Origin of the sequence: Shewanella sp. NFH-SH190041 (assembly GCF_024363255.1) — a bacterium.
In the GTDB taxonomy this organism is placed as follows: Bacteria; Pseudomonadota; Gammaproteobacteria; order Enterobacterales; family Shewanellaceae; genus Shewanella.
Map to the genome: position 1 here is coordinate 2,880,348 of NZ_AP026070.1, position 115,343 is coordinate 2,995,690.

The following is a 115,343-nucleotide window of genomic DNA, read 5'->3' on the forward strand; positions in this document are numbered from 1 at the left end:
AGGTCGCACTGCTCATGCCATGCTCACGACAAAGCTCTGGAACGGGTGCTCCTGCTTCAGCTTGCTTGAGGATGTTGATTATCTGACTGTCCGTGTATCGCGATGTTTTCATGTCGAATCTCCTGCGTTTACCTTACGAGAAAATTCTACTTTTGGCTGCTGTTATTTTTAGGGGGGACTACCGGCCTAGTTATCGATAAAAAAAGCGCATCGGTAAAACCGATGCGCTTACTCAATTACTCTGTATTACGACTTTTTAGAAAGTGTAATCAACTTGTAGATAGAAGGTTCTACCATATGGATCAGCATAACGAGGGTCATAACCTACCTGATGGCCAGCCGCGCCATTGAAAGTCAACGGAGGCTGTTCATCAAGCAAATTCTTCACACCCAAAGCAACATCCAGAGACTCTTGCCAGCTGTAATTCAAACGATAATCAATGGTGTAATATGGCTTAACATATTTTTGAATCAGGCTTGCATCAACCTTATCTCCCCAGCCACCATCTTTTGCTTCATAAACAGTAAAACTACTGCTGGCAGGGGCATCATGGTATCCGCTTTTCCAATTCACATTCAGGTTATGAGTGAAACCACCATGAGTAAATGAGTTATAGAAAGCGATAATATTACGGAATGTCACAGCTTCATTAGGTCCTACACGTCCCAGACTGCTATCCCAAACATTATCAGTACCCACTTTCAGGCTCTTATTTTCAATCATATAAGTACCGACCAGACTGGTTTTCAATGTACCAACATCAAATTCATTGGTCATATTCAACTGCCAATCAATACCTGCCGCTTTACTTTTACCAACATTGTCCGCTTTCTGAACAATTGCCAGTACAGTATCACCGGTACCAGGATCTTCACGGGTTACAAATAAATGTCCGTAAAGATCGGCGTTATTGAAAATCTGATTCTGTGTCAAACGACGAACCTGATTTTCCATATCAATCTGCCAGTAATCGGCGCTGAAACTAATATCGTTATCTCCTGCCCATACAAAACCGGCAGTAAATTGCTCTGATGTCTCAGACTTCAAGTCTTCATTACCCTGACGGTAAACATCGTACTGCAGCTTATCTGAATAACAATATTGACTCTTATCTGCAGACAGGTTTGCAGGGCAATCATAAGCAACGGATGTCACACCATACTCAATACGCGGCTCAGCAATCTGACGCATTGTTGGTGCTTTAAACCCAGTACCATAAGATGCACGTAATAACCACTGCTCATTAGGACGATAAGACGTACTCAACTTATAAGTGACATCACTATCGCTACTATTTACAGTTTGATTACCTGTCCTTCTGGAGTCTGTTACCTCACCGATATTGTCATAACGCAATGCGGCAGTAACTTCTAAATCCTCAATAACAGGCACAACTAACTCTGCAAAAGCACCATAAGTATCGCGGGAAAGATCAAACTCATCCCCTGCAGATTCAAATAAAACAACTTCAGCGGCATTTGCTGCAGAAATCGTTCTCTCATATGAGGCCTTACGGTAATCCATACCAAAGCCTAAATACGCACCGCCAGCGGGCATCTCAAATACTTCTCCGGACGCTTTCGCTTCTACAGCAAACATACTGGTCTTAGTCGTCTCCCAGTTACCACTGAACATGGTATCTTTTACCATCTGCTTTTGCTCAGTGGATAAGTCTTCAGGTGAAGCAAAAATGTTTACTGCACCTGATTTTGCTAGATCCATAAACTCTTTTTCTAATGGATAACCAGTCAAACGGTTCTCATCACGTTTAGCATCGGCTTTGGTTAAGGCCACATCGTATGACCACTGTGCGATATCGCCACGTAAACCGGTTACAAAGTGTGTTGTTGTAGTGTCATACTCTGTCGTCCGATTGCCACCTGGTAGCACACGCCAACGAGCAGCAACTTTAGTCATATCCGCCAAGATATTTTGCTCAACACCATCACTATCTTTCCAAGCAGTAGGCAAATATGGCAGCACATTATCTTTGACGACATCGGCATCATTCGGTAATGGAATTAATCCGGTTGGATAAGGAGCAATTCGAGTAATCATCTCAAATTTTGCCCAAGATGCTGTAGCATAAGCTTCTGTCGCATCATTAATTTCCAATAATCCCTGTACAAATGCATTAGTTCTTTTGTTTTCAGGCTGAATTTCCAGCGTACTGGTATAATCAAATTGACAAGCATTACCAGACGGGGCACTGGTTGTATGGCACTGCCCATTTTGCTCTTTATATGGATTGAAAGAGTAGGTTTTTGTTTTACCAGTTAAAGCACCATTTTCATCACGCTGATTATACGTAACATAGGCATTACCTGGAATCGCATTACTTGAGCCTGAAACAGCAACTAAATTCTGCCCTGCATGCTCAAATTCGATAAAACCTGTCTTAGCAAAATCACGATCGGTAGAACTCAAACGATCTTTTTGATCATGGCTAATTGCCGCTAAAATATTAAAGCCATCAGCACCTAAATCACCAAAACCTGTGGTTAAGCTGAAATTAGAACTCGAAGTGTCTTTTGGTTTGTCATATCGAGCACTGACGGTAGTTTCCTGCAGATCACTCTTTAAAATAAAGTTCACTACGCCAGCAATTGCATCAGAGCCATAAAGTGCAGATGCGCCATCTTTCAAAATTTCCACACGAGAAATGGCTGATAATGGAATTGAATTCAAATCTACGGTACCACCAGAATCTGCTGAAGCCATACGGCGTCCATTAAGTAGTACCAACGTATACTGAGAACCTAAATCACGTAATGATGCTGTTTGAATACCACCACCACCACCACCAACGGACTCCCCTTCAGCGATAAACCCCTGCATAGAGGGTAATGTCGCAATTAAATCAGGCACACTGGTAACACCGGTCTTTTTAATATCAGCTGCAGTGATGATATCTAGCGGTAATGCGCCTTCCATATCGGTTCTTTTAATCGAAGAACCCGTTACTTCAATTCGCTCGACTTCTTCTGCTGCTACAGTCATAGGTATTGAAAGCGCTATTGATGCTGCGCCGCCAAATATGGCTAACCGAACTGACTGAGTAAGAATGTTCCTATGCATTGTCTATCTCCCTGGACAACTATTTATCGTTTTTATACCCCCAAATTCGATACCTGTGTTATCGAATTTAAAGTCATTGCGAGAGAAATTAATCACAATAAAAACAATTTTGCAACATAAAGGTTTATATTCCAGCTTGCGCAAATATCTATGCCAACCAATAAAACAGCATATATGCAGCATAAAACCAGACTAAATGCGTTTAATCGGAATTTACGCCTATTTCAACGCATATAGTCATGATTTTAATCTGATTTAAATAAACTCTATTTTTGCTATTAGCTTTTTCAATTTTGACAAAAAACTCTAGCAGCAACCCAATATCAACCATCACTAATATGCGAAAACACATCTCTTTCAACCTATTTGTTAACAAAGATAGCTAAGTATAAAATCTCTACTGTAATAAGGAGGCTTCAACCGGCTTAATTGATGAAGTAAAAATTCAATTTTTGGACATTAATGGTTGTCTAGTTAGATAGTGGATAAAGACGTTCGGTCTGCGACTGGCGCAGATAATTGACAACAATCTGTACGAATGATGAGAAGGATAAGAGAGGTGAAGATCGCTGGGATGATTTCTAACTAATATTAAAAACAAAAGCCCCCTGCATCGCAGAGGGCTTGGTATTCACGATACTAATCGTAAATTAGAACTTGTAGCGGATACCAACACCGAAGCCATTTTTGCCTTCAGATTTGGTAACATTACCATCTTTAACAGTCTTGTAGTCACTGAAATCAACTTTACCCTCAGCGTACATAAAGATGTTCTTATCCCAGCTGTAAGCCACACCAAATGCAGCGTACTGCATCTTAGATTCAACTACAGTACCAGCTTTTGAAGCATAGTCTTCATTAGATTGCAGGTGGTTAAATACAGCATATGGACGCAAGCCATTGCCCAGATTGTATGCAGTGTAGAATTCTACGCCTACGGCTTCTGGCAACATGTTGCCATTAACATCAGCTTGGTGCCATTGGTTTTTATTTACGTTAGCAGCAACATACAGACCTTCGTGAGAAAGGTTGCCATAGTTAATACCTAGACCATAGATATAATCTGTACGTTGTGACTTACCAATACTGCTATCTTTGTATGTAGAAGTAAACTTGCCAATATTACCACCAACAACTACCTGCAAATCACTCATCAGCGTGTAAGATGCAGACATACCATAGGTGTTATTATATTCGATCGTTGCCAGATGATATTTATCATACTGCTTCTTAGCTGCTTTAAGCAGATTCTCATCCTTTCTTTCAGCCTCAGTCACATTCATCGGAGCAACTGGACCAAAATTACCATCCATGTTCACAGCTGTTAAATCAACAGAATCTTGCTGTAACTGTGTTTGTACAGCAAAGCTGAAATCGCCAATGGTGTTACGGTATTGAATTACACGGTCAGCACGACCTACACCGTTAGTCGCACCATTGTTGCTGAAGGTATAAGCACCATCTGCACTGCCACCCCAGATTACAGCGTTATCGGTACCAGAAACAACGTCATACCATACACCCCATTGCTTACCAAAGGAGATTGTACCGTACATATCATTGCTCAAAGCAACATAACCCAGACGGCTGGTCAGCTTAATTTTGCTGTCGCCAGTATCCAGTTGGTCTTTAGGTGTGGTGGTGAAACCTTTACCACCAAATGGATCAAAGCCCCAGTCAAACACGCTAGATGCAGTCCATCCATCAGACATTTTATGAGCAAAGTTAAAGCTAACATGTGTACCTTTGCTAACCATGTTAGGGCTGTGCTTCAGGCTCTGGTCAGTAATTAAACGGGCATCCAGTTGACCACCGAAGGTGAACTGATTGGTATTGTCTTGGTAAACTTGTACTGCTGCGGAGGCTGCTGGCGCTGCGATGATCGCGGCAAGAGCAGTTGCGATGATAGTTTTGTTCATCTGTGCCTAACCTTATGTGTTTTCAATCTGCTACCTCACTCCGTTGTTATATTTCTGTCCTTGGCGGCACGCAGGGTAGCAAGACACAGGTTTGATACAAAAGATACAAATGATAAAAGTATGCGCTGGTTATCACTTTTATTCGGGTTTAACGTTTTTTTTCAACCAATAAAACCAGATTAAAACCAAAATAAAACACTTTTTAACCATTAAAGCATTAGATTAACTTAAGCTGGGATGAACTGATGGTGTGGTAATTTAACGACAGAACAGTCAGGATAGGCTCAGCGATGGACTGCAGCTGTTTTTGCGCGTAGTAGTCATAATCAGGCGAGGCTGAAGTGAATTGTACCGGCTCAGCGCCGGAAAGGGTCATGATATATTCAATGCGAGCCCCCCGTCGTAACCAAGCGTCATCTCCACTTTTTGCTGCGGCAATTGCCGCCGCTTTAACATGGGGAGCAGATTTTGCGCTGTAGTCAGCTAAGGGGCGACGTAATTTTTTGCTGAAAATAAGTAGCTGATCTAACTTACCGTCATAAAGATCGCTTAATACTTGCTGCAGATATCCGGCAATATCCTGCTCAGCGAATAAACGGGTAAATAATTCATGTTGAACCTGTTTAGCTAACGGGCTCCAGTCACTGCGAACTTGCTCCATGCCTTTAAATATTAGTTCATCCTTGTCATCAGTCGCTTTTAATCCCACGTAACGTTTTTTGCTGCCCAAAGCAGACCCTTTCAGGGTCGGCATAAAAAATTGGCGGTAATGACACTCAAACTCCAGTTCAAGAAAGCTGGTTAGCTGGTATTCCTGTTGCAGTTTTTGCTGCCAACGCCAATTAATCATCTCTGCCAATTGTCGCCCTAAAGCAGCGATATCTTGTGGCGGCTTAGCCACATGAATAAATGTGGAGTCGGTATCACCATATATGACAAGGTAGCCCGCCTGCTCCAACCATTGACGGGTCTGTTTCATAATTTCATGCCCGCGCATCGTGATTGAACTGGCCAATCTGGCATCATGAAATACACAAGATGCCGAGCCCAACACCCCATACAATGAGTTCATCAGGATTTTAATGGCTTGAGAGAGAGAAGCATCCTGCAACGCTTTTGCCTGCTCCCGCCGCTGCGCCAATGTGGCAATCAATCCGGGTAATATAGGTTCATCACGGCTGAAGCGAGCGCCCTTAAATCCCGCCACAGTTTCTTCCTGGGGTAAACCGAGTCCGGTAATCAATCCTTTGGGGTCAATTAAGAATGTCCGGATAATAGAGGGATACAAACTTTTAAAATCCAATACCACAATATTGCGATACAGCCCAGGCAATGAATCCATGACATATCCCCCCGGACTTTCTTCCGCCAGTACACTGGGAGCGGGCGCCACCATGCCAGCCCGATGTAATTTTGGGGTATAAAGATGCATAAATGCGGCAACTGAGGCACCAACCCGCCCCAACGCCAGTCCCGTCATACCGGCTCTTGCCAATGCAAACGACTGAAGCGCCGTTTTTTGGAAGATATCCCACACCAAGCGGCAGTCCATCAGGTTGTAATAGGCCAGTGCCGCTTTATCCTGATAAAACAGCTGCGTAATTTCCTGGCCACGGTTATCTAGCTGTTCAATAGCCTTGCCCTGCCCCAATAGCGCCCGCGCCACTGCATCAAGGGCATAACTGTCAAATTGATAAAAAGCAGCCTTAAGCCAATCAATCCCATCCAAGACTACCCGACCGGGTAAATCTAACGTTTCAGGCCTGAAGGTATCCTTCACTTTCCAGCCCAGTAATTGTCCTCCACGACCCAATGGCAATGACATGTCATAACGGGCAGCACGCCGCCACAACAAAGCCAAATCAAAACTGACAACCGCCCAACCAAGAATAATGTCCGGATCATATTGCGCAAACCAAGTGACAATCCCCTCAAGTAATGCAGCCTCATCTGGGTAATAGCTCACTTCGCCAGCCATGATGCGACCATCCTGCGCCTTTATCTCTGCCCCACTTTCCGAGGTATTATCCCACCCCGGAGCCACCATTAGCACTGTCCGTTGGCAATCACTATAAAAAGCTGCACTATAAAGTGTGCCATCACGGGCACACTCTACATCAAATGACACAGCACGAAGCGGCACAGCCAAGTCTGCAGGCCGTGCCTTGAGTAATTGATAATGGGGCATACATCCAAGCTGCCCCAGCGGCAATACCTGCGCCTCAAAATCCAATTGAATAAAGCGCTCAGCCAGATACCTGTCTTGGGGCTTAGTATCAGTTTCGAATAGCGGTTTTCCAGCATCAGCAGCCATGCGAATCAAACTGCGCAGCGAACTGTATTCTGCGATATACAGCGCACTGACCGGCTCTTTACTGAAACTGATAAGAGGTAACGCATTAGTGCGACGTGGCAAACCACTGGCGGCAAAAAAAGCTTCATCCTGCTGATGACAAAAACAAAGATAATCAGCATCCATGACATCCAGCACCGCAGGCCCATTGGGGGTAGAGACAAAATATCTTAATCTTGTGCCGGTTGACGTATTAACCCGGTGCCGAGTCAGTAAGCGGGCAGAAAGTAACTGGAGGGATGAATTCAGTTGAGGCATAGCACCTTAAGCACATGTAATAACCACTGGGCAGCAGTGTATCATGCCGAGGTTTACCGGTTATCTACCGGAATATTGCAGTATCGGCTCAATCATTCCAGCCAAGACGTTATCACTCATTATTCTGATTAATGGTTTGTGTAGTGAGTATTGCAAAATCAACATAAGAAACAAGCCGTGCATAAGTGGAACACGGTGCACAATTTAACGTTTTGGTATTTATTGATTAATCGCTATCGTGCTTAGCGAGTACCACCGAGCATATCCTGCCAAGCACTATTTATATTTTTGAGGTATGCAGCTAGCGACTATGGCAGCTTAGGTTTAAGGATGTGCTTGTATAAACTGGCTCACCACTTCCATTGCTCCCTGAATCACCATCTGACAGCCGATAACCGCTAAAATCAGCCCCATCAGCCGGGTAATAATATTTAAACTGTTATCCCCTACCCGGCGAATAATACACTCACCATATATAAAGCTAAAAAAGGTGATCAGACATAACAGGGAAAACATGACAATCGTGATTAGAATATGGGGCCAACCGTCCGCGGCACTAAAATTCATTGCGGTTGCAATAGTACCAGGACCAGCCAGTAAAGGAACCGCGAGCGGTGATACGCTAACATCCTCAGCCTGTAAATCATCACCTTTATGTAGCGTATTACCGGCACCTTTTAGCATGTGGTAACCGATAATAAATACAATGACCCCACCGGTGATCCGCAGCGCTGGCAAACTGATGCCAAACAGATGAAAAATCCCTTTTCCCAGCAGGGAGAAAGCACAAACGATGGCAAGGGAAATCAACAGCGCCTTAATCGCCGTTTTTCGCTGTTCCGCTTTGGATTGCTGTGCAGTCAGGCCGACAAAGGCTACTGTATTGGGCAGCGGATTCATAATGGCGAAAAAACCCAAAAATACCGTTAAAGCATGTTGCCAAAGCCCATCCATCTTATCCCCTCCACGTGTCTTAATTCGGTCATCAACCCATCGTTACCATCACAACAATCTATTTGCCCTGCCGTCACGGCGATATGCCAATACCAGTGTGGCACTGCCACCCTCAATATCCAACTAGTTGAAAGCCAATCATTTCAGTCTAACCTATTACCAATACACCATGGCTGTATCTGCAATGTGACAGCAAAAACGCCTGACCGCGCACCTTTACCTGATTCCCGCCACCTAGGTTTACTGTTATTCTATACAGCATTAATCACCAGTTAGAAACTACATGCTGCCGGAAAAAATCAAAACCCAAATCCGCACTATCTATAAAGAGATTGCTGCTGCACTGCCTCACTTCCGCTCCCGCCGTGAACAGAACTATATGGTGGCGGAAATTTCCAAAACACTGGCCGGGGAATACGATAAACACCGGCGCATCATCGTGGTAGAAGCCGGAACAGGTATTGGTAAATCCTTATCTTATATTCTTGGCACAATTCCATTGGCATTGGCCAGTAAAAAGAAAGTCTGTATTGCCACGGCAACGGTGGCCCTGCAGGAGCAGTTGCTACATAAAGATTTGCCGTTTTTCCTGCAACACAGCGGGCTGGATTTTAAATTCGGTCTGGTCAAAGGCCGCCAGCGTTATGTTTGTTTAGCAAAACTGGAAATGCTTATCGGCAGTGACAATGGTGTACAAATGGCTATGTGGCAGACCAAGCCAGATCAAAGTCAGGTTGAGCTGCTGCAAACCCTGCTAAAGGATTACCATGAAGGCCGCTGGAATGGTGAATTGGATACCTTAAAAACGCCAATTCCTGATCACTTGTGGCAGCAAATCGCTTGTGATAAACATAGCTGTCACCGTCAGAACAGCAGTCACCGCCAGTGCCCGTTCCATAAAGCCCGAGAAGATGTCGATAACTGGGATGTACTGATCGCCAACCACAGTTTGCTATTTGCTGATCTCGAGCTGGGAGGCGGTATTATTCTGCCCGAGCCGGAAGACATGTTTTATGTCATTGATGAAGCGCACCATTTGCCGATAGTAGCGCGGGATTTTTCCAGTGCCCAGGCCACAGCCAGAGCCGCCAGTGACTGGTTAGAAAAAACCATCAAACTCAGCGCTAAAATACAAAGCCAGCTGAAAACAACCCACATTATTAGCCCGGTGCAGCAGTTGCAGGATCAGATTGCCGATACTGCAGCTCAGCTAAACCAACTGGCTCAGTTCTGCGACAATCAGGCGGCTAATTTTGCCAATCCAGAGAACCGCTGGCGCTTTGAGCATGGCAAACTGCCTGATCATATTAAACGCCAAGCAGAAAACTTAGCCACCAGCAGTAATCAAGCGCTGAAGCATTACCATAAAATGCAGTCGGTACTGGCTGAGGCGATTAAAGATGGTGAGCTGCCCAAGCATCAGGCTGACAGCTTGACTGCCGACACAGGTTTTATGTTGCAGCGGCTGGAGAATCTGGCCAAGCTGTGGAAAATGATGGCCAAAGAAGACAATCCTAAAGGGGCGCCTATGGCGCGCTGGATTGAACAAATGGCCAATGGCAAACAGCAAGATTACCTGTTTTGTGCTTCCCCCATTGAAGTGGGTTTCATGCTGGAAACCATGTTGTGGGAAAAAGCGGCTGGCGTTGTACTGTGTAGTGCAACCCTGCAGGCGTTGAACCGTTTTGATCATTTTGCCCATCAGGTGGGGTTATCCTTGCATGACGGCAGCCGTTATCTGGCGCTGCAGTCCCCGTTTGATTTTGAAAATAATGCCACCCTCTATCTGCCCAAAATGCGAACAGAGCCAACTGATGACAGTTATACTGCCGAGCTGGCTGAACAAATTAAGGCTCTGGTCGAGGATGAAACGGCAACATTGGTGCTGTTTGCATCATACTGGCAGATGGAAAAAGTGGTCGACTTGCTAGAAGGCAAACTAAAACAGCCGCTATTGGTGCAGGGCACCGCCCCACGCCAGCAACTGCTGGAAAAACATAAACAGCGCTGTGACGATGGGCAGCATTCCATTATTTTTGGTACCGGCAGCTTTTCTGAAGGTCTGGATTTACCCGGGGATTATCTCACCAATTTAATCATTACCAAACTCCCTTTTGCCGTGCCAACATCACCGGTCGAGCAAGCACATTCGGAATATATCAAACTCAAAGGCGGTAACCCGTTTTTGCAGCTGACAATTCCAGATGCCTCGCGCAAACTTATCCAAAGTTGTGGTAGATTACTGCGCAAAGAACAGGACTATGGCCGGATAGCCATTTTAGATCGCCGGCTCATCAGCAAACGCTATGGAGCATCACTGCTCGATGCCCTGCCCCCTTACCGCCGGGTGATTGAATAAGCGACTGACATCACCAGATGACGGCATAAAGCATATAAAGGACAGCTTTGGAATTTTTAACCGATCCGGCCAGTATCGCCATCATTATTGCGGTGGGATTTGTCGCCGGCTTTATTGATGCCGTCGTCGGTGGTGGCGGGTTACTCTCCATTCCCGCCCTGCTAACACTGGGGCTACCGCCACAACTGGCGTTGGGCACAAATAAGTTAGCTGCCAGTTTTGGCTCTGTGATGTCCGCATTCACCTATTACCGACAACATTTTTTCCGCCCCGCATTCTGGTATCACTGCGCCATAGCCAGTTTCTGCGGCGCAGTGTTCGGTAGCCTTGCCGTGTCGGTACTGAGCGCAGCATGGCTGGCGCGTTTTCTACCACTGTTAATTATCGCGATGGCCATTTATACCCTGCTCAGTCCTAATGTGCTGGGAACAGAGCAAACCTTCCCCCCCAAAGCGGCGAGTCGGGCACGGCAATGGGGGACAGGGCTGTTACTGGGTGGCTATGATGGTTTTGCGGGCCCCGGCATAGGCGCGCTATGGATGGTTTGTGGTACCCGGCTGTTCGGCATGCCAGTACTCTATAGCTGTGGTCTGGCTCGGGCGATGACCTTTACCAGTAATGCCGTCGCGTTAACAGTATTTCTTAGCCTTGGGCTGGTCAGCCTGCCCGCGGGATTACTCATGGGATTATGCATGATGGCTGGCGCCGCAGTTGGGGCACGGGTCGCCATACGTTATGGTCTGCCCTTTATCCGACCTTTATTTACCATTATTGTGGTATTGATAGCCGCAAATCTGGCCTGGAGCGCCTGGCAGTGAAACATGAAAAACTTATCCAGCAGCTGCGTAATCAGTTGAAAAATATTGAGCAAGACGTGCTGCGCCATGATCAAAACCTTACCCGTCAGGACAGTAAACTCATCCAGAATTTAGAGCGCTTTAACAGTGAGCTCTTCCAGCAGACCGGCGGAAAGCTAGGGCCGTGTATTGCCCAGCTGTCCCGCAATATTGATCATTTGGAGCGGCAATTAAAGCTCAACCTATGTAATGACACCATTATGCTCAGTTGTGAACGGATCCAAGACAGATTCACCGCATTGATGCGCGCGCTCGGTACCACACGGCTGAACCTGAAAGATGCCAAACAAACGCAAGCCAGTAAAAAAGTGTCTTGGCAGCGGCGACAACAACACAGACATCAAGAATCCGGTTTTAGCTGGATCGCCTCGTCAGTGATGCAAAATAGCCACCAGCTATATGACGAACTTAACAAACATCTCAATTGGGCGAAAAAAATCGAGCAAAAGATCGCACAAATGCAACTCGGGCTTGAAAAATGTCCTGCTACTGAGAAAATCAGGCTGCAAAATGAAATTTTGGCGATGCACCGCCGACTGGGAAAATGCCGGCAGGCCATCAGCTATATCGAGGAGCGGATCCAACTGTTTGAACGCCCCCGTCGAGATCATTACCGTTAAGGAGCAACAATGAAAGCCTTTTTGCCTGCCGCCGTCCTGCTGGGGCTGCTGGGTCCTGTATCAGCTTGGGCCGGTACCCTGACCATTCCCATGAATTTTGAATATCTGGCGTTAGATGGTCAGGTGATAAAGTCCAGTATGTTTAAACATAAAGCGGATCTGAACCTCACGCCAGGGGAACACAAAATCGCTATCCGTTATAGCGATATGGTCGAAGATGACTATAGTGACAGCCAAAACTTCATTAAATCAGCTCCCTTTATTATCACCCTGACAGCGACTCAAAGCGGCCAGTATGCATTAACACCCGCTCAAGGTCAGGTTAAGTATCCAGAGCAATTTGCCAAACAACCGGACATCACCCTTCAAAGCAATAATAACGCACCTGTTACTTACCACGTCACCTATACCGATATTAAAGACAGCCATTTCCTCTCTCGGCTTATGGGGGATGACAGTGGTGTAAATATCAATGAAGCGGCAGCGGCGGCAACACTGCCTGCCGTGACAATACAACCGCAAACAACGGCTGTGACAGCAAATGTAAATCAAGCATCCCCAGCCGGCACCCTGGAAAGCCAGAGCCCGCAAGCGCCAAAAGCAACAACGCAAGATGCCGGACACGCTGAGCAAATGTTGCAGTATTGGTGGCAACAGGCTGATGAACCGACCCGGAAAGCCTTTATGAGCTGGGCGATTAAACAGCTCTAATGTTACCGCTTGTTTACCACGCCAGCTATTCGCAGCTGGCGTTACCACCCAAACACCGCTTCCCCATCGGTAAATATCGCAGCTTGTATCACACCCTTTGCCGCACAGGTTACGCCTCAGCGACAGATTTCCTGCAACCAACTCCCGTCAGCGAACAAGCGCTGTGCACAATTCATCATCCGGACTATGTCGCCAACTTTTTTCGCAATCAACTGCCACTTGCGACACAGCGCCGTATTGGGCTGCCCTGGAGTCAAGAGCTCGTCCAGCGCACCCGCTATGCCCTTGGCGGGACCGCTCTGACAGCGCAGCTTGCCTGGCAACAAGGCATTGCCCTGCATCTAACCGGGGGCTATCACCATGCCCATGCCGATTTCGGCAGTGGATTTTGTATTTTCAACGATCTGATTTTTGCCGCCAGACAACTGCTGGATACTACTGATACAGAGCGGGTACTCATCATTGACTGCGATGTACATCAAGGCGATGGCAGTGCGACTCTGGCGCAATTACACCCTGATATCATCACGTGCTCGTTGCATTGTGAAAAAAACTTTCCAGCCCGGAAATCGGATTCCGACTGTGACATTGCCCTGCCAAAGGGGTGTAACGATACTGATTATCTTGAGGCTCTCAGTCAGGTGGTCGGTTATTTAATCCGACTCCATCAACCCGATGTTATCTTGTATGACGCTGGGGTAGATGTGCATCAGGATGATGAGCTTGGCTATCTCAACCTGACTACGGCGGGTATTTATGCGCGGGATCACTGGGTATTACACACAGCTAAATGCGCTAACATCCCCATTGCTGCCGTGATTGGGGGAGGATATAGCCGAGATCTCCAAGCTTTAACCCAAAGACACCTGCAGTTATTTTTAGCCGCCAACGATGTCTTTGGCCGTTAACCATCAGATTTCATATAGGGGTTTACCATTACGCAGCTAGAATCAAATTCTTTTTAACGGAGGTAAGATACGACAACTTGCGCTGTTCATCTGGTGCAGTGGGGACAAGCCCTTTCTCCCAGTTCACCTTCAGGGAGCTGGCTGCAACCCCAAAAGCACAAGCAAATACATTAGGGATAGAGTCAAGCGCATATGGAGCTGTGAATGCTCCAACCACTGTTTTCCAATCCAATGAAACCTGCACTTTAACGTCAGACAACTGTAAGCAGCGCCAACGTTCACTCGTGACCCTCATTGAATCTTCAACAACTTTCCCAAAATCATGCAGAGCTAACCGTTGTGCTAGAGCACGATCTGGCTCTTTCTGAACATCCAGACAAACTTTATCCAAGTAATACCACAAAGCATCCAATTCATCCTTTCTTTCCAATTTGAACTGAAGAATATCTTCAAGATTTGTTCCGGAAGGAGGTACTGGGAGTATATTCGCTAACTCCATTTGAATATGATTTCGACTCTGGGCTAAGTCTTCTGTGAAGTAGCTATGCGTTCCACTCTGAGCGAGCACCCATTTACCAGGCTCCATGTCCATGTAGTACTTAGCCAAAAGCATCTGACAATCTATCAGCGGCTTAGAACCTTCCTTTCCACCAATAGAGCGAAGAGAAAACTTCGGCCTAGATATAATCTTTTGCTCTACAAGTAAATCTTCATGTGGTACCCCTACATGAACGATGTTATTTGTAGGTATAACTATATGATTCCAATAAAGGAGGTACTGGTTGAATGACTCAAGGCTAATTCCTGTACGAAATGAAAATCCATCTGATGCAAGAATTTCTATAGGTGAAACAATTATTCCTTTATCCATACGGTTAGCACTTCCCTAAATCAAACGACACAAATAACCAGTGTCCATACTACTCACAAACCATGCCTACTACCGTGAAAGGAAACAAAAACCGCGACAGCGCTCAAAGTTTTTACTAAAAAATCTGAGACGGTATATATAACTAATTACTCAGCCTATTACCCCCATAGCCCCGACCAAGAACCACCAGCCAAGCTCAAAGCCTCCACCAGCAGCCAATACATTAAGCACTGCACAGCCAGCCCTGCTTCATTCCCTTCCGGTCTATCGCAAAGGTATACCCTTACGAACAGACGAAAACACCTTTCGTAAAGAAGTTGACCAACTTATCCGGAAGAAACGAAAAATAAGGCGATTGAAATGCAATACATTTACGGGCGTGTTAGCACACAAGACCAGAATGTTGACCAATAGGTAGCACAGCTACAAAGCCAAGCAGGTTGGCAAAATACTGTCATCTTCAAGGAGAAGGCTTCAGGTAAGTCTGTCGCTGGCCGTGAGCAATTGTATAAATAAGGTAACTCTGGTCAGGTATTTGTTGACCGTAGTGATAGAAATCTTGCCGTTATTAGAATAATGCTGCTTGTATCTTAGGTTTTTTTCTTTGGTGAACTCATCAAACCTTATATCGCCCAGCAAAGTAATCATATCTTTGAAAGTCTTTCGATTTACATACTCTGAGTGAGTAGACCAAGCCTGCTGCCTGATTTTCTCCTGACAGAATAACTCTGTTACTTCACTCAACTTGGGCAGCTTAGGTTTATTCACCACAGGCGGGGAAGCTTCAACCGAAATAGCAACAGGTAACAGAGTTTGCTCTGGTGTGTCTTCCATCGGTTGAGCCAAGGCTTTCCCTTTAGCCACTAGCATGAGCTGCTGGAGGACGCCCCAAGAACGTCTAACCGCTTCCCGCTTGTCTTTAGTTGACAGTGATTTGCGTAACTCACGCTTACCAATAACTGATCGCTGGTCTTCAGGTACAACGACTCTGGCATACCAAACACCATGCCGAGATAGGAATAGATAAGGACTTGATTGAGAGGCTCTGGTTGAACTCAAAGTGTACCACCTTGTGTACCACCAAGGCGTTTTCAGAGCTAACCTTTTGATAAGGCTTAGAAATGGAGATGGCCCCAGAGCCACACCCCGGCACACGAGTCGCCTGCTGCGGTTGCTCCCTTCCGGGCCTGGCCGAGTTCACAGGTTATCATTGCGGGGGGACCCTGGGGCCACCACAGAATTTGTCAGTTCGCTGACAACGACGAGATTATTACCTAAGCGCGGCTGGCAATCAAGCCGATAGACGATATTTGTCCGCTTTATCTGTCTGATTGCACAATCAATAAACAAATAACCCATAGCCCGTATGTAGGCTATGGGTTTTATTCAAACGCTGTCACAGACTTAGCAACCCCTGATTCTGTTTTATAATAGTCGGGCCAATACCTTTGACTTTAATCAACTCATCCACTGACTGAAAATCTCCATATCGCTTACGGTATTCCACAATAGCTTTCGCTTTGGTAATACCTATCCCTCGCAGGGCTTGTAACTGCTCAACGGAAGCGGTATTCACCTGAATCGTCATTGGATAGCCCCTTGATACTGGGGCCTGCTGCATTTGACTATCAGACTGCCGTTCTGCCGCCACCCCAATAGGTGCCATCAATAACATGCCACAGAAGGTTGCAGCTAAAGGGATACGAGATAGCATACGCTTCATCATTCACTCCTTTGAATAAATTGTCTGCCTGAGCAGAGTCGGGATCTAAACCCTAGCCCAGCTCGGAGGTACTTGCAAAATCAGATCTATATCAAATTTTAAAAATCAAAAAATGGGATTAACATCGCAATTATGCAAGCTAATTTATTTTCAGATAATGAAGCGTCTTAACGCATTGAATAACAACCATAACCACTGTAGTGAAATTTTTATGACATAAATTTGTACTTTTGCAGACAATCTCGGTCAATATACTCACAAAATAAGCAGTTCTTACTGATGGAATGAAATCTAACCACAAACTGACACTGCTTCCCACCAGCGCAATTTTCCCCTACATTGTCGCCTGACTTATCACAGAGGATGTTGTTTATGTCAGGGATCACCGGAAGCCCATTACCTGAGCCGCCACCACAGCAGACCATCCATCACCGCCAACTGACTATTCTGGCGGCGGATATTGTACTTTTGTTTGCGATGCAAAACCTGCTGCCCTTTGACGCTGGTGTCAATATTGGTCTGTCCATGCTGGTATTTGCCGCCATACTCTGGCTAACTGAAGCCATTCATATCAGTGTTACCGCGATACTTATTCCTATTCTGGCTGTCTTATTTGGTGTGTTTGATACCAAAGAAGCCATGAGCAATTTTGCTAACCCCATTATTTATCTGTTTTTTGGTGGTTTTGTGCTGGCCGCTGCACTAAACAGCCAAGGGATTGACCGGCTGATCGCCCAAAAAGTGCTACGCGCCTCCAAGGGAAAACTGGCAACGGCTTGTATTTTGCTATTTATAGTCACCGCAGCCCTGTCTATGTGGATCAGTAATACCGCCACCACGGCCATGATGCTGCCCCTAGCCTTAGGCATTTTGCGCCAGCTTGATTTTACTGAACATAAGCGTACCTACCTATTTATGCTGCTAGGTATCGCCTATTCAGCCAACATCGGCGGTATCGGCACCCTAGTCGGCAGCCCGCCCAATGCAATTGCCGCGGCGCAAGCTGGGTTGAGTTTTGCAGACTGGCTGTCATTTGGTCTCACGACCGTAGCCATCTTATTGCCCGCGATGCTGATCGCCCTATACCTTTATTTCAAACCCGATCTCTCCATACGCTGCCATGTTGATGAAGAAAAAGTGGCTTTAAACTGGGGCGGGAAGCTGACACTGGTGATCTTTATCTCCACCGTTGTGTGCTGGATTTTCTCCAAGCCACTGGCTAAAGCGCTCGGCGGTATTCCCCAATTTGACACCATTGTGGCACTCAGTGCCGTAGTGCTACTGGCAGGGCTGGGTTTGGTAGAGTGGAAAAAAATTGAGCAAACCACCGACTGGGGCGTACTGATTCTGTTCGGTGGCGGTCTGACGTTAAGTGCAGTGCTCAAGGCCACCGGCACCTCGGTATTCTTAGCCCATATGGTGACAGATATTTTCGGCAACACCCATATGGCACTGTTTGTTTTTGTGGTGATATTCTTTGTCATCATGCTAACAGAATTTGCCAGTAATACCGCCAGTGCAGCATTGTTGGTTCCCGTATTTGCGGCCATTGCTGAGGCATTGGGGTTATCACCAGTGATGCTGTCAGTGCTTATCGGTATTGCGGCTTCCTGCGCCTTTATGTTGCCAGTGGCCACACCGCCCAATGCCATCGTCTATGGCTCGGGCTATATCAAACAATCTGAGATGATGCGTGCAGGTTTGGTGATCAATATTCTCAGTATGTTGGTGCTATATATCATTGCCCATAGCTTCTGGGGGATTTAGCTGAAAAGCGAATAGAGTTTACGATATTTCCCACGCTTTAAGAAAAAGCCGAATTAGGACATTCGGCTCTCACGCATCATTTGTAGCGTCTGATTGCAACTAACCCCATTACCAGCATGCTAATCCATCCTAACGCGCCACCAGAAGTCCCTGTTTCAACTTCTGGTTCAGGGGTTGGCTTTGGGGTTGGTTTTACGTCATCGTTCGCAACTCGGATGATTGCGCTCCCTTGTTCAACTGTCAATTTACGAGGAAAGACTAACTCAGCCGTCACTGTCTGATCTTCATAGTTTGAAGCAGTATCTTTGAGGGATATTTTCACTGTTTGCTCTGCCTGCTCGGGAGCAAATTTAATTTCAACCAGCTCATCACTATTAATGACCGATAGGTTTTCAGGCCCATTAAGAAGCAAATACACTTTTGTCGCTTGAGATACGTCACCATCTCTGGATACACGGATATCGAGGACGCCATCAGCTTCATTTATCTGGTATTCGGTATGATCCAAACTCACGGTGCCGATAGTGACAGCCTGATCACGAACATTTGCGTATACGGGCGCGTGTTCGGCAATAATCCGATCATTATCGGTTAAACCATCCTCACCACATGGCTCACCATTGATGAACGTATCAGGGTTTGAGAAGTCAGGGGTCAAATCGGAGTTGATAACATGCCACATCGCGGTTTTTTTACCGCCACAAGTGCTTGCATGGGCGTAGCCTTCTGGATCAAACATTACCTCCCTTTCGTGATCTGCTTGAAATATATGTCCAAACTCATGTGCAATCACTGTTTTAGCTGGTTTAAGCAATACAACATTATCGAGTCTACCATTATCGATATAACCTGCGACCCCTCGCAAATCGAACACAACCTCACCTTCATGCTCGACCGCATAAGGTGAGTGAATGATCAGCGCAACATCCACACCATAATCCTGATACTGTTTATATATCTCAGGAAGCACCAGCCCAGATGTTTTCCCTGCATTTACCAGCCAATCAAAATCTGTAATAAATTCATGCATAGCATCAAAACCACCGGAAAATTGCCCACTGGCGGGGTTGTATTTACCCATATATTGATTGCTTATGTCGAAATTATTAATAAATTCAGTATGAGACTGTAAGTATAGAGCCGCATATTCAGGTGATGAGCCGCTACTTATTAAATCAGCCGTTTTCACCTCAATATAAGACTCCATTGCTGCCGGGAAATCGCTTAAATCATAATCTTCAACACCAACCAAATTAATGACGATATTTTCACCGACTTTAGAGAACGTTTCATTGGTGTACTCAAAGCCGCTTTGCAAGAAACGGACAATATCAGCCTTATTTGAAAAACCGGGCAAGTCGTATGCGGTGGGGTGTAAAAAAACAACTACATCAACCCGTCTGTCGGATGGGTCAAACGTAGAGTGACAAGCCTGGTAAGGTTTTTCTTCGGCATACAAGCCACCTGACGGCCTGCCACATGGCGTAATTTCGGAAATATTGACCGGAATTTCCCATTGATTGCTTGGTACAAAATTATCTGGCGGTGGCGTCCAATCATCAGTTAGTGATGAGGCTTGCTTTGTAGCGTTAAGCGTGGGTTTGGCGACAGCAATATGTTTGTGGCCTGAGCTTGCAAACTTATCTGCAGCTTGCTGACTAATGTAGGTTGTGGCCCCTAAGAAAGGACTAATCATTAGCACTAGAGTAGTAAGTAACGCAGTGGCTATTCCGTTATGTTGAACTCGTTTATGTAACAACACCATATTCCTCAATTAGTGGATAGTAATATTAGAGTTGTTACACTTAAGCCAATTTTTCTAAAAAAAACATAAGTAAAAATAATGAAATGCTGTATCACTAACAAACCAACATTTATCATCCAATACAAATCAACAAAGGCTAAAGCCAAGCATAAATAATTGGAATTTACTGTTATTGATAAGCTTTTAGCCTTTGAGGTTTTTACTATTACATCGATGCCAGAGCCGTATTTAAATCCTCTAGCAAATCCTCAACAGACTCTAACCCAATGGAAATCCGCAGTAAGCTGTCACTTATTCCTGCCGCTTGCCGCGCTTCCGGTGTATAAGGAGAATGAGTCATGGATGCCGGATGCTGAATAAGGGATTCAGCATCACCCAAGCTAACCGCAATGGTGAACAACGACAGGCTATTCACCAATGCCACGGCCTGCTGATAATCACCGTCTAATTCAAAGGCGATAACGCCTCCGGCCCGTTTCATCTGTGGCCCAAGCAAATCATGTCCCGGATGACTTGCCAAGCCGGGATAATAAACACGTTTTACCTTGGGGTGATCTGCCAGCATATTGGCCACCAATTCGGCGTTATCACAATGGCGCTGCATACGTACATCTAAGGTTTTTAATCCACGCAAAATCAGCCAGGCATCATGGGGAGAAATCACCGCACCAATATCTTTGAGGATCTCGCCTTTTACTTGATCAATATCCCCGTGACGGCCACAGACCATGCCGGCAATGACATCACCATGGCCATTTAAATATTTAGTGGCACTATGGATCACCATATCAATACCAAACCCCAGCGGTTGCTGCAGCAATGGTGTCATAAAGGTGTTATCCACAATAGAAAACAGCTGATGGCGCTTCGCAATGGCAGCAATAGCAGCAAGGTCATATACCGCTAAATGGGGGTTTACCGGCGTCTCACAGAAGATCACCTTGGTATTATCCTGCACCGCCTGCTCTACTGCGTTTAAATCGGCAAAATCGACCAGGCTAACTTCAATACCAAAACGGGTAAATAGCTCAGTCAGTAGAGAAAAGGTACAGCCATAAACTGCATTAGAAGCCACCAGATGATCGCCTCCCCGCAGCCGTGACAATAACGCCGCCGAGACAGCCCCCATTCCAGAGGCCGTGGCTGCTGCAGCTTGAGCCCCTTCCAGCAATGCCATGCGTCGCTCAAGTTCAGCCGTGGTGGGATTTCCCAAACGGGTATAAATAAAGCCAGCTTCATCACCAGCAAAACGAGCGCCGCCCTGCTGTGCAGAGCTAAACGCAAAAGTGGCGCTCTGGTATAACGGGGGCACCAAACTGCCCTGTCCCTCGGCCTGATGGCCACCATGAATGGTTAATGTCGGCAATTGCCAGGAGGTCTTATCCATAATGCTTCCTTGTTTGTGTGCCGCCCAGTCGATTACCACCAGCCTGAATCTTCTTAATTTATTGTCACAGGCTTTGGTCTGTTCTGGCTAAATATGCCAAGCACTGACCTTCGATGGGAATTGATAAGTCGACTGATGAGCTATCAGTAACAGTAAAAGACCGGGCGCAGGCCTATACCCCTGCTCAACCATACGATCACGGCTGAATGGAAAACATCTTACCGCCCAATTTACCTCGCTGCCGCATGTAAATCATTTGTTACGTTCAACGGATTCCGATGCTAAGTCTCCTTGCAACGCCCGGGTCGAAAAGTGTTTTAATTCCCCCAGCAGCGCCTTATGCATCTGGCGCAGTTTGGGTTTATTTTGCGAGGTAAATGGCAAAGGGCGACACAACGCCATTGCCTGAAAACCTAATCTGGCTGTGAGCATGCCGCCACCAAGTCCTTGTGCTAAGCGACTAGACAACTTACCCGCCAGCTCCATCGACAATAACTGACTGCCAAGATCGACCGCCACTTCACTGATCCCGGCATAAAGAATATTCGCCACAATTCCGCGAAATAACTTCACCCGACTCCAGTACCCCAGCTTTACCCCATAGAGTGCCGCGACTGCACGGATCATTTTCTGATTGCGCCACAACACCATCGCCATATCCAACACAGCTAAGGGGCTAGCTGCCAAGAGTAGCGCTGACTCAACACTGTACTTATGCACTAAAGCCTGGGCCTGCTTATCCACTGGCTGTAATACCAATTCATCAAACAGCAGGAGTGACTCGGCATCATTGTGCTCAGCCCGACTTAGCTGGCGGTAGCGCTCAAGCCCGGCACTGGACGGTAAATTTGCCGCTACTTGGGCTAAAAAGGGCTGCGCTTCCCCCAATTGCACTGAATCCATCAATCTGTGTGACTGGGCCTGGCGGCTCTCCACCCGCTTAAGCTCACCTAATAAGCGCCACTCTCGCCATAATGTCCGGCCGCCCCAGAGTAAAACCAACAATAATACCCCGCTATACAAGCCAAACAGCCATGGGGAGGTTTGCCAAGCATGATAAAGCCCTAGCCCGGTATTGGTGGTTAACAATACCAATATCCCCAGCAAGGCAAGTTTTCCTAACTTAGAAAGTCCGACGCGACTGCGACCAAGTAAAGACTGGCCAGTAAGAGAAGCAGTATGGGCGTTGTTTGGATCTGCGCCACTATGGGCATCAAGCAAAGCTGCAAGTTCAGCCTCATCATCGGTTTGCACGGCATCGTGTTGTGTCTGTTCACGCCTTTGCGGGGAAAACTCGGCGCTGAAATGTTGCGCTTTGCGCAAAGGTGGATGTGACTGCGATGGCGCCGAAGGGGAAGCGCTACTGTGAATATCACTTTTTTTAACCGATGCCTCTGTAGGCGTGGTTTGCCTATCAGCGTCAATATCAAGCTGCATATGCGCTGTAGTCTCTTGAGGCGACGCTGTGGTATGCAGCTGTCTGGGGCGTAATCTGCGTGGTTCGGTATTCACATCCCTGTTAGCTTGAGCACGAGCATCCGTTGCCGCAAGCGATGATTGCTGTGAGTCTGCTGTTGCCTGTGTTCGCTTAACAGACGGCTTCGCCACGGTAAGATCATCACTTGAATGATTACCAGTATCCGACGCTAGCCTGCTATTAATAGCGTCTATTTCACCATCCACACTGGCACTATCACTGGCACTATCCTCAGAGTAAGCGGCATTTTTTTCTTCGTGGTCGGTAAGATGCTTATTTTTACGGTTGTTTTTACGATTATTGCTGCGGGTAAAAATCATGCCAATTTATCCCCTAACAAATACTCAAGCAGATGATCCAAACGGATATGCGCCAGTGTGGCTCGGGCAGCATCCTCCGATAACGGTCGGGGGCTAAACGCGGTAAATTCAAATCCCTGCCCCTGCCAAAACGCATTCCCCGGTAAGCGCGTTGGAACATCACCGGGAAACAGGGTTAGCGGCTCAGCACTGTCCAGTGCCTGCCCTTGTATCACATTAATCGTCTCCCCTTGTTGCTGCACTGTGCCTGGGCGAGTTGCGCGAATGGCACTGATGGCCATAGTCTCCACAGTGCACCCTTCAAATTTGGCATAGTGCCGGCTTTGCTGCAGCACATCGGCCAATAGGCTGACCATATGCCCCTGCTGATCCGCAGTGACATGATCCGCTTTACTGGCAGCAAACAATAAGCGATCGATTCGAGGGGCAAATAAACGGCGTAGTAAACTACTACGGCCAAAGTGGAAACTGCCCATAATATCCCCCAATGCCGCGGTCATATCATCAAACTGCGCTTTACCCCGATTTAACGCCGACAGGCAATCCACCAGCACCACCTGGCGATCAAAGTGGGCAAAGTGATCCCGATAGAATGGCCTAACAACCTGACTGACATATTGCTGATAACGGTGTTTAAGCACCGCAAACACACTTGAAGAAGGTGCTTGAGATAAGGTAGCCATCTCATCTGCAGACTTAAATACAGGAAAAAACGCCAGTAGTGGCGTGCCCGCTAATTCCCCCGGCAATAACATGCGCCCGGGCTGTGCCAAATAAAATCCTTGCTGATGCACCATATCTTGCAATAACACCTGATACTGTTCGGCTATGGCGGCCAAACGGGTATCATCAGCCTTGGCCAGTAAGTCCAGCTCTGCCAATGCACCGGCAAATGCCTCATAGGCTGGAGAGCGACGCAAAATGGCTTGCCGTGCCAATTGCTGTTGGCACCAGTGTTCAAAACTGAGCTCAAGCATAGGCAAATCCAACAGCCATTCACCGGGATAGTCAATAATATCCAAATACAAAGTGGCGCTGTCTGTTAACTTTGCCAATATGCCCTGTTGTGGCCGATAACGCAGTGCCAGGCGGATTTCACTGATATTACGGGTAGAGCTTGGCCAGCGTGGCGGTGTGTCAGTTAATGCTGTCATAGCGCCTTGATAATCAAAGCTGGCCAAGCGCAAATCAGGTTGTAGCTCACGGCGAACCCCAATCAGCCGCTGCTGCCGACAGACCTGCCATAGCGGCAGTTGTTGCTCTGGTCTGTCTGCCAATAATTGATTGACCAAGCCGGTGATAAATGCGGTTTTTCCGGCACCGGATAGCCCAGTAACAGCTAATCGTAGATGGCGGTCTGCGCCGCGATGTACCATATCGGCTGCCCGGCCGGAAAGTGATGCCCATGTACTGCGCACTTTTCCCATAGCGTCATCCATTTAACAAGGTAGAATCCCGTCAATTTACCGAAAAAAAAGGGCGGTGAATACCGCCCGTCCAAGGGAATAATTAGGGTCTGTTGACCTTTCGAGTTTGTTTTTGCAGCGATTTGAGGATGCTTTATACAAGGCAGCGGCTTTGATAGGTAGTTGCGCTACCTGATAAGCCGATAACGCAGTAGAAAGGCGCCTCAAATGCTGCCCGACGGGTTCGGCTAAAAGCGTTTTACGCTTTGTTGAGCGGTTCTTGCTTAGAATAACTAGGCGGCAAACCACTCGCCGCGATTAAAACGCTTTTATCTCGAACAAAATTTAACCACGAAAGGTCAACAGACCAAAGGATTAAAGATCGTTAATTTGTCTTTTTAAATCATATTGATCTGATGTGACATGCCGCTCTATCTGCTGCAACCGCAGCTCCAATGAACGAAAGCGGCTATTAATATCGCGCAAGGCTTGCTTAGCCGGCTCACCGGCCTGCCAAATTTTCTTTTTCAGCTCGATATCATGGTAATCCTTGTCCTGATAACCGACGGACTTGGTGTCCAAAATCATCCATAAGGCAGCGTAAATAATCAGTACAGCACCTGAGCCGCCGAGCAGAAAAATAGAGACGGCGACCACCCGTACCAACCAGGTTTCCAGATTAAAATAGTCCGCAATGCCGGCACAAACACCGGCGACCTTGCCCTTTTGCGGTATGCGATACAGAGTTCGGTCATCTTGACGGCTCATGGCGGCTCCTCCATTCCGGACTCTCGGTGTCCAGAATAGACTCCAAGGTATCAATACGTTGATTCATCATCTCGGCTTTACGGATCAATTCATTGAGCTGTTCAAATTCAGCCTCGGTCAACCCTTCACTGACTTGGCGCTTACTGCGGTAATGCAACACCAGCCAAATTGGGGCGACAATGACCATAAACAACACCATGGGCAGAAACAGCAAATCCATATCCATAACGTCCCCCACTCCTGTTGTTATTTAGTTGTCGGTGGTTGTTTGCCCTTAACCCGAGCTTTCAGTGCGGCCAGTTCTTCATTGATGGCATCTTCCGCCTCAAGCGCTGCAAATTCATCCGCTAAGGTCCCGCTAGCAGGTTTTTTTCCTAGCTCATAGGATTCCACCTGAGCCTCAAGCCCTTCTACCCGGCGCTCATATTGCTCGAACTTAAGCATGGCATCATCAATTTTGCCCGTATTCAGTTTGCGTTTTACCGCCAAACGGGAAGATGCGGTTTCCTTACGCATAATGATAGTTTTTTGCCGGGCCTTAGCATCGGTCAGCTTTTCTTGCAGTTGTACCACTTCTTCCCGCAGACGATTAATCTGTTCATCGACCACCACTAATTCATCATTTAAGGCACTGACATTCGCTGCGGCTTTTTGTTTTTCGATCAAGGCCGCCTTTGCCAGATCTTCTCGGTCTTTAGTCAGTGCTAACTCAGCTTTATCCTGCCAGTCTTGAACCTGTAGTGTGACCCGCTCAATCCGGCGTTGTAGCTCTTTTTTCTCTGCCAGTACTTTGGCTGAGGTGGAGCGAACTTCCACTAAGGTATCTTCCATTTCTTGGATAATCAGGCGCACCATCTTTTCTGGATCTTCCGCCTTATCCAACAAGGCACTGATATTGGAGTTCACAATATCGGCAAAGCGCGAAAAAATTCCCATCACTACATCCTCTGTTATCGTTGCACACACCAATGACTAAGCACACGCTATGCCAAAACAACAAAAACCTTTATTTTCAAACACTTTATAAATATTTAACTTTTACTTTATTTTCACATTACCGCGACATATTATGATTTTCACCAATAATTAGCCAGTTAGACTAAAACAACGTGCCCAATAAATTTCAACAAGATAACCTTATCGGCCAATCCAATGCGCTGCTGGAAGTATTAGAACATGTTTCCTGCGTCGCCCCTTTAGCTAAGCCTGTGCTGATTATCGGCGAGCGAGGAACGGGCAAAGAGTTGATCGCTGAGCGATTGCATTATCTGTCTAACCGCTGGGAGCAAAGTTTTATTAAACTCAATTGCTCCTCTTTAAGTGAAAACTTGTTGGAAAGTGAACTATTTGGCCATGAAAGTGGCGCATTTACCGGCGCTAAGAACCGCCATGAAGGTCGGTTTGAGCGGGCTAATAACGGCACTTTGTTTTTAGATGAGCTGGCTAACACAACTGCACTGGTGCAGGAAAAACTATTGCGGGTTATTGAATACGGTGAATTTGAGCGGGTCGGTGGCAGTAAAACCATTCGCACCGATGTTCGACTGATTTGTGCCGCCAATGAAGATTTACCCACTTTAGCTGCTGCGGGTGAGTTCAGAGCAGATTTACTCGACCGGCTGGCTTTTGATGTTATCACCCTCCCCCCACTACGTTGTCGTAGCGATGATATTATGCCGCTGGCTGAATACTTCGCGATTAATATGGTCAGACAACTGAAGCTGGAACTGTTTCCTGGCTTTAGCCCTGCCGCTAAAGCGATACTATTGGATTATCATTGGCCGGGTAATATCCGTGAGCTAAAAAATGTGGTGGAGCGGGCTGTTTACCGCAATGGCAACAATGACAGCCCTATTGAACACATTGTCCTCGATCCCTTTGCCTCGCCTTATCGGCCTACGCAACGGATCAATACACGCGGCGCTCAATCTGTCCCCCAAAGCCCCAAGCTACCAACAGAGCACGCAGCATCCCCCCATACCACAGAGCCCGAACAAGCTACCAACATTAGCCCGCTTGCTGCTATTCCCACCGAGATTGCCACCGAATTTCCAGTAGACTTTAAGGCTTACTGTGAAGCCGCCGAAGTGGCGCTGCTGAAAAAAGCGCTAGAGGCTGGGCAATACAATCAGAAAAAAACCGCTGAATTACTGGGGTTGAGTTACCATCAGCTGCGTGGTGTGCTGAAAAAGTACCAACTGCTGGAGCGAGCCTGAACATAAATTCGACGCTCACTGTATATTAGCAAATCATTATTTGCGCCATATCAAACAGCGGCGGATTTGTGACTGGTCAATCAGAGGCAAGATTGCCCAGAGACAAGGTGCGCTGCTAGAATGGCTCTTCAAAACCTTTTTAAAAATGATGAACTAATGAGAGTGCCGATAACTGGGTGGCTACAGACTGTCACCGCTACCTGCATAAGCTTTCTGCTGCTGGCTTGTAGCCCTGATAAAGTGCCATCTGGATTGGTATACTGCTCGGAAGGTAACCCGGAATCCTTTAATCCGCAATTAGTCACATCTGGCACAACCATAGATGCCACATCCCATCAGATTTATAACCGGTTGCTCGATTATGCCCCCGACAACCATACCTTGGTTCCCGCGCTCGCAACTGACTGGCAAGTCAGTGATGATGGCCTTAGTTACCGTTTTACCTTGCGGGATAATGTCCACTTTCATCAATCCAGCCGTTTTCACCCCAGTCGCACATTTAATGCTGATGACGTGCTGTTTAGCTTTAACCGGATCATTCAAACATCACACCCTTTTCATGATGTTTCCCGCAGTGGCTATCCCTTTTTTGACAGCATCAAGTTTGCCGCCCAGATAGCTAAGATTGAAAAGGTCAGTGATCGGGAAGTCATTTTCCATCTTAAGCAACCCGATGCCGCGTTTCTGTCTAATCTGGCCAGTGCCTTTGCGGTCATTTTATCCGCAGAATACGGTGAGCAGCTCTATCTGGCGGGTCGGCCAGAATTACTGGATCAGCAACCTATCGGTACGGGTCCCTTTGCGCTCAGCCAATATGTCAAAAATGATTATATCCGCTACCGTCGTCACCCGAATTATTGGGGCACACTCCCAGAGATTGAGATGCTGGTGTATGATATTACGCCGAAAAGTGGTAGCCGACTGGTAAAATTGATCACAGGCGACTGCAGCGTCTCAGCACTGCCAAAAGCTGGTGAACTGTCCGTTGTCAAAATACACGATGATCTGAAACTGACCTCTACTCCGGGGATGAATGTGGCATTTTGGGCGTTAAATACGCAAAAACCGCCACTGGATCGCGTCGAGGTACGACGAGCACTTGCAATGGCTATCGACAGAGAGAGCATTCTCAATGCCGTATATCGTGATACCGGGGTGTTAGCGAATGGTATTTTGCCGCCAATTTCCTGGGCTTATAGTGCCAATCAGCAAGAGCTACATTTTGATCCCGCCCACGCCAGACAGATACTTAAACAGGCGGGTGTTCAAGGGTTGACCTTGGATATCTGGGCTATCCCGGTAGGTCGCAGTTACAACCCTAACTCGCTAAAAACAGCCGAACTTATCCAGTCCGATTTGGCCAATATTGGTGTTAAGGTGAACATTATCAGCTATGGCTGGAGTGTCTTTGCCCAGAAACTTAATAGCAGTGATTATGACTCAGTGCTAATTGGTTGGAATGCTGATAATAATGACCCGGACAACTTTTTTACCCCGCTGCTCAGTTGTGGCTCTGTCACCAGCGGCACTAACCGCTCGCGCTGGTGTAACGCACAATTTGAACAGCTTATCCATCAGGCTCGATTGATTAATAACACTTCAAGTCGGGCACAGCTGTACCGTGAAGCAGAGCAGATTATGCTTGAACAAGTGCCTTTGGTGCCTCTGGCTCATGCTCAGCGACAGCTACTTACACGAGATAATATTACCCATATGCAAATGACTCCCTTCGGCGGCATCTCTTTTGCCGATATCCAGTTCAGCAGTCCGGGAGGCACTGACTGATGCTCAGATACCTTATCCGCCGGCTGAATTTATTTCTGGCAACCTCAGTGGTGCTCATGCTGGTGCTGTTTATGGCAACGCGGATGTTTCCTGTCGGGCTGGATGTCGCCCTGACGGGGATTGAACATCCAAGTGCCACCCAACAGCAGCAGACCATTAATGAATACCAATTAGATCAAAGCCACTTCAGTCAGTTTGTCGCCTATCTACAGCAGCGTCTGTCCGGCAATATGGGCTACTCCACCACGTCCCAGCAGGCAGTTGCATCTGAGCTTGCCAATGTGCTACCCGCCTCGTTTGAATTGGCGGTCGTCACCACCGTTTTAGCCATCGGGCTTGGCGTTCCAGTTGGCGTATTAGCCTCCTTAACCAAAAACAAGTTAACGCAGAATACCGTGATGGCCCTCACCCTAACGGGCTACTCCATCCCGGTGTTTTGGCTTGGGCTAACACTGTCCCTCTGGTTTGGCGTCAAACTCGGCTGGCTACCCATTTCTGGTCAAATCAATCTGTTGTATGAAATCAAACCCGTTACCGGTTTTATGCTGATTGATACACTGTTAACTGACTCGCCGTATCATATGGCGGCGTTTAAAGATGCATTACTGCATATTATTCTGCCAGCACTGACGCTGGCGGTTTTCCCCTTTACCGTCGTCGTGCGCATTACCCGGGCCGCGATGGTTAATGTAATGACCCAGACCTACATTCGCGCGGCAGAAGCCCGTGGATTAAGCACTTCACAGATAGTCGCCCGGCATGCTCTGCCTAACGCGTTAATTCCCGTGATTAAAAACCTGGGTTTGATGTTGGGTGCCTTCACCAGCTATGCCATGGTCGTCGAAGTGATTTTTGCTTGGCCCGGTGTGGGCGCTTGGTTAGTGCAAGGCATTTATCAGCGAGACTACACAGTCATCCAAGGTGGGATAATGACGGTGGCGCTGCTGATTATTTTCTTGAGTATTCTGATTGACGTGCTGTATACGGCCACCAATCCTTTGAGCCGGAAAGAACTTTATGCCGCGAATTAGTATTTATCAGGAAGACAATATCCCTTCGCCCATGATGCGATTATGGGACAGTTTTTCTGCAAACCCCTTTGCGTTGGCGGGATTCTGGGCGGTGATATTCTTATTACTGGTTGCCATTTTTGGCCCATTTATCGCACCTTTTTCTCCGGAGATGCAAGATGCTAAAGCCATGTTGCTACCGCCATCATGGGATCAAGCCGGTACGGTTGAACATTTCCTTGGCACTGATGAGCTAGGGCGGGATATTTTCAGCCGCATTCTCTATGGTGCGCAGTTAACCTTCGGTATGTCACTGCTAGTGGTGACCTTAGCCTTAGCTGTCGGGTTTATTATTGGGTCTGTCTCTGGTATGAGTCGAGGACTAAAGTCCAGTATTCTGTCCCATCTGTTAGATGCGCTGCTGTCTATTCCCTCATTGTTAATGGCCATTTTAGTGGTGGCTGTGACCGGTCCCGGACTGGAGCATGTGCTGTGGGCCGTTGGACTGGCGCTGACACCGCAATTTGTTCGCGCCATTCATCAAGCCGTACATGATGAGTTGCAAAAGGAATATGTCACCGCAGCCAGACTCGATGGGGCCAATAGCCTACAAATTTTCTGGTATGTCATTTTGCCCAATATTTGGGAAACTGTGATTATTCAAACCACGCTGGCCATTTCTGCCGCTATTTTGGATATCGCCGCACTGGGATTTCTCGGCCTTGGCGCCCAACCCCCCAGCCCAGAATGGGGAGCGATGGTTTTTCAGGGGGTTGACCACCTGCTGACAGCCCCTTGGACAGTCACCATTCCTGGGATCACCATTTTATTTACCGTGCTGGCCATCAACTTGGTCGGCGATGGATTGAGGTCGGCGCTAACGCCGGTCAGAAACTGATATGCCATTACTCGATATTCGCAACCTGACCATCGAGCTTGATACGCCCCATGGGCGGGTGAAAGCTTTAGAGAAGGTCAGCCTCACCTTAAATGCCGGTGAAATCCATGGGCTACTGGGAGAGTCTGGATCTGGCCGAAGCCTGTTAGCACGCGCCATTATGGGCATCCCAGGTCATAACTGGACCATTACGGTAGACCGGATGATGTGGGACGGCATTAACCTGTTGGAGCTAGACAGTAAATCTCGCCGTACCATAATGGGCTCGGAAATCGCCATGATTTTTCAAGATCCCTCCTCCAGTCTGGATCCTTCTTTGACAGTTGGGAAACAACTGATTGAAGCCATGCCCCGTAACCCAAATATTCCCTTTTGGCGGCGTCACCGACAACAGCGCTTAACCGCTCAACAATGGCTGCATAAAGTGGGGATTAAAGATCCAGAAAGCATTATGTTTGCCTACCCTTGGGAGCTCTCCGAAGGGGAATGTCAGAAAATTATGATCGCCATGGCACTATCTAATCAGCCTAAACTGCTGATTGCTGACGAGCCGACGAACTCGATGGAGCTCAGTACCCAGGCACAAATTTTCCGGCTACTGGCTAAATTGAACCAGCTTCACGGCGTGACTATTTTGTTGATTAGCCATGAAATTGAAACCCTCGCGCACTGGTGTGACAGGTTAACCGTATTTTATTCTGGTCAGGTGATGGAGTCTGGACCCACCGATGAGCTGATTGCCAATCCAATGCACCCTTACACCAAAATTTTGTTGGAATACCTACCTGATGATCGCAGAGAAGATGCCCACAAAGCCCTGATGCCTATTCTGCCAGGCTCCGCGCCAGCACTGCAGCATTTGCCCATCGGCTGTCGCCTGGGCCCAAGATGCCCTTCCGCACGTAAACAGTGTGTCAATCAACCGGGATTGTGCCATGAAAAAGACCGTTACTGTGCCTGCCATTTCCCCCTGCAACATTTAGAGAGCTGCGATGACGATACCACTGCTTAGAGTTGATGCGCTGGGAAAGCGTTATTTCAATGGTTACAAGCGATTTAGGCGCCAATATACCCAAGCGCTGGAGAATATTTCCTTTGATCTCTTTCCTGGAGAGACGCTCGCCATTGTCGGAGAAGCGGGCTCAGGCAAAAGTACCTTAGCGCGTATTCTAGTTGGTGCAGAAAAACGCTCAGATGGAGAAATTTACTTTGACAGCGAAGCGTTGGATCGGCGCAATATCAAGCAAAGATGTAAGCTTATTCGCATGATCTTTCAGGATCCCAATACCTCACTCAACCCTAGATTGACCATTGGGGAGCTATTGGAAGAGCCGCTGAAATTTAATACGCCCCTAAAAGCCAATATGCGCAAAGCCCAAGTATTGGATACGCTAAAAAAAGTGGGTTTATTGCCGGAGCATGCTGATTTTTATCCACATATGATTTCAGAAGGGCAAAAACAGCGAGTGGCCGTCGCCAGAGCGCTTATGCTGAATCCAAAAATCATTATTGCTGATGAAGCACTTACGGCACTGGATTTCTCCGTTCGCGCACAAATCCTCAACTTACTGCTGAAACTGCAGCATGAGTTGGGATTGAGCTATATCTTCGTTTCCCATAACTTGGGGATTATCCGCCAGTTCAGCGATAAAATCATCGTGTTGCATCAGGGCCGTATCGTTGAAGCAGCATCGACTAACGAGTTATTTGCCAATCCGCAGCATGAATATACCAAGCGGCTTATCACCGAACAAAATGCCATTTTGAACCGGCGTAATTAAATACTCAACTCCCCCTTTGTAACTGTCAACTGCTCCAACCACTGGCGCTTACGGGCGCTTTTGAGCAAAAAGCACTGTTATTTACAGCGGAACTAATTATCCTATTAGCAACTTGACGGAAGAAGCTATCACATGATTATCAAACCTAAAATTCGTGGTTTTATCTGCACCACTACCCATCCTGTCGGCTGTGAAGCCAATGTGCTGGAACAAATTAACTACACCAAAGCCCAAGGGAAAATCAGTCATGGTCCCAAAAGAGTATTGGTGATTGGTGCATCCAGTGGCTATGGCCTGTCTTCCCGTATTGCCGCCGCTTTTGGTTGTGATGCTGCCACTATCGGGGTCTTTTTTGAAAAACCGGGGACTGAAACTAAGCCAGGAACAGCTGGTTGGTATAACTCTGCCGCTTTTGACAAATTTGCTAAAGCAGAAGGCCTGTATAGCAAAAGCATTAACTGTGATGCTTTCAGCCATGCTGCAAAAGATAAAGTTATTGAACTGATTAAAGCTGATTTAGGTCAGGTGGATATGGTGGTGTACTCGCTGGCATCTCCGGTCCGTAAACTGCCAGACACAGGGGAGCTGATCCGCTCATCACTCAAGCCTATTGGCGAAGCCTATACCGCCACCGCAGTAGACACCAATAAAGACACTATTATTGAAGCAAGTGTAGAGCCAGCCACTGAGCAAGAAATCGCTGACACAGTCACTGTAATGGGTGGTCAAGATTGGGAATTGTGGATCCAAGCGCTTTCTCAAGCAGGCGTATTGGCAGATAAATGCAAAACCGTTGCTTATAGCTACATCGGTACAGAAATCACCTGGCCAATCTACTGGCATGGTGCGCTGGGCAAAGCCAAAATGGATCTAGATCGTGCTGCCCACAGCCTAGATAAGCAACTGGCGACCACTGGTGGCAGTGCTAATGTTGCAGTGCTTAAGAGTGTAGTAACTCAAGCTAGCAGTGCTATTCCTGTGATGCCGCTGTATATCGCCATGGTATTTAAAAAGATGCGTGAAGAAGGCGTGCACGAAGGCTGCATGGAACAAATTTACCGTATGTTCAGCCAACGCTTATACAAAGCTGATGGCACCGATGCCGACGTCGACGGTGAGAACCGTTTACGCCTCGATGACTGGGAACTGCGTGATGATATTCAACAGCACTGCCAGGACCTTTGGCCGCAGGTCACCACCGAAAATCTGTCACAACTGACTGATTATCGTGAATATAAAGAAGAGTTTCTGAAGCTATTCGGTTTCGGTATTGCCGGAATTGATTATGATGCCGAAGTCGATCCCTATGTCGAGTTTGATGTCATTACACTATAATGAAGTTCGACTGTTCTAAAATACCGCTGTCACAGCGGTATTTTTTTATGTCACAATCGCAAAGGTTCGCAGTGATTAACTGCGAGACAGGATCCGCTGTAACGTTAAAACGGCTGCAGCAATACGCTATAACGGTATTTTTATTTCTCTTCACCAAGGAGTGATTATGAAAATCAGTGCACGCAATACTCTGACCGGTACCATCAAAGCCATTGAAGAAGGTGTCGTTAACAATGAAGTGACCATCGAGTTGGCACCGAATGTTGAGTTAACCTCTGTCGTCACCAAAGCCTCCTGTGAACGGCTGGGGCTAAAAGTCGGTGGCAGTGCCTACGCGATTATCAAAGCCAGTAGTGTAATGGTAGGAACCGACCACTAATCAGTAGCTTGCAACGTTATAGAATAAAAAAGCCGGCAATTGCCGGCTTTTTTTATTTCTGAATAACGAGCTTACTGATTGGCAGAGGCTGCTTCAGCTTGAGCAGGAAATTCAATATCCGCTTTCGCCTTCAGATTATCAACCACTGCCTGATAATCTGCTTGAGAATACTGCGCAGCCAAACGCTGCTTCAGCGTATCTAGCATCTGCGGCGTAATATCTTTCGCTTGATTCACTTTATCAAGTACCACCACAGCGTAACCCTTCGCAGTTGCGACTGTGTCAACCGTTGGTTTAGCACTCGGCGCAGGCATTTGGAACGCCTTCGCCACAATCGCTTGATCCACATCACGGCTGAAACGTGCCAGATTATCCTGCTTGATCAATGCAATTGGCTTACTATCTTTGATATCAGCCATTAACCGCTGAGCCTGATCCCGCGCCATTTCATTAGCTTTTTCTTGGGTCAGTTGCGCCATAATATCCGCTTTCACATCAGCAAATGGTAAAACGCCGGCATTAATGTGCTTAGCAACACGTACCACAACCACATGGTTTGGCGCCAATTCAATCACATCAGAATTCATACCGCTGAGCAGAACTTGATCGGAGAATGCTGCTTTAACCACCTCAGGATTACTTAATGCTGCAGGAGGATTATTACGGGCAAACAGGGCAGTCTGTTGTACTTTAACCCCAACCGCATCAGCCGCATCTTTTAAGGTATCAGGCACTTCATAACTGACATCTGCCAGTTTCTGCTGCAGCTGATAAAAATCATCTGTGGCCTTGTCCTGTTGCAGTTTGGCAATAATCTGATCTTTCACTTTATCAAAAGGTTCAGTCTGACCGGGTTGGATATCCAGCAACTTAATAATGTGATACCCAAAATCGGTCTTCACCACTGGGGAAATATCACCTTTAGCCGGAATAGCAAACAGGGCTTTATCAAACGCAGGTTGCATTACGCCAGGCTCAAACCAATCCAATTTACCACCGTGCTCAGCACTGAATTGATCATTGGAGTATTCTTTTGCCAACTTGGCAAAATCAGCGCCATTTTTCAGCTCTTGATAAATTTTATCGGCTTCTGCTTTTTCCGCTGCATCATCCTTACCTTTTGCAATCAGAATATGAGCCGCTAAACGCTTCTCAGCTGATTTATAGGCGCTTTGATGCTCGTCATAATATTTCTGCGCTTCAGCGTCAGTCACTTTGATGTGCTTGGCCAAATCAGCAATATTTAAGTCGACATAGTTCAGGCTGATTTTTTCCAGACTCATAAACTGAGCCTGATTAGCCTGATAGAACTTTTCAGCTTGAGCCTCAGTGACTTTCACGTCTTTAACAAAAGGCTCAGCATCAACAACCTGATACTGAATATTGCGTGTCTGTCCCTGCAGTTCAGCCAATTGTTTAGCTTCGCCCTGTAGCACAAACTCACTTCCTACCAGCGCGGTAATCAACTGGTTAGACGTCAGATCCTGACGCATCATTTCACTGAATGCATTAGGCTGATAGCCCAGTTGTGCCAGAATAGCCAGATAACGCTGGTTATCAAATTGACCGTTAACTTGGAAAGCGGGTTCTGAGCGAATAGCCTGTTTAATCTGGGCGTCTGACACTTGCAGCCCCAGTTTATCGGCGGCTTGCTCAATCAGTGTTTGTGCAACTAAGCGATCAAGCACTGATTTTTTCAGATTAGCCAGATAGTTATCGTCTGCAGCCAGAGTGGCAAACATATCACCCAATTGCTGCTCCATCCGGGAACGTTCATTTTGATAAGCCTGGTCCAGCTCAGCATTGCTGATCGATTGCCCGTTAACAGTTGCGGCAGGTACCTCTGATGAGGAACCTAAGTAGCTGCTAACTCCGGCAAAAGCAAAAGAAAGTATCACAAGCACCAGGATGGTTTTCGCAATCACCCCTTGTGAACCTTCGCGAATCTTCTCTAACATCAGATTTCTCGCTTGTTGCGATGGATTAAAATAAAAAAGGCGCTTCACTGGGTGAATGCGCCTTATTGAATCACTTTCGTGTATCGGGACATATTAGTCTCATACACTGGGCGCCGATCCCAAATTGTAAGAATCACCACCCTTCAATTCGTAAAAAGCACTGCGGGGCAGTGCTTCAATATACGAAAGCCTCAAAGGCTGCGCTGTTAATTAGTTAACTGCGTCTTTCAGTGCTTTACCAGCTTTGAATGCTGGAATGTTTGCTGCAGCAATTTTGATCTCTTTACCAGTTTGTGGATTGCGACCAGTACGCTCAGCACGCTGACGAACTTCAAAAGTACCGAAACCAACAAGAGAAATCTTATCGCCTTCTTTCAGACCTTCAGTCACTGCTGCAATAAAAGAGTCCAATGCACGACCAGCGGCAGCCTTGGAAATGTCCGCACCAGTGGCGATTTTCTCGATCAGTTCAGATTTGTTCATGTCATCCCCTTGAATGTAATTTTTGCGCCGCAACCAAATCCTTCTCTAGAGCGGTCTGCGGAGGCTTTTATAACAAGCTTGAATCTAAAGTTCAAGCCCAGTTCGAAAACCAAAGAAATAATTTGTATACAGCTCAAAGCCAGTCGCCCCAAGGGTTTGGGAAGACTGGCTCTCCACGGACTTAGGCTACCACAGCTCGTGGCATTGTTAAGCCCCTTTTTTCATTTTTTTTAATGAGATAAGGCATTTTTTTGCGTTATCCCAAGTTTTTGACTACTTCAAAGCCTTCAACTGGTCGTTCTAACGCCAACTTCAGAACTTCATCAACCCATTTCACCGGATGGATTTTCAGATCAGCAATCACATTTGCCGGAATTTCCTCGAGATCACGCTCGTTTTCTTTCGGGATAAGTACAACTTTAATACCACCACGGTGTGCCGCCAGCAGCTTCTCTTTTAAGCCACCGATGGGTAAAACTTCACCACGCAAGGTAATTTCACCTGTCATGGCAACATCTGCATTCACCGGATTACCGGTCAACGTAGACACTAATGCTGTACACATTGCCGCCCCTGCAGAGGGACCATCTTTCGGGGTTGCACCTTCCGGTACGTGAATATGAATATCCCGCTTTTCATAGAAATCAGGGTTAATACCCAACTGTTCAGCCCGGGCACGCACCACTGTCATGGCAGCCTGGATAGACTCTTTCATCACATCGCCCAAAGAGCCTGTATAAGTTAATTTGCCTTTACCAGCAACGGATGTCGCTTCAATTGTCAGCAAATCACCCCCCACTTGAGTCCAAGCCAAACCAGTGACTTGACCAACCTGGTTTTTACTTTCCGCCTTGCCATAATCAAAGCGCTGCACCCCAAGGAATGACTTCAAATTATCCTGAGTGATTTCTACCTGCTTAATGCTTTTATCCAGCAGGATCTGCTTAACCACCTTACGGCATACTTTAGACAGTTCACGCTCTAATGCCCGCACACCAGCTTCACGGGTGTAATAACGGATAATGCCCATAATGGCACTGTCATCCATCAGGATCTCCGATGGTTTCAGGCCATTACGCTCAATCTGTTTCGGCAGTAAATGCTGCTTAGCAATATTGAGTTTTTCATCTTCGGTATATCCGGACAAACGAATAACTTCCATACGGTCCAACAATGGGCCAGGAATATCCATGGAGTTAGAGGTCGCCACAAACATCACATCTGACAGATCATAATCCACTTCCAGATAGTGATCACTGAACGCTGCGTTCTGCTCAGGATCCAGTACTTCCAGTAATGCAGAAGACGGGTCACCACGCATATCGCTGCTCATCTTATCGATTTCATCGAGCAAGAACAGTGGGTTTTTCACTCCAACTTTAGCCATTTTCTGGATAATTTTACCTGGCATAGACCCGATATAAGTACGACGGTGTCCACGGATCTCCGCTTCATCACGTACCCCCCCCAGCGCCACCCGGACGTATTTACGACCAGTCGCTTTGGCAATAGACTGCCCCAGTGATGTTTTACCAACACCCGGAGGGCCGACCAGACATAGGATCGGGCCTTTCAGCTGTTTGACTCGGGTCTGTACCGCGAGATATTCCAAAATACGCTCTTTCACCTTTTCCAGACCATAATGATCCATATCCAAGGTTTCCTGCGCTTTGGCTAAATCACGCTTAATTTTCGAACGCTTCTTCCATGGTACTGATGTCATCCAATCCACATAACTGCGCACTACTGTGGCTTCTGCAGACATCGGAGACATCATCTTCAATTTATTCAATTCAGCCTGAGCTTTTTCCTTGGCTTCAGCAGGCATTTCCGCTTCTTCAATTTTGCGGCCTAGCCCTTCAAACTCATCATGTCCTTCATCAAGATCGCCCAGCTCTTTCTGAATCGCCTTCATCTGCTCATTCAGATAGTACTCGCGCTGGCTCTTTTCCATCTGCTTTTTGACCCGAGTGCGGATACGTTTTTCAACCTGCAACAAGTCGATTTCCGCCTCCATCATGGCCATCAGATATTCCAGCCGTTCAGCAACATTAACCATTTCAAGCACTGATTGCTTATCAGCCAGCTTCAACGGCATATGTGCCGCCATGGTATCAGCCAAACGCGCCGCTTCATCAATACCAGACAATGATGTCAGTACTTCAGGAGGAATTTTTTTATTCAGCTTGATATAGCCTTCAAACTGCCCAATGGCGCTGCGAACCAGCACCTCTTCCTCTTTTTCATCTATTGTTTCTGCTGCTAAATACTCAGCTTCAGCAACAAAATATTCATCTTCTTTTGTGTATCGGTTAATCCGGGCACGCTGGCCACCTTCTACCAATACCTTCACAGTACCATCTGGCAGCTTTAATAGCTGAAGAATTGAGGCAACTGTGCCTACATCAAAAATATCCTCACTGGTAGGCTCATCAAGATCGGCGTCACGCTGTGCTACCAGAATGATTTGCTTGTCCTGAGCCATTGCCGATTCAAGACAGCGGATAGACTTTTCCCGTCCGACGAATAACGGAATAACCATATGTGGATAAACCACTACGTCGCGTAGCGGCAATACGGGAAGTTCGATATGCGTATCACGCTCTAATGTCATAGTTCGATTCCGTTTGAAGATAATGGGTCAGTACCGAGTATATTGGGACAAATTCCTGAGTTTCAATGGCAGAATGAAAAAAAGGAGCCATAAAGGCTCCTTTTTAAAATAATGATTACAAACGTTTAATTATTGCTCGCCTGCTGCCTGTGACTCATTATTTTCATACATAAGTAATGGGGCTGATTCGCCTTTAACGACAGACTCATCAATCACAGCTTTAACAACACCTTGGCTAGATGGCAGATCATACATAGTATCAAGCAAAATGCCTTCTACGATGGAGCGCAGACCACGGGCACCGGTTTTGCGGGTCATGGCTTTTTGTGCAATAGCCTTAAGCGCATCTTCACGGAACTCCAGCTCTACTCCTTCCATATCAAACAGAGCGGCATATTGTTTGGTCAGTGCATTTTTCGGCTCAGACAGGATCTGAACCAAAGCATCCTGATCCAGCTCCTGCAAGGTTGCCACTACAGGCAAACGGCCGATAAATTCAGGGATCAAACCGTATTTCACCAGATCTTCTGGCTCAACTTGCAGCAAGGTGTCAGACACAGTCTTCTTGTCGCTTTCACCTTTAACTTGTGCTGCAAAACCAATGCCTGAGCTAGTTTCACTACGCTGTTCAATGACTTTTTCCAGCCCCGCAAACGCGCCACCACAGATAAACAAGATTTTAGAGGTATCAACCTGTAAAAACTCCTGCTGTGGATGCTTACGACCACCTTGAGGTGGAACGGCAGCAATTGTCCCTTCAATCAGCTTCAGCAGCGCCTGCTGTACTCCTTCACCAGAAACATCACGGGTGATGGATGGGTTATCTGATTTACGGCTGATTTTATCGATTTCATCGATATAAACGATGCCGCGTTGGGCCTTCTCAACGTCATAATCACATTTCTGAAGCAGCTTCTGGATGATATTTTCAACATCTTCCCCCACATAACCGGCTTCGGTTAGCGTGGTTGCATCAGCCATAGTGAAAGGGACATTCAAAAAGCGCGCTAACGTCTCAGCCAATAAGGTTTTACCACTACCTGTGGGACCGATCAGCAAGATGTTACTCTTACCCAGTTCGATACCATCTTTAGGCGATGCGTTCTTCAACCGTTTGTAATGGTTGTAAACCGCTACCGACAATACTTTTTTTGCTTGCCCTTGCCCAATGACATAGTCATCCAGGTGAGCCCGCAATTCATGAGGCGTCGGTAATTTTTCCTGATCCCGCTTTGGCGAAATCTCTTTTATCTCTTCGCGAATAATGTCATTACATAATTCGACACATTCGTCACAAACATAGACAGAAGGCCCGGCAATCAGCTTGCGAACCTCGTGCTGGCTCTTTCCACAGAAAGAGCAGTACAACAGTTTACCGCCGTCGCCGTTACTTTTGTTGTCACCCATTCTACTACCTCTTATGCAGCCTGCTGACTGCCAGTGTCTTCGCCGTCAAATATGCTCTGAGCATAGCCCAGATAACAGCAAAAATCAGCCGCGCTTAGTCAGGACTGAATCAACCAGACCGTATTCAACAGCCTGTTCTGCACTCATGAAATTATCACGGTCAGTATCACGTTCAATCACTTCCAGTGGTTGGCCAGTGTGATCAGCCAACATCTGGTTCAATTTCTGTTTAATGCCCAGAATTTCCTGCGCATGAATTGCAATATCAGACGCCTGCCCCTGGAAACCACCCAATGGCTGATGGATCATCACCCGAGAGTTTGGCAGACAGTGGCGTTTGCCCTTTTCTCCACCGGCAAGCAAAAATGCGCCCATGCTTGCTGCTTGACCCATACATACAGTACTAACATTTGGCTTAATGAACTGCATGGTGTCATAAATTGCCATACCTGCAGTCACGCTACCACCGGGAGAGTTAATATACAGATAAATATCTTTATCTGGACTTTCCGACTCCAAAAACAGCAACTGCGCCACAATGAGATTGGCCATATGTTCTTCAACCTGGCCAACCAGGAAAATTACCCGCTCTTTGAGCAAACGGGAGTAGATATCATAGGAGCGCTCACCTTTAGCAGTTTGTTCAACAACCATAGGCACGAGAGCGTTAAGTACTGATTCTGGCGCTTTTTGCATTCTTCCTTCCCTAAAAACGAAAATGGTTCGCATGAGAAAAACCCATACGAACCATTATAAATGGCCTGAGGCCAAACAAGTCAAGTTTCGCTTATGCGCGACCGGTAGCCTTGTTCATAAATTCTTCAAAAGCAACTTCTTTGTCAGTAACTTTTGCGCCAGCCAGTAATGCTTCAACAGCTTGCTCTTCCAGAGCAACGTTGCGCATGTTCTGCATCAGCTCTTGGTTGTTGTTGTAATAAGCAACAACTTCAGCAGGATCTTCGTAAGCAGAAGCCATAGACTCGATCAGTGCAGTTACGCGAGCATCGTCAGCTTTCAGTTCGTTAGCTTTGATCACTTCACCCAGCAGCAGGCCAACTTTCACACGACGCTCAGCTTGTTCAGTGAACAGCTCAGCTGGCAGTTCTGGCATGTTAGCTTGGTTACCAAATTGGCTACCGAAACGCTGCATAGCTTGCTGACGCAGTACGTTTACTTCACCGTCGATCAGCGCTTTTGGCAGATCGATTTCATTGTTAGTCAACAGACCTTCAATAACCTGCTCTTTGATGTTCGCTTTCAGAGCTTGTTCCAGTTCGCGGGTCATATTCTTGCGGATTTCCGCTTTCAGACCAGCAACACCTTCTTCAGCAATACCGAACTGCTTAGCGAACTCATCATTCACTTCTGGCAGGCTCGCACCCAGAACTTCAGTCACAGTGATAGCGAACTTAGCTGGCTTACCTTTCAGGTTTTCAGCGTGATATTCTTCTGGGAAAGTCACATCGATATCGAATTCATCACCGGCTTTGTGGCCAACGATACCTTCTTCGAAGCCAGGGATCATACGACCGCTGCCCAGGTGCAGTTCGAAACCTTCGGCTTTGCCGCCTTCAAACTCTTCACCGTCAACAGAACCAACAAAGTTTACTTTCACTTTGTCGCCATCAGCGGCTTCACGCTCAACAACATCATACTGAGCGTGCTGCTTGCGCAGAGTCTCAATCATGTTGTCAACATCAGCATCAGTTACATCAGCAACTGGCTTTTCAACAGCAATCGCATCCAGACCTTTCAGTTCAACTTCTGGGTAAACTTCGAAGGTAGCAACGAATTCAAATGCATCGTCTTTGGTTTCGCCAGGGATGAAGGTTGGGGCACCAGCTGGATTCAGTTTTTCAGCCACAATCGCTTCAATGAAGTTACGCTGCATAACCTGACCGGTTACGTCTTGACGGATTGCATCACCATAGCGCTTGTTAATTACGCTAGCAGGTACTTTACCTGGACGGAAACCTGGCAGACGAGCGCGCTTGGCTTCTTGCTTCAGGCTATCCTGAACCAGCTTTTCAATTTGCTCAGCAGGTACGCTGATGGTCAGGCGACGCTCTAGGCCTTGAGTTGTTTCAACAGAAACTTGCATTGTTTTACCTCGAAATATGTCTAACGTCCTTTGTAATAGTCGAATGCATCAACTATTCAGGTATTCGTTTCTTGATCTAAATTTTCGCTCGAATGCCCTTCAGTTCTGAATTTCGGCACTGGTCGCACGTAGATGATAGTTATCAAGACGCGACATTATAGCCAGCGTTTTTTTCAGAGTCGAGTGGCAAACCCAGGTTACAAGGCATAAAAAAAGCGACCTAAGGTCGCTTTTTTTATTCTTTTTTTAAAGAGTGGGGTGGCTAATGGGACTCGAACCCACGACAACTGGAATCACAATCCAGGGCTCTACCAACTGAGCTATAGCCACCACATAAAGTGGTACGCCCGGCAGGATTCGAACCTGCGACCATCCGCTTAGAAGGCGGATGCTCTATCCAACTGAGCTACGGGCGCATGATCTGCAGATTTAACCTGCATCCTAACCGTTGATAAACAAGGTGTAAAGTTCACCTCATTTAAAAATTCTTGGTCGGTGATAGAGGATTCGAACCTCTGACCCTCTGCTCCCAAAGCAGATGCGCTACCAGACTGCGCTAATCACCGAATGTCTCTTTATTGCCAAGACGCATTTATTTGCTGCCCCGCTGAGAACGAGGCGCATATTAGCCATTGCCCCCACGGCCGTCAACGGTTTTTTTTAACTAAATCATCGCTTGCTGCTATTTAAAACAATACGCTGAATTTTAATACATCATTTTGGCAAAAATGCCATTTTACGTACAAAAATAAGCCTCAGCTTTTTCACTGACAAAATCCAATCTCCATGACACTGTGCCGCTGCCCTGCTAAAATGCGCGCAAATTTTTTGCTGTGCCTTGCGTGTAAAAGGAAATTCAACCTCTTATGACAGCTACTATTATCGATGGCAAAGCGATTGCCCAAACAATTCGCACTGAAATTAAACAAAAAGTCGCCGCCCGCCTGCAACAAGGGCAACGAGCACCGGGTTTAGCGGTTATTTTATTGGGCGCCGATCCTGCTTCACAGGTTTATGTCGGCAGTAAACGCAAGGCTTGTGAGGAAGTCGGTTTTGTGTCCAAAGCATTTGATCTGGATAGTGATACCAGTGAACAAACTCTGCTGGCACTGATTGAACAGTGTAACCAAGATGACACCATTGATGGCATTTTAGTGCAACTGCCTCTCCCCGCACATATTGATGACGCTAAAATCCTGGAAAGCATTCGCCCAGATAAAGATGTCGATGGCTTTCACCCTTATAATGTCGGACGGCTATCCCAACGTATTCCGGTATTACGTCCCTGTACGCCCATGGGCATTATGACACTGATAAAATCCACTGGGATTGATACCTATGGTATGGATGCTACCGTCGTTGGCGCATCTAATATTGTGGGTCGACCAATGTCGCTGGAATTACTGCTAGCAGGTTGTACGACCACGGTTTGTCATCGTTTTACCCGTAATTTAGAGCAGAAAGTTCGTAATGCCGATCTGCTCGTTGTCGCGGTAGGCAAACCCGGCTTTATTCCTGGAGATTGGATTAAACCGGGCGCAGTAGTGATTGATGTCGGGATTAACCGGTTAGAAAACGGGAAGTTGGTTGGGGATGTGCAGTTTGAACAGGCCTGTGAGCATGCGGCATTTATTACCCCGGTGCCCGGTGGCGTCGGCCCGATGACGATTGCCAGTTTGCTGCAAAATACCTTGTATGCTGCAGAACGTTTTCACGATCCCCTGCAAGTAACCCAAGCTGCTGTATAAAGATATTACAGAAATAAAAAACGCCGATTTCACCGGCGTTTTTTATTCACTTAGCTTAATTTAATTTCGCACAACACAATTATTTCTTACGCCAAGTGGTGCCTTGAGGGCCATCTTCCAGAACAACATTCAACGCATTAAGACGATCACGGGCAGCATCCGCGGCCGGCCAGTCTTTTTCAGCCCGAGCACGGTTACGTTCAACGATCAGGGCTTCAATTTCAGCCACTTCATCATCATTACCATCACCTTTAAAGAAAGATTCTACATCCTGTCCCATAATACCCAGCACATCGGCCAGCTGCTTCATTGCCACACCTAAAGCCGATGCTGCCGCCATATCCGTACCTTTCAAGCGGTTGATTTCACGCACCATATCAAACAGAACAGAATAGGCCTCAGGCGTGTTAAAATCATCATCCATGGCATCACGGAAACGCTGAACATATTCTTCTGCAGGCGCGGCAGCTACAGTCAAGTCCAATCCTTTCAACGCTGTATACAGACGCTCAAGGGATGCACGAGCTTGCTTCAGATTATCCTCTGAATAGTTTAATTGACTGCGATAATGCCCAGATAGCAGGAAGTAACGTACTGTCTGAGGATCATAATGCTGCAGAACATCACGGATAGTGAAGAAATTACCCAAAGATTTAGACATCTTTTCCCGATCAACCATCACCATACCTGTGTGCATCCAGTAATTCACATAGGGTGTATCGTGGGCACAGCAAGATTGGGCAATCTCATTTTCATGGTGTGGGAATTGCAGATCACTGCCGCCGCCATGGATATCAAAATGAGCACCTAAGTGTTTACCATTCATGGCACTACACTCAATGTGCCAGCCTGGGCGGCCTGGCCCCCAAGGAGATTCCCAGGTTGGCTCACCTGGCTTAGACATTTTCCACAGCACAAAATCCATTGGATTATGTTTATGCTCATCCACCTCAACCCGGGCGCCAGCCTGCAGTTGATCCAAATCCTGTCCAGACAAACGACCATACGCAGGGAAAGAAGGCACGCTAAATAGCACATCACCGTTATCAGCAACATAGGCGTGACCACGGGCAATCAACTGCTCAACCATTTCAATGATTTCAGCAATATGCAAGGTCGCACGGGGTTCAAAGTCTGGACGTAGCATATTCAAGGCATCAAAGTCTTGGTGCATTTCACCAATTAGACGCTCTGTCAGCGCTTCGCAGCTTTCGTTATTTTCATTGGCACGCTTGATGATTTTGTCGTCTACGTCAGTAATATTGCGCAGGAAATTTACTTCGTAACCGATGTAACGCAGGTAACGCACAATCATGTCGAAGGAGACAAAAGTACGGCCGTGGCCAATATGACACAGATCGTAAATCGTCACACCGCATACATACATCCCTACTTTTCCGGGATTAATAGGTTTGAATTCCTCTTTCTGACGACTGATGCTGTTGTAAATCTTCAACATGGAGTATCTCTTTTACCAATGGTGGGACTATTAATTCAAGGCAACCAGTCTACCATGGCCACAAAGCGGCTTGCATCCGAATTCCGCGCGAATTGCGAGCAGATAAACACTGTGCTTTATGCCCTTGGTCGGATCAGTTAAAATCCATGACGTTATTAATCAGAAGTCATTGAGAAGCATAAATATGATTACACTGCACACCAACCATGGCGACATCAAACTGCAAATGTTTGCCGATAAAGCTCCAGAAACTGTTGCCAACTTTGTTCAATACGCCAAAGATGGTTTCTTCAATGGCACTATTTTCCACCGCGTTATCGATGGATTTATGATCCAAGGCGGTGGTTTCGATGAAAAGATGGTTCAAAAACCAACTCGCGCAGCCATCAAAAATGAAGCTAACAATGGTCTGTCTAACAAAGCCGGTACTATCGCCATGGCTCGCACTTCAGACCCACACTCCGCCACCGGTCAATTCTTTATCAATGTGAATGACAACACTTTCTTGGATTTCCGCGCGGAGTCCATGCAAGGTTGGGGTTACTGTGTATTTGGTGAAGTGGTAGAAGGTATGGATGTCGTGAATGCCATTAAAGGCGTAAACACCCGTAACCATGGTATGCACCAAGATGTACCTGTTGACAATGTGGTTATCCAGAGCGTCACGGTTGAGGAATAACGCTTAAGATGCGTACCCTCTTTGTTGGCGATCTGCACTTAAGTGCAGATCGCCCTGATATTACCGCCGCCTTCAGCCACTTCCTTGCTACCCTCCCATCAGATACCCAAGCGTTGTATATTCTTGGCGATCTCTTTGAGGTCTGGGTCGGTGATGATTTAGCTGAGCCTTTTGCCCTAGCGCTTGCCCAACAATTACGCGATATTGCAGGGAAAATACCGGTATATTATGTCCATGGTAATCGGGACTTTATGCTCGGTCGCCGGTTTGCCAAGCAATCTGGTATGCAGTTATTACCAGAGGTTTCTGTCACTCAGCTTTATGGCCATAAGTTGGTTATCCTTCATGGTGACAGCCTGTGCACGCTGGACAAAGCATACCAACGTTTTCGCCGTTTTCGCTCAATTGCACTGTTTCGCTGGATCTATTCCCTACTTCCCAAACGCAAACGCCAGGCAATCGCCTCGGGGTTACGCGCGAAGAGTAAACAGGGAAACCAATATAAAACCCGCGAAATTATGGATGTAGAATCCAGTGCAGTGTTGGCCCTAATGCAGCAAAAACACGCTGATATTATGATCCACGGCCACACCCACAGACCCGCTATCCATCAGCTAGGTGATCAATTGCAACGCATGGTCGTCGGTGACTGGTACACCCAGGGCAGTGTCCTGACGTTAACCCCTCAAGGCGCAGAGCTGAGCAATCTACCACTGGAATAATATCTTCAACTATGCGGCAGTATGCAGGTAATCTCCCGATAAAATCGGTCATTAGCATCCGTCATTGCTGCATAGTGAGGTAACTAGCAAAGAGTAGGACAGTAATCGAGGAAATAGTTTCTGCGTTGCCATTGCGGGAATATCGCGTAAAAACGCCATCAACAGCATTATTGTCCTATTGCGCCATGTTTCTTTTACACATATCTCTTCACTCAATATCCGCGTTTAACTAAAACTGCGTGTCAACGCATGCCGACTTAATCCGCCACGATAGAAAAGCGAGTATTGCCCAAATAGCCTTATCCACGCTGCATGAGGTATGTACATTAAGGTCATTTATCCGCTCACATAGGGGGAATTTTATCTAAATAATGGTATAGGCGAAAACCAAGCCCTTGACCAAGCGCTATTTTTGTTCAATAAATAAACAAGAGCTGTATCAGGTTCGTCTGATGTTTGGCGGGCAATTTTGTTTATGCTGAACGGAGATAATAAAAATGATTCTGAGTCACTTGAAGGGGTTATATACACATCCGAAACAAGAATGGCACACCATAGAGCAAAACCACGAAACCGCACACAACAGCCTTACCCATATTCTACTTATCGCCCTTATCCCTGCCATCTGCAGCTATATCGCTAATACTCAAATCGGGTGGAACCCTGGAGCTGGAGATTTATTATACCTGACGCCTGCTAGCGCCCTGTATATGTCAGCAGGAATGTACTTTGGGTTAATTGCTGGGGTATTTGCACTTGCCTACTTAGTTTATTGGATGGCCAAAACCTTTGATGCTAGCCCCAGCTATACCCAAGCATTTGAATTAGCGTCTTATACCGCTACCCCGCTCTTTATGGTGGGCTTCTCTGCACTGTATCCTGAGCTCTGGTTTATGATGTTAGTCGGGCTTGCCGGCGTCAGTTATTCCGTCTATCTGCTTTATACTGGCGTACCAATTTTAATGAAAATTCCGGAAGAAAAAGGCTTTATTTACGCAAGCTCGGTTGTGACTGCCGGGCTAGTACTACTGGTCGCCCTGATGACAGGCAGCGTGATCCTTTGGTCCAATGGCTTTGGTCCAGCCATTCAGTAACGCTATTGCAAACAAAAAGCCGGCAGATAAGCCGGCTTTTTTCATTGTACTGACTTAACGCTTAAGCAAAAGAGTCACGCAGCGCTACAGTCAGGTTAAATACCAGATGCTCTAGGCTTGAATCCTTATTGTCGGCGCAGAAGTAACCTTCACGCTCAAACTGATAGGCTTCGCATGGCTTAGCATCGATAAGACCCGCCTCTACCACGCCATGCTCAATCACCAGAGACTCTGGGTTCAGTACTTCATCGACTGTTTCAGCGGCAGCCGGGTTGGCATCTTTGAACAGACGGCCATAAAGACGGAACTCAGCCGGTTTAGCGGTTGAGGCTTCAACCCAATGGATCACCCCTTTCACCTTACGACCATCTGCTGGGTTTTTGCCCAGAGTGTCAGGATCATAAGTACAGTAAACCGTAGTGATATTGCCCTCAGCATCCTTATCGCAACGCTCTGCCTTAATCACATAAGCATTACGCAGACGTACTTCTTTTCCTGTCACCAGACGCTTGTACTGCTTATTGGCTTCTTCACGGAAATCCGCAGCATCAATGTAGACTTCGCGGCCGAATGCTAATTCCCGATTACCCATTTCAGGATGGTTTGGATGCACTGGGGCAGACACATGTTCCAACTGACCTTCAGGGTAGTTTTCAATCACAACCTTGATTGGCTTCAGCACTGCCATCGCCCGAGGAGCGTGTTCATTCAACTCTTCACGGATACAGGCTTCCAACATGCCAACTTCAACCAGGTTATCCTGCTTGGTCACACCGATACGCTTACAGAATTCACGGATAGAGGCTGGCGTAAAACCACGGCGGCGCAAACCGGCAATGGTTGGCATACGCGGATCATCCCAACCGGAAACCAGATTACGCACCACAAGATCATTCAGCTTACGCTTAGACATCAGGGTGTATTCCAGATTCAGGCGGCTGAATTCATACTGATGGGTACGGTTAGGTGCTTGGAAATCATCCAGATGATCCAGTACCCAGTCATACAGGCGGCGGTTATCTTGGAATTCCAGCGTACACAGTGAGTGGGTAATATGCTCCAGCGCATCAGAAATACAATGGGTGAAGTCATACATAGGATAGATGCACCACTTGTCACCGGTCTGATGATGGTGGGCAAAGCGGATGCGATAGATCACAGGATCGCGCATACACATAAAAGGTGAGGCCATATCAATTTTGGCCCGCAGCGCACATTCGCCCTCTTTAAATTCACCTTGGCGCATTTTTTCAAACAACGCCAGGTTCTCTTCAACACTGGTATCACGGTATGGGCTATTTTTGCCAGGCTCTTTCAGCGTACCGCGGTATTCACGGGTTTGCTCACCATTAAGGAAGCAAACATACGCCAGACCTTTGTTGATTAACTCAACAGCATAACCGTGCAGAGCATCAAAGTAGTTGGATGAATAACGGATATCACCGCTCCACTGGAATCCCAGCCACTTCACGTCTTCCTGAATAGAGTTCACATAATCAATGTCTTCTTTTTCAGGGTTCGTATCATCAAAACGCAGGTTACACTCACCCTGGTAATCCCGGGCAATACCGAAGTTCAGGCAGATAGACTTAGCGTGACCGATATGAAGATAGCCGTTTGGCTCCGGCGGGAAACGGGTATGCACACTGGTGTGCTTGCCGCTTTTCAGATCTTCATCAATGATGTTACGAATGAAGTTGCTTGGACGAACTTCGTTGTTGTCCACATGACTCATGGAATTCCTCTTTGCGAACAATGGCAATTTTAATCAAAGGCCCATGATCCTACAGATCTGGCTTTGACACAATGGCCAGCAATTAAATTCCCCCCCACAGTTCCCCGCAGAGGGCACAACGGAAAAAGCAGCCCGCAGGCTGCTTTTATAATTTGGGTGGTATCATACCTTATTCGGTAATGATACGGATACCCGGAATAATCTGCTGGGTTTTACGCCCTTGACGACGCAGCCAGGTATAAAACACGACTAGCGCTAAAATGATACCGCCAATCCAAGCACCGGATGTCAGCGGGTGCTGGCTGAATGTCGCTGTCTGGTATACCAATGTTGCTGTCCCGTAAGCCAGACCAAAGGTCCACAGCGCAGCAAAGCGAGCCCAGCGCGCACCAAATTCGTGCACCAGTGCCCCCATCGCGGCCACACATGGGGTATATAGCAGAACAAACAACAGGTAACTAAAGGCAGCAATAGTCGTACCAAAACCGGTTTGCAGCGCTGTAAAGGTTGAGGTATCTACGCCCTGCTCTTCTGCTGCAACTTTCTCATCTTTCACATCACCGACATTTAATGCCATAGGGTCAGCGTAAGAGATACCTAACAGGTTTTCAGGAATGGTTGCCAATGCCTCGGAGAAACTCTCACTCAGTGGTGTCAGCCCTTCATCATCAGATGCTGCGGGTGAATACAGGTTGTTCAATGTACCAACCACGGCTTCCTTAGCGAAAATACCGGTTACAATCCCCACGGTAGCTGGCCAGTTACTCTGTTCAACCCCTAGAGGCGTAAACAGTGGCGTCACTTTCTGGCTTACCACACTGAGCAGTGACTCACTGCTATCTTGGTGGCCAAAGCTGCCATCGGTACCGATAGAGTTCACAAAGTTCAGCAGGGTGACCACAATGACAATGGTCTTACCGGCACCAACAATAAAACCCTTGGTACGCTTAACGGTACGCTTCAGCGTTGGCTTAAACTTCGGCAGTTCATAATCAGGCAGTTCCATTACCACGGCGCTGGATGTACCCGGCAGCAGCGTTTTACGTAGCATTAAGCCAGTGCCGACTGCCGCCAAAATACCGATCAGGTACAAAGCAAACACCAGGTTCTGTCCGCTATTGGGGAAGAAAGCCGCGGCAAACAAAGCATACACAGGCAAACGTGCACCACAGGACATAAAGGGCGCCATCATACCGGTGACGATACGCTCACGCTCATTACCTAATGTCCGGGTCGCCATAATGGCCGGAACCGAGCAGCCGAAGCCAACAATCATGGGCACAAAGGCTTTACCAGGCAAACCAATACGGCGCATTAAGCCGTCAACCACAAACGCGGCGCGGGCCATATAGCCTGAGCTCTCCAGTACGGACAATGCCAAAAACAGCGCCGCAATTACCGGAATAAAGGTCGCCACAGTCTGAATACCCTGGCCAAAGCCACCAGCCAGAATAGTGACTAGCCACTCAGGCGCACCGATATTCCCCAGCCAAGCACCGAAGTGGTCAACAAATAATGCTCCAGCACTGATATCAAAGAAATCAATGAAAGAACTGCCAACGTTAATGGCAAACAGGAACATCAGATACATCACCAGTAAGAAAACTGGAACACCGAGTACCGGATTTAATACCAGACGGTCGAGCTTGGCACTGAAGGTCTCTTTTGGCGCAGGTTTAACCGATGCATCATACACCTGCTCCACAAACTGATAGCGGGTAGCGGCGATCATCACCTCAATATCTTCACCCTTGGCTTTCAGACTTTCAGCACAGGCAATCACTTCCGGCTGTTTTTCGCCATTAGCACAGCTGCCACAACCCAGGCCATGCCCGAACATCGCCAGCGCACGCCCACGACTCAACCCAGCTTCACGCTGCATCACGGCAGTCACGGCCTGCTCAATCTCAGCGCCATAATTCAATTTCAGTGGCGTACTATCAACCCGACCGGCTAACAACTCAACCACATGGGCTTTAACCTTATGCACATCTTCTGGATCACGAGAGCAAACCCCCACAACAGGGCATCCCAGAGTCTGGCTCATTTTCTGGAAATCAACTTGAATGCCGCGCTTGTGAGCCGCATCCATCTTGTTGATCACCACCACCATAGGTACCCCCAACTCACGTAACTGAGCTGTTAAGTAGAGGTGGCGCTCTAAGTTGGTACCATCAACCAGGTTAATAATGGCATCACATGGCTGTTCAGCAAGGTACTGCTGGGCAATACGCTCATCTAAAGAACAGTCACACTGATTACCTGCCGGTAAAATATCGTAAATACCCGGCAAATCAGTTAAAAATACATCAGAACCTTCTAGGGTAAATTGGCCAGTCTTCTTCTCAACCGTTACCCCTGACCAGTTACCAACAACCTGGCTTGCGCCGGTCAGCGCGTTAAACAGAGTGGATTTCCCCGCGTTGGGGTTTCCTACCGTGACACAATGAAACTGCTTAGTCATTGGTTTTGATTACCTCAATAATGTCGGCCAAATCCCGGCGCATACACAGCTTGCTACCGCGGAGAGCTAATTCCAGACCCGAACCCATAGGAGCCCGGCGGGTCAGACTAAAACGGGTGTTTGGGGTGATCCCCATCGACAGCAGCTTACGCTTCACCGTTTGCGGCAAATCGATATGTCCGATTTCAGAAATCATGGCGCTATCGCCGGGACTGAGTTCACTTAACTTCATTAACTATTTCCACCTTGGGCAGCGTTTGCCTAATAACTGATACCGATTCTAAACCAGCTAAATCAGCAATAACTTTATCTGGATCAAGATTTTCAACCGAAAACGATAATAGTTTTCACTTGTGTTCTGCATTATGCGGCAAGTGACCACGTTAATAAACTACCAAGCCGCCAGATGGCGGGATTTTCACCTGACGCAATCTAAAAAACCGCCCAAACGATCACTTTCCACACAAACAAGGCAGTAAGTATCGACAACCCGCTCTGTTTTTAAACGATTCAAACACGGGCCTATACCCCCCGCCTAAATACTCAGATCCAGTTCACAGAACAGTTTCAAAACAACTGCGAAAAAAACATCGTTTGTTAGCCTTACCGATGAAAAACCATTTCCACACATTTTTTACGGTTAAGCAACTAACCACATGAAAAGCTGATAATTATAACAATGCAGGGAATTAGATGATGAAAAGTTTTAACCTCAAACGCAGGCCTTATGTGTTGCTGGGAGCCGGGTTACTTTCCGTGGCACTAGCGGGCTGTAGTGATGGTGATGATGGCGAAAACGGCAAAGACGGGGTGATTGGTATCAACATTAATGCCACCAGCACACTGAAAGCAACATTCACCCATGCCAGTATTGATGCCGGCAAGGTCACCGTAGATTTCAGACTGGAAAATGCCAATGGCGTTGCCATTCTAGGCTTAACCAACCAACATGATTTACGCTTCGGCATTGCCCAACTCACTCCCGTTACTGCCACACAACTGGATGGCAATGTCACTCCGCGGGGATTTCAATGGCAGGCCTATATCAACAGCTTAAAACAACCTAATCCGGAATGGATACCAGCAGATGATCGTCACCTCAATCCGGGAGCAACATTTCAGGCTGGGGTAGAAGCTGCAGCAAATTGTCAGAACTGCCTGACAGATAACCAAGATGGCAGCTATCGTTATACCTTCCAAACCAATATCGCCAATATCACAGATCCACTGCCAATCACCTATCAGGCAGAGTTAACCCAAAGAGCCACATTGGAGCTGGTTGCCCCCCAAGCCGTAACCAATGCCCACTTTGACTGGCAACCATCCACAGGTAAAACCGAAGATATTCAGAGCCGTGATGTGGTGTCCATTGCATCCTGTTATGCCTGCCATCAACCAGAAAGTTTAGCGCTCCATGGCGGTCGTCGGATTGAGTTGGAGAGTTGCGCATCCTGTCATACAGCAACCTCTGCCGATCCTGAAAGTGGCAACAGCGTAGATTTTACCTATATGATCCACGCTATCCACAAAGGCCAAGATCGAGTGGGTTACGACAAAAATGCCGCAGCCATGGTTCCAGCACCTTATAAAGTCATTGGTTACAACGGAAGTCAACATGACTACGGTAAAGTCATGTATCCACAACAACCCGCTGCTGACTGCGCAGCTTGCCATGTTGAAGGTGAAGGCGCTCCGGCCGATGTGGGCCTGTTCCATGCTGATTTAAGTAACTCAGCCTGTATCGGTTGCCACACAGAAACGCCATCCAAAAATCATAGCGACACTGACTGTGTCGCCTGCCATAACAGTGAAAGCCCTTATCATGGTACCGATAGCGCCGCCAAACGCCACGGCGATGTATTGAAAGGGTATCAGGCCAGCCAGGGATATTCAGCCCATTTCAGTCATATCACAGTGCAAAACGGTACCCTAAGCTTTGATGTGCAAATCCTCGATGATAAAGGCCAAGCCGTTGGCAGAGAATTTATTGCCAACCCAAGTATGTACACCAAATCCAGCATCTATTTCAGTTGGGATATCGATCAGAACTATCCAGCATATGATACTGGCAGTAAATACGGCGACCGGGGATTCTCTTTGCTAGATGAAACAGTGTCTACCTATCAGCCAGAGAGTAAAACTTTTAGTATCAACAGTGCCGCCAGTAATCTGATCCTGCCGGATCTTAACGGTAAGAGTGTCGAGCTGTATGCCGCAGTAGCAACTTGCTTCAACAAAGGTGGTTATGGCGTTAAAGAAATCGTACCTACCGCCTGTGATTCAGCTAAAGGCGTGCGTATGGTGTACATCCAGCATCAACCGCTGCGCTTTACCTGGAACGGGTCCAACACCTCTGAACCAGCCAAGCAACGTCGCACCATTATTGACGATGGTAAGTGTATGGAGTGTCATAACCAAGAAATTGTTCATTATGACAATGGTGTCAATTGCCAAGCATGCCACACCCCAGACAAAGGGCTGTCTTATGGCGCGGTCAAATCTCCGACCAGCTTTGCCTATAAAGCACACCACGCCAGTGGCCACTACTTGAAATATGCTGGTGTTGGCAGCAGTACTGTCGTCAAAACCGACTGCTCAACCTGTCATACCGAGCAAGGCATCGAACTTGGCCGTTCCCCTGAACGTGCATGGCGTTATGCCGATACTCATGGCGCGGATATCTGGATGTCTTCTGATACAGGCGCCTGTATGAGTTGCCACCAGAAATATCTGAGTGACGCTGGCAAAGCGCATATTGAAGGATTCGGCGGCATTATTGATGGGCAAGATAAAGCCGATGTATTGATCCGCCAAGCAGAAAGCTGTGCTACCTGTCACAGTCCTGAGCAAGTACGCCAATTACACGGCCATTAACCATTCGAGGGGAGAGGCAACTCTCCCCTTTTTCTGTCACTGTTAACAGCTGTTGCAGTGTGATTACAGTTGCACACATCACATTAAAATATTCATTAAGAAATAGACAGATCCAGTTCACAGTCTGAATCGGCTAATGCAGCTTTTTCAGCCTCCTTACGGTAATTTTTCCCTGAGGAAGAAACTTCCTAAATATGGGTAAGTCGCTAAAAGAAAATATAAAAAATCCACTCTACATCCCGTGGATGGCGTACTTACTCATCATCACATTGCAGGGAAAAATATGATGAACATAACGCACTCCAAACTGGCAGCGCTGATCACAGCGGCCATGCTTTCTGTCACCCTGACAGGATGCGATGGTGATAACGGCCACAACGGCACGCCGGGTAAACCCGGAGGCCCAGCAGCTGATACGGTCAACGAACTCCATCTCAATATCACTGACCTACAAGTCGCCAATAACAATGCTAAGGTGACTGTATTTGCGCACAACGAAGCTGATTTACCGGTAGTGGGTCTGAAGGATTTTCAAATAAAGAAAGCAGCGCAGCTGATACCACAGGGATTCAATGGCCCGGGCGAAGCTGCGCAATGGCAAATAACAGGCAACAGTACAGGTTTTACGGATCATAAAAACGGCCATTATAGTTTTGATTTGCCACTGGAAGGTGCCGATACTTCATTCACCCAGAGATTCAATTTTATTGCTGCAGCATCCACCCTACAGGATGGTGCCACAGTTGTGCCACATACTGAATACACTGAAGATCTAGCTGCAGATGGCAGTAGCGCCAAATTGACTAAAAATATCGTTGATGCCAAGCAATGCCATAGTTGCCATCAACCAGGAGAAAAACTATACGCAGGCCACAACTATACCGACTTAGAAACCTGTGTAACCTGCCATAACCAGGAGCTAGCAGACAAACTGGCTCGCCCGGCACTGGCCTTTGGGCATCTTATTCATAATGTCCATAACAGTGCCAAAATGTATGGCCGCAATCTGGATAAAAGTGCTGAAACGGCCCACGCCCTGGTGAAAGATAACTGTGAGACATGCCATCAAAAACCTACTACTGATGACGCCATGCTAGAGGAATGGGGGAATTGGTCACGGGTTCCTACAATGGAAACCTGCTCCAGTTGTCATACCGATATCGACTTTATCAGTGGTTATGGCCATCCGGCTCAAGCAGATAACAGTAACTGTATCGCCTGTCACAATGCCACTATGACAGAACAAATCCATCTGCAGCCACATCGGGTACAAAAGCAATTTATTGCGCGCCATCAGCTCAATGTGCAGATGACAGTACTGCCACAGGAAAACGCCGCAGCGCTGCCAGCAAGCGATCATCAAGTCAGGATGAGTATTACCTTGCAAAATGACCAAGGACAACCCGTTGCACTGAGCACCATCAAGTACATTGAGAGCTTTACCAACATCGGGCCCAATTTCCCGACATTGGCATATGGCCGCCATGAACTTGATGAGCAAAAGCTGGTCATCGACGGTAAACCAAATCCAGCGCTGACATCCACTCAGTTAAGCTATAACAAGGGTGAATTTGTTTACACCAGCAAAGCACTGCCCTTTGGTGCTATCGGTACAGACACAGATACCGCCGTCAATATGGTATCCGCAGCCATTTGTGTTGATAGCGAGCACAATGCTACTGACTGCCAACAGGATGCCAGCGAATTTGCCTCCCTCAATGCTGTCACATCTTATGCAGGCCTAAGTGACACGCTACACACCCGCGCTAGCAGCTCTACGGCTATCGACCGGTGTATCGGCTGTCACGGAGACAGTTTTGAGATCCACAATGCCTTCTCTGAGCATGTGAAACATGCCGGGCTGGTCATCAATCAATTAGATGATATCGGTGGCTGTGTGACCTGCCATACCCCCCATGGCACATATGCCAATGGTAAAAATAAAGGGGCACTGGAGATGAAGCTGCACAAAACCCATAAAGAGAGCGCCTCTTTTGGTTTAATTGGCGGTAAATGCGCCCAGTGTCACGACAGTTTCAATCTGGCATCATTTGAACACAAAGGGCCAATGGCTACCGACGCCATTAATGAAAACTGGGAATGGACAACCACAGGCTACACCAGCCCAATTACAGCGGTATGCACCTCTTGCCATGTGATTGGCTCGCCCTATGTTTCACTCACAGAGCAGCATATTACGCAAAACGGCGGTTACTATCAGCAAGGGGATGCCCTACCGTCTACCGAAACCTGTCTTACCTGTCATAAACCCACAGTGACAAATCACGGCGCCATCAGCATGTAACAACATGGCTGGCCACCTAACACGTGGCCAGCTAGCAACTGATGCAATACCAGACAGACTCAGGACATATCATCATGAAATACTACTCTCTGTACCCTAAAGGCACGGTGGCGGGATGGCTCCGGACCATAGTGCTGGTGACCAGTTGTGTCACCGCGATATTCTCTACTTCGACCACCGCAGCAAAATGGGATAATAAAATGACCCCGGCCGAAGTGGAAGCGACCTTAGATGCCAAATTCACCGCCGGGAAATATTCCCCAAAAGGTGCTGACACTTGCTTAATGTGCCACGGCAAAAATAACCAGGTTATGGCACTATTTGACGGAGCACACGGCAGTCTAGATAACAGCCGCAGCCCTATGGCAGGACTTCAGTGTGAGGCCTGCCATGGCCCGATGGGACAACATAATCGCGGCGGCAAAGAGCCGGTTATCACCTTCGGCAGTCAATCTTCCCTGTCAACTGAGAAGCAAAACAGTGTTTGCCTCTCCTGCCATCAGGGCGAATTAGCCATGAATTGGGATGGCGGCCATCATCAAAATGCAGAGATTGCATGCGCTGACTGCCACCAGATCCATGCAGCTAAAGATGCCGTGCTGGATAAACAAACTGAAATTAACGTCTGCAGCCAGTGTCATACCCGTGAAAAAGCCGATCTGCATAAACGCTCCAGCCATCCGTTGAAATGGGGGCAAATGACTTGCAGCGACTGTCATAACCCCCATGGCAGTATGAACCCCAGTGATTTAACTCAGATATCCATTAACGAGTCCTGTTATGAGTGTCATGCCGACAAACGTGGTCCCATGCTATGGGAACATGCGCCAGTGACAGAAAACTGCGTCAGTTGCCATAACCCTCACGGCAGCGTCAATGACAATATGCTGACTGCCCGGGCACCACAGTTATGTCAGCAGTGTCATGCCGGTACCCACAGTGGCCAACCACTGTTTGGCCAAGGTGGCAATAATGCCATGACAGGAGGCCGCAGCTGTCTGAACTGTCACAGCCAAGTCCATGGCTCCAACCATCCATCCGGCAAATTACTGCAGCGCTGACAGGGAGAGCACCATGACATATAAACTCAATCTCATCACCCTTGCCTTACTAACAGCCGGGACTGGTGCCATAGCAGAAGAAGCGTCCTCGCAAAAGCAACTCACGGGCTACCATCTGGATCAGGCAAATACTGCCAAGGTGAAATTTAACGCTTGGCAATGCAAACGTTGTCCACAAGCTGAAGGTATCCAAGGGCAGGCGTCACTGGGTAGCGGCTATAACACTGGTCACAACGGTCACAGCGCCAATGCGATGGGCAGTGACAAACAATGGCCGATCAGTATCAATGCCGATCTTAGTTACCAAAGCCAAGATGGTTACCGCGTTGATGCCGAAGCAAACAATCTGGGAATGGATGCCAGCCGGGCGACGCTGACGGTCAATAAAGCTGGCCGTTACGCACTGGCATTGGACTATCGTACTTTAGCGCACTGGGATACCGATAATGCACTCACTCCTTATTTAGGGATTGGCAGCAATTATCTGTACCTCCCAGAAAACTGGGTAACAGCCAGTACCACGGCGGAGATGACCGCATTGGATAGCGCATTATCCCCGCTCAGCTTATCATTCAAGCGTGAGCAGATAGGCATGACGCTGTCATATAGTGATATGTTTGGTAGCACACCGTCACTTAACGCCGGCGCCAGCAGCTGGCAAACTTATCTCAGTTTCCGGCGCGAGACAAAAACCGGTTTACAAACCAGTTCAGGCAGTTTTTTTGATCAATCCATGATGCTGGCATCACCGGTGGATTATCAGACAGATCGGCTCAACGCAGGCATTACCGCCAAGGGAAACCATTGGTACAGCACGCTGGATTACAGTGGCTCCATGTTCAATAACCGCTACAACATGCTGCAGTTTGACAATGCCTTTGTACCAACCTTCGGAGCCCAAAGCACTGGCGTAATGGCATTGGCGCCAGATAATGATGCCCATACCGTGACATTATCTGGTGGTTATCACACCACAAGGCTACAACTGCAAAGCCGCGCTTATCTGGGACAAATGCGTCAAGATGACGCGCTTATCAGCTCAGGTTACCATTATCCCCTGCCGCAGCCATCGTTAGAAAATCAGGTTGATATCCAAGGCGCGGATTTTCAAGCCCGTTATCGCATCAACCGAGATCTTCGGTTGAAAGCCAGTTATGATCTGTATGACAGAGATAATCGCACTCAGATCCTACCTTGGCAGCAGATAAGCATTGACCCCTTATCAGGGAAAGTTGCCTACAACACCCCCTACGACAGTCAGCGTCAACAGATAAAGCTGGCTGCGGATTACCGCCTAGCAGCCGGCGTTAAACTCGACACTGGTTACGATTATCGCCAAGACACCCGCAGTTATAGCGAGCGGGAAGAAACTGATGAACATAAGGTTTGGGCCAGTATGCTGCTTCGCGCTATGGATGATCTGGATCTGCGCCTGAAAGCCAGCCATGAAATGCGCGATGGTTCGCGTTTTGAAGCTTCGGCATTGACCTCCAGCGAAGCTAATCCCCTGCTGCGGCGCTATAACTTGGCTGATCGAAACCGCACACAAGCGCAATTGAGTCTGTCTTATTCACTGCCTGCGGATATCACCTTAGATAGCGCCTTGCGCTACGCCATAGATGATTATCGTCACACCGCTATTGGCCTGACAGAAGCAGAAGATATCAGCTGGGATATCAGTGCCAATTGGCAGGCCAGTGAGGATCTGCACCTCAGTGCATTTTATGGCGCGCAGCGCATTGATTCTCGCCAACATGGCGCAATCAGTGATATCAGCCGCCCCAGCTGGCACAGTGATATTGAAGATAGATTCCAATATGTGGGCACATCCGTGCGCTATGACAATCTGCTGGCTGATAAACTCAGTATCGGGCTGGATTATCAATATGCTGACTCACGGGCAAATACTCAAGTCACACAGGGGTTACATAATGGCCCAAGCAAGGATTATGGCCGCTATCAGGCGATCAATCACAGCCTGAGTCTCTACGGCCAATATCACCTCAGCAGCCAGACCAGTGTGAAACTGGATTACCGTTATGAACGCTATCAAGATACTGATCCTGCAACACAACTCAGCCCCGATGCCATCTGGAATGTCCTGAGTTTCGGTCAGCTAGATAACAATTATCAGGCTCAACTACTGATGTTTACCCTGCAATACCGTTTTAACTGAGTCGCATCATAGATCCTCATTTGTTCTGACTTATGAGGATCTATCGTCTAGAGCGGATCTAAACATAGGTGTTAACAGTTTATTACCAAACTCACTCATATGGTCACCATCATAGTAGATTGGTCGGCCATGAATATTCGAAATACATTTTCCTTGTTTACATAAATAATTTATTGGTGATAATAAATGGGCATCTAATGTTCTAGTCACATTCTTTAAAATTAAATTTACCTGTTTATTTCTTTTTTCATAATCATAGATTGATATTGAAAAGTCATTATGTACATCATTATATAACAATTTTTCTTTTGCTATCGCTTTAGGTATATTTGTATGCATTTCCGGAATCGGGGAAATAATAAAAACACGGTCTTTATTATTAATACCATCAATAGTTAGTCCAATATTTTTCTCAAGCTCTAATAAAAATTTTTTATTTACTTCATGATACTTATCTTTAAAATAAATAAGTGGTCCTTTATATGGAGTCGTCACACGCTCTGGATTAGATTGACCATATAGATATGCAGACATTCTTGCAGCAATAAACACAGGTGTAGATGGATGTTTATTAATATATTCCATTCGCTTACTATTATCATACAAACATAATAAAGAGTTTCCTGATATTTTTACATTCATAATAAATGGACAAGAAGCCCTAGCAAGAACAGTTACCCCCTCCTTTTTTAAATCAAATAAGGTAGATAATGCTGTAGCAATCGCATCTGCATGACTATCACCAACCATAATAGCTTTAATATTATTACTATTACCTAATATTTTTACCGAAAAATCTCCACTATTTTCATCCAGCATCAAATTATTTTTATTACGATCAAATGATTCATTACTCGCGAGCAAAACTTCATTCGAATAATGCCAATGAAAACCATCTGTTAAACAAATCAATTTACTCAATACAAATATGAACAAAATCATTAATATAGGTTTAAATTTATATATTGATTTCAATGATGTCAATTTTGAAGTCATACATTTATTTTTTTCAATTAAATAATAACTCAAGGCCCCTAGACACAAAGATAATAACACCCCAACTGCCTGCCAATTTCTAATTTTAAAATAAATACTCATTACGACAACTGGCCAATGCCACAAATATATCGAATAAGACCATTCACCAATTTTTTGTGATATTTTATTATCTAAAATAATATTCTTTGCATTAGCTAAAATGATTAAATAAGCACCTAATACTGGTGTTATGGTTAAATAACTTGGCCATATATTATTTTTACTAAATAATATAAATGATATAATAACCAAACCTAATCCTATAATAGATACTATTCTTGGATTTTTTATTTTGAATGGATATAAAAATGCCAACCCTCCAAATAACATTTCCCACATCCTTGTAGAAAGCATAAAATAAGTTCTATTATCTTGATTAACTTCATAATAGATACACATAGAGAAGCTAATTAACAATAATAATAAAACTACTCGTTTTATGTTTTTCAGCGACAAGAATTTATTTGCACACAACAAAACAGCGGGGTATAAAATATAAAATTGCCACTCCACTGATAAAGACCAAGTATGTAATAACCACTTAGTATGAGAAGATACTGCAAAATAGCCAGATTCATTCATATACCTTATATTTGATAAAAAAAGTATACTTTTTTCTATATGCTTACCAAGCATTTTGTAATCAGTTGGGGGAAGATAAAACCAACCAATAATAATTAATGCTAAACTAACAAAAAACAGTACCGGAATGATTCTATTAGCTCTGGATGCATAAAAATCCGTAATCGAAAATTTATTGTCATCTATTTTACTAAATATAATTGATGTCATCAAAAAACCAGAAATAACAAAAAAAACATCGACACCAGCAAAGCCTCCTGGAATAGATGAATATCCAAAATGGAATAAAACTACTCCAATTACAGCAATGGCCCTAAGCCCATTAACATCACTTCTAAACTTCATAAACAAAAACTTCACCAGGTCTCTATAAAAGTCATAGACCAAAAATAAATTAAATTAAGTTGTATTATATTATATTTATAGGTAGTTATTTATCATTGTAAATATTAAATTACAGCTTGATTTATCGTTTAAATTTTTACCAATAACTATTAATAAATAAAAATATATCATGCTGAATCTGGATATATTCATATTGTGACCGAATTCAAACTCCCTGAAAAAGCAGATGCTGATACTTGATTCAGTTACCGCTTTGCCGGATCTTAACCTACACCTGTTTCTGTTTTTTCCTGTCTTCCATGCGTAATGTCGCTGTTTTTCCAGCCTGTATTGCTGTCAGTTTATTCCTATTGCCCGTTGCCCCCGCGATGGCGTTTAATCCTGCGGGAGGGCAAGCATCGGCCATCATCCTGATGTCTTTAGGCAGTTTTACTCTGCTCAACCTTATATTCCAGTTATTGTTTTATTTTACAGGACCTTATAGTCAATCCGGCGTGGCACGCATCCATGCTGGACTGGGGATGTTATTTCCCCTCGCCGCCCTGATGTTTGCCTTAAAAGAGCATGCGGGTAGTGCTGATCTGATTTTTAAACTCGGCGCCATCTTTATTGCTGCCGCCTTTGCGCTATTGCCTCTGGCACTGCAGCATTCAGCCCGCCCGCTGTCCAGTCACAGTGCACTTTATCTGGCACTGGCGGCTGTGTGTTTAACGCTCCCCACCCTGTATCTGGCGCCTTTTGGCCTATTCAGTGCCAGTTTGGCCGCAGTAGCACTGCGTTATGCCAAAACCTTAGCCACCCGGCTATGGGCACTGTTGGCCTTAATCCCCTCTGTCACGCTATTGCTTTACTGGCTAATACAGATTAGTGGCAAGTTAATGGCCCAATAAAACAAAGCATTATCAGGCGGCATAACCCCATGGCATCATAACAACTCACACGAGGAAACCATTATGGATACTGTGTCATCTCTGATGCAGCAGATCCGCCAATGTCGGATCTGCGAAGCGGTACTGCCCCTGCCACCCAAACCGATATTACAGGCCTCAGCTCAAGCTAAAATCCTCATTGCCGGGCAGGCGCCCGGCATCAAAACACATTACAAGGGGATCCCTTTTGATGATGCCAGTGGCGATAGACTGCGCGATTGGTTGGGGGTGGATCGGGCGACATTTTATAACCCCGAATTGTTTGCGATTGTGCCCATGGGCTTTTGTTATCCCGGTACGGTTATGCGTCACGGTAAAGCCCAGGGCGATAAACCACCTCGCCCCGAATGCCGGGCCTGCTGGCATCCCCAGCTGCTACCACAGCTTCAACAGGTACAGCTCACCCTGATCTTGGGGCAATATGCCATTGATTATCATCTGGCAGATAGCGGCCATCAGACGGTGACCTCCGCAGTGGAACAATGGCAAACATTCTGGCCCGAGCGCCTAGTCCTGCCCCACCCGAGCCCGCGCAATAATTTCTGGCTGAAAAAACACCCTGAGTTCAGCCAAACCATACTGCCGCTGCTGCGTCGCAGAGTCAGAGAGATTCTGGAGCCGCACCATGTATCAACTTGATCCGGCTCTGGCTGGCGAAATTGTTCGCCGCACCATAAAAATCATCGGTCACAATATCAATGTGATGAATGGGCAAGGGATCATCCTTGGCTCTGGCGACCCCGCCAGATTGGGACAGCAACACCTAGGTGCATGTCAGGCTATCGCCCAAGGTGAGGATATCGCCATTTATCAAGGCTGCAGTGCCACTGGCGTCAAACCCGGACTCAATCTACCACTGAGATTTCAAGGACAAATTATCGGTGTTATCGGTATTACTGGGCACCCAGATAGCCTGAGCCAATACGGTGAACTGCTGAAAATGACGGCCGAAATGATTGTGGAACAGGCCAATTTGATGGAACAGCTGCAATGGCAAAATCGTCGCCGTGAAGAATTTATTCTGCAACTGATCCGCGCATCCGCAGCTGACATGGCCAAGCTCGCGCATTGGGCTAAACAGCTGGATATTGATATTCATACCCCTCGGGTCGCGGCCATCATTGAGATGCCGTCTCCTCGGGGAGATGAAATGAAACAGTTGATGTCCCTGCTGCAATATCCAGAGCGGGATAATCTGATCGCCATGACATCACTGTCCCAACTGGTGATCCTCAAACCCGCATTTTTAAACGGTAAAAGCTGGTCACCCGCGGCTGAACATGAGCGAATTGAACAACTGTTAACCCGTATACCGGGCACTTGGCGTCAACAGTTCAATATTGCACTGGGGCACTTTTTCAGTGGGGATGGCGGTATCGCTCGCTCATACCAAACGGCTCGGGAAACCCTGTCGATAGGGCAACATCTACACCCTGGAAAAGGCAAGTATCTCTACGAAGATTATGCCCGAGAGGTCCTACTCAGTGAGCTAGCCGCCAGTTGGCGCGGTGAGCTGCTTTGTCAGCCTTATGAGGCTCTACTCCAGGCGGATACAAAAGGCATATTGCGCCGCACGCTCATGGCTTATCTGCAATATGGAGCCCAACCCGGCCCCTGTGCTGACGCCCTGTTTATTCACCGTAACACCCTCAGATACCGACTGGATAAAATCAGTCAGATCACCGGCATCTCATTGCAATCCCTTGATGGCCTGATGCAACTACAACTGGCGTTCTGGCTGCATCAAACTCGGACTTAACCTGCGTATGGCGACATCATTTCCCTCATGTTGCAGAAAATAGCCATTGTGCAAATGCACAAAAAAAGCGTGATATTACAAGGCAATATCCGTCACAGCCGCCAAAGTCAAACTCGATGTGCTAAGGGATAATAGCTCCCGCCTACACGCGCATATTCCCGCTAGTATGCTGCTCAAAAGTCAGCCAAGGCGGCACCTTGCCAAAATAATCACAATGGAATGATGACATGTACCTTGTAATCACCCTGCTCGCAGTGGTGGCCTTTATTGTACTGGCCACTGCGCGGCTGAAACTCCACCCCTTTCTTACCTTACTGCTAGCAACCTTTATCGCGGCATTTGCATTCGGCCTGCCAGCAGCAGAGATTGCCAAAACCATTACCGCAGGATTTGGCGGCATTCTCGGCTACATCGGTTTAGTCATCGTGCTGGGCACCATTATCGGCATTATTCTGGAGCGCAGCGGCGCGGCCATTACCTTGGCTGATGTGGTGATCCGCGTATTAGGACAACGTTTTCCTAATCTGACGATGTCGATTATTGGTTATATCGTGTCTATCCCGGTATTTTGTGACTCCGGCTTTGTGATTTTAAATTCGCTAAAACAATCTCTGGCCAGTCGTATGAACGTGTCCAATGTTTCCATGAGTGTGGCGCTCGCCACCGGGTTATACGCCACCCATACTTTTGTGCCGCCAACGCCAGGGCCAATAGCGGCAGCGGGTAATCTCGGGCTTGAGTATCAATTAGGTTGGGTGATTGCCATTGGTCTGGGCATTGCTGCCGTTGCGGCACTGGCCGGTTTATGGTGGGCTAGCCGTTTTGCCAAGCAGGCCCCTGACGGTGAAGGCGCGGATGAGTTACTGCAACAACAGGCAAGCTATGACAGCCTCAAAGCCAGTTATGGCACGCTCCCTAAACCCTTACCAGCGTTTGCGCCCATCTTGATACCCATAGTCCTTATCTGTCTTGGCTCGATCGCCAATTTCCCCGCCAAACCGCTGGGCAGCGATAGCCTATATCAACTTTTTAATTTCCTCGGTCAGCCGCTTAATGCGCTGATGATCGGCCTGCTGCTATCACTGGCGTTACTGAAACGCCCCGACCGCATGGCTGAATTTGGTGAACGCATAAGTGAAGGATTAACCGTCGCGGCGCCCATCCTGCTTATTACTGGGGCTGGCGGTGCCTTTGGTGCCGTCATAAAAGCCAGTCAAATCGGTGATTTTCTTGGCACCAGTCTATCGGCGCTCGGCATTGGCATCTTTATGCCTTTTGTGGTGGCCGCAGCGCTTAAATCTGCCCAAGGTTCATCTACCGTTGCCCTGGTGGCCACCTCAGCATTGGTTGCCCCACTGCTTGGTGATATTGGGTTAGCAAGCGATATGGGGCGGGTATTGACTGTGATGGCCATTGGTGCCGGCGCCATGACGGTCTCCCATGCCAATGACAGCTTCTTCTGGGTTGTCACTCAATTCAGTCGCATGAGTGTCTCCCAAGCTTATCGGGCACAGACAATGGCCACCGCAGTACAGGGGATCACCGCGATGACTTTGGTTTATCTGCTGTCTCTGGTATTGCTATAATTCTCAAACGGTTAGTGTAAAAAACAGCCATCACTCGGGAGCATCTTATGCAGCCTATGAAAATTATCATTGCCCCAGATTCCTTTAAGGAAAGCCTCACCGCACTGGAAGCCGCCCGAGCAATTCAGGCAGGGTTTAGCCAAGTCTTTCCTGACGCCCACTATTTATTAGTGCCGATGGCCGACGGCGGAGAAGGAACGGTGACGGCCATGGTGGATGCCACCAAAGGGCGGTTTATCGACTGTCATGTTACCGGGCCATTGGGCCAAAGCGTCCATGCCAGATATGGCCTGTTGGGACAGCGGGATATTGCCGTGATAGAGATGGCTGAAGCTTCTGGGCTACACCATGTTGCTGTAAACCTGCGCAATCCAACCCTGACCACCAGCTATGGCACAGGAGAGCTTATTCTCGACGCCATCAAGCGTGGCGTGCGGCATATTATTCTCGGGCTAGGGGGCAGCGCCACCAATGATGGCGGGGCGGGGATGTTGCAGGCCCTCGGTGCCAAATTACTCGATATTGATGGCCAAGCATTGCCTGCTGGGGGGCTGGCCTTGCAACAATTAGCACAGTTGGACTTATCTGCGCTGCATCCGGCACTCGCTCACTGCCGCATTGATGTGGCCTGTGATGTGGACAATCCCTTATGTGGTATCCGCGGTGCATCCCAAGTGTTCGGGCCACAAAAAGGGGCAACCCCAGCAATGATCCCACAATTGGATAAAGCATTAGGACAACTGGCAAGTGTTGTCGCAGCACAATTTCCTGACCGCGCCCACATGCAGTTGCTGCCGGGCGCAGGTGCTGCTGGCGGTATGGGCTATGCCTTGGTTAGCTTACTGGGCGCCCAGTTGTTACCCGGTGTCGAGCTGGTGATTAATGCCGTCAATCTGCGCGCCGCCGTGAATGGCGCCGATTTAGTCATTACCGGTGAAGGGCGAATTGATGGCCAGACGGTCTATGGCAAAACCCCCATGGGGGTTTTGAATGTTGCCAAACAAAATGCCGTGCCCTGTATCGCCTTGGCCGGTAGTCTTGGCCAGGATGCCGATGCCATTGTGCAGCAGGGCATGCAGGCCGTGATCCCGATTATGCCTGCGCCAATGCCATTGACACAGGCACTTGTGCAAGCGCGGGAAAACCTGACCCGCACAGCAGCTAGCTGCGCGGCACTGCTTAAACTGGGGCAACGCTAAAGACCGTAGAAATGCAGGATAACGCTCGCCGCTTTGGCAGCCGAAAACACTTTTCCGGCTGATGACCAAAGTCGAGAGAGTGACGTTATGTCAGCTCATAACAGGCTAAAAACGCCTTGTGCCCGCCCACAGCGGCGGGCTTTTTCCTATGCTGCCCCTTGAACAAAAACAGAACTGTGTCCTGCGCCCTTGATGACAAAATCTCCATCCAGTAGAGTGACTGCATTTTGACAAACGGCTCGGAGCTTGTTAGATCCTGTCTATTCATGGCAAAAATAGACTTAACCGTTTCCCGGCAAGGCTGAGCGCAATAATAAGAATATTATGACAGCATCGTACCCCCGCCAGGCCACAGCGTCTGAAGCAGCACTTATCCGTATTTTCACTATTCCCGAACAACCCGAATCAACCTTAGGGCGCATCGAGCAGCAATTAGGGCGAGATGTGGCGGGCTTTCTACAGGAAAGTATTGCCGCACTGGAAAAGCCCCTCGGCGAAATTGAAAAAGACTTCCAGCAGTATGCCATCCCGACATCACCTAGGTTTGTATCGGATTATGTTGATGAAATTATGCAAAATCTGGTCGCCCATTCGGTACACACTGCCGCGCCAACCTTTATCGGGCATATGACCTCAGCTCTGCCCTATTTCCTGCTACCACTGTCGAAAATGATGGTGGGGCTAAACCAGAACTTGGTCAAAATTGAAACCTCCAAAGCCTTTACGCCACTGGAGCGTCAGGTACTGGGGATGATGCATCATCTGGTTTATGGTCAGGACAGTCACTTTTATCAGCAGTGGCTGCATAATGCTGGGCATGCATTAGGGGCTTTTTGCTCCGGTGGTACAGTGGCCAATATGACCGCCCTGTGGATCGCTCGCAATAAATTGCTGGCACCTGACGGGCGCTTTAAAGGGGTGGTACGTGAAGGGCTGCATCGGGCACTGCGGCATTATGGTTGGGATGATTTAGCTATTTTAGTCTCTCAGCGCGGACATTATTCCCTTGGCAAAGCTGCTGATATTCTCGGCATTGGCCGGGATAATATCATTGCCGTACCGACAGATAGCCATAACCGCGTAGATATGCAGGCAATGCGGGCACAAGCGGCTCGACTGCAGGCGGCCAATATCCGGGTGATGGCCATTATTGGCGTGGCCGGGACCACTGAGACAGGCAATGTGGATCCCCTAACATCATTAGCAGCACTGGCCCAAGAGTTAGAATGTCATTTTCATGTTGATGCAGCATGGGGCGGCGCGACACTGCTTTCCAATCGCTACCGTCATCTGCTGGCTGGCGCAGAGCTGGCCGACTCCATCACTATTGATGCCCATAAACAAATGTATGTGCCAATGGGTGCTGGTATGGTTCTGTTTAAAGATCCGGCCTCAGCCAATGCCATTGAGCATCATGCTGAATATATCTTACGCCGTGGGTCAAAAGATCTGGGTAGCCGAACACTGGAAGGCTCTCGCCCGGGGATGGCTATGCTGGTGCATGCCTGTTTGCAGATTATTGGTCGAGAAGGCTATGAAATTCTGATTAATAACAGCTTGGAAAAAGCCCGCTACTTTGCGAAGCTCATCCAACAACACCCTGATTTTGAACTGACCAGTGAGCCTGAGTTATGTCTGTTGACCTACCGCTATGTACCCAGACAAGTGCAACAGGCCATCACAGTGGTACAACAAACGGGCCAGCATGCAGCCATGGAGCAGCTCAATGCCCTGCTCGATGGCTTGACCCGTTTTATTCAGAAAATACAGCGTGAACAGGGTAAATCCTTTGTCTCCCGCACTCGCATTCCTGCGGCAAACTACCCAGATCGTAAAACCACGGTATTACGGGTCGTATTGGCTAACCCGCTTACTACAGAGGCTATTTTGCAGGAAGTGCTGACTGAACAAGTCATGCTCGCCGGCAAAGACACACAGCATTTGCCCCTGTTACTTAAACTCGCCCAAGATGTGATAACAAACGCACCTAGCGTATAACTGACACATCATAAGCTAACTAAAAAACAGATTGATCCGGCTAGTATTAATTCATTACTGGCCGGATCATATACTGAGAGTGAACAGCATTTATCAAACTTTAAATTCTGCAACTAAGGCAGCTAATTCATTCGCGGTTTGCGCCAATTGTAAGGCATTGGCATTCATCTGCTCGGCTCCCGCCACTGATTGGCTCATCCCCTGATGCACGCTGACGATATTACTGTTAATTTCTTCCGCAACCGCAGTCTGTTGCTCTGCAGCTGTGGCAATCTGCAAATTCATATCATTAATTTTTGCCACACTAACAGTAATGGAGTCGAGAGCATTACCGGCCTGCTCCGCACACTGAACACTGTCATCGGAATACTCCCGACTGCGGCTCATCACTTCAACGGTTCGCAAAGCGCCCTGTTGCAACTGATTAATCATGGCGCGGATTTCCTCAGTAGAATCCTGAGTGCGACTAGCAAGCGTGCGCACTTCATCAGCAACCACAGCAAATCCCCGTCCCTGCTCCCCGGCCCGAGCCGCTTCAATAGCCGCATTTAATGCTAATAGATTGGTTTGCTCGGCAATAGACTGAATCACCTCAAGAATCTTCTGGATCTGCTGGCTGTGCTGTTCTAACTCAGCCACAGAATCCGAAGCACCTGACACTTCTGCAGCCAAACTTTGCATACTGCTAATGGTTTGAGCAACAACCTGATTACCTTCTTTCGCTGTTGAATCGGACTCTTCCGTTGCTTCGGCAGCCGCACTCGCATTACGGGCAACATCAACCACTGTCGATGTCATTTCATTCATGGCGGTAGCCACCATATCCAACTCACGTTTTTGGTTATCAATAGACACCAGCGCAGCAGCAGTAACGGATTGTGTCTCCTGAGCTGATTGCGTCAAATGCTGTGCCATACCAGAAGCTCGTTGTAAACTGAGCTGGAACTTTTCCAACATACGGTTGAAACCTATCGACAGGGCAGTTAATTCATCCTTACCCAACTCAGGGATCCGCTGAGTTAAATCAGAATGCTGCTCAATGCTGTTAATCGTCGACAGCATTCCCTGCACGGGTAACACAATTGCTCTTGCCAACATAGCAATTGCCATGGTGACGATAGCAAATAATATCAACACTAAAACACTTAAATCCCAACGAGTATCCTGCAGCTCTTTTTTAGACCCCTGCTCCAATTGAGTTCTAACACTCGTTTCAGCCTGCGCCAACAATTTAAAACTGGCTAAGGCTGCATTAGCTGGAGGAAATGCAGTTAATTTATAATGCTGCCACGCTGTCGCTAATTGCTCTGGCGTACGCTCCTGCCCCGCCAACACCTGCATGCAATCAAACCCAATTTGAATGAAATTTTGCGTGTCCCGCTCAGCATCATTGGCTAATTGGTTTAAGCGAGTGCGTTCAGATTCATTAGAGATATGCTCAATTGACTCACGTAACTGTTCAAAATAGCGCGGGATCGTCTGATGAAACTTATCCAGTGACACCATATTTTTATTGTAATCGTCACCAATCAGTATCGAACGAGTGATACGAGAAAAATCATTCATATCCCCCTTAATAGATAACACCGCCCGCTCTGTACCACCTGCGCCCTTCTCATACTCAGTAAATTTGTTATCTACCTGGCTTAAATTGATTGTCATACTCAGCAGGATCAATGCCCCGGAGATAATCACCAGTAACGCGATACCCCACAGCTTGATGCGGATAGAGATATCCAAAATTCGGTTCATGTAATATGCCTCAAAAATATATTCCACACAAAGTGCGGAACAACAAAGTCTCTGAGATGTTGCGACTACAACATATCATCAGAAAAACCTAATAAAGTGGCGACATAAACTCACAAATACTGAACCCCAAATTTAGATATTTTTCTGCATTCAGGCGGATATCACACTAAAGGCAATATTTTTACATTTTACCTATCACTAAAGGGGCATACTAAAGCGCTACCGATAGGCCGAAACGCTGTAGATTCGGGATTTATCTCTGCAACAAGGCAAGAAAAAGACAGACAGACATACAACATATGAATATTAATATAACTAAATAGGGATAATTCCAATAAAAATGTGGGGAATAGGCATAAAAACCCACTTGAATGACTAAGGTGGTCTCGTGCTCCCAAAATATATAATTTTTATAAAAAATAACAAAAACGGGAGAATCGCTAAACTATTCTCCCGCTGGTGCCTAACAGGCCAATATAATCCTTATAATTTTATTTCGGCAATGATGCCTGATGCTCGGCAATAAATTCAGCCATCTGCGACTGGGCTCGCTGCTGCGCAGACTGTAGCGTATCGTTTGTCGTCATTTGCGTGACCACTTCGTAATAACACTTAATTTTTGGCTCGGTGCCAGATGGACGGACAATCACACGACTGTCATTTTCTAAGCAATAAATCAGCACATCACTTGCAGGAAGATGCAATAATTCTGTTCGACCATCGGCGTAGTAACGACATGATGTATTGATATCGTCAATCATCACCACGGCACTACCGGCAATATGCGTCGGTACATGCTCACGCAAATATGCACCAATATCAGGAGTCTCAGGTTGTAGCTTAATACTGACCTGTTCATTTAAATGAAAACCGTGCTCACGATAAATGCTTTCCAGCCGATCCCAAACGCTTAACCCCTGTCCTGCAAGCTCAGCTGTCAGCTGCACAAAGGCCAGCTGTGCACTAAGACCATCTTTATCCCATACGGTATTACCCACCGTGTATCCCAAGGCTTCTTCATACGCAAATAAAAAGCGACAAGTTTCAGTTTGCTGCGCCTGACCGACATTCATCAGCCATTTAAACCCGGTTAAGGTGGTATAGTGACTTCCGCCCAGTTTGGCTGCCACTTTACCCAACAAACTGGAAGAAACGATGGTATTTCCAACTAAACGTTGCACCACAGGTGCGTGGCTCAGCAGATAATGTCCCAATAATACCCCGACTTGATCGCCTGTTAGCATCTGGTAGCTATCATCTCGTTTAACTGCCACAGCAAAGCGGTCTGCATCAGGATCATTAGCACAAGCCAGTAGCGCCCCATGTTCCTTTGCGGCAGCAATCACCATATCCATAGCGCCGGGCTCTTCAGGGTTAGGAAATGCAACGGTGGGGAAATTACCATCCGGCCAGCGCTGCTCTTCTACAGGATAAACATGGGTAAAACCAGCATCGGCCAGCAGTTGTTCTGCCATCTTCGCCCCAACACCATGCATCGCGGTATAACTTAAGCTGACACGTTCTGGATAGCTGTGATTGCTTAGTTCACGACTAGCACGAACTGTGCGGCGATAAAGCTGATAAAAATCATCTTGCAACCACTGCAGTAACCCCGCGTTACCGGCTTGATTTAAATCCATAACACTGACACAGTCTTGGGCGGCCGTTTCGATACAGGCCGCAATACCTGCATCGTGTGGCGGGATAATCTGCGCGCCATTTTCCCAATAGACTTTATATCCATTGTATTCTGGCGGGTTGTGGCTAGCCGTCACAACAATACCCGCCGCGGCATGAAAATGTTTCACGCCAAAGGCGACCAGAGGTGTCGGAGCCACATCATGGGTGAGCATGACGTGAATCCCAAGTTCAGCTAACACCCCGGCGGCATCATGGGCAAATTGGCAAGAATCGTTACGCCCATCGTACCCAATCACAACCCCTCTCGTTTTCGCCTGTTTAACCTGTTCGATAAGATACTGTCCCAACCCTTTGGATGTCTGCTGCACCACGAGTCGATTCATGCGCATTGGTCCTGCACCAGCAATTCCCCGTAATCCGGCGGTACCAAATGCCAGTCGGCCAGCAAACCGGGCGGCCAGCTCAACCTCATCACCATTATCCAACAGCGCTTGGATCTCTTCGGCCATGGCCGGATCCGGCTCTTGTGCCAACCAATGGGTAATTTTGCTGTGTAAATGAGTATTCATACTCTTTATGCCTTATCGAAATAACATTCATTTACATTAAGTAAAAGCCAGCTCGCAAACAAGTGAAACCTTGTTTATTGATATTTCGCCAATGTGTAGCAGTCCAAAACTGTCAATACAAAGCTAATCCGTAAGTAACCTTATGTTTACTTTACGATTACTATGCAAGCATCAAGCTGGTTCATTATTACCAGTAACGCCAGAAACCATCTGTATTTTCAATATTTCCGCACCTGAACTATCTAAATGAAGTCAGAAACACAAAATAAAGATTAACTCCTTTATAAATAACAGATTAAATAAATTCAGCATCGTTAAATAACTTAGCGTACCAAACGCTGTTTTATCGCAACCATAAAATACACAGCGAAAAACAGTTTCAAACGGATAAAAAGTGACGCCATTAATAACACTATTGAATCGCCAATAAATTGTTTTTTAATTGTTTAATTCATGAATCACAAATGAGAAATAAGGGAAAAACGATAGCCAAGTTCGCTTTTCACGATAAAGCAATTAAAAATTTAAAAAATCCCTAATACAGGGTTTATCTATTCAAACACTCATCACAACGAAGTTGATGAAAAAATAACGCCCATCAACATGAGCCTATTTGCGATTAAGGCTGCTTTTAACCCGTCATGATGTATCAAATTACGCCGATGTGCCGAAGCACCGGCTCAGCATCTTCTTCACTATGCTTGCTATCAGTGACTTAGCGCCAAACCACAGCATCACACCTCAAATACAACACCAACCCAAGTAAAATTAGCCTATTGCTAAAAAAGTCACTCTAGCTCGATTGCCAAACAGCGTTTGCAGGCCTGATAAAACCATGCAATAGCAGGCAAACATCGTGTCGCGCCACAATGCTCTTTGTCCGCTAAAAAAATTTTTTGCAAAGTGATAGATCATTATCTCGATATCAAAAAGCTGTAAAATCCGGCTAATGTAAAAAAATAGTTTTATTTCAGATAATAAAAATACCGCAATAGTTAAATACAAGAAAAAGTAATAATAAATGCATCATTGCAGCTTGTGTTTGATACAAAGCATACAGTAGACTTCGCTCCCGGCCTGGGTCTGACCTGACTCCTGTTCTGGTCGGAACTTCCCATAGCCACCTGATTTATCAAGCTGTCACCAGGATGTGAATGACCCAATGGAGCCGGACCGGCGTCACATTTGGCTTGTTATCTGGGTGACTTCCATGTTGTATTTGCCGGATCCCAAGGGATCATACTTGTGCCTAAACGCACCTGTATCCCCCGTAAGAACCGCCGCAGCTGGCTACCTGATACCTGCGGTTTTGGTTTGATTTATTACTAGGGGGAAACATGCAACTGTTAATCAGTTTGATTGGCGTTGTAGCACTGATAGCCATTGCTTGGCTGTTATCGGAAAAACGTACTGCCATTAACTGGCGTACCATTATTGGCGCTTTTGTGCTTCAGGCCGGCTTTGCCGCCTTAGTGCTTTATATTCCTGCAGGCCAGCACGCTCTGCAAAGTGTCAGTAAAAGCGTGACCGGGCTATTGAGCTTTGCCGATCAAGGGATCAATTTCCTATTTGGTGGTCTAACGCCTAATTTTGTTTTTGCCTTCCGTGTTTTACCTTTGATTATCTTTATCAGCGCACTGATTTCCATGCTCTATTACCTAGGCATTATGCAGTGGGTTATCCGCATTATTGGTGGTGCCTTGCAACGGATTTTAGGGATCAGCCGCTCCGAGTCCATTATCGCTACCGGTAATATTTTCCTCTCCCAAGGTGAAAGTCCGCTGCTTATCCGACCTTTCTTATCTCGTATGACTCGCTCAGAACTGTTCACTGTAATGACGTGCGGTATGGCATCTGTCGCAGGTTCTGTACTGGGTGGCTACGCCGCCATGGGTGTGGAAATGAAGTACCTGTTAGCTGCTAGTTTTATGGCAGCACCAGGCAGCTTAATGATGGCCAAATTGCTTATTCCTGAACAAGGAACGCCTGTCGCGCAAGACGAAGTGCAGATGGAAAAAAGCGAAGAAAGTAATGTGATTGACGCCATGGCTGCCGGCGCCATGAACGGTATGAAAGTTGCCGTTGCCATCGGTACCATGTTGCTGGCTTTTATCAGTGTCATTGCCATGGTCAACCACGGTCTGACCGCTGTCGGCCACTGGTTCGGTTTTGAGCATGTCACCATGCAAAGTATCTTGGGTTATATCTTTGCCCCTATTGCTTATCTGATTGGCGTGCCTGCCCATGAGATGGCAGCCGCTGGCTCATTAATCGGCCAAAAGCTCATCCTAAACGAATTTGTCGCATATCAAGAGTTTATTCCTCTGAAACAAATTCTGTCTGCCCACACCCAAGTAATCATCACTTTTGCCCTGTGTGGTTTTGCCAATATTGGATCTATTGCGATTCAATTAGGTTCTATTGGTGTACTGGCACCAGAGCGCCGCGGTGAAATTGCAAGCCTGGGTCTGCGCGCAGTGCTTGCTGCAACGCTGGCAAACCTGATGAGTGCGGCTCTGGCAGGCATTTTCGTCGGTCTGTAAGCAAACGTTATCAATATAAAAAAGGCGCCCAAGGCGCCTTTTTTATTATCTCTGTCCCACCTTCAATGCCAACGTGACTATGCTTTCCCAAGTATTGCAGATAGCTAACTACCTAGAGTCTAAGCTAAACATATGTGGGAATACCTAAAACAACAAAACCACCTGTAAGAGGCGGCATTGAGTCTATAAACCCATGACATATTTAGCACTTAGTCAATGGGCATCGCTTATACCTAAAGCATTCTGAGGTTAAAATTAGCCATTACGCGGCGCTTTGGTATTGCTGCTGCGGCCATTGGGGGAAAACACAGTCAAATACAACAGAGCTGCAATGGCCCAGCTGATCGCCAACGTCCATAAGCCATGACTTAAAAAATGTGCCCCGCGCAACTGCTGATCCCAATCAAACACCGCCCCCATGACTAGGGCAAAAGCCAAGCCGGCCCAACGCCAACGGGGAAAGTACATCTTGGCAAAGAAATACAGTCCAATCCAACCATAACCGCCTGTGGCATGGCCGCCAGGGAAACAACGCCCGGGATGAACATAATCAGGTAATGCGCTGAAAGTCGGCACATATGGCTGATCACCACCGTAGCGCAATAAATCCCAAGGACAATTAACATGGGTATATTTTTTCAATATGCCTACCACAATGACTGTGAGCAAAAAGCTGAGCAATAAATACAACAACCCATGCCGATAAGGCCGCAATTTACGCCACTTCCAAGCACTCACAGTCGCAAACAGCAACACTAGCGCCATAACGACTACCAATTTATGGCCCCAATCATGCAACACTATTTGTTCCATAAAGCCATGGCGCAACGGCCAACCGCCAGCAGCGCCGCCTTCCCAACGAAACAGATTATCAGCCAACCAAATATCCAGTCGGAACAGCTCAATGGCGCCCATAACGACGAAAAAGACCAATCCAGGCAGAATAATAAATTTAACCCACTCTAATTGGCGTGAAGGAACCCTATTCAATCTGTTCTCCAGTTTTACTCATCGCCTTAGTCCCTTCCCGGGTTAAGGCCATCAAATAGACATCAACATAAACCCCATCCCTGAAAGCATAGTCTTGGGCCCGCCCTTCAATCACAAAACCTAATGACTGATACAAGGCTAGCGCAGCTTCATTATCGGTATACACTTCCAACTCGATTCGCCGAAGTGCCAACCACTGAAAAGCTAATTCCAATGCGGCGCAAATCAGTGCGCGGCCAATCCCCTGACGACGGTGACACTCACATACAGCTAACCCAATATTGCCGCAATGACGTCGCCTTGGGTGCTCAAAAACCTGCAACCCTAATTGGCCAAAGATTTTACCATCTTGCTCTGCGACCAGACTGAAAAAATCTGCCCTACCAGCTGCTAACCTTTGCTGCCACTGGGCTAGGGTCGAAAACGGGAGCTGTAATGTGCCACTAAGATTACTGGGTTGCGCATAAATATCTCGGATCTGCGCCGCGTCAGCGACCTCACTGTGCCGAATTTGCCAAGGTAAAGTTGTCATCCATTCTCCTTTTAACCCTGTTACTTGCTAAAAACTGTTATAACGACACTCACAACACAACAATAAAAAAAGCGCCCCGATAAGGGCGCTTTTTAATGGATAATGCTACAAATAATTACATTTTATCGCGACGCCCCGGAATACGACTCTCCGGATAGCATCATGGTGTCCTGCGCTGACGATGGCAAACTCATGGCGGTCACGGTATCAGATTCACCGTTAAAACGGTCTAACTCAGTGGCAAGTGATAAATAACTGGACTCAGTCAGTCCCGCCCCATCACGCTGCACACTGGTTATGGTTAATACTACCGCGCTGATGCCGACAAACGCAGCGACCAGTCTTAATCTCATCACCTGCTCCTTTGTTTTCTGTATCCGGTTAAACCGGTACACCTTATTATCCGTTCAGGTTTCACAGGGCAGACAACCAAATAACACTTTAGCCTTGTGAATACGAGCCTATCCATGCCCGCAGCTCAATAACGTTAACATGATATAAACAAGGGTAACAAGCAATCATTGCACAAATTTTGTACTCTACAGCTGAAATGCCTCAATGGGCCAAAATGGTCAATTTTGTCTTGTTACTGCCCGGGACAGACGACGTAGCCCTTCATTCACAGACACTAATGGACGATAATCTAAGTCCTGTTTTGCCGCACTAATATCACAATAATGACAACAAGTTAGTTGTTTAGCGATATAACGGGTCATAGGTGGCGTCGCACTTAATCCTAGCCTGGTATAAAGCGTTTCAAATAAACCACCGAGCAGATAAATCAGTCTGGCGTTCAAGCGTCGGATCACCGGCTCGCGTCCAGTACAAGCCTGGAGGCGTTTCAACAATTCAGCCATCGGCATAGGTTCATCGTCCGACAAAAAATACACTTTACCGGCAACTTGAACCGGACGATTTAGCAGGGTTTCAGCGGCTAATAAATGCCCAAACACGGCATTATCAATATAAATGGAGTCCACCATCGGCTCTCGGCTACCAACCATCTGCAGCACACAATATTGACGACGGGATAAAATACGAGGATACAGGTGCCTATCACCAGGGCCCCAGATCATCTGTGGCCTAAGTGCCACCACATTAAGCCGAGATCCCCCAGCAACCGGTGCGCCCTGGGCTCTGAGTAACATTTTTTCTGCCCGCGCCTTCGATTCAGCATAATCATTTAAATATGTCTCAGCGTATGGCGCCCGCTCATCAACTCCTGACGCATCTTCACCGGCAAAAATAACCGCAGGACTACTGGTATAAACCAAATAATTGATCCCACCTTGCTGACAAGCAGCAATCACATTGGCAGTACCATCAAGATTTGTCGCTAAAAAATCCTGCCGCTCGCCCCACACCCCGGCTTTGGCCGCCAAATGGAAAACTAACTGGCAATCACTGCAAGCCTGCTGTAACGACTGAATATCGGTCAAATCCCCTTGAAATTGACGTACACCGATATCTGCTAATTCAGGGTAAAAACGACGGGAATAGCTATTTACCTCAATCCCGGCCTGAAGTAATTTGCGGCATAACGCCCGGCCGAGAAACCCACCGCCACCGGTCACTAATACCCGACTAACCCGGCAAGCAATCTCATCCAAGACTTTGGTTTCATTAGGATGCAGCTTAGATCTCATCTCTGATCCACCTATTTATTGCTGGTGCCGGGAGATGACAGACATAAAGATACCCGGCCATAGTTTTGCTGACCTAAGGCATTCTACACTATCTTGGCTCAAGTATCACTTTAGAGGTATATTGTGAGGTATGTTTTAATCAAAGACTCAGTGTTTGGCTATTAGATCATACCGTCTGTGGCAAACTCGCTTGGATCAGTGCATTTCGTGGCGTCACTGATGTATCACAAAAACAACTGATCTCGGTCTGATATCCCTGTTCAATTAAAAAGCATAATCTATCGAGCAATAAATAATGCTCTAAGGGTGCCCGCAACAAATGGGCGACTAAATCCAACTGACGTACCAGTGTCAGGCGTGCAGCCCCGGCCTGAAGCCAAGGGGTAAAATCTGTCACCTCAGTGCCATCAGGAAGAGTTAACGGTAGCTGTTTAAATGCTGCAACCGTTTGGCAATACTCAGCAAAACTGCCACTTAGCTGCGCATTTCTGACTGCCGGCAACGGCAGGTAATTATCCTGCTGGCGCACCACACGCTGCAAGCTGTCAAAACCAAGTCGCCAGATCATCTCCTGTTGTCGTCGCTCGCAATCGCGAGAGGACGACACCACACTTTGCTGCAGTGGCAACTGTAATTCCTGCCGATTGAGCTGCAAATCATGCTGTTGAGCCACCTTAGATAACGGCTGGTAAAATTCAGTGCGGATAAGGTGGTAACAACAAGGAGAAATTGAAATATGCGCCACACTGCTAGCGGCAGCCCGCGTCAATAAACTGGTATGTAATTCGCCACAGGCATGCAAAGCCACGGCATGTTGCACCCCGTCCATCACCTGCGCTGGGGGAGCAAAAGCATCTGCACAGATAAATTGCTGTGGCAGTTGCCAACGGTGAGCAAAGTCCTGCCCATCTCGACACAATGCCTGCTGCCACTCCAGACTGACCACCGGCACCTGGCGACTCTGGCAGATAAGCCGGCCTAAATGTCCTTTACCGGCACACCATTCCAGCAATAATCCTCGGGTGGTTTCAGAGGGTAGTGCTGCAGCAAATGAAGTGATTTGCTGCCATTTTCGGCCTTTAATATGCGCACTAAAATGTGGCCTGAGCTGTTCATCCAGCCCGTGCTGATTATCTTGCCTCGATACTTGATGTGTCTGGCTCGTATGACTGCCACTTTGTGGCAGGGTCAACGCCAGCAATTGCGCCAGATTATCCAACTGCTCAACACTCAGCCCTTGCGCCACTAAATCCTGATGTAACGCCGGCCATAAACGGTGCAATAGTTGTTGCTGGCAAGCATCCGTCTTTGCCAACGCATCTTCATCCAACTGCAAAACCACATCCGCCAGATTCGGAAACGCCGTTTGCCAAGGTAATTGACGACAATCAAAACTGCGTAATCGCCACAGCGGTGACAGGGTCTGTAATAGCTGACTTAGCTGTTGCAGTAAGCTGGCATATGGCAAGGTATGATACAGGTGAGATGACAGTAATAATGACAAAGCGGCTCCGCCTAGCAGTCCATCGGTTAAAGCCGACGTATTCTAATGACGGTGTGACACATAGCAAGTTTTTCCCTGCCAATGCGCCACTGGCGATAACAGCCATAGTGATAAAAGCATCCGACAAAGCGGCGAACGTTAACAGCAATATTCGACCAAGCTGCGAATAAAACATAGCGCTACAACATCGCCCTGGCACTGTCTATTTCTTGGTCAGAACAATTGCGATTACGGCTTTATTATGATGCTTGACGCGCGGCCTGCTTCAAACCCATCCGCCGCCCAAGCCACACCCCTAATCCCAGCGGGGCAAAAAACACCACCACCAAAAACAGGACAATATAGAGGATCAGACTCTTAATCAGGCCATTAATTTCTGCAAATACCTGACTGACAGTACGTTGTACCATCGCATCGGCATCCCGTACCACAGCGCGGCGCTCATCATCAACTAACTGTGCGAGGGCTAATCGCTCCCGCGCAACCATTTGTTCTAATGCCTGACGTTCCTTTGATAACTGTGCCAAATTCTGCTGAGCACTGGCATCCAGTTGAGCCAACAACGGCGTTAATTCCCGACGCATATCCACAGCCAACTGTGACATTAACTCGGGGCTTTGCGCCATCAGTTGCTGAAATTTAGCTGAGGTGCGACTGATATCCTGCAACGTCTGCTGCACCTCTTTGGTGTTAATATCGGCGTGCAGAGCAAACAGCTCGGCTTTCCAGCCAAGAATTTTAGGCGTCTGAGCCGACAGCATTGCCAGACGATCAGACATATCACTCATCACCTCTGGCACAGAGCCAAACGTGGTTACCGCCTCAAATTCACCGATATTGCGAGCCTTAAGCCAATCATTAAAGGCCGATATCCGGGCAAACGTAATGTCAAATAAGGGGTGGGCACTCGCATATGCACGAATAAAGCGTTGATTAACGGCAAACTCTGATGAACTCATGAGCCCTCGCATCCGCCGCTCATAATCCTGCAGCAATTGTTGACTGGTGTTTGCCGCAGCAGCGCTCTGCTCACCAAACAAGGCTTTGCCATTTCCCTGCTTGAAAAAATCAGCCATCTGCGCAGTAAAGGCCCACGTATCAACCATTGCGGCCACGGGCGAAACCTGAAAAATTGTTTGTCCTAACGTCTGCTCAGCATAAATCTTCCACAGCAGTGCTTGGCTCTGACGATTAACATCCCCACCATGACTTATTGCATCGGCCGTCTGCTCTACCCCAGCGTAAAAAGTATTGCTGTATTCCCGAGTAAAAACCCGCATACTGAGCTGCTCCTGAGGTAAGGGTTCAATCCCGCTTTCCAGTTTGACTTCCAGCAGCGAACAGCCCGAGCAGGTCAATGCCAATAAAGCGGTTAAAAACAGTGACGGGTAAAAACGCATTGCAGACTCCGGGCAGATAAATATTGCCGCGAGTGTAACACCCCGCCACACAAGCTCCTGACTCTGGGGGATAAAAATCCGAACATGATCACAGGGAAAATTTTTATGATTCAATCACCTTGCGTTGCCAACTGCGGTCTAAATGATCAGGATTACTGCATGGGCTGTGGCCGGCATATCGATGAAATCGTCAGTTGGAGTCAGGTCGATGATAGCCGTAAACAGGCGATTATCGATGCATTACCCGCTCGTAAAAAAGCCTTTTCTGGACAGCAAAATACCCAGACCCAGGGGCCGGCAAAATGGCATGAAGCGAAAGTACGCTTAGGGTTGGAATAATGGCGTTAAATCTGTCTTAACTTCCCTAATAAAAACAAAAAAGTAAAACAAAAAAGTAAACACAAAAAAGCCGGGATAATCTCCCGGCTTTTAATTCCTACGAGGTAAGTGATAACTTACATTTCGCCAGTTACTGTCTCACCCTTGTCGCCATTATGAGCATGATGTGTCGCAGTCAAACGGCTCATCAATGGCAATACTGCCAGAGCAATCAAAGTACAGCACAATGCAGCAACACCTAACTTATTAAATAGATTAGTGTAAATCGGCAGTGTCTGCAGCGGATCAGTAATGCCTTGTGGTACGCTGGCAAAGTTAGCCACTACACCACCCAAGTACTGGGAAATACCAGAAGCTACAAAATAAGCGCCCATCATAAAGCCACCCATACGCTCAGGTACATAACGGGCAATCATTGCCAAACCCAAACCACTGACCAATAACTCACCCAAAGAATAAGCACCGTAACCGCCAATCATGACCCAAGAGGAGGTTTTACCTGCTACAGCAAACTGGCCAGCGAAACCATAGATAAAGAATCCGGCTGCTACTACAGCAAATCCCAGTGCGAACTTAGCAGCGATAGAGAAATCTTTGTTATTTCGGCCCGCATAGGCATATGCCCACGCCAAAAATGGACTTAATACCATAATCCAAATTGGGTTCAACGCTTGGAACTGAGCTGGAGACCAAGTCCACAGATGGTATCCCAGTACATTGAAGTCCCAGTTTACGTTACGCAGCGCAAACAGCGCCAGAGAGGTCGACATCTGCTGATAGAACACAAAGAAGAATACGGTTTGCACTGTTAGCACCAGTGCGGCAATCAAACCGGCACGCTCAGACTCATGACTGGTACGGATCAGGTGAACAAAAATCCCCAGTACCACAATACCCGCTACGTAAACGAAAATGCGGGCGATCAATTCGTATTCCAAAATAAAAGCTGAAGCGATGACAATCAGCACAGAGCTAGCTAGTACCGCTAATAATTTACTTTTATCCATCGGCAAAGCATCTGGCTCAGAACCATATCGGCTCAGAGACTGACGCATAACCATATAGTTGGCAAGTCCAACTAAAATACCTACACAGCACACAGCAAACGCAGCATGCCAACCATATTCATTACCATAATGTGCATTAACATAGTCCTTGATCCATGGTGTTAATAGCATGGAGAAGGTCGAACCAATATTTACCGCCATATAGTAGATGGTGAAGGCACTGTCGATTTTAGAGTCATCACCTTCATAGATCTTACGTACCAAGTTACCCGCATTTGGCTTAAACAGACCGTTTCCCACGACGATCACACCCAAAGCTAAAAATAAAAAGGTCGTATTATCTGTCGGTACCGTCATCAAGGCATAACCTAGAGACAGAATAGCGGCCCCGATCAGCATGGTACGTTTAGTGCCCAGAACTTTGTCACCCACCCATCCGCCAATCGCGGGAGCAACATAGATCAGTGCAGCACACGCACTCCATACTAAGTTGGCACGGCTGTCTTCAAAGCCAAGACGCTGCACCATAAAGTAAACAATTAACGCCTGCATACCGTAGTAGCCAAAGCGCTCCCAGAGTTCAATCAGTGACACTGTCATAAAAGACCGTGTCTGGTTCACTTTTGGTGCCCCAGTTATCATGCTCTTACTTCCCATCTTTATTTAATTGTAAGTACTCGAGTATATGTGTATCAGTGATTGATCCAAATACCGAACACCAGAAAAACAGTTAAAAATTCGCCACTCACATCACATTTTGACCATGTTTGCTATCGTACGCACAAAATGTAAACAAAAACGCCTCCAACGGAGGCGTTTACTCTTTGCCCACTTATTGCATTATTTCTTCATCATCGCCTTGAGATCAGCAAATGGGTTATATGTAGCCGCCTGCTGCTTGCCTTCACTGGTATCCCCATATTGCACTAACTCTTCAAAGCGAGAATGCTCATTATCATGGCAGTAGAGACAAAGCAGTTCCCAATTGGAGCCATCAGAGGGGTTATTATCATGGTTGTGATCCCTGTGGTGCACCGTCAGTTCACTTAAGTTTTTGTAAGTAAACTCACGGGCACAGCGGCCACATACCCAGGGATACAACTTAAGCGCCTGTTCGCGATATCCCTTTTCCCGTTTTGCCTGATATTCACGTGCCTGCACCAGCACTTGATCCAATTTACTTTGCCCTTGATTGCTCATTTATTTTCACATCCTCCGGCTTGACGCCTATTAATTGTCAATTGGCTCCGACAGTGACAGATGCAAGTAATGCAGATGTTTCTCGTACTGAGTCACCACATCGGCAATGATCTGCTCTTCGGTATAGCCCATCACATCATAATGCTGTCCGCCGTGTTCCAGAAATACTTCTACCCGGTAGTAGCTATTTTCTTCTTCCAGCGCGGTCACCGGCAGGGTAAATTCCCGCATCCGTAATCCGTAGATAAAGTCAGGATGACCTTCATTTTCAATCACCAGTCTTACCCGACTGTCGAGATAACGCAGATCCGCCACTATGCCTTTTGACATAAACTCTTGGCAGACTTTTGATAATGCTGGCGTGGCCACATTATCAACAAACCAATGGGCTTGCTCCTGTGTTGGATGAGACACCAACACATCGATACGTTCCTGCCAAGGAATATTGGTTTTGGCATACTGCACACTGGTGGTGTGTTGCTGCACACTGCTGAGCTTAAGCCAATCATCCTGCAGTGCTTTCAGCAAGCCAAAACACATCAGCAACATTACCAGCAAAAATGGCAAAGCACTGGCAATGGCTGCTGTCTGCAATGCTTGCAAACCGCCGGCCAACAAGAGTACTGAAGCGACGCCCCCCTGAGTCAATGCCCAGAAAATCCGCTGCCATACTGGCGCGTCATTGTCACCTCCCGAGGTGAGGTTATCGATCACCAGTGAGCCGGAATCCGATGAGGTCACAAAGAAAGTTACAATCAAACAAACCGCGATAGATGACAGTACTAATGGATAAGGCAGATGCTCAAAAAACTTAAACAGCGCCACTGACACATCAGAATTCACAGCATCGGCGAGATACCCGGCGCCATGATGCATGATGGCATCAATGGCTGAGTTACCAAATACTGTCATCCACAGGAAGGTAAAACCAGAAGGAACAAACAGCACCCCGATGAGAAACTCACGTATGGTTCGGCCACGGCTAACTCGGGCAATAAAGGTACCAACAAATGGTGACCAAGAGATCCACCAGCCCCAATACAGCAGTGTCCAACCACCCAGCCAGTCATTTTTCTGCTCATAGGCATACAGATTGAAGGTTTTACTGACAATATCACTCAGGTAACCACCGGTGTTCTGCACAAAGGTTTGCAGCAATTCCACAGTTGGCCCAAAGGCCAACACAATGATCATCAATAAGGCAGCTAGGAACAGATTGAGCTCACTTAAGCGTTTTACCCCCTTATCCAAGCCAGAAAATACCGACAAGGTGGCGATCAGGGTAATCCCGATAATCAAAGCAACCTGAACCCCAGCACCGATGGGCAACCCTACCAGATAATGCAATCCGGAATTGACCTGTAACACACCAAAACCAAGGGAGGTTGATACCCCGAACATGGTCCCCAATACCGCAAAGGTATCGACAGCATGTCCGATAGGGCCGTAAATCCGTTCACCAATCAATGGATACAGTGCGCTACGAGGCAGCAGCGGCAGTTTATGCCGATAAGAGAAATAGGCCAGACTCAATCCCACGACGGCATAAATTGCCCAAGCATGGATGCCCCAGTGGAAGAAGGTGATTTTCATCGCCTCTTTGGCCGCTGCGATGCTCTGTGGTGTGGCATCAGGTGGTGCAAGAAAATGCATTACCGGCTCTGCCACACCAAAAAACATCAGTCCGATCCCCATGCCGGCGGAAAATAGCATGGCAATCCAGCTTTTGTAGCTGTAATCAGGCTGGGAATGATCTGGGCCCAATTTGATATCGCCAAAGCGGCTGACCATGACAAACAGGACAAACAACATGAAGATGGCAACCCCAAGGATGTAAAGCCAACCGGCTTTGTGCTCCATCCAAGACTGGATTGATTTGAACACTTGCTGGGCCTGCTCTGGCCAGACGGCCCCAATGATGACCAGCAGTGCGATAAGAATGACCGATGGGAAAAACACCGGTGGATTGATACTCGATTTTAAACGTAATTTTTTATGCATCCGTTACCCTAATGTTGAACGGTAGAAAGTATATTGCGAGTGCTTACTCCCGGGAGAAAAGAAAGTGAAATAGTGTAACTGAGGTGAGCTAACAAAAAAGTGTGATACATCTCACTTTTTATCATTGCCTATTATGGTGTGAATTTGCAAATGAAAACTTTTTAAGATTATGTTTTTACAGCTATAAACACTACCAACTATCGCACTTATCAGCGCTAACGCTATTTTGAGCGCACAAAAAACACACTAATATCATCACTAAGTTCAATGTCAATTTCAGTCTGTCATAGCAGCATAAATGTTAAGATTGAAAGGCTCGCGCTACTGGCTCTAAACCTTGTCTATTTGCCTAAGACAAGCCCCACGAATAGTGACATAGTCATCAGTCATCTTCATCGATACCATCATAAATAATCAGACAATCCTGACATTCGCCAACACAAGCGCCCATGGCAAAAGACAGTAAAAAGCAAAGATAATATTAAGAATATCGGAGTAGAAAAATAGAGGTCACCGGTCAGCTCAGATGTATTAGTTCCGACTAGATCTGACCCACTACAACTCGTATATCGCACATCGCATAATGACATGTCACTTATTATCTGAATTCGAGCCGCTAAGACCACAAGAATAGTGCCCCGCTGTCAACATAGCACCACTAAGCTGAATCCTCCAACGGCCTCACGACGGCCAGTCAGCCCATTAATGGCATTCAAAACCCAATAAAACACTCATGCTTGAATTGACCTTTATCCGCCAATCAAGATACTCCTCACGACTCCTCACTGCGTGGTGGCTCAACGCCCCGCGCCATATCCTCGTAGGAGCTATGACGCACATCTTTACCATTGACGTAATAGATAATGTATTCACAAATATTTTTACAACGGTCGCCAACCCGCTCTACTGCTCGTGCCGCCCAAAGCACATCCAACACACCGGGAATAGAGCGGGGATCTTCCATCATATAAGTCATCAACTGGCGGATAATCCCCTCATATTCCTTATCTAATTTGGCATCTTGCTTATGTAGCGCCAATGCCGCAGCGGCATCCATCCGCGCCAATGCATCTAAGGTCGCATTTAAAGTGCGGGTGGCATGACGCCCCATACTCTCAATACTGACCAATAACGGCTGCTGATTCTGGTTACGTTTTTCCACCGCGGCTTTGGCAATTCGTACGCTGGAGTCACCAATACGCTCCAAATCAGTAATGGTTTTACTGATCGCAATAATCAAACGTAAATCACTGGCGGCAGGCTGTCGCTTAGCAATAATGCGGGTACATTCCTCATCAATGGCCACCTCTAAGGTATTGACCTGTCGATCACCTTGGATCACCTGTTGCGCCAGCTCCGCATCCAAACTCCCCAGCGCATCTAATGCCTGCTCTAGTTGCCGCGCAACCAGCCCGCCCATCGCCAGCACCCGGTTACGGATGTCTTCCAATTCAGCAGTAAATTGACCGGAAATATGTTTGTTCATACTGAGTTTTCCCATCACCTAATGTCCATTATTCTGTATATCTCGCCGCGATGATTGCTAGGCTTGCTGACTTTGCACGGCTAAATTATATTCCTGCGGGCAGTGTTTAAGGCGCCGTTCTACTGCGTTATCGGCTTATCAGGTAGCGCAACTACCTATCAAAGCTTCTGCCTGGTATAAATCATCCTCAAATCACTGCAAAAACAAACTTGAAAGGTCAGCATACCCTAACACTATCATCCGTAACGTCCGGTGATGTAATCTTCGGTTTTACGCTTAGCTGGGGTGGTAAAAATAGTGTTGGTATCGGCGTATTCCACCAGCTCCCCCATATACATAAATGCAGTTTTATCTGACACCCTCGCCGCCTGCTGCATATTATGGGTCACAATAACTACGGTATATTGGCTTTTCAGCTCAGTAATCAACTCTTCAATCGTCAGAGTCGAAATGGGATCCAATGCTGAAGTCGGCTCATCCAGTAATAAGACTTCCGGCTCAATAGCAATGGCTCGGGCAATCACCAAACGCTGCTGCTGACCACCGGATAACCCCAGCGCATTATCATGTAGCCGGTCTTTCACCTCATCCCATATCGCCGCGCATCGCAGTGAGCGCTCACACGCTTCATCTAACTGCCGGCGATTATTAATGCCCTGCAGCCGCAACCCGTACACCACATTTTCATAAATAGACTTAGGAAAGGGATTGGGGCGCTGAAATACCATGCCGACATTGCGCCTAAGCGCAGCCACATCGACCCGCTTGTCATAAATATTCTGCCCATGTAGTAAAATCTCGCCTCCCACCCGACAGGTATCCACCAGATCATTCATCCGGTTAATACAGCGTAATAAGGTGGATTTACCACAACCACTGGGGCCGATAAAAGCAGTCACTTCCCGGGGCTGAATCGCCATAGAAATATCAAATAACGCCTGCTTGGTGCCGTAATGCAAATCCAAATGATTGATCTGCAAAATAGCCGCTTGCGGATCCCCGTTCGCAATCACCGAGGCTTGAGGGGCTTTAGGCTGAATTGAAGTGTGTATCGTCATAGCATCACATTCCACCGGTTAGATTGGCTCAGGATTAATGTTCCAATGCGCGGTATTTCTCACGCAAATGGTTACGGACCGTAATGGCAGTTAGATTCAGCGCCACAATGACACTGACCAGTAAAAACGACGTGGCATAAACCAGTGGTCTTGCCGCCTCCACATTGGGGCTCTGAAAACCAACATCGTAGATATGAAATCCCAAGTGCATAAATTTACGCTCAAGATGGACAAAGGGAAAATTCAGATCCACCGGTAAGGTCGGCGCTAATTTCACCACGCCGACTAACATTAGCGGCGCAACTTCACCGGCAGCCCGCGCTACCGCTAAGATCAATCCGGTCATAATCGCGGGACTGGCCATGGGGATCACTATTCGCCACAGGGTTTCTGCTTTGGTTGCTCCCAGCGCCAAACTGCCATGTCGCACAGCACTGGGGATACGACTCAGCCCCTCTTCAGTGGATACGATCACCACAGGTAAAGTTAAAATCGCTAATGTTAATGCTGACCACAACACGCCGGGAGAGCCAAATGTTGGGCTGGGCAACGCCTCAGGGTAAAACAGCTGATCCAGCGAGCCCCCCAACATATAGACAAAAAAGCCCAATCCAAATACCCCATACACAATTGACGGCACCCCGGCCAAATTAATTACCGCAATGCGGATCATCCGGGTGATGGGGCCATTTCCTGCGTATTCATGCAGATAAATCGCGGCAATCACGCCAAAGGGGGTGACAATCACCGCCATCAACAGCACCATAAACACAGTGCCAAAAATTGCCGGAAAGACCCCGCCCTCCGTATTGGCTTCTCGGGGATCATCTGTGACAAACCCCAGCATTCCCTTGCCCCATAACTTCAATTTTTCCAACCAACTCAATGTATTGGGGTAAGTTACCGCTAACACCTGTGATAACGGCAAACTGACGTTATCTCCCAGCATATCCCGGACAATCAACTTATCTTGCCCGGCGGCCTGGCGCAGGGAAAAAAATTGCTGTTCTAGTAGCTGATACCGACTGTTAAGTTGCTCCTTGGTTACTTCCAGCTCCGCTAATCGCTCCTCGCTCAAGTGGCCATTAAGCTCATCCCGGCGCTGCTGCAACCTCAGCTGCTCCAGTTGATAATTAATGGCACCGATATCTTGCTGCTGTAATCTCTGCGCCTGCTGGTTCAAACTCACTGCCCGCGCAACCTGCTGCGCCACAGCATGGCGAAACGCCTGACGGGACAATGAGGTAGTCGTCGACTTAGCAGACAGGGCATGCTCAGGCTCGGCACTATCTGGCGCTAGCGTATGCGCTTTGTCCTTCGCCAACGAAATGGTTTTGCCGTCCAAAACCAAGGCGACGGGATAGCCATAAAAATTACCGTTTTTACTGCGCTCAATCTGCGCTAATGCCGCGGGCGCTGTGCGGCTAATAATATCGCTGCCGTTGATCCAGCGAAAATCCAGTCCGACCCGTTCACGGTTACCGGTTTTAACCAGATAACGCGTCAGACTTTGCGGTGCTGAGTCAGCCGTATCAGAGACCATACCGGCATCGGCCAATCTGGCGGCAGAAAGCGTTTCTCGATCATAAAGCTGACCAATCAGTACCGACGTCCCCTGCTTGTTTTGCAGTTGCCACTCATACACAGGAGATGGCCAGAAATAACTCAAGCCCCGCCCGGCGATCAGCAGCAAAAGCCCCAATACCGCGATCAAACTGATACTGACCGCCCCGGCTGTCAGCCAAATCCAGGGTGCGCCGGATTTATACCAATTTCCCATAACAGGCTCTCCCTCAGCCAACATTACAGCGCACTGTAACGAGCCCGCAGTCGCTGCCTGACCACTTCAGCCAGGGTGTTAAACACAAAGGTGAAAATAAACAGCACAAAGGCGGCAAGAAACAGCACGCGATAATGGGTACTGCCAATCGCCGACTCCGGCATTTCTACCGCAATATTGGCCGCTAACGTGCGCATACCTTCAAATACGCTCCACTGCATAATGGGGGTATTCCCTGTGGCCATCAGCACAATCATGGTCTCACCTACCGCCCGACCTAACCCCATCATCACCGCAGAGAAAATCCCGGGGCTAGCGGTCAACAACACCACACGGGTTAAGGTCTGCCACTGGGTTGCCCCCAGCGCCAGTGAGCCGTTGGCCAGCTGCCGCGGCACCGAAAATACCGCATCTTCAGCGATAGAGAAGATAGTTGGGATCACAGCAAAGCCCATGGCAATACCCACCACCAGCGCGTTACGTTGATCAAAAGTGATCCCCAGCTCATTGGTAATAAAGCGACGACTATCCCCGGCAAATAACCACAGTTCCAATACCGGGCTAAAACTAAAACAGCCCCAGCCCACCAAACACAATATTGGTAGCAGCATCAACTCTCGATATTCCTGGGGTAACAAACGTTTAAACCGCCCCGGTAAGACGTACCATCCCAAGGCCGTTAGCACCACAGTCAATGGCAACATCAACAGCAATAGCACAATGCCGGGCAGATTTTCTTCCACTAAAGGGGCTAACCATAATCCGGCCAAAAAGCCCAAGATCACCGTGGGTAAGGCTTCCATAATTTCAATGGTGGGTTTAACCAGAGCCCGAACCTTTGACGACATAAAGTAGGCCGTGTATACCGCGCCCGCAATGGCCAACGGCACGGCAAATAGCATGGCGTATAAAGCGGCTTTCATGGTGCCAAACACCAGGGGCATCAGGCTAAGTTTGGCTTCAAAATCATCGGAGCCTGAAGTGGACTGCCATACGTACTGTGGCTGAGGATATCCCTCATACCAGACTTTCTGCCATAGTGCAGATAAAGACACCTCTGGATGTGCATTTTCGACAGCAAACACCTGCAACTGAGTGCCACTTTCCACCACAAGAGCACTGGCTCTGGGACTAAAGGCCATGGCATCGGCTTGGCCAAGCTTAAGCTGGCGATGCAATAACTGCCGCTCACTGGTGGTGTAATGCAAGGTCAATGCCCCGGTTTGGGTCAGCGTGGCAAAACTTTTGCGGTAAAATTCAGTGGCAAGTGCAGCGACTGCACCACCAGCATTAAAGTCACGAATATGCTGATACAGTCGGCCATTGGGCTGAGGCACCTGAAAATATTGCCCCACCTCACCAGATTGATGGGTAAGTAAAATTGAGCTTGCGCCAGCCAACAGCGCCATTCCCGTTACCGGGGAGCTATCCCGACTTAAATCCAGCACTTGCAGCAGTGATGCTTTCGCGCGACGAATATCATAAATAAACACCCGATTATGACTGCGCAATAGCAACTGCTGCTGATCTGGGGTCATTAAGGCCTGACTGACGCCGGCAGGCGCATCCGTTATCACGCTATGCTCACTGTGCCAGCTAATGGTTTCAGTCATCATATTTTCTTCCCCGACCAAACGCGTCAGCTGCCAATGGCCAAGGGCATCTTGATATGCCAGCGTCACCCGATCGGACTGATAGCCAACCGCCAAAGTGGTCACGGCTTGGCGGCTTATATGATTTGATAATGCAGACTTGGCCACATTGGGTTGAGGGGAAGTCTCTTCCGTGGAGGATGTCGTCATTGATGCCGTCTTTGAGACACGACTTGATTCGGGCTCTTGCTCAGCCCTAGCGGCCGATGACGGTAGCGTGCCAGCCTGCAATACCAGCGGGGTACTGCCCAGCGGATAACGTAACGTAGGGGTAATTAAGCGAACATTATCTGGATAGGAAGTTGCAAACGCGACCTTAACTGGCAGCACAGTGCCATTACTTAGTCCCAGAACAAACAGCTGCTCAGAGTCAGATGCTACCGCAGCCGCAGTCACCTTAACCTGCTCAGGTAAAGGTACGCTGATTTTTGCCAGTAACTGGCCATCCAACACCCGGTAAAAACTGACTTGCCCCTGAACACTGACCCGAAACACTATCTCATTTTGCTCATCCATTCCCAACATCAGCGGAGCGCGCTGGGACGCAGCCAATGGAATGGTGGCTGCCGGGGTTAACTCAGCGCCAGCAAAAATGGGTTTAACCACATACAGCAGATAGAAAAAAATCAGTAGCAGCGCAATAAACACCATGCTTCCGCCCAAGGTGACGCCGACAGCAGTCGCTTTATCGATAAATGTGCGCCGACTGGTACGGTTATCCGCCCGTAAAATGGCATGATTCGCCTGTTTTGACTGTTGCACTCTGCTCTGCCCTTGTTGCCCTTTCACGCTGCGCTTGCTCCCTACCATCAACTTTACAGTACTGAGATCTGAGGATCGTCAGCCTAGGGGCTGCTGACTTTTCGCGGTTAAATTTTGTTCGAGACAAAAGCATTTTAATCGCGGCGAGTGGTTTGCCACCTAGTTATGCTAAGCAAGAACCGCTCAACAAAGGGTAAAACGCTTTTAGCCAAACCCATCGGGCAGCGTTTGAGACGCCTTTCTACTGCGTTATTGGCTTATCAGGTAGTGCTCCCATCAAAGCCTCTGCCTGAGATAAAGCACCCTCAACTCACTGCAAAAACAAACTTGAAACATCAACAGACCCAAGAGGTGCAGTTGATTGACGATGGTTTTTAATCCCTGATATAGGATTACGCCATTAAGTGTGTTAACAATAAAGTGTGCTAACAATAAGTTAACCTGTTGTATGCATGATGAGTAACGGGAGTATTCAACAGCAAACATCCCGCATCGGGATTAATGACAACAGGCACAACATAAGATGGTCAGCATTATAAGCCGTCAATATGACAGCTATATGACATCACATCAGGGAACAGACACAGGGAGATGAAGTATGCTGCGACACCTGATAACGCTTCAGGCACCAGACCGAACCGGGCTGGTTGAACAGTTAGCCCATGCCATTAGTCGCCACGGCGGCAGTTGGCTGGATTCTGAAATGCGCCATATTGACGGTGTGTTTGCCGCCATTATTGTGGTTCAAAGCCCAGCACAACAGTGGGATGCCCTGCTAGAGCAATTGGAATGTATTGATGGACTGACGCTGACCTGCGCCGAGCTTGGTGCCAAGGCTGATATTGCCTACCACTGTCAGTATCAATTGGTCGCCTATGACCGCACCGGATTAGTGCTAGATATCTCAAACAGAATTACCCAATTGGGCATTAATATCGAGCACTTTAGCAGCCAATTTGAATCCGCCGGCCATACCGGGATCCCGCTGTTTCGGGCCAATATGACGCTGGGATTACCAGCTGCCGCATTAGAAGAAGAGCTACACCATGCCCTTTATGGTATCGGTGATGATGTGGTGTTGGATAAAATGCCAGATAACGGTGACCCCACCTGACAACATCAGGTGAACTAAGCGTTATTGCGGGATACGACCGTTACGCACCAGCGCCCGGCGCACATTACGGCACAGTTTGCCAAAACGGTTGAGATCATCAAATCCGGGCGCAATGCCCCGATTAATACTGTGCTGCCAATAACTCAGTTCACTGTCCACCAGCTCCATTAATTTTTTCGGGCAGCCGATACACTCGTTGTCTGGTCCGCAAACGAAGGTATCGGCATCGTATAAGGGGAACTCCTGCTTTACCGCATCAATAATCTGCTGCATAGCGGTGATCCGGTCCGGTTTCTGGCCCATAATTTTCACCTAGATGATGATAACTACCGACATTATAACGCTGAGTGGTATAAGCGGATATACGACAAATTTTATCGTACAAAACACCCCCTCCCCATCAAGCAGTTTTAAGGTCGACAGCAGAATTAACCGTCTGATTTAACGATCTGTAAGCACTACCGACAAGCTGAGACAGCTTTGGTACACTGGCACATTCACCTTCAAGAATAAGAGTCCATCGCCGTGAGCCAAATGCAAGGAACCCTGTCAAAAATGCGCAGCTGTCTGGATGAGCAGCAAGCCGTCAGTTATCGTCTACCGGTGGGAGAGCAGGAATTAGCCTTAAATCCACTGATTGGCAAGTCATTGACACTTGTTCACACAGGCAATATCTACTGCTGTAACTGCGGAAAAAAAACCAAGAAAAGCTATGCACAGGGTCACTGTTTTGTGTGTATGCAGAAATTGGCCAGTTGCGATATGTGTATTATGAAACCGGAAACCTGTCATTTCAGTGCTGGTACCTGTCGGGAGCCTGAATGGGGAGAGCGTAACTGTTTTGTGCCCCACTATGTTTATCTGGCTAATACTTCAGGCATTAAGGTTGGTATCACCCGCCATACGCAAATCCCCACCCGTTGGATCGATCAAGGGGCAACCCAAGGCCTCCCCATTATTAAAGTGGCAAATCGCCGCTTGTCTGGCTTGGTTGAAGTTGAGTTGGCTAAGTTGATTAAAGATAAAACTAACTGGCAGGCAATGTTGAAAAGTAATGCTGAAGATATTGATCTAAAGCAGCAAGCTAAAGAGTTACTGCCACATATCGAACAAAGGTTAGCTGAGCTGATTGCCGCTGAAGGCCCGGATGCAATTACGATTCTGAGCAATGACATCCAACCCATCCACTACCCAGTGGACGTATTCCCGACCAAGGTGAAATCTTTCAATCTGGATAAAGCGCCCATAGTCAGTGGCATCCTTATGGGCATAAAAGGGCAATATTTAATATTTGATACCGGGGTCATCAATATCCGTAAATACACCGGCTATGAAATCGCCATTGAGAGTTAATCGATCCAACTAACCCAACTAGCCTAAATAAGATGTCTGCTGTTTATCACTACAGCAGACTCTAAAATGTCTGTGCTGCAGATTTCGAGCTATTTTTATGCTCGACTGTTCAGTCTTAACTTCACTGCATTATCACACCGTCTCACAAGCGGCCTAGGGTCTGTTGACCTTTCGTGATTAAATTTCGTTCGAGATAAAAGCGTTTTAATCGCGGCAAGTGGTTTGCCGCCTAGTTATTTAAGCAAGAACCGCTCAACAAAGCGTAAAACGCTTTTAGCCGAACCCGTCGGGCAGCATTTGAGGCTCCTTTCTACTGCATTATCGGCTTATCAGGTAGCGCAACTACCTATCAAAGCCGCTGCCTTGTATAAATAATCCTCAAATCGCTGCAAAAACAAACTTGAAAGGTCAACAGACCCTGGGGAGTAAAACATGCCCCCAAGAGCCATGGCGGATAAGATGAAATAACACGGGGATTACCCCCGAACCAAAGGCAATAGTTGCGCTGCCAACCAATCGTAATAACAATCAGCGCCATGGAAATAATCGACTTCGCCACCGTCATACACCACAGACGAGGCATATTGCATCGGCTCGTCGATGTCCTCATCAAACTGCCGAATGGCATTAAAATACACCAACCCCAATTGATTACAGACGTACTCCATCGCATCAACATAAGCACGCATAATCTCAGCCATCGGGCGAGATTGTTCAAAATGCTGCCAAAATGGGGTGTCTGACACCATAATCACTCGGTGCCCTGCCTGTTTCAAGCGCAGTACAATCGTCAACTGATCTTGCTGCTCTGCGTTGAAATAGTCGATGAAATCCTCCATTTCAATACCGGCCAGCCGCTCCGGACGATGCGTTTTCATCCATTGTATAAACATGGCGACGGTTTGATGTGTCTGCAGGCCAATATTGGTCACAACACAGCAGGTATCTTCACTTGAGGTTGATTCAGCTAAATGCAGATTAGCGGTAATCGACTGCCATAACTGCCGGGAGTGGGCGTTCTCCAGCGGCACCATAATATCAGCCTCAGGAACCAGCATAAATTTATGCTGAGCAAAGCCAGAGCCATTCATTACCATACCACCACAATGGGGGTAATCTATCCGCGCAAAGGCTTTGGCCAACTTTCCCAAATGACTGTCACCAATTAACGTCAAGCCAATATGCCCTTGCTGAGACGCTTGCTGTTGTTGTAAAACCGCATCATTAAATTCTTCATCACAACTGGCTTCGATATTCACAGCGTCAATAATATCGGCGTCCAGTCCTAACGCTTGCCCCCAATGGCTCATCACAAAATTCACCCCGGCAGATGAAATAGTGCGGCGATTTTGCTGATAACGAAAATCCTTTAACCCCGGCATGGTTATCAGATCAAATGAAGGAAAATAACTCACCTGCGCATGCTGCTCACAAAACTGTCCGGCCACCGCACGAAGTACCGCTTTGGCATAACTATTGGCCACCAGCACATGCTGCTCTGTCGCTGTGGCCGTCAATGGCACCGGTGAGACAGTTAAAACACATTTTATGGTTGGATTAATACTGGTGACGATTTCAATTAATTGAGTCAGATCAGACAGGATGTCAGAAAATTGAAAAACCTTGAGAGTATAAATATCCGCATTGTATTCCCCTTGCTTAACGCCGGGACAACTGGGATAACAAATACCCAATGTATCTTGCCATGCCTCAATTAATCCTAAAGTAAAAATAAAACAGTCACTGTGACTAAGCTGATATTTAATCTCCTCAATCACGGCTTTTCTTACATCCAGTAAATCGGCTTTATTGTAATAGCCTTCAGGATTAAGATTAGGCAGCAATAAATCAATAAAATGCTGTGATACTGGGTGCTGATAAATACTGTATTGCGCTAACTCATCATCAGAAAAGGTCAGCCACTGTAATAGCGCCCTTGGCGTATAGACATTACCTAAAGCAAAACTGGCCGTTTCATGTTGCAGTAATTTACTCTGACAATACTGATAACCATGCTGTTGTAGCCAATGCCCAATATACTGAGCAAAACAGGAGCCCGCCGAGGTTATTTTATGATGAGCTTGTATTGGAAGTGCAGGAATAATTTCTGAAAGCGTACTGGTTTCTGGATTAATTTCGGCCACCGCAGTGCGCCAAAACATCCCTTGTTTATCGGTATTATAAGGGTGAGCGTTCAGCATAGTAATACTCTATTATCACGTGATAAGAAGATGATTATTAATGCTGCTGACTACTTGATTATATCATCCTATTTAAAACATCTTTCCGGCCTAGATTTGAGTTATGCCACAATACTTATTTCATAACTTATGCCATAGCATCAGTTTAACTCGGCTTTATTATGTGTAGTTAAATTTACTTAAAATAGACATTAAGCACGCAATATTGATAAATATTACTGACTGAAAAGAAACTTTCGCCTGACGGTATTTCTCTGTATTACTTAATCTTATAGGAGTAAATCTTATAGAAATAAATCCTACAGCGATAAAATATCTTACCCACTTATTCAATTAAGCCATTGTAAAACATCAATAAAAACTCATGAGAGTATCAGCAGTTCATCACCTAGATGATGAACTGCTTGGCGTAAAAATCTCAACCTTAAATAGGATCAGTTCGCTATTGCTATCCAGCATAAGTCCTATAAGCGGGTGATACGCACCTTACTGATCCGCAATGCATCGGCCTCAAGCACTTCAAACTTCAGCCCCCGATGGATAAAACTATCACCGATTTTTGGCATGCCGCCACAGTCACACTGCAATAATCCGGCAACGGTAACATATTCTTGCTCCGGCTCGACCAGCCCTGCGATCTCTAACCTGTGTTCCAGATCATGCAAAGCCGTAGAGCCTTTCACAATCCAGCCACCATCATTAACCGTCATTTCTGGCACTTCACCGACATCCGGAAATTCCCCGACAATGGACTCCAGAAGATCATGTAATGTGACTATGCCCTGCACATCGCCAAATTCATCTGCCAGTACCGCCAAATTAGTGCGATTCAGCCTAAAGCCTTCCAGTAACCGCATGGCATTAATGGTATCTGGCACCACCAGCGCTGGGTTTTGTTTCGCTAACTCAGCAATACTCTGCCCGGCTTCTATGGCTAGCAACATATCTTTGCTGCGCACCACCCCGAGCAATTCATCGACAACGCCCTGACAGACAGGAAATAACTGGTGGGGACAATCACGGATCTGCGTTTTTAATCTGGCCGTATCTGCCGTGGCATCAATCCACATCACATCATTACGCGGTGTCATCATGGTACGCACAGAGCGCTCAGCTAATGATAGCACCCCAGTGACCATTTCCCGCTCTTCTGCCGCAAACTCCTGGCGGTTGTCTGTCGCGCCTTCTGGCAGGGCATCTTCCAGCTCCAGCCGTCCCCCCATCAGCTTAACAATGGCATCTGTGGTACGCTGACGCAGTGGCACCCGCTCGGCCTGCTTTTCCAAATTGTGTTTCGCTAGCTGATTAAAGCCCTCGGTCAAAATCGAAAAGCCCATCGCGGTATAGAGATACCCTTTGGGGATATGGAAGCCCAGCCCCTCCGCCACCAGAGAGAAGCCGATCATCAGCAGAAAACTCAGACACAACACCACGACGGTAGGGTGCTCATTCACAAATTCAGTAATACTCTTGGACGCCACCAGCATAATCATCATGGCAATGATCACCGCCATCATCATTACCGCCAGATTATCCACCATACCCACAGCGGTAATAATTGAGTCCAAGCTAAATACCGCATCTAATGCCAATATTTGGACAATGATCACCCCCATGCTGGCATACACGCCACGCCCGGCGCTGGCCTGCTGCTCTCCTTCTAATCTGTCATGCAGTTCCATAGTGGCTTTCGCCAGCAAGAAGATCCCCCCGCCCATTAAAATCAAATCCCGGGCAGAGAATGACAATTCCCCCACACTGAATAGCGGAGTAGTCAGCGTCACCAACCAAGACACAGCCGTCAACAGACATAACCGTAGCAACAGTGCCAGTGACAGCCCCAAAATCCGGGCTTTATCCCGTTGAGCTGGCGGTAATTTTTTCACCAGAATAGCAACAAATACCAGGTTATCTATCCCCAGCACAATTTCTAGAATAATCAGGGTGATCAGACCTATCCATAAATGTGGATCTGCCAAGAACTCCATACACCAAATACCTCATTTCAATCAGCACCCGATCGGGTGTGTCAGGCAGGAAAATACCTTTATCCCGACCACATGAAAAGCACAGATGGTCACAAGTGGTAACTTATGTTAAAAATTGCTCAGGGAATAGTCTCTTTTTTGTACAGCAAGACTGTTTCGCTGGCTAAAAGAGAAAGTGCTGACTTTTCAATTGTGAAGCGGCGATGGGGTACGGTTGTTAAATGCCGCTTAACACTGTCATGAAGCATGGTTAATCCCACATTTTTTTTATGGTTAAGGTGCCAGCAGCTAAATGAACATATTGCAGCATTAAAAAGCAAATTCTTTGTTAACAACAATTTATTTAGTGACAGCTAAATCACCATGCAAAGCAAGCTAGCTAAGGGGTTGTCAATAGCAAGTGAAGAACGCATTATTCAACTTTATTCAAAAATCCTGAAACACGGATGCAGGCAAGATTAACCAAGTTTTAAAAACGTAGTGAAAAGTGACACCGAGCGCCCTGTTTACAGGGAATACGCCATCAGAGTAGTGTGCCAAGCATTAGCACATACTGATAGCACATTGCCCCCAGCGCAGCTGACGTATGTATTGTGTTCCGCCTAAGAATGGAATAACCAAGATGCCATTATCAAGACGTGATTTTCTCAAATCGGCATTGGCCAGCGCCGTTGCCGCCCAGGGGTTAACCCTGTTTCCTGCCGGTAAAGTCTTTGCAGACGACACCCAAGTTATTCCCCATGCCACCCACTATGGCCCATTCAATGCCATTGTGAAGGAAGGCAAACTGGTCGGGGTTCAACCACTCAATGATGTGGACCCATTTCCGACTAAAATGCTGCTGGAAGGCATCATCAGCCGCACTTACAGCGACACCCGGGTACTTTACCCTATGGTGCGTAAATCTTATCTTGCTGATCCTCAAGGCGATACTAAGCCACATCTGCGCGGTAAAGAACCTTTTGTCCGGGTGGACTGGAACACAGCCATTGCGCTGACCGCATTGGCCATTGCCAAAACTATCAGTAAATATGGCAATGAAGGGGTATTCAGTGCCTCATATGATGGCTGGTCCCATGCGGGTCTAAACCGCCCACAAACACTGCAAGGCCGGTTCTTTAACCTGATTGGCGGACAAAGTGCCTGCTCCGGTGACTACAGTGCCGGTGCATCTGAAGTTATCCTGCCGCACATTGTCGGCGATTTGGAAGTTTACTCCCCACAAACTGCTTGGCAGGTCATAGAAGACAACACCGAAGTCATGCTGATAGTAGGTTGCGATCCTTTCAAAACCAACCGGGTAGAATTCCGGGTAGCCGATCATTCCATGCACAAGCACTGGGAAGAATTTGCTAAACGTGGCATCAAGTTTATCTCCATCAACCCACAACAAACCGAAACAGATAAAGGCTTAGGCAGTGAAATGGTGCATATCCGCCCGAATACGGATACCGCCCTGTTTACCGCCATGTCGTACCACCTGTACAAAACCAATCAGTACGACAAGCAATATCTGGAAAAATACACTGTCGGTTGGGATAAATACATCAACTACCTGATCGGTAAAGATGATTACACCGCCAAGACCCCAGAATGGGCGGCAAAAATTACCGGTATTCCAGCAGAAAAAATCCGTGAACTGGCCAATCTTGTGGTGAAAAAACGCACCCAAATCTGTGCCGGCTGGGCAGTACAACGCGCCCAACACGGGGAAATGATCCACTGGTCCATCATCAACTTTGCTGCGATGGCCGGTAAAATCGGTAAACCAGGCGAAGGCTTTGGCTTCAGCTGGCACTATGGTAACGGCGGCATGCCTGTTTCTGGCAAAAAAATGCCGGTGGGTCTGTCACAAGGCCGCAACCCTATCGCTGCCCGCTGCCCTGTTGTATTGATTTCTGAGATGCTGAAAAACCCGGGCGCATCTTATACCCGTGATGGTCAGAACCTGACCTTCCCTAAAGCGGCAAAACTGATTTATACCGCGGGTAACAACCTGCTATCCCACCAGCAAAACACCAATGAGTTGATCGACGCGCTGAACCAACACGTTGATACCATTATCTGTCAGGATGCTTGGTGGTGTGCTTCGGCGCGCTATGCCGATATTGTGTTGGCCAGTACCACCAGTTTGGAGCGTAATGACATTACCTCCGGCGGCACTTATTCCAACAATAAAATTTACGCCATGAAGCAGGTAGTCAAGCCACTCGGCGACAGCTTGAATGACTATGATATCTTCTCCAGCCTGGCATTTATGTTCAATGTGCAGGATGACTACACCGAAGGCAAAACCTATATGCAGCATCTGCGGGATGCCTATGCTGCCTCAGATGCCACTGATGACTTTGATACATTCTGGAAAAATGGTATCACCTTCCTAAAAACCCCTGAAGCGGCTGACAAATTTGTCCGTCATGGTGAGTTTTATCAGGATCCAGAAAAGCATCCGCTGCACACCCCATCAGGCAAGATCGAGATGTACAGTGAAACCATCGCCGGGTTCAACATCCCCGACTGTCCACCAATGCCACAATGGCTGGTGCCTACTGAATGGTTAGGCAACGCAGATCCAGGGCAATTGCACGTACTGAGTCCACACCCTTGGATGCGTCTGCACTCCCAAATGGCCAATGCGGATGTCAATGAGTACGAATGTGTGGATGGTCGGCAGTTTGTCCGCATCAACCATAATGATGCCAAAGTGCGCGGCATTAAAGATGGGGATCTAGTAGAAGTTTATAATGACCGCGGAGCACTGCTGGCCGGTGCCAAACTGGCTGATGATGTGATGCCCGGCGTGATTTATATTCACGAAGGTGCTTGGCTGCAAAAAGACAGCAAAGGCCGCTGTAACTCAGGTGCAGTGAATATCCTGACCTCAGCCAAACCATCCAGTGGCTTAAGCCAAGGGACAACCGCCAACACCTGTCTGGCATATATGCGCAAGTGTAACGACCCTGAATCACCAAACCAGGCTTACCAGCCGCCAGTGATTGAAACGCTACCGAAGCCATACAATATCGATAATCTGGGTCTTGGCCCGGCAATCAAGGCGGTTAGCGGCGGTCATAAACAACAGCAGTCTAAAGGGGAGAAACTCTTCTATAACTCCTGTACTTTGTGTCACGCAGCGCCCGCCCCGACTGACTACACCTATCAGCAATGGCAGGGTATTACCCGCAGTATGTTCCCACGGGCAGGTCTGACCGCCGATGAACAGCAGGAAGTGCTGCAATTCTTGAAAAAACACGCGAAAAAATAACTTAAGTTGTGCAACCTGTCAGTGGTAAATCCCTTACGACTGACAGGACATATTATCTTAATATTCGTGTTAACCGCAGCATGAAAAAAGATAGGGAAATCAACAGTAGCAGCCCTGCAAGGGCAGGCGCATAATAGGCGAGACGACCTATGCTGCCAGCAAAGTTCGTTTAAAAGCAAAAGCCTCCTTTCCTCAGGTTGCTCTGATAGGAGGCTTTTTATTTGTCCATGTTTTTTTCGCTATATCTGCCACGCTAGCCTTCACCGCAAACAGATGCTTACCTATAAGCCCCGCTGTGGCATACGGGATAACTGATACCCCAACAAAATAAACCAGAGATACAGCAAGCTTTCCATCAGCCGCTGCATCGCTCCTACGGCGGGTAATTGAGGATTTAAATTCATCAGCAAGCCAAAGACCAATATCACCGTTATTACACCAGAGCACATCAACATAAATCCCCCCGGCCAGCGGCGACTAGCCAGAGCTAGCACTAACACACCGGCTAACCCTGCAAGATAGGCAAATGTGCCCAAAGTAATATGCAAACCATGGCTAAAACTGGCTCCCTGCACCGGGCGGCATTCGAAATCACAGGTCCAAATACTCGCGGCGATCAGCAATAAGGCATAAATCCCCAACAAGCCAATACCAAGGCGCACGCCATAACCTTGTTGTGCTCCCACTTGTGCGCCCGGGGCATGCAGCAATACCTGCTGCAAAAACAGTAACAACAAAACTTCTGTTGGTATAAAGCCGAGGTAATTCACCCACAACTGATGGGGGGCACCGTTCGCACCAAGCTCACTCATATATTGTCCCCAATGGCTGTAGCCCGGATACATTGCCCCACCCACAACCAAGGTGCCCACCAACCACAAGTAACTCAATACCGGCAACCAACGCAGCCACTGCCGCGATGTTATTGTCTTAATCCCCGCCATACTGCCTCCTTGCACGGAAAAACGGTTAGCATTCAACCTAAGACTATATAAACCAATACCTTAGTGTCTATTTTTATCTGTATGCGGATATGTTTAAGGTCATGAAATTTTTAAAATATTTTTCCCACTGAGTAAGTTATAAGCTGAACGACATTCTTCCTCCTTTGAACAAATCTGCCATAGAAAAACTAATGAAACTTACAGACTGCGCCATCTATTGGCTCAAATAATGCGAGTCTCGCTTTGTTTTGAATAAATTCGCTTAGATTGCGGTAATACTTACTGGTAACATTATGTATTAATTAAATGACTCATCTTATGACTTCTCACTCTGATCTTATTTAGGGTTTAACAAGAAGTCCGGATAATGCACTGTTATACATAATCATGAAATTGAAGAACATCAAATCACTATCACATAATCTAAGCCACTCATATGTGAGCTTTGAGAACTGCGTAGATGGTGAGCTTGTATTTCAAGAGCTCAAAGAGTTAGCGGTTAAAGCCAAAGGTGAAAAAATTTCTATTTATTGGCTATATCCAGAAAACAAGATAGCTCATTTATTCAGCAAACGAATCACTAAAAGTATTGAATATTATAAAAAATGGCTGCCAAAGCTTCTTACTCAGCATGAATTGGAAGCGTCAGTAATTGCGGAGCTAAGAACTGACATATACATTGCACCCAATAAGCAGTTAGAGGTTCAGGCTTATGCACGCGATCTCAATGGCAAAGAATATGTCAAAAACATCTACGAATTTGCTGATTTTGAACCATACGAAAGTAAATTGTGAGCGAAGCCTATAACAAGCAAAGGCAACATTGCCACTTTATGGTTGGCCGCGCTAACGCGCGCCGCTGATTTGAGCGTTATGGCGCTCTGGGAGATATTGAATGACATATAGCGTTTTCTTCTGTGATTATTGTGAAGATAAAGTTCTTGAATCAAATGATGCTAAAGAATCTAGCCTAGAAGAAATATTGCATAGTATGGATTGTGTATTACACATGCCAAGAAATTTCTTTGGGATTATTGACGAAGAAAATAATACGCTTCAATTTATGGTTAACGAAGATAAAATGATACTTCTCGATATTCCAATAGAAAGTAAAGGCGGCTCATACTCCGGCGTGTTCAGGCTAGAAGATTGTATGTTAATCGTAAAAAAGACTGAAGACATTCCATCTCTAATTGAGAGGCTTGATCTTGAGTTTCAATTATGGGGTTGATGTAATTGTCAGCTCACAGCCATAATAAGGCGCTGAAACCGACTGCCAAAAGCGTCACTTTTGTCTACGGTTGAGCGCGGCGTTATACATAATAGAGGTTGTAATGAAACTACTGGTTTCCAAAATGTTAAAATTCAGTTTTATATTATTTATCCCGTTCATGGCTTCAGCAAATAATTTTAATATGAAAAACCTAAAAAATCCGGCCTTTTCATATTCTGACTTTCCTTTTATTTATTCTGATAAATACCCTCAAAGTGCAGCTAATATAAATATATTTTTACAATATAGTTTTTTTAATCGCCCCTTAAAAGAAAAAGACTTTTCAAATAAGTCATTAAGTCCTTTTCGGAATACAGAAAGTCATAGCAGAATCTACGAATTTTATGAACCGGGAATAAAAGAAAATAAGAACTATATAGAGGTGTCTATTTCAGGAGATGGTTGCGGTGCTTATTGTGAGGGTTTTAGCAACACGTTTGTATTTGATGCTTATAGTGGTCAATTGATCACGTTAATAGATTTACTTTCTCCTAATGGGATAATGCAACTTGAAAATAAAATAAGATCAGTAAATCTAAAAAGAATTGAGCCATATATACAAGATATACCAAAGGAGGATGATCCTGAAGAAGTTAGCGAAGAGTACTCTATGTATAAGTATTGTTATGATAACATGAAGGATGATAAAGAATACTATAACAAAGTTGATGAGGGCACTTCGTTTTCCCTTTCGAACGATATGTTAACTATAGTACATGAACGGTGTTCAAATCATGCATTAAGGGCGCTTGATGAAATAGGTGATTTTGTTAGCAAGTTCTCTTTTAAAGAATTACAGCCTTATTTGAGTGCCGAAGGAAAGAAGTATTTATCTAATCAGAAATATAAATTATCATCAATTAAAACACATTATAAAGTGTTTCATGGAAAAATTGACAATAAATACCCGATAACTATCTTACATTCCCATAATGGTAGGTGGGTTTATTGGTATGATAGATATAATTTACCAATTGAGTTACATAAAAGTCACGGCGTTACAAAAGACAATTTATTTTTTAAAGAAGCCTATTATGACGATGCAAACAATGATTGGGAGTATACAGCTGAGTGGCAAATTAAAAAAATAAATAAGATGTTTACAGGCACCTTTACAAGGATTTCTGATGGAAAGAAAATGAAGGTCACTTTTAAATAATATATTTATATGCTAAAGAGGAAAATATTAATTTTTTATTTTCTTTAAAAATATCGTCTCAAACATAGGCGTAAACGCATAACAATTTCATCAACATGATTTACTACACTCGGCAATCTCAGTTTGCTGAGTGTTTTTCCTTTAGAGCAAAAAAATCTAACACGTTTTTGCCCCTGAGTCAGTTACGAACTGAGCGTCATTCTTACTCTTCAATTTATATTTGCCATACATGAACTAATGTGAAAGACCAAAGTACATAAAGCTTAGTTTTGTGTGGCACGACTCACATGTCTGATGTTAGCAAGACTGGAAAGAAATTGCTCAATCTCTTGATTTCCCATATCTACGGGATGCTTTTGTGATGGAAATAAATTGTCATATCCAATAAAGGAAAACCTGTTCCATTTGTAAGTTACAACTCCGCCCTCCTCAATTCTGGGTTAAATTCGCGGACACCTTGACTCGATAAATTGAGATAATGGCATAAGAATGATTAAAAACTGTATTTATATACAGCCATAATGGGGGGTGTTTGAAAAATGCCAAAAAACGAACCCTAAAATTGTGAATTCATTCTCAGTTTGTTTTTTAGCATTTCTATAACTTATTGAATCAATGGAATATTAAAGATTAACTGATTTACATACCACGTCATTGGGTAGCTCAGGTAATACGAGTTTTGCTTTGTTTTGAAGATATTCCCATAGATTGTGGTAATTCTTGCTGGTAAGTTACTGTATAAATTGAATTAATTTATACATTCTATGATTTTAAACCTTGATTTTGTTCAGGATTTAACGAAAAGTCCGGGTAATACACTGCTAAGTGGCTCTCAATATCCATTGGAGTAACATGGAACATTTTACAAAGATTCTTGAAATATTGGCTTGGCCGGTAACAACAATCTCGTTAGCCTTTATTCTAAAAAAACCAATCTTTGAAATTCTTCCTCAGTTATCGAGATTGAAGTATGGAAACATGGAAGTTGAATTTAACAAAAAGCTTGATAAGTTACAGGTTCAATCTGATGCGGTAAAGAGTGAAGCATCACAGCATATTGAACATGATAAAGAAGAAGATTTTTATCTTGAGCAAGTTAAGAAAACATCTCCAAGAGCTGCAATTCTGGAGTCTTGGATAGCTCTGGAAAATTCAATTACTTCCAGTTATAAGTTGCTGCACCCTGATAAGAAAGGGAAGGTAATAGCATTAAGTGGCATATTAAAATCACTAGTTAATCAAGAAATTATTTCATCTGACACTTACTCAATCGTTAGAGAGCTAAGAACGCTTAGAAACAAGGCTGTTCATAATTACTCGTTCAACGTAACAGAAGCTGAGGCCTCAAAATTCATGCATGTTTCACGTGAACAAGCTGACGTTATTATCGGTGAAATCTGGCAAAGAGTCTCAAGCTGCTGAGTCCAGCCACTTAACAAAAACTTCAAGCCGATGCATACGGCGCAGCTTAAGTTGGCGTTATACGCTTTGCGAAAATTAATAATAATGGTGGTATAAAATGGCTGCAAATTGTGCGCTGTGTGGACAACTAATCACACAAGACAATGATACTAAAGAACATATTATTCCCAATGCAATCGGAGGACGAAAGAAAGTCACTGGTTTCATCTGTAATACGTGCAATAACAAATCTGGTGATACATGGGAAAATGAACTGGCAAAGCAGTTAAACCCATTGAGTCTATTTTTTAGAATTTCAAGAGAACGAGGAAATGCTCCTCGTCAAAAATTTGGTATGACTGATGGCAACGAAATTGTCCTTGAGCACGATGGAAGCATGGCTCTACCAAAACCTCAATATAGTGAAAATATCGTAGATGGCAAAGTTCACATTTCGATTCAAGCTAGAACAGTTCAAGAAGCAAAAGGAATGCTAAAAGGTGTTGCTCGAAAGTACCCCAATGCAAATGTTGATTCATTTTTAGATAACCCCCAAATTAAATCTACATATAGCCCTGGAATGATGGAGTTTAACCTAAGTTTTGGAGGTCATGATGCTGGACGCTCTATTGTAAAGTCTGCATTAGCTGTTATTAGCGACGCTAAACAGTCAACAGCTGTTTGCCAACACGCTATTGCGTATTTGACAGACCAAAATGCTGAGGCTTGTTTTGGTTATTACTACATGCCTATGCACTTTGCTCAGCATGAGTTCATAGGTGAATGAAAAATAGCTATATTTAACAACCGCATAGGAATTTGTTTTTCTATTCTTCTGCGATTAAAACGATAAATGAACTCATTGAGGTATTCCTGTACATATTTTTTGGATATTCCGTGGAATGTGCCCTGAATAAATGTTTTCAGGTTGCTAATGGCGATATGTACCCACGGGAGCCACTCATCAACCAATTCTTTCGGCGTCACTCTGGCTTCGTGATGCTGGGTTTTATCAATGATAGTCAATGCACGTAGCCCATCTGAGCGAACATATTGATTGGGGAGAATATGCGCTTGCACAAATTGCTCGACACTTTGGTGGCTGATACGGTTAACAGCCTGCATGGCAATATAGCCGGCTCGTTCACCTTGGGTTTCAACGGCCACAATTATCGGTGTTTTCCCTGCCGCGCCTCGACCACGTTTACCTTTTTGTTTGCCGCCAACCAAGCAATCATCCAATTCTATGTTGCCAGATAACCAATACAGTCTGTCTCTGTGCCCCATTGCGATACGCAATTTTTTCAGTATCAACCTTGCCGTTCGCCAGTTAACTTCAATGAGCTTTTTGAGCCGTAATGCTGATATTCCGCCTTTGTCTGACCCTATAAAATAAATGGCCGTAAACCATTTAGACAGCGGGATATGCGTGCCGTGAAACAGCGTGTCAGATGTCACGGATGTTTGCTTATGGCACTGACAGCATTCATAAAGCTCACGGGTATGGATTTGATAGGCTTGACGATGACCACATTTAGGGCAGATAAATCCATCCGGCCATCGCTGCATTTTCAGGTAATCAAGACAGGCATTTTCTGAATGAAATTGACGTTGCCAATCTATAAAGCTCATTTCTGACATGTTCATCATAAAACCCTCCACAAGAAGCGATTTATGGTTCTATATTACGCCCAAACTGACCGAGGTGCATAGGCATGTATTACTATGTTCGGGATCTTATCCTTAACCGCCCTTCAGGAGTTCCATTGCACTGCGTTGCAGTACGAGGTGATCAGAAAACAGGCTTAATCACGTTCTATGCAGAATACTTTAGTGTTCAAAGAGTTGTTGGTTGCCTTGGTCAAGGGTATCAAGGTGAGTCGTTTAATCACCAATACGCAATTGACCCTGTATCTGGAACAGAATTGGTTGACCTAGACGTTGAATTAGATCTTTCTATTACCGAAATCAAAGATGCTTATGATTATAAAGCTATTCCTAACGGATCTATTGAAAACGCAATGGCATCAATAATTCCAGCGCACTTGAAGTTACACTCAGAGCAAGAAAGAACACGAGTTATTGATATTGCCGTACAAAAGGCTTTTGAGGAAATAGGGCTTAAAGAAGGAGAGCAAATTTTACCTGAACACATTGGCAAATTGTCATCGGTTGTTGCCGAAGAAGTTCTACCTCTTATGATTCATCAGTTAGGACTAGGCAAGAAGTAGTGCGCGTATAACAAACAATTTAAGAGTGATTCGCAGCGCCTAGCATTTTACTATACGTTACATTTAGTTTTAAGGTGGTATAAGGGAGTTTCAGTATTGCGTTCCTCGAACCTTAACAAAGTGTTATCGTTACTTTTTAATAGCTGACCACTTAGATAAAGTAAATAATCTAACTCATTATTGCCAAGAAATGAGTTACAGCAAGTATGAAAAGCCCCGAAAAACAGCAATAAAAAAGCCCGCAATCAGCGGGCTTATATATTCAGTGGCAACAGTTAGCCAAGATTAATCGCGGCGGATTAATCTTCAATCCCTTTGCTGCGCAGGAACTCGTCATAGGTACCTTTGAAATCAGTCACACCATCAGCCGTGATTTCAATAATGCGGTTAGCCAGAGACGATACAAATGCCCGGTCATGGGAGACGAAGAACAAGGTGCCTTCGTACATTTCCAGCGCATTGTTCAGCGATTCGATTGATTCCATATCCAAGTGGTTGGTTGGTTCATCCATCACCAGAATATTTGGCTTTTGCATGATCATCTTGCCAAACAGCATACGACCTTGCTCACCACCGGACAGTACTTTGACCGATTTTTTAATATCATCTGCGCCGAACAGCATACGACCAAGAATACCGCGAACGGCCTGCTCGTCATCACCTTCTTTTTTCCACTGGCTCATCCAGTCAAATACCGTCATATCGGCTTCAAAATCACTGGCGTGATCCTGAGCGTAATAACCGATGCTGGAGTTTTCAGACCATTGGATAGTCCCTTCATCCTGTGGCAGTTCATGGATCAGGGTGCGTACCATGGTCGTTTTACCGGCACCGTTTTCACCCAAAATTGCAATCCGCTCACCCACTTCAGCAATTAAGTTAAAGTCCTTGAACAGGGCTTCACCATCAAAGCCTTTGGTCAGGTTCTCTACCACCAAGGCGTTACGGAACAGCTTCTTCTCTTGCTCAAAGCGGATATATGGGTTAACCCGGCTAGAGGCTTTAATTTCATCCAGTTTGATCTTGTCGATCTGCTTGGCACGAGATGTGGCCTGCTTAGCTTTAGATGCGTTAGCCGAGAAGCGAGATACGAAGGTCTGCAGCTCAGCAATCTGTGCTTTCTTCTTGGCATTATCGGCCAGCAGACGTTCACGGGCCTGAGTCGCCGCCGTCATATACTCGTCGTAGTTGCCTGGGTAAATACGCAGCTCACCGTAATCCAGATCCGCCATATGGGTACATACAGAGTTAAGGAAGTAACGGTCGTGGGAAATAACAATCATGGTGCTGTTACGCTGGTTCAGCATATCTTGCAACCAGCGAATGGTATCAATGTCCAAGTTGTTGGTTGGTTCGTCCAGCAGCAGTACGTCTGGATCAGAGAACAGCGCCTGTGCCAGCAGCACACGCAGTTTCCAGCCTGGAGCCACTTCGCTCATAGGGCCAAAATGCTGTTCCAGCGGGATACCAACACCCAGCAGCAGTTCACCGGCGCGGCTTTCGGCGGTATAACCGTCCATTTCCGCAAATTCCATTTCCAGCTCAGCCACTTTAATGCCGTCTTCTTCGCTCATTTCTGGCAAAGAGTAAATCCGGTCACGTTCCTGCTTCACGGCCCACAGTTCTTTGTGCCCCATGATCACAGTATCGATGACACTGAACTCTTCATAGGCAAACTGATCCTGGTTCAACTTACCCAAACGTTCATTGGTGTCCAAGGACACATTGCCACCGGTTGGTTCCAGTTCACCACTTAAGATTTTCATAAAGGTGGACTTACCGCAGCCATTGGCACCAATAAGACCGTAGCGGTTACCGCCGCCGAACTTAACAGAAATGTTTTCAAACAGTGGCTTGGCGCCAAATTGCATAGTAACGTTGTAAGATTGAATCAAAGCTTTTACCGGTTGATGAACACAAATGGCGGGTATTATGACATAAAGTCCATTATCAGGCTTAATTTTTATCAGTTTTCTGACTGAATAGCGCCATCATTTAGATTTCCACCAATCCAAGTTAGGCCCGGTTTCCGTTAAACTCACTTCAATAAGTTAGCTTTATTTGCCTTCTGTCTAGTCAAGTTTGTTTTGGCAGCGATTTGAGAATGCTTTATACCAGACAGAGTCTTTGATAGGTAGTATGCGCTACCTGATAAGCCGATAACGCAGTAGCAAGGTGCCTTAAAGACTGCCCGACGGGTTCGGCTAAAAGCGGTTTATGCTTTGTTGAGCGGTTATTGCTTAACATAACTAGGCGGCAAACCACTCACCGCGATGAAAGCGCTTTTATCTCGCACAAAATTTAATCACGAAAGGTCAACCGCCCCTGACAGTTATTCAGCTCTGCTCCGGTCATATAGCATTGTCCGATTCCCATCTAGGCGTAACATTCTGTCAATCTGCCAGATAAGGCAGACATGCGCGCCAGTGCATTGCCGAATACGGGCATCCCACCATCCACCCGGGAGTGAATGCCATGCAGATTTCATTACTGCCAGCCCTACTGTTGATGAGCCTGACACTGTTATTATCCCTATTCCCCAAAACGCAAGCGCAAGCACAGCAAGCGCAATGGCCGCAAAAAACCTATTACCGCAGCATTGAAGCCAACGGTTACCAAGTATTTTACCGCGAAGCCGGTGATCCCAGTCGGCCAACCCTGTTACTGCTGCACGGATATCCGGCATCTTCCCATGCTTATCGGGAGTTAATTCCGTTGCTATCCGGCCATTTCCATATTATTGCCCCGGATAATCTGGGCTCGGGTTACAGTGATAAACCCAATCCCGATACCACCCGCTACAGTTTTGATCTGTTAGCCGAAACCATGGCCGCCATGACAAAGGCGCTGGAGTTGAAACACTATATTCTTTATATGCAAGATTTCGGCGCCCCCGTCGGTTTTCGCCTCATGATGATGCAGCCGGAGCGCTTATCAGGGCTGATAGTACAAAATGCCAATGCTTATCTGGATGGACTGACAGCCAAACGACAGGCATTTTTCCGGCGTGCGGCTGAGGATAGAAGCCCGGCAATGGTGCAAAAGCTTTACCGCGTTACAGGTCCACAAGGCGTGATTAATACCCAGTACCTGCGTGATGTACAAGACAGAAAGGAGATTATGAGTCCAGATAGTTGGAGCCATGATCTGTATCATCTTGCCACGCCAGAGCAGCGCAATATTCAGGTTCAGCTGTTTCAGGACTACCAAAGCAACATTGATGCTTACCCCAAATGGCAGACATTTCTGCGCCAACAACAGCCACCGACATTGATTGTTTGGGGTAAGCGCGATCCCGCCTTTATATTCCCCGGCGCGACGGCTTATCTG

Annotated in this window: 88 protein-coding genes, 3 tRNA genes and 1 other RNA gene (2 of these 92 cut by a window edge); 40 read left to right on the top strand and 52 right to left on the bottom strand. The window is 46.7% G+C overall.

The features are described from left to right. From NFHSH190041_RS12810 to NFHSH190041_RS12830, 5 genes are all read right to left on the bottom strand, one after another. The gene (locus NFHSH190041_RS12810) for an IS3 family transposase (protein WP_261921823.1) occupies positions 1–112 on the bottom strand (it extends 964 nt beyond the left edge of the window). Within the gene, positions 1–112 belong to an annotated coding region that runs on past the window's edge; the region does not span the whole gene. A gap of 144 nt (positions 113–256) precedes the next feature. Next, positions 257–3,079, bottom strand: coding sequence for a TonB-dependent receptor (locus NFHSH190041_RS12815; protein ID WP_261922194.1), 2,823 nt, complete (start codon positions 3,077–3,079; stop codon positions 257–259). Positions 3,080–3,729: 650 nt separating this feature from the next. Next, entirely contained in the window at positions 3,730–4,998 is a 1,269-nt protein-coding gene (locus NFHSH190041_RS12820; protein WP_261922195.1) for a porin, read from the bottom strand. Between the two features lie 217 nt (positions 4,999–5,215). Next, on the bottom strand, positions 5,216–7,609 hold the full coding sequence (locus NFHSH190041_RS12825) for a DNA polymerase II (RefSeq protein ID WP_261922196.1): 2,394 nt from the start codon (positions 7,607–7,609) through the stop codon (positions 5,216–5,218). A 324-nt stretch (positions 7,610–7,933) separates the two neighbouring features. Then, positions 7,934–8,563: a MarC family protein gene (locus NFHSH190041_RS12830; protein WP_261922197.1), complete on the bottom strand. Its 630-nt coding sequence runs from the start codon at positions 8,561–8,563 to the stop codon at positions 7,934–7,936. Between the two features lie 283 nt (positions 8,564–8,846). Between NFHSH190041_RS12830 and dinG the strand changes: the two genes are divergently transcribed. The 5 genes from dinG to NFHSH190041_RS12855 are packed head-to-tail and all read left to right on the top strand — an operon-like array spanning position 8,847 to position 14,018. Next, positions 8,847–10,922, top strand: a complete 2,076-nt coding sequence (gene dinG, locus NFHSH190041_RS12835; RefSeq protein WP_261922198.1) for an ATP-dependent DNA helicase DinG — start codon at positions 8,847–8,849, stop codon at positions 10,920–10,922. A gap of 47 nt (positions 10,923–10,969) precedes the next feature. Further along, entirely contained in the window at positions 10,970–11,740 is a 771-nt protein-coding gene (locus NFHSH190041_RS12840) for a sulfite exporter TauE/SafE family protein (RefSeq protein ID WP_261922199.1), read from the top strand. Beyond that, the gene (locus NFHSH190041_RS12845) at positions 11,737–12,399 is read left to right on the top strand and encodes a primosomal replication protein (protein ID WP_261922200.1); all 663 of its coding nucleotides are present in this window, start codon (positions 11,737–11,739) and stop codon (positions 12,397–12,399) included. Before NFHSH190041_RS12840 ends, NFHSH190041_RS12845 begins: the two co-directional genes overlap by 4 nt. 9 nt (positions 12,400–12,408) lie before the next feature. After that, the gene (locus NFHSH190041_RS12850; RefSeq protein WP_261922201.1) at positions 12,409–13,110 is read left to right on the top strand and encodes a DUF2057 domain-containing protein; all 702 of its coding nucleotides are present in this window, start codon (positions 12,409–12,411) and stop codon (positions 13,108–13,110) included. After that, on the top strand, positions 13,110–14,018 hold the full coding sequence (locus NFHSH190041_RS12855) for a histone deacetylase (RefSeq protein ID WP_261922202.1): 909 nt from the start codon (positions 13,110–13,112) through the stop codon (positions 14,016–14,018). Before NFHSH190041_RS12850 ends, NFHSH190041_RS12855 begins: the two co-directional genes overlap by 1 nt. A gap of 28 nt (positions 14,019–14,046) precedes the next feature. Here NFHSH190041_RS12855 and NFHSH190041_RS12860 read toward each other — a convergent pair whose 3' ends face one another. The 4 genes from NFHSH190041_RS12860 to NFHSH190041_RS12875 form a co-directional block, all read right to left on the bottom strand. Next, positions 14,047–14,889: a DUF6236 family protein gene (locus NFHSH190041_RS12860; RefSeq protein WP_261922203.1), complete on the bottom strand. Its 843-nt coding sequence runs from the start codon at positions 14,887–14,889 to the stop codon at positions 14,047–14,049. 474 nt (positions 14,890–15,363) lie between these two features. Then, the gene (locus tag NFHSH190041_RS12865; RefSeq protein ID WP_261922204.1) at positions 15,364–15,948 is read right to left on the bottom strand and encodes a DUF6538 domain-containing protein; all 585 of its coding nucleotides are present in this window, start codon (positions 15,946–15,948) and stop codon (positions 15,364–15,366) included. Positions 15,949–16,019: 71 nt separating this feature from the next. After that, positions 16,020–16,116: signal recognition particle sRNA small type (gene ffs, locus NFHSH190041_RS12870), an RNA gene on the bottom strand. Between the two features lie 169 nt (positions 16,117–16,285). Further along, positions 16,286–16,615: a ComEA family DNA-binding protein gene (locus NFHSH190041_RS12875; protein ID WP_261922205.1), complete on the bottom strand. Its 330-nt coding sequence runs from the start codon at positions 16,613–16,615 to the stop codon at positions 16,286–16,288. 369 nt (positions 16,616–16,984) lie between these two features. On the opposite strand from NFHSH190041_RS12875, the gene NFHSH190041_RS12880 reads away from it, so the two are divergent. Beyond that, positions 16,985–18,379, top strand: a complete 1,395-nt coding sequence (locus NFHSH190041_RS12880) for an SLC13 family permease (protein ID WP_261922206.1) — start codon at positions 16,985–16,987, stop codon at positions 18,377–18,379. 76 nt (positions 18,380–18,455) lie between these two features. Here NFHSH190041_RS12880 and NFHSH190041_RS12885 read toward each other — a convergent pair whose 3' ends face one another. The 7 genes from NFHSH190041_RS12885 to pspA form a co-directional block, all read right to left on the bottom strand. Further along, positions 18,456–20,144, bottom strand: a complete 1,689-nt coding sequence (locus NFHSH190041_RS12885) for a GlyGly-CTERM sorting domain-containing protein (protein WP_261922207.1) — start codon at positions 20,142–20,144, stop codon at positions 18,456–18,458. Between the two features lie 205 nt (positions 20,145–20,349). After that, positions 20,350–21,531, bottom strand: coding sequence for a trans-sulfuration enzyme family protein (locus tag NFHSH190041_RS12890; protein WP_261922208.1), 1,182 nt, complete (start codon positions 21,529–21,531; stop codon positions 20,350–20,352). A gap of 252 nt (positions 21,532–21,783) precedes the next feature. Continuing rightward, positions 21,784–23,328: a YcjF family protein gene (locus NFHSH190041_RS12895; protein ID WP_261922209.1), complete on the bottom strand. Its 1,545-nt coding sequence runs from the start codon at positions 23,326–23,328 to the stop codon at positions 21,784–21,786. After that, positions 23,325–24,755 (bottom strand): YcjX family protein, encoded by a 1,431-nt coding sequence (locus NFHSH190041_RS12900; protein ID WP_261922210.1) that lies wholly within the window; start codon positions 24,753–24,755, stop codon positions 23,325–23,327. The genes NFHSH190041_RS12895 and NFHSH190041_RS12900 overlap by 4 nt, the downstream gene beginning before the upstream one ends. Before the next feature lie 354 nt (positions 24,756–25,109). Further along, on the bottom strand, positions 25,110–25,502 hold the full coding sequence (gene pspC, locus NFHSH190041_RS12910) for an envelope stress response membrane protein PspC (RefSeq protein ID WP_261922212.1): 393 nt from the start codon (positions 25,500–25,502) through the stop codon (positions 25,110–25,112). Beyond that, positions 25,486–25,728, bottom strand: a complete 243-nt coding sequence (gene pspB, locus NFHSH190041_RS12915; RefSeq protein ID WP_261922213.1) for an envelope stress response membrane protein PspB — start codon at positions 25,726–25,728, stop codon at positions 25,486–25,488. The genes pspC and pspB overlap by 17 nt, the downstream gene beginning before the upstream one ends. 20 nt (positions 25,729–25,748) lie before the next feature. Beyond that, positions 25,749–26,438, bottom strand: coding sequence for a phage shock protein PspA (gene pspA, locus NFHSH190041_RS12920; protein WP_261922214.1), 690 nt, complete (start codon positions 26,436–26,438; stop codon positions 25,749–25,751). A gap of 173 nt (positions 26,439–26,611) precedes the next feature. Between pspA and pspF the strand changes: the two genes are divergently transcribed. From pspF to NFHSH190041_RS12960, 8 genes are all read left to right on the top strand, one after another. Beyond that, a complete protein-coding gene (pspF, locus tag NFHSH190041_RS12925; RefSeq protein WP_261922215.1) occupies positions 26,612–27,718 on the top strand; it encodes a phage shock protein operon transcriptional activator in 1,107 nt (368 codons plus the stop codon). A 156-nt stretch (positions 27,719–27,874) separates the two neighbouring features. Further along, complete coding sequence (locus NFHSH190041_RS12930) at positions 27,875–29,503, top strand: ABC transporter substrate-binding protein (protein WP_261922216.1); 1,629 nt, start codon at positions 27,875–27,877, stop codon at positions 29,501–29,503. Continuing rightward, positions 29,503–30,534 (top strand): ABC transporter permease, encoded by a 1,032-nt coding sequence (locus tag NFHSH190041_RS12935; protein ID WP_261922217.1) that lies wholly within the window; start codon positions 29,503–29,505, stop codon positions 30,532–30,534. Before NFHSH190041_RS12930 ends, NFHSH190041_RS12935 begins: the two co-directional genes overlap by 1 nt. Then, positions 30,521–31,411: an ABC transporter permease subunit gene (locus NFHSH190041_RS12940; RefSeq protein ID WP_261922218.1), complete on the top strand. Its 891-nt coding sequence runs from the start codon at positions 30,521–30,523 to the stop codon at positions 31,409–31,411. The genes NFHSH190041_RS12935 and NFHSH190041_RS12940 overlap by 14 nt, the downstream gene beginning before the upstream one ends. 1 nt (position 31,412) lies before the next feature. Continuing rightward, positions 31,413–32,423: an oligopeptide/dipeptide ABC transporter ATP-binding protein gene (locus NFHSH190041_RS12945; protein WP_261922219.1), complete on the top strand. Its 1,011-nt coding sequence runs from the start codon at positions 31,413–31,415 to the stop codon at positions 32,421–32,423. Then, complete coding sequence (locus tag NFHSH190041_RS12950; protein WP_261922220.1) at positions 32,404–33,192, top strand: ATP-binding cassette domain-containing protein; 789 nt, start codon at positions 32,404–32,406, stop codon at positions 33,190–33,192. Before NFHSH190041_RS12945 ends, NFHSH190041_RS12950 begins: the two co-directional genes overlap by 20 nt. Before the next feature lie 132 nt (positions 33,193–33,324). Next, positions 33,325–34,527 carry an enoyl-ACP reductase FabV gene (fabV, locus tag NFHSH190041_RS12955; RefSeq protein WP_261922221.1) on the top strand — a complete coding sequence of 401 codons (1,203 nt, stop codon included), beginning with the start codon at positions 33,325–33,327 and terminating at the stop codon, positions 34,525–34,527. Between the two features lie 166 nt (positions 34,528–34,693). Then, positions 34,694–34,906 carry a molybdopterin-binding protein gene (locus tag NFHSH190041_RS12960; RefSeq protein ID WP_261922222.1) on the top strand — a complete coding sequence of 71 codons (213 nt, stop codon included), beginning with the start codon at positions 34,694–34,696 and terminating at the stop codon, positions 34,904–34,906. Between the two features lie 71 nt (positions 34,907–34,977). On the opposite strand, the gene ppiD is transcribed toward NFHSH190041_RS12960, so the two are convergent. The 9 genes from ppiD to NFHSH190041_RS13005 form a co-directional block, all read right to left on the bottom strand. Further along, on the bottom strand, positions 34,978–36,864 hold the full coding sequence (gene ppiD / locus NFHSH190041_RS12965) for a peptidylprolyl isomerase (RefSeq protein WP_261922223.1): 1,887 nt from the start codon (positions 36,862–36,864) through the stop codon (positions 34,978–34,980). A gap of 210 nt (positions 36,865–37,074) precedes the next feature. Then, positions 37,075–37,347, bottom strand: a complete 273-nt coding sequence (gene hupB / locus NFHSH190041_RS12970; protein ID WP_261922224.1) for a nucleoid-associated protein HU-beta — start codon at positions 37,345–37,347, stop codon at positions 37,075–37,077. A 256-nt stretch (positions 37,348–37,603) separates the two neighbouring features. Beyond that, positions 37,604–39,961, bottom strand: coding sequence for an endopeptidase La (gene lon, locus NFHSH190041_RS12975; protein WP_261922225.1), 2,358 nt, complete (start codon positions 39,959–39,961; stop codon positions 37,604–37,606). Positions 39,962–40,090: 129 nt separating this feature from the next. After that, the gene (clpX, locus tag NFHSH190041_RS12980; RefSeq protein WP_261922226.1) at positions 40,091–41,368 is read right to left on the bottom strand and encodes an ATP-dependent protease ATP-binding subunit ClpX; all 1,278 of its coding nucleotides are present in this window, start codon (positions 41,366–41,368) and stop codon (positions 40,091–40,093) included. An 84-nt stretch (positions 41,369–41,452) separates the two neighbouring features. After that, complete coding sequence (clpP, locus tag NFHSH190041_RS12985) at positions 41,453–42,064, bottom strand: ATP-dependent Clp endopeptidase proteolytic subunit ClpP (protein WP_261922227.1); 612 nt, start codon at positions 42,062–42,064, stop codon at positions 41,453–41,455. 91 nt (positions 42,065–42,155) lie between these two features. Beyond that, a complete protein-coding gene (gene tig, locus NFHSH190041_RS12990) occupies positions 42,156–43,469 on the bottom strand; it encodes a trigger factor (protein ID WP_261922228.1) in 1,314 nt (437 codons plus the stop codon). Positions 43,470–43,723: 254 nt separating this feature from the next. Then, a tRNA-His gene (locus NFHSH190041_RS12995) sits at positions 43,724–43,799 on the bottom strand. A gap of 9 nt (positions 43,800–43,808) precedes the next feature. Then, positions 43,809–43,885: transfer RNA gene (locus tag NFHSH190041_RS13000), tRNA-Arg, on the bottom strand. A 73-nt stretch (positions 43,886–43,958) separates the two neighbouring features. After that, positions 43,959–44,035: transfer RNA gene (locus NFHSH190041_RS13005), tRNA-Pro, on the bottom strand. Positions 44,036–44,335: 300 nt separating this feature from the next. On the opposite strand from NFHSH190041_RS13005, the gene folD reads away from it, so the two are divergent. Beyond that, entirely contained in the window at positions 44,336–45,217 is an 882-nt protein-coding gene (gene folD, locus NFHSH190041_RS13010; RefSeq protein ID WP_261922229.1) for a bifunctional methylenetetrahydrofolate dehydrogenase/methenyltetrahydrofolate cyclohydrolase FolD, read from the top strand. Between the two features lie 79 nt (positions 45,218–45,296). Here the strand turns inward: folD and cysS are convergent, their stop codons facing one another. Beyond that, positions 45,297–46,676, bottom strand: coding sequence for a cysteine--tRNA ligase (gene cysS, locus NFHSH190041_RS13015; RefSeq protein WP_261922230.1), 1,380 nt, complete (start codon positions 46,674–46,676; stop codon positions 45,297–45,299). Positions 46,677–46,860: 184 nt separating this feature from the next. Between cysS and NFHSH190041_RS13020 the strand changes: the two genes are divergently transcribed. The 3 genes from NFHSH190041_RS13020 (at position 46,861) to NFHSH190041_RS13030 (ending at position 49,171) form a co-directional block, all read left to right on the top strand. Beyond that, positions 46,861–47,355 (top strand): peptidylprolyl isomerase, encoded by a 495-nt coding sequence (locus NFHSH190041_RS13020; protein ID WP_261922231.1) that lies wholly within the window; start codon positions 46,861–46,863, stop codon positions 47,353–47,355. A gap of 8 nt (positions 47,356–47,363) precedes the next feature. After that, a complete protein-coding gene (locus NFHSH190041_RS13025) occupies positions 47,364–48,077 on the top strand; it encodes a UDP-2,3-diacylglucosamine diphosphatase (RefSeq protein ID WP_261922232.1) in 714 nt (237 codons plus the stop codon). A gap of 497 nt (positions 48,078–48,574) precedes the next feature. After that, positions 48,575–49,171, top strand: a complete 597-nt coding sequence (locus NFHSH190041_RS13030; RefSeq protein ID WP_261922233.1) for a Yip1 family protein — start codon at positions 48,575–48,577, stop codon at positions 49,169–49,171. 61 nt (positions 49,172–49,232) lie between these two features. Here NFHSH190041_RS13030 and glnS read toward each other — a convergent pair whose 3' ends face one another. The 3 genes from glnS to NFHSH190041_RS13045 all read right to left on the bottom strand — a co-directional run bounded on the left by glnS (position 49,233) and on the right by NFHSH190041_RS13045 (position 53,602). Then, on the bottom strand, positions 49,233–50,906 hold the full coding sequence (gene glnS, locus NFHSH190041_RS13035) for a glutamine--tRNA ligase (RefSeq protein ID WP_261922234.1): 1,674 nt from the start codon (positions 50,904–50,906) through the stop codon (positions 49,233–49,235). 169 nt (positions 50,907–51,075) lie between these two features. After that, a complete protein-coding gene (gene feoB / locus NFHSH190041_RS13040; protein ID WP_261922235.1) occupies positions 51,076–53,370 on the bottom strand; it encodes a Fe(2+) transporter permease subunit FeoB in 2,295 nt (764 codons plus the stop codon). Beyond that, positions 53,363–53,602, bottom strand: a complete 240-nt coding sequence (locus NFHSH190041_RS13045) for a ferrous iron transport protein A (RefSeq protein WP_261922236.1) — start codon at positions 53,600–53,602, stop codon at positions 53,363–53,365. Before NFHSH190041_RS13045 ends, feoB begins: the two co-directional genes overlap by 8 nt. A gap of 461 nt (positions 53,603–54,063) precedes the next feature. Here NFHSH190041_RS13045 and NFHSH190041_RS13050 point away from each other — a divergent pair, with 461 nt between their 5' ends. The 4 genes from NFHSH190041_RS13050 to NFHSH190041_RS13065 all read left to right on the top strand — a co-directional run bounded on the left by NFHSH190041_RS13050 (position 54,064) and on the right by NFHSH190041_RS13065 (position 61,786). Continuing rightward, positions 54,064–56,244 (top strand): OmcA/MtrC family decaheme c-type cytochrome, encoded by a 2,181-nt coding sequence (locus NFHSH190041_RS13050; RefSeq protein ID WP_261922237.1) that lies wholly within the window; start codon positions 54,064–54,066, stop codon positions 56,242–56,244. Between the two features lie 283 nt (positions 56,245–56,527). Further along, the gene (locus NFHSH190041_RS13055) at positions 56,528–58,549 is read left to right on the top strand and encodes an OmcA/MtrC family decaheme c-type cytochrome (RefSeq protein ID WP_261922238.1); all 2,022 of its coding nucleotides are present in this window, start codon (positions 56,528–56,530) and stop codon (positions 58,547–58,549) included. Positions 58,550–58,623: 74 nt separating this feature from the next. Continuing rightward, the gene (locus tag NFHSH190041_RS13060) at positions 58,624–59,610 is read left to right on the top strand and encodes a DmsE family decaheme c-type cytochrome (RefSeq protein ID WP_261922239.1); all 987 of its coding nucleotides are present in this window, start codon (positions 58,624–58,626) and stop codon (positions 59,608–59,610) included. A 13-nt stretch (positions 59,611–59,623) separates the two neighbouring features. Further along, entirely contained in the window at positions 59,624–61,786 is a 2,163-nt protein-coding gene (locus NFHSH190041_RS13065; protein WP_261922240.1) for an MtrB/PioB family decaheme-associated outer membrane protein, read from the top strand. 30 nt (positions 61,787–61,816) lie between these two features. Here the strand turns inward: NFHSH190041_RS13065 and NFHSH190041_RS13070 are convergent, their stop codons facing one another. Continuing rightward, complete coding sequence (locus NFHSH190041_RS13070) at positions 61,817–63,766, bottom strand: acyltransferase family protein (protein WP_261922241.1); 1,950 nt, start codon at positions 63,764–63,766, stop codon at positions 61,817–61,819. A 221-nt stretch (positions 63,767–63,987) separates the two neighbouring features. On the opposite strand from NFHSH190041_RS13070, the gene NFHSH190041_RS13075 reads away from it, so the two are divergent. The 6 genes from NFHSH190041_RS13075 to panP all read left to right on the top strand — a co-directional run bounded on the left by NFHSH190041_RS13075 (position 63,988) and on the right by panP (position 71,222). Further along, positions 63,988–64,641: a hypothetical protein gene (locus NFHSH190041_RS13075; protein WP_261922242.1), complete on the top strand. Its 654-nt coding sequence runs from the start codon at positions 63,988–63,990 to the stop codon at positions 64,639–64,641. Between the two features lie 63 nt (positions 64,642–64,704). After that, positions 64,705–65,319 carry a uracil-DNA glycosylase family protein gene (locus tag NFHSH190041_RS13080; RefSeq protein ID WP_261922243.1) on the top strand — a complete coding sequence of 205 codons (615 nt, stop codon included), beginning with the start codon at positions 64,705–64,707 and terminating at the stop codon, positions 65,317–65,319. Continuing rightward, on the top strand, positions 65,306–66,439 hold the full coding sequence (locus tag NFHSH190041_RS13085; RefSeq protein WP_261922244.1) for a sugar diacid recognition domain-containing protein: 1,134 nt from the start codon (positions 65,306–65,308) through the stop codon (positions 66,437–66,439). Before NFHSH190041_RS13080 ends, NFHSH190041_RS13085 begins: the two co-directional genes overlap by 14 nt. Before the next feature lie 227 nt (positions 66,440–66,666). After that, positions 66,667–68,025: a GntP family permease gene (locus tag NFHSH190041_RS13090; protein WP_261922245.1), complete on the top strand. Its 1,359-nt coding sequence runs from the start codon at positions 66,667–66,669 to the stop codon at positions 68,023–68,025. A gap of 56 nt (positions 68,026–68,081) precedes the next feature. Then, a complete protein-coding gene (locus tag NFHSH190041_RS13095) occupies positions 68,082–69,224 on the top strand; it encodes a glycerate kinase (RefSeq protein ID WP_261925121.1) in 1,143 nt (380 codons plus the stop codon). A gap of 324 nt (positions 69,225–69,548) precedes the next feature. Beyond that, positions 69,549–71,222 (top strand): pyridoxal-dependent aspartate 1-decarboxylase PanP, encoded by a 1,674-nt coding sequence (gene panP, locus NFHSH190041_RS13100; protein ID WP_261922246.1) that lies wholly within the window; start codon positions 69,549–69,551, stop codon positions 71,220–71,222. 93 nt (positions 71,223–71,315) lie between these two features. On the opposite strand, the gene NFHSH190041_RS13105 is transcribed toward panP, so the two are convergent. Continuing rightward, positions 71,316–72,974, bottom strand: a complete 1,659-nt coding sequence (locus NFHSH190041_RS13105; RefSeq protein WP_261922247.1) for a methyl-accepting chemotaxis protein — start codon at positions 72,972–72,974, stop codon at positions 71,316–71,318. Between the two features lie 491 nt (positions 72,975–73,465). Beyond that, positions 73,466–75,184, bottom strand: coding sequence for a phospho-sugar mutase (locus NFHSH190041_RS13110; protein ID WP_261922248.1), 1,719 nt, complete (start codon positions 75,182–75,184; stop codon positions 73,466–73,468). Positions 75,185–76,521: 1,337 nt separating this feature from the next. On the opposite strand from NFHSH190041_RS13110, the gene NFHSH190041_RS13115 reads away from it, so the two are divergent. Continuing rightward, a complete protein-coding gene (locus tag NFHSH190041_RS13115; RefSeq protein ID WP_261922249.1) occupies positions 76,522–77,727 on the top strand; it encodes a NupC/NupG family nucleoside CNT transporter in 1,206 nt (401 codons plus the stop codon). Positions 77,728–77,982: 255 nt separating this feature from the next. Here the strand turns inward: NFHSH190041_RS13115 and NFHSH190041_RS13120 are convergent, their stop codons facing one another. The 6 genes from NFHSH190041_RS13120 to NFHSH190041_RS13145 all read right to left on the bottom strand — a co-directional run bounded on the left by NFHSH190041_RS13120 (position 77,983) and on the right by NFHSH190041_RS13145 (position 83,799). Next, the gene (locus NFHSH190041_RS13120; protein WP_261922250.1) at positions 77,983–78,717 is read right to left on the bottom strand and encodes a phosphatase PAP2 family protein; all 735 of its coding nucleotides are present in this window, start codon (positions 78,715–78,717) and stop codon (positions 77,983–77,985) included. Further along, on the bottom strand, positions 78,710–79,249 hold the full coding sequence (locus tag NFHSH190041_RS13125; protein WP_261922251.1) for a GNAT family N-acetyltransferase: 540 nt from the start codon (positions 79,247–79,249) through the stop codon (positions 78,710–78,712). The genes NFHSH190041_RS13120 and NFHSH190041_RS13125 overlap by 8 nt, the downstream gene beginning before the upstream one ends. Before the next feature lie 122 nt (positions 79,250–79,371). Continuing rightward, positions 79,372–79,602 carry a hypothetical protein gene (locus tag NFHSH190041_RS13130; protein ID WP_261922252.1) on the bottom strand — a complete coding sequence of 77 codons (231 nt, stop codon included), beginning with the start codon at positions 79,600–79,602 and terminating at the stop codon, positions 79,372–79,374. A 219-nt stretch (positions 79,603–79,821) separates the two neighbouring features. Next, the gene (locus NFHSH190041_RS13135; protein WP_261922253.1) at positions 79,822–80,895 is read right to left on the bottom strand and encodes an NAD-dependent epimerase/dehydratase family protein; all 1,074 of its coding nucleotides are present in this window, start codon (positions 80,893–80,895) and stop codon (positions 79,822–79,824) included. A gap of 166 nt (positions 80,896–81,061) precedes the next feature. Beyond that, a complete protein-coding gene (locus NFHSH190041_RS13140; protein WP_261922254.1) occupies positions 81,062–82,399 on the bottom strand; it encodes an SAM-dependent methyltransferase in 1,338 nt (445 codons plus the stop codon). A 239-nt stretch (positions 82,400–82,638) separates the two neighbouring features. After that, complete coding sequence (locus NFHSH190041_RS13145) at positions 82,639–83,799, bottom strand: chemotaxis protein (RefSeq protein ID WP_261922255.1); 1,161 nt, start codon at positions 83,797–83,799, stop codon at positions 82,639–82,641. Between the two features lie 108 nt (positions 83,800–83,907). On the opposite strand from NFHSH190041_RS13145, the gene NFHSH190041_RS13150 reads away from it, so the two are divergent. After that, entirely contained in the window at positions 83,908–84,138 is a 231-nt protein-coding gene (locus NFHSH190041_RS13150) for a DUF1289 domain-containing protein (RefSeq protein ID WP_261925122.1), read from the top strand. Between the two features lie 116 nt (positions 84,139–84,254). Here the strand turns inward: NFHSH190041_RS13150 and NFHSH190041_RS13155 are convergent, their stop codons facing one another. The 7 genes from NFHSH190041_RS13155 to NFHSH190041_RS13185 form a co-directional block, all read right to left on the bottom strand. Then, the gene (locus NFHSH190041_RS13155; protein WP_410010831.1) at positions 84,255–85,766 is read right to left on the bottom strand and encodes a peptide MFS transporter; all 1,512 of its coding nucleotides are present in this window, start codon (positions 85,764–85,766) and stop codon (positions 84,255–84,257) included. A 219-nt stretch (positions 85,767–85,985) separates the two neighbouring features. Continuing rightward, entirely contained in the window at positions 85,986–86,345 is a 360-nt protein-coding gene (locus tag NFHSH190041_RS13160) for a YajD family HNH nuclease (protein ID WP_261922257.1), read from the bottom strand. 30 nt (positions 86,346–86,375) lie between these two features. Continuing rightward, positions 86,376–88,346, bottom strand: a complete 1,971-nt coding sequence (locus NFHSH190041_RS13165; RefSeq protein WP_261922258.1) for a BCCT family transporter — start codon at positions 88,344–88,346, stop codon at positions 86,376–86,378. A gap of 772 nt (positions 88,347–89,118) precedes the next feature. Continuing rightward, positions 89,119–89,847 (bottom strand): phosphate signaling complex protein PhoU, encoded by a 729-nt coding sequence (phoU, locus tag NFHSH190041_RS13170; protein ID WP_261922259.1) that lies wholly within the window; start codon positions 89,845–89,847, stop codon positions 89,119–89,121. A gap of 221 nt (positions 89,848–90,068) precedes the next feature. After that, a complete protein-coding gene (gene pstB, locus NFHSH190041_RS13175; RefSeq protein WP_261922260.1) occupies positions 90,069–90,890 on the bottom strand; it encodes a phosphate ABC transporter ATP-binding protein PstB in 822 nt (273 codons plus the stop codon). Between the two features lie 34 nt (positions 90,891–90,924). Then, a complete protein-coding gene (gene pstA / locus NFHSH190041_RS13180) occupies positions 90,925–92,670 on the bottom strand; it encodes a phosphate ABC transporter permease PstA (RefSeq protein WP_261922261.1) in 1,746 nt (581 codons plus the stop codon). A 23-nt stretch (positions 92,671–92,693) separates the two neighbouring features. Beyond that, positions 92,694–95,132 carry an ABC transporter permease subunit gene (locus NFHSH190041_RS13185; protein WP_261922262.1) on the bottom strand — a complete coding sequence of 813 codons (2,439 nt, stop codon included), beginning with the start codon at positions 95,130–95,132 and terminating at the stop codon, positions 92,694–92,696. A gap of 550 nt (positions 95,133–95,682) precedes the next feature. Here NFHSH190041_RS13185 and NFHSH190041_RS13190 point away from each other — a divergent pair. Beyond that, positions 95,683–96,198: a glycine cleavage system protein R gene (locus tag NFHSH190041_RS13190; RefSeq protein ID WP_261922263.1), complete on the top strand. Its 516-nt coding sequence runs from the start codon at positions 95,683–95,685 to the stop codon at positions 96,196–96,198. Between the two features lie 21 nt (positions 96,199–96,219). Here NFHSH190041_RS13190 and NFHSH190041_RS13195 read toward each other — a convergent pair whose 3' ends face one another. Beyond that, entirely contained in the window at positions 96,220–96,501 is a 282-nt protein-coding gene (locus NFHSH190041_RS13195; RefSeq protein WP_261922264.1) for a hypothetical protein, read from the bottom strand. A gap of 231 nt (positions 96,502–96,732) precedes the next feature. Here NFHSH190041_RS13195 and NFHSH190041_RS13200 point away from each other — a divergent pair, with 231 nt between their 5' ends. Beyond that, a complete protein-coding gene (locus NFHSH190041_RS13200) occupies positions 96,733–97,551 on the top strand; it encodes a DUF2797 domain-containing protein (RefSeq protein WP_261925123.1) in 819 nt (272 codons plus the stop codon). A gap of 476 nt (positions 97,552–98,027) precedes the next feature. Here the strand turns inward: NFHSH190041_RS13200 and NFHSH190041_RS13205 are convergent, their stop codons facing one another. Beyond that, positions 98,028–99,752, bottom strand: coding sequence for a GSCFA domain-containing protein (locus NFHSH190041_RS13205; RefSeq protein WP_261922265.1), 1,725 nt, complete (start codon positions 99,750–99,752; stop codon positions 98,028–98,030). 464 nt (positions 99,753–100,216) lie between these two features. Continuing rightward, on the bottom strand, positions 100,217–101,740 hold the full coding sequence (locus NFHSH190041_RS13210; protein ID WP_261922266.1) for a TerC family protein: 1,524 nt from the start codon (positions 101,738–101,740) through the stop codon (positions 100,217–100,219). Positions 101,741–102,362: 622 nt separating this feature from the next. Between NFHSH190041_RS13210 and NFHSH190041_RS13215 the strand changes: the two genes are divergently transcribed. Further along, the gene (locus tag NFHSH190041_RS13215; protein WP_261922267.1) at positions 102,363–105,005 is read left to right on the top strand and encodes a molybdopterin-dependent oxidoreductase; all 2,643 of its coding nucleotides are present in this window, start codon (positions 102,363–102,365) and stop codon (positions 105,003–105,005) included. 281 nt (positions 105,006–105,286) lie between these two features. Here NFHSH190041_RS13215 and NFHSH190041_RS13220 read toward each other — a convergent pair whose 3' ends face one another. Then, the gene (locus NFHSH190041_RS13220) at positions 105,287–105,949 is read right to left on the bottom strand and encodes a DUF998 domain-containing protein (protein ID WP_261922268.1); all 663 of its coding nucleotides are present in this window, start codon (positions 105,947–105,949) and stop codon (positions 105,287–105,289) included. A gap of 438 nt (positions 105,950–106,387) precedes the next feature. Here NFHSH190041_RS13220 and NFHSH190041_RS13225 point away from each other — a divergent pair, with 438 nt between their 5' ends. From NFHSH190041_RS13225 to NFHSH190041_RS13235, 3 genes are all read left to right on the top strand, one after another. Beyond that, positions 106,388–106,744 carry a hypothetical protein gene (locus NFHSH190041_RS13225; RefSeq protein ID WP_261922269.1) on the top strand — a complete coding sequence of 119 codons (357 nt, stop codon included), beginning with the start codon at positions 106,388–106,390 and terminating at the stop codon, positions 106,742–106,744. Between the two features lie 100 nt (positions 106,745–106,844). Then, a complete protein-coding gene (locus NFHSH190041_RS13230) occupies positions 106,845–107,180 on the top strand; it encodes a hypothetical protein (RefSeq protein WP_261922270.1) in 336 nt (111 codons plus the stop codon). A gap of 103 nt (positions 107,181–107,283) precedes the next feature. Further along, on the top strand, positions 107,284–108,381 hold the full coding sequence (locus tag NFHSH190041_RS13235) for a hypothetical protein (RefSeq protein WP_261922271.1): 1,098 nt from the start codon (positions 107,284–107,286) through the stop codon (positions 108,379–108,381). 263 nt (positions 108,382–108,644) lie between these two features. Here the strand turns inward: NFHSH190041_RS13235 and NFHSH190041_RS19765 are convergent, their stop codons facing one another. After that, complete coding sequence (locus tag NFHSH190041_RS19765) at positions 108,645–108,815, bottom strand: phage integrase N-terminal SAM-like domain-containing protein (protein WP_410010878.1); 171 nt, start codon at positions 108,813–108,815, stop codon at positions 108,645–108,647. Positions 108,816–109,233: 418 nt separating this feature from the next. Here NFHSH190041_RS19765 and NFHSH190041_RS13240 point away from each other — a divergent pair, with 418 nt between their 5' ends. Together NFHSH190041_RS13240 and NFHSH190041_RS13245 are read left to right on the top strand one after the other, a co-directional pair. Then, positions 109,234–109,803, top strand: a complete 570-nt coding sequence (locus tag NFHSH190041_RS13240; protein WP_261922272.1) for a DUF4145 domain-containing protein — start codon at positions 109,234–109,236, stop codon at positions 109,801–109,803. Between the two features lie 97 nt (positions 109,804–109,900). Continuing rightward, positions 109,901–110,569 (top strand): HNH endonuclease, encoded by a 669-nt coding sequence (locus NFHSH190041_RS13245; RefSeq protein WP_261922273.1) that lies wholly within the window; start codon positions 109,901–109,903, stop codon positions 110,567–110,569. On the opposite strand, the gene NFHSH190041_RS13250 is transcribed toward NFHSH190041_RS13245, so the two are convergent. Continuing rightward, on the bottom strand, positions 110,545–111,429 hold the full coding sequence (locus NFHSH190041_RS13250; RefSeq protein ID WP_261925010.1) for an IS1595 family transposase: 885 nt from the start codon (positions 111,427–111,429) through the stop codon (positions 110,545–110,547). The genes NFHSH190041_RS13245 and NFHSH190041_RS13250 overlap by 25 nt on opposite strands. Before the next feature lie 68 nt (positions 111,430–111,497). On the opposite strand from NFHSH190041_RS13250, the gene NFHSH190041_RS13255 reads away from it, so the two are divergent. Beyond that, a complete protein-coding gene (locus tag NFHSH190041_RS13255; protein WP_261922274.1) occupies positions 111,498–112,013 on the top strand; it encodes a hypothetical protein in 516 nt (171 codons plus the stop codon). A 299-nt stretch (positions 112,014–112,312) separates the two neighbouring features. On the opposite strand, the gene NFHSH190041_RS13260 is transcribed toward NFHSH190041_RS13255, so the two are convergent. After that, positions 112,313–113,908: an ABC-F family ATPase gene (locus NFHSH190041_RS13260; RefSeq protein ID WP_261922275.1), complete on the bottom strand. Its 1,596-nt coding sequence runs from the start codon at positions 113,906–113,908 to the stop codon at positions 112,313–112,315. Between the two features lie 580 nt (positions 113,909–114,488). Between NFHSH190041_RS13260 and NFHSH190041_RS13265 the strand changes: the two genes are divergently transcribed. Further along, positions 114,489–115,343: the 5' portion of an alpha/beta fold hydrolase gene (locus NFHSH190041_RS13265; RefSeq protein ID WP_261922276.1), read on the top strand. It continues 126 nt past the right edge of the window; the window shows 855 of its 981 coding nt (coding positions 1–855); its start codon is at positions 114,489–114,491; its stop codon lies off the right edge, out of view.

Bases quoted from the DNA above. Each gene is read 5' to 3' on its own strand.
- NFHSH190041_RS13085 (WP_261922244.1), top strand. From the start codon at position 65,306: ATGTATCAACTTGATCCGGCTCTGGCTGGCGAAATTGTTCGCCGCACC.
- NFHSH190041_RS13160 (WP_261922257.1), bottom strand. From the start codon at position 86,345: ATGAGCAATCAAGGGCAAAGTAAATTGGATCAAGTGCTGGTGCAGGCA.
- phoU (WP_261922259.1), bottom strand. From the start codon at position 89,847: ATGGGAAAACTCAGTATGAACAAACATATTTCCGGTCAATTTACTGCT.
- NFHSH190041_RS13020 (WP_261922231.1), top strand. From the start codon at position 46,861: ATGATTACACTGCACACCAACCATGGCGACATCAAACTGCAAATGTTT.
- NFHSH190041_RS12950 (WP_261922220.1), top strand. From the start codon at position 32,404: ATGACGATACCACTGCTTAGAGTTGATGCGCTGGGAAAGCGTTATTTC.
- NFHSH190041_RS12930 (WP_261922216.1), top strand. From the start codon at position 27,875: ATGAGAGTGCCGATAACTGGGTGGCTACAGACTGTCACCGCTACCTGC.
- NFHSH190041_RS13130 (WP_261922252.1), bottom strand. From the start codon at position 79,602: ATGAGATTAAGACTGGTCGCTGCGTTTGTCGGCATCAGCGCGGTAGTA.
- NFHSH190041_RS12895 (WP_261922209.1), bottom strand. From the start codon at position 23,328: ATGATTTTTACCCGCAGCAATAATCGTAAAAACAACCGTAAAAATAAG.
- hupB (WP_261922224.1), bottom strand. From the start codon at position 37,347: ATGAACAAATCTGAACTGATCGAGAAAATCGCCACTGGTGCGGACATT.
- NFHSH190041_RS12890 (WP_261922208.1), bottom strand. From the start codon at position 21,531: ATGGATAAGACCTCCTGGCAATTGCCGACATTAACCATTCATGGTGGC.
- folD (WP_261922229.1), top strand. From the start codon at position 44,336: ATGACAGCTACTATTATCGATGGCAAAGCGATTGCCCAAACAATTCGC.
- NFHSH190041_RS12820 (WP_261922195.1), bottom strand. From the start codon at position 4,998: ATGAACAAAACTATCATCGCAACTGCTCTTGCCGCGATCATCGCAGCG.
- NFHSH190041_RS13050 (WP_261922237.1), top strand. From the start codon at position 54,064: ATGATGAAAAGTTTTAACCTCAAACGCAGGCCTTATGTGTTGCTGGGA.
- NFHSH190041_RS13195 (WP_261922264.1), bottom strand. From the start codon at position 96,501: ATGGGCCAGAAACCGGACCGGATCACCGCTATGCAGCAGATTATTGAT.
- NFHSH190041_RS12825 (WP_261922196.1), bottom strand. From the start codon at position 7,609: ATGCCTCAACTGAATTCATCCCTCCAGTTACTTTCTGCCCGCTTACTG.
- NFHSH190041_RS13240 (WP_261922272.1), top strand. From the start codon at position 109,234: ATGGAACATTTTACAAAGATTCTTGAAATATTGGCTTGGCCGGTAACA.
- NFHSH190041_RS12875 (WP_261922205.1), bottom strand. From the start codon at position 16,615: ATGATGAAGCGTATGCTATCTCGTATCCCTTTAGCTGCAACCTTCTGT.
- NFHSH190041_RS13095 (WP_261925121.1), top strand. From the start codon at position 68,082: ATGAAAATTATCATTGCCCCAGATTCCTTTAAGGAAAGCCTCACCGCA.
- NFHSH190041_RS13190 (WP_261922263.1), top strand. From the start codon at position 95,683: ATGCTGCGACACCTGATAACGCTTCAGGCACCAGACCGAACCGGGCTG.
- fabV (WP_261922221.1), top strand. From the start codon at position 33,325: ATGATTATCAAACCTAAAATTCGTGGTTTTATCTGCACCACTACCCAT.
- panP (WP_261922246.1), top strand. From the start codon at position 69,549: ATGACAGCATCGTACCCCCGCCAGGCCACAGCGTCTGAAGCAGCACTT.
- NFHSH190041_RS13115 (WP_261922249.1), top strand. From the start codon at position 76,522: ATGCAACTGTTAATCAGTTTGATTGGCGTTGTAGCACTGATAGCCATT.
- feoB (WP_261922235.1), bottom strand. From the start codon at position 53,370: ATGACTAAGCAGTTTCATTGTGTCACGGTAGGAAACCCCAACGCGGGG.
- NFHSH190041_RS12960 (WP_261922222.1), top strand. From the start codon at position 34,694: ATGAAAATCAGTGCACGCAATACTCTGACCGGTACCATCAAAGCCATT.
- NFHSH190041_RS13250 (WP_261925010.1), bottom strand. From the start codon at position 111,429: ATGAACATGTCAGAAATGAGCTTTATAGATTGGCAACGTCAATTTCAT.
- NFHSH190041_RS13065 (WP_261922240.1), top strand. From the start codon at position 59,624: ATGACATATAAACTCAATCTCATCACCCTTGCCTTACTAACAGCCGGG.
- clpP (WP_261922227.1), bottom strand. From the start codon at position 42,064: ATGCAAAAAGCGCCAGAATCAGTACTTAACGCTCTCGTGCCTATGGTT.
- NFHSH190041_RS13090 (WP_261922245.1), top strand. From the start codon at position 66,667: ATGTACCTTGTAATCACCCTGCTCGCAGTGGTGGCCTTTATTGTACTG.
- NFHSH190041_RS12945 (WP_261922219.1), top strand. From the start codon at position 31,413: ATGCCATTACTCGATATTCGCAACCTGACCATCGAGCTTGATACGCCC.
- pstA (WP_261922261.1), bottom strand. From the start codon at position 92,670: ATGGGAAATTGGTATAAATCCGGCGCACCCTGGATTTGGCTGACAGCC.
- NFHSH190041_RS13165 (WP_261922258.1), bottom strand. From the start codon at position 88,346: ATGCATAAAAAATTACGTTTAAAATCGAGTATCAATCCACCGGTGTTT.
- cysS (WP_261922230.1), bottom strand. From the start codon at position 46,676: ATGTTGAAGATTTACAACAGCATCAGTCGTCAGAAAGAGGAATTCAAA.
- clpX (WP_261922226.1), bottom strand. From the start codon at position 41,368: ATGGGTGACAACAAAAGTAACGGCGACGGCGGTAAACTGTTGTACTGC.
- NFHSH190041_RS13215 (WP_261922267.1), top strand. From the start codon at position 102,363: ATGCCATTATCAAGACGTGATTTTCTCAAATCGGCATTGGCCAGCGCC.
- lon (WP_261922225.1), bottom strand. From the start codon at position 39,961: ATGACATTAGAGCGTGATACGCATATCGAACTTCCCGTATTGCCGCTA.
- dinG (WP_261922198.1), top strand. From the start codon at position 8,847: ATGCTGCCGGAAAAAATCAAAACCCAAATCCGCACTATCTATAAAGAG.
- NFHSH190041_RS13210 (WP_261922266.1), bottom strand. From the start codon at position 101,740: ATGGAGTTCTTGGCAGATCCACATTTATGGATAGGTCTGATCACCCTG.
- NFHSH190041_RS13245 (WP_261922273.1), top strand. From the start codon at position 109,901: ATGGCTGCAAATTGTGCGCTGTGTGGACAACTAATCACACAAGACAAT.
- NFHSH190041_RS13110 (WP_261922248.1), bottom strand. From the start codon at position 75,184: ATGAATACTCATTTACACAGCAAAATTACCCATTGGTTGGCACAAGAG.
- NFHSH190041_RS12935 (WP_261922217.1), top strand. From the start codon at position 29,503: ATGCTCAGATACCTTATCCGCCGGCTGAATTTATTTCTGGCAACCTCA.
- pspB (WP_261922213.1), bottom strand. From the start codon at position 25,728: ATGGATATGGATTTGCTGTTTCTGCCCATGGTGTTGTTTATGGTCATT.
- NFHSH190041_RS12815 (WP_261922194.1), bottom strand. From the start codon at position 3,079: ATGCATAGGAACATTCTTACTCAGTCAGTTCGGTTAGCCATATTTGGC.
- NFHSH190041_RS12880 (WP_261922206.1), top strand. From the start codon at position 16,985: ATGTCAGGGATCACCGGAAGCCCATTACCTGAGCCGCCACCACAGCAG.
- NFHSH190041_RS13145 (WP_261922255.1), bottom strand. From the start codon at position 83,799: ATGCGTTTTTACCCGTCACTGTTTTTAACCGCTTTATTGGCATTGACC.
- NFHSH190041_RS13105 (WP_261922247.1), bottom strand. From the start codon at position 72,974: ATGAACCGAATTTTGGATATCTCTATCCGCATCAAGCTGTGGGGTATC.
- NFHSH190041_RS12850 (WP_261922201.1), top strand. From the start codon at position 12,409: ATGAAAGCCTTTTTGCCTGCCGCCGTCCTGCTGGGGCTGCTGGGTCCT.
- NFHSH190041_RS12900 (WP_261922210.1), bottom strand. From the start codon at position 24,755: ATGGGAAAAGTGCGCAGTACATGGGCATCACTTTCCGGCCGGGCAGCC.
- NFHSH190041_RS12940 (WP_261922218.1), top strand. From the start codon at position 30,521: ATGCCGCGAATTAGTATTTATCAGGAAGACAATATCCCTTCGCCCATG.
- pspC (WP_261922212.1), bottom strand. From the start codon at position 25,502: ATGAGCCGTCAAGATGACCGAACTCTGTATCGCATACCGCAAAAGGGC.
- NFHSH190041_RS12860 (WP_261922203.1), bottom strand. From the start codon at position 14,889: ATGGATAAAGGAATAATTGTTTCACCTATAGAAATTCTTGCATCAGAT.
- NFHSH190041_RS13045 (WP_261922236.1), bottom strand. From the start codon at position 53,602: ATGAAGTTAAGTGAACTCAGTCCCGGCGATAGCGCCATGATTTCTGAA.
- NFHSH190041_RS13080 (WP_261922243.1), top strand. From the start codon at position 64,705: ATGGATACTGTGTCATCTCTGATGCAGCAGATCCGCCAATGTCGGATC.
- NFHSH190041_RS13125 (WP_261922251.1), bottom strand. From the start codon at position 79,249: ATGACAACTTTACCTTGGCAAATTCGGCACAGTGAGGTCGCTGACGCG.
- NFHSH190041_RS13205 (WP_261922265.1), bottom strand. From the start codon at position 99,752: ATGCTGAACGCTCACCCTTATAATACCGATAAACAAGGGATGTTTTGG.
- NFHSH190041_RS12830 (WP_261922197.1), bottom strand. From the start codon at position 8,563: ATGGATGGGCTTTGGCAACATGCTTTAACGGTATTTTTGGGTTTTTTC.
- NFHSH190041_RS13025 (WP_261922232.1), top strand. From the start codon at position 47,364: ATGCGTACCCTCTTTGTTGGCGATCTGCACTTAAGTGCAGATCGCCCT.
- ppiD (WP_261922223.1), bottom strand. From the start codon at position 36,864: ATGTTAGAGAAGATTCGCGAAGGTTCACAAGGGGTGATTGCGAAAACC.
- NFHSH190041_RS13030 (WP_261922233.1), top strand. From the start codon at position 48,575: ATGATTCTGAGTCACTTGAAGGGGTTATATACACATCCGAAACAAGAA.
- pstB (WP_261922260.1), bottom strand. From the start codon at position 90,890: ATGACGATACACACTTCAATTCAGCCTAAAGCCCCTCAAGCCTCGGTG.
- NFHSH190041_RS12885 (WP_261922207.1), bottom strand. From the start codon at position 20,144: ATGGTGTTGTTACATAAACGAGTTCAACATAACGGAATAGCCACTGCG.
- NFHSH190041_RS13235 (WP_261922271.1), top strand. From the start codon at position 107,284: ATGAAACTACTGGTTTCCAAAATGTTAAAATTCAGTTTTATATTATTT.
- NFHSH190041_RS13230 (WP_261922270.1), top strand. From the start codon at position 106,845: ATGACATATAGCGTTTTCTTCTGTGATTATTGTGAAGATAAAGTTCTT.
- NFHSH190041_RS12855 (WP_261922202.1), top strand. From the start codon at position 13,110: ATGTTACCGCTTGTTTACCACGCCAGCTATTCGCAGCTGGCGTTACCA.
- NFHSH190041_RS13135 (WP_261922253.1), bottom strand. From the start codon at position 80,895: ATGAGATCTAAGCTGCATCCTAATGAAACCAAAGTCTTGGATGAGATT.
- glnS (WP_261922234.1), bottom strand. From the start codon at position 50,906: ATGAGTCATGTGGACAACAACGAAGTTCGTCCAAGCAACTTCATTCGT.
- tig (WP_261922228.1), bottom strand. From the start codon at position 43,469: ATGCAAGTTTCTGTTGAAACAACTCAAGGCCTAGAGCGTCGCCTGACC.
- pspA (WP_261922214.1), bottom strand. From the start codon at position 26,438: ATGGGAATTTTTTCGCGCTTTGCCGATATTGTGAACTCCAATATCAGT.
- NFHSH190041_RS13055 (WP_261922238.1), top strand. From the start codon at position 56,528: ATGATGAACATAACGCACTCCAAACTGGCAGCGCTGATCACAGCGGCC.
- NFHSH190041_RS13060 (WP_261922239.1), top strand. From the start codon at position 58,624: ATGAAATACTACTCTCTGTACCCTAAAGGCACGGTGGCGGGATGGCTC.
- NFHSH190041_RS13200 (WP_261925123.1), top strand. From the start codon at position 96,733: ATGCAAGGAACCCTGTCAAAAATGCGCAGCTGTCTGGATGAGCAGCAA.
- NFHSH190041_RS13255 (WP_261922274.1), top strand. From the start codon at position 111,498: ATGTATTACTATGTTCGGGATCTTATCCTTAACCGCCCTTCAGGAGTT.
- NFHSH190041_RS13220 (WP_261922268.1), bottom strand. From the start codon at position 105,949: ATGGCGGGGATTAAGACAATAACATCGCGGCAGTGGCTGCGTTGGTTG.
- NFHSH190041_RS13185 (WP_261922262.1), bottom strand. From the start codon at position 95,132: ATGGTAGGGAGCAAGCGCAGCGTGAAAGGGCAACAAGGGCAGAGCAGA.